Source organism: Serratia sp. Ser99, from assembly GCF_024519545.1.
Classification (GTDB): domain Bacteria; phylum Pseudomonadota; class Gammaproteobacteria; order Enterobacterales; family Enterobacteriaceae; genus Serratia; species Serratia liquefaciens.
The window spans coordinates 397,117-512,459 of the sequence record NZ_JALJRT010000001.1; the positions used below are offsets into that span (position 1 = coordinate 397,117).

Sequence of the window (115,343 nt, forward strand, 5' to 3'; positions counted from 1 at the left end):
ACGGGAACACCAGGATGCTCATGGTCTTCACGATAGCTTGCTCACCGAAACGAACGATGGTCATCAGGCCCACGATCAGGATCAGCGACAGAATGGCGCGCGGTGGCGACGTCATGCCCAACTGGTGAGTAATGAAGCTGTCGACGGTGTTGGTGATCGCCACGCTGTAAACCAGCAGGATTGGGTAGATGGCGAAGAAGTAGAGCAGGGTGATCAGCTTACCGGCGCCGATACCAAAGTGTTCTTCAACTACTTCGGTGATGTCTTCACCGGCATTTTTACCGGAGAGCACGAAACGGCACAGGCCACGGTGGGCGAAGAAGGTCATCGGGAAAGCGATGATGGCCATGATGATCAGGGGAATCAAACCACCGATACCGGCGTTGATTGGCAGGAACAAAACGCCTGCGCCGATCGCGGTGCCGTACAGGCCCAACATCCACATGGTGTCGGTTTTACGCCAGGTACTGGTAGAGCCAGAAGCCGCAGAGGCAATGGTGCCGGTCTGTGTAGTGTCCATAAATATCTCCGAAGTGAACACGTTAATTTAAAATTAAAGGCAAAACTTAAGGTTAAAACCGAATGTCGCAAGAGCAGATGGCGGCATCGGTAAGAATCAGGTGTTGCTTGCGGGGATAATTGGCGTCCCCCTGGTTGTTTATTATGCTAATTACCGTTGGCCAGTGTGGCGGATAATTAATCAAATGATATTCCGCTCCCGAAGGGCCTCACATCGATACTGCTGCCGGAAGGTCATGGCCTGCCGATTTTCGTTGGCGGCAAGATAACGATTTACAGTAGAAACAACCGTGATCATGCTCTCAAATGCGTAATATGTGCGGTTAATTGCTTTTTTATTGGTTTTTCATGCATATGTTGCGCACTTGTGTAAGATTTCATGCTGAAAACGCTCTCATGGATGTTTCAGGATTTATCCGGTGTGGACGATCTGTAACCAGATAAAACGCTGCCGTTGTCAGCAAGCCGAGCAATATATTTTAAGCGTGGGTTTGGATCTAGCTAAAAACCCGGAATAAGCGGTTTTAGTGACGTAGATCACATTGTGATTTTAAGTGAATTAACTTTTAATTAATTGTTTTATCTGGTTTTATTTAAAATATCCCGCTAATAACGAAGGTAAACTACTTAACTGGATAGCGGATAAAAATGCTTAACCATTCATCATATAAATAAACCAAATTGGTTATATTTAAACCGGATTGGTTGCGTAATTGTTGATATTTATCTTGTAGATGTTATTGCGATTTATCATATAAAACCGCGTAGATACCGGGCATGAAAGTAATATTGTGTGGGATTTATCCGTGCTAAAGGAATAAGCAGGAAGAACTGTTGCAATTTATTAACCTGAGATTGGCTGTGGATAAAGAGATTTGCGCATCAATCGAAGATTATTTGTTCAATTTTTGCAGAGAGAAGGGAGCCAATGAAGGGCACCGTCGGCTGGAACCGACGGTAAAATTCAGCTTAAAAACGAATGGCGATCGCGTTTTCACTGAAAAAGTCCGCAAACTGCGGCTCGGGCTGACGATCGGTAATCACCCGGTCGAACTGCGTCAGCGGACCAATGCAGGCGGGCTTGGTTTTACCGAACTTGCTGTGATCGGCCACCAGGATTTTTTGCTGTGCCATGGCCATTGCCCGGTGCTTCATTTCCAGCTCGTCAAAATTAAAGCAGGTGGCGCCATGCTGCAGGCTCAGACCGGCGGCGGAGATAAAGGCGATATTCGGGCAGATATGATCCAGCTCGTTGTGCTGGCCGACGGCGGTGAAAATGTAGTTGTTCGGCTTGAATTCACCGCCGCACAGGATCACTTTGCAGTTCGGTTTGTCCTGGAGCGCCAGAAAGGTATTTAGTGAGTGGCATACTGCGGTGAACACCAGATCGTCGGCAATGGCATCGATGATCGCCGGGGTGGTGGTGCCGCAGTCGAAAAATACGGTGTCGTTTTCGTTGATCAACGCTGCGGCCAGCAGGCCGATACGACGCTTTTCCGTGACCTGTTTGGCCTTTTGATCGGAGACAAAATAGTTGGTGACGCCATTGCTGCGGGGATCGGCGACCACATAGCCACCCAACAGCACCACGGCGGCCGGCTCCGCGCTGAGATCGCGGCGGATGGTCATTTCTGAAACGCCCAACAGCACGGCGGCTTCTTTTAAATGGATCTTGTCAGAGCGCTTTAACGCCTGGACTAACCGGTTGATTCGTTCTTCGCGCCGAGTTTCCATCTGTCTTCCCACAGGGTTAAGAGCCATTCTCCAGGGCCGAACACACAAATGCGGGGTAATAGTTGACCAGCCTAAGGCTGGACACATTACCCCGCATCAGATTATCACGGCGCGCGCCCGGTACTGAGACGCCTCAGTTTATCAGTAGCTGCCGGCGGCAGCCTGATCACCGGAAACGATTGCTACGCCAGAGCTGGTGCCGATACGAGTAGCGCCTGCTTTGATCATCTTCTCGGCGGTTGCGCGATCGCGCACGGCGCCGGATGCTTTAACCCCCATCTCACTGCCTACCGTCGCACGCATCAGCTTGACGTGCTCTTCACGAGCACCGCCGGTGCTGAAGCCGGTAGAGGTTTTAACGAAGGCCACATCAAGTTCGCGACACATTTCACAAACCTGAACGATCTGCGCATCGCTGAGCAGGCAGGTTTCCAATATTACCTTCAACGGGATCGCCGCGCAAACCTCGCGCACGGCGGCGATGTCGGCTTTGACTTCATCCAGCAGGCCGCTTTTAAGCCAGCCTACGTTGATCACCATGTCAATTTCCTGCGCGCCGGCTGCAATCGCCGCTTTGGCTTCGAAGGCTTTGGCTACGGTCAGGCCGGCACCCAGAGGGAAGCCGATCACCGAACAGATTTTCACTTCGCTTTCCTGCAGCAGATGCGCAGCCAGCGGCACATAGCCGGAGTTAACGCAAACGGCGTAGAAGTTGTGCTGCTGCGCTTCTTCACAGAGTTTGGCGATTTGCTCTTCGGTGGCATCCATCGCCAGCAGGGTGTGGTCGACATAGCGGGCGTAATCAATGTTTTCAGTCGTCATTTCGATTCCTTGTTGAGGTTTGATCAAAGCACAATGTGAATAATGTTAGAATAATAACATTCATCTGACGGTTAGGATAGCGTGATTTTAAAAATGAAGCACAGATCATCGTTTTTAGGCTGTGTGGTGTATAACATTGGCAGTGATGATATGTTATTTAAATAACATTTTGGTGCTGAATGCAGGTTTGACCTGCGAGAACACCCAGGGGAAAAACTATGGATATGCTAATAAATCTGGTGCCACAGCGGTTTGGGGCACAACCAGATGAAGTTTTCCGCAATGCGGATTTTGTGGTTACCGCTGTTGATTGTGCTCAGGCAGGGCCGATGCTGACGTTGGAAAATAGCCGCGGCTCGCTGCGGGTATTGCCCTACAGTGGGATGAAGATTTGGGATGCCGATTTTGATGGCTACTCGCTGAAGTCGGGCCGTCGTAGCGTCAAGGCGGCCCGTTGCCATCCTCATAGCGGCGTTGCTTTCCATTCACCCTGGCCGTATGAGGATGGTTCATCATCAGAATTAAACATGCAGCGTGTAGCGTTGCAGCTAGAGGGGAATACCCTGACGCTGTACGGCAGTGGCGAACTTGCCGATCGGCAGTGCAGGTTGCGCCCGGCGGTGAGCTTGACGGCGGACAGCGCACAATTTTCCATTGATATGCAAATCACTAATCTCGCCGAAGCGCCTTTACCGCTGAATTATGTCTGCCAATTAAATTATGGCTGCATCCCAGCAGCCATTTTCCGGCAGAATTTACCGGCACCGGCCTTGATGCCAACGGGGAGCATCGCCGATCGGGGCGTGCTGTGTTCGGACGATTTGTCGTTGTATGTCGATCAGGCCGAGTTTTTTATGTTGGCCTCAAAGGGCAGACGATACGTCACGCGTTTTTCCACCGCACAATTTAACTATGGTCTGCGCCCCGTCACACAACAGGGCAGCCAGCGTTTGTTCAGGTTTATCCAACCGGCCACCGGTAAGGGCGACAAACTGCCTACGATGGTGATAGAGGCGGGGAAAATGAGAGCCTTCAGTGTCACCACCGGGGTGGTGTGAAACAGGGGCGGAGCCGCCCCTGTCTGAAGAGAGATTACTCTTTAACCCACCCTTTACGGATCGGGAAGGCGAACAGGAAACGGTACAGGCGCGTCAGTTTGGCGGCAATGATGTCGCCGAACAGGTTCCACACCAGTTGGGCAAACAGGCAGCCTACCAGACCGAGCAGGAAGCCACCCACCATGTCCAACGGCCAGTGCACACCCAGATAGACACGGGACCAGGCGATGCCAGCCGCCACGATTAACAATAAAATCCCTGACCAGACACGGTGCCAGAACAGGAAAGCCAGTGCGAAAGTAAAGATGGCGGTACCGTGATCGCTGGGGAATGAACTGTCCGGCGCATGCGCCAGGAAGGTATACCCCACACCGGCGACGAATGGCCGTTCATGTGGCAGCAACATGCCGATAGTGGCGGCAGAAAGCATGGCAAACAGCAGAGCAATTGTCGTCTTGGCCACCACTTCACGTTGCGACACCAATTGGTTCTGCGGCCCCCACAGCCATAGTCCGATAATCAGCATCGGCACGATAGCGATCAGATCGCGCGCCAGAAAGGTGGCGACATCGATCGATCCTTCGGGGGACGCCGGGGTCGCGTTGATCCAGGCGAAAAGAAGATAATTCAACTGCTCTATCATAGTTACCTCGTCTTGCGGCGGACAAACCCGCTCGCCATGCAATAAACAGCCAGTTGGCTGAGCCAGACCCACCAACCCGCCCACAGGTTATGGGTAAGAAAATGTGCGCCGCGCATGACCTGACCAAAACCCATCAGCATGCCGAGCACAATGCCGCCGAACCAACACCAGTAAGCCAGGCGTGGGCGTTGCGGATAAAACAGGAAAAACAGCGCCATCACGGCAAAGCCGCTGGAGGCATGACCGCCGGGGAAACAGCGGCCCGGTCCAGGTACCGCCGGTATTGCGCCGAACAGAGGGTAGGACATCGCCTTACCGCCGTATTCGATTAAATCCCAAGGGCAGGAATGTGCGCTGGTGGCTTTCAGAATCCCGACCACCAAGGGACCAATGCCGACCAGCAGCATGGTGACAATCATGCGCGGGTTACGGCGATAAATGCCCCAGAACAGCGCCAGCACCGCACCGGTAATCACGCCGATTTTCAGCAGGCGGTGGTTAATCAAGTCCAGCCAGTGATTGTTCTGCCACGGAAAATGCCCGCTGGCGGCGTCGAACCAGTAATTGCTGATGGCCCAGTCCAGCTGTTCATTGCGCGACAGCCAAAGGAACAGCAACCCACTGGCTATCAACCCAAAAACCTGCCAACGGTAAAAGGATGCCGGCAGCGAGTAAAGGGCGTTAGTCTGAATTTGGGGTGTTGTTGAGGATTGATTTAGTGAAGGTTTTGGATTCACGCAGGGCTCAGATTCAATCAGAGTGATAGAGAGCCCCACTGTAATAATTCTGTCTTAAGAAAACCTTAATACCCGGGCAAGCCTGCTGCGAGAAAGGGATAGGCGAGCTATCGGCTTTCCGTTAAGGTAATCGTTTGCTTTTTATTGGGAAGATGTGGCGATGACAAAAAAATTGAATCTTGTGCTGTTGGCGGCCTGTGGCGCGCTGATTTCTCCTCTGACGGTGGCGCAGCAGGGCGTTGCCCCCGGGCCGATTGTGGTTCAGGGCGCAATGCCGGTGGAGGCGGAACGTTTCGCCCAACGTCTGGACAACCCGCGTGAAGAACAAATTGGCGGCTGGCGCTTCTGGCGCGGCACCGTGGACGGTTATCCGGTAGTGGTGTCGGAAACGCTGAAAGGCATGTCTAACGCGGCGGCGGCTACGGCGATCGCCGCGACCCAGTTCCGCCCTGTGGCGATCATCAATCAGGGGACTGCCGGCGGCCACGATCCTGCGCTGAAAGTGTATGACATCGTGCTGGGAAAATATTCGGTTAGCCTGGGCGCGTTTAAAACGCCGAAAAAAGCACAGGGCGAAGGCAGTGATTCACGGCAGTGGCAACCTATGGATTTGCTGGCTTCGAAAGGCAGCGCCGGTGAGGATAAAAATCCCCATACGATCCGTCAATTCCCGGCAGACGCTAAACTGTTGGCGATAGCGGAGAGCGTTAAGGGCAGCTACGCGCAGGGCAAGGTCGTTGAAGGAGTGATTGGCTCCGCCGACGTCTGGAACAGCGAACTGGATCGCATTCGTGACTTCCGCGAAAAATATCATACCTCGGTAGAAGAGATGGAAACGGCTTCCGCCGCTCAGATAGCCGCGGCTTTCAATATTCCTTTTGTCGGCATTCGCGTCCTGTCCAACAATATTACCAACCAGGGTAAATACGATCCGCAGACCGGGCTGGCGTGTCAGGATTATGTCTACCAGGTGGTGAAGGCTTATATCGCTGAAAACGCATCTCGCTGATTGCTTATCCTGATTTGTGGTCGGCATTCTGGTTGTTGTTGCTAACCATTGTCCATTGTAAAGAAGATTAAACTGCTGGCGAGCTTGTCAGTAGTGTATTAGCTTATGGGCGAAGCATTTAATCATTGTAGGGATAAAACATGAACAAGGCATCCGTCGTATTTTCCGGCCTGCTGATGGCCGTTTCCGCCAGCGCCATTGCTGCCACCTCTGCCGAAGACACCGATATCAGCAAACAGCCGCTGGAAAAGGTCGCACCATACCCTAAAGCGGAAAAAGGTATGAGCCGTCAGGTGATTTACCTGCCTAAACAGGAACACGAAGAGAACTTCAAGGTGGAACTGCTGATCGGCAAAACGCTGGAAGTGGACTGCAACCACCACATGATCGGCGGCACGCTGGAAAGCAAAACCCTTTCCGGCTGGGGCTATGACTATCTGGTGTTGGAAAAACTGTCCGATCCGGCCTCCACCTTGATGGGGTGCCCAGACAATAGCAAACAGCAGAAATTTATCGCTGCCAATTTGGGTGACGCGTCCATGCAGCGTTACAACAGCCGCTTGCCGATTGTGGTCTACGTGCCGAAAGACGTGGAAGTGAAATACCGCGTGTGGAAAGCCGAAGAGACGGTGAGCAAGGCCGAGCAGAAATAATATCGATGCGTGCTAACCATTAGCACGGCTAAGTCATTACCGAATAAAAGCCCGTTTGGGGGAGTGCATTGCGCCGTTGGCCATAGCCCCCCAAACGGGCTTTTTTTGTGTGTCGCACAGTGGGGTATAGCAATAGAAAACGGCAGTAAAAGTATGTAGTTTGGTGTCGATACACAGCAACGCAATCTACCTAACTGGGCCAACATGACAAAATTAATTGAATTTAACGCCATCATTGAAGCAGCGGAGCGTTTATCTGAGAAAGTGATTCGCACTCCGGCCATTCCCGGTTCGAAACTGGCTGAAAAGATCCAGCGGCCCGTCTTCCTGAAGCTGGAAAACACCCAGCTTGGCGGCTCTTTTAAAGCCCGAGGGGTGCTTAACAAATTTTTGAAACTGGCGGATGAGCTTAAAGATAACCGGTTTGTTGCGGTGAGCGGCGGTAATTTTGGTATTGCGATCGCCGAGGCTGCGAAAATCTTTGGCGCTGACGTCACCATTATTATGCCACCCAGCGCACCCTCAACCGCTATCGCCCGGGTCCGTCAGTTGGGCAGTAGCGTCATGATAGAAACGGATGTTCATGCGGCGTTTGAGCGAGCGAAGGCCTTGGCAGCCGAAGGTTATGTGGTTATCGATGACTGTAACGATTCGCTGATAGCCGAAGGGCATGGCACCCTGGCACTTGAGTTTATCGCCGATTGTCCTGATTTAACCGATGTTTTTGTTGCTGTAGGTGGCGGTGGCATGCTGGCCGGTGTGGCGACGGCGCTGAAAACCATCAAGCCGGAGATCAGGATTTGGGGTGTTGAAACTGCGGGCGCCAATTCAATGCATCAGGCGCTTGGCGCGGGGAAACCTGTCGAGATTGAGGTCACGTCCATTATTTCCACGCTGGGGGTGCCCGTCATTGATGAAATGATGCTTGCGCATGCTCAAGCTTATGTCGAAGACATAGTGGTTGTTTCAGATAAGGCTGCCATCGAAGGGATGATCGCTTTTGGCGAAGAGGCTAAGCAGTGGGTCGAATTGGCTTCCGGAACGCTCATTCCCGCTGTGCTGGCTATTGCGCCCAAGCTGCCCGCCAATGCGGTGATCGGGATGGTGGTGTGCGGTGGGAATATATCCCATCGGGACATGGCGAAATGGGTGAGTTATTCGCGCAATCTTTGAGTTCATCGCAATTTTCGGATGAGTGACGCTGCCTATAAGTCACGTCTGAGCATCAATGAATTTAATGGTTTTGTTGGGCCGAACCACCGGCTCACTTTATTTCAGGCAACAAAAAACCCGATTTCCTCACAGCAACAATAAAATCAATAACTTATTGTTTTTTCAATAGGTTGTTATGACGGTGTGGGGTGAGGAAATACGGGGATTGCCAACCTATGCCGCCACTTTGTCGCCACTTGGCATAGTCGCTAGCGGGTTGAATTGCAGGGCCGTTTCGAGGTGTTCCGGTGCAAGATGAGCATAGCGCATTGTCATCTTGATATCATGGTGGCCGAGGATGCGTTGCAGTACCAAAATGTTACCACCAGACATCATAAAGTGCGCTGCAAAGGTATGGCGTAACACATGAGTAAGCTGGCCTTTGGGTAGCTGAATACTGGTACTCTCAAGCGCAGCCATAAAGCGGAAATAGCACTCGCTGAACAATCGGTCATCACCCCGCGTTTCCAGCTTTTTATACAATGCTTTGCTGATCGGAACGCTGCGGTTCTTTTTGCCTTTGGTACGGATGAAGGTGATTTTATAAGGCGTTATCTGTGAGCGAGCTAGGTTTTCTGCTTCTCGCCAACGCGCACCTGTGCTGAGACACACCTCGACCACAAGAGGTAAGTTAGAATCTCCTTTGCTGCAGGCTGCTAACAGCTCTAAGATTTGCGCATGGGTCAGCCACGCCATTTCTTTCTCTGCTACTGTGAACTTGCGCATGTTCTCTAACGGATTGGGTTGGTTCCATTCGCCAAGCCGGGCCAGCTCGCTGAACATGCCACTTAGGTAGCTTTGTTCAAGATTGACGGTGACAGGTTCTGCGCCGTTCTTCCACTTCTCGGAAAAGTAGATTTCGCCGGACAAACGCTTGTCGCGGTAATGTGCAAAGTCTTTTGCGGTGAAGGTAGCAGCAAGGGGATCGCCCAGGGCCTCAATGACGAGGCATAGTTTTTTGTAAGTGCGTTCGCCAGCCGTGAGGGATTGGCCGTGTAAGTTGTACCAAAGCTTGGCTACCTCACTCAGCTTACGGCGATCAATAGTCTCGCCTAACCACGGTTTGTTATCTACCTGCTCCATAGTGAAGCGCTCAAATGCCAAGGCTTCACCTTTGGTTGCGAACTGCTTACGTACCCTGCGGCCTTCACGGCCAGCAGGGTAGCACTCACATAACCACTTACCGGATGATTGTTTCCGAACTGCCATTGTAACCCCTCCTGAAATTGGGGTATATTTAACTGTGTGTAATTACAGTGGTCAATGTTTGATTTATTAACAGAAAACATTCTTATTTTGTTGTGGATTTAAACAGGCTTGGACGTGGGGCATTCTTTTTAGCTAGAGAGTGCTTATAATCATTGTAAGCCTCCTCAAGGGAGTTAGATGCTTTAGATGCAAAACTACGTTGTTTTTTTTGTTCTGTTAGTACCATATTGTCAAATGTATCTCTTAAGAAATAATAACGTGACTCTTTGATTTGTGAGTAGAAAACAATGACATCATCAATGTCAAAATGTTTGTTTATTATTTGAAATATCTTTTTTATGATAAAGAGTAAGTTTTCAATTCTTTCTTTTAATTGATCTTCATTATTATGCTCAGTTACAATCATGACTGTAAAATGATCATTTTTTGCTACGGCAAGGTTATTTATCCTTTTAGGTGGGATGATTATAGATAGTTCACTTTCTATATTGTATATCGAATGTAGGATTTGAGTTAAAGCTAGTATGTTATTAGCTTCGTCAAATGAGAGTGTTCTTAACTCTATTAGCCGTTTGTTTATTTCATTTAATCCATCAACCAGTTTGTCAGTTATGGTATTTAACCTTTCCACACTAATTCCATTTTCATATGATGAACCTCTAAATAGATTGTCATATAATAGATAGGAATCATTGATACCATATTCAATATCTTCATGGCCAACTCGCAGGGTCTTTTTGGGTATGTTTCCAAAAGCCTCTATCATAAATTTATGGTGAGCAAAAAAACTATCTGTTGTGTTTTTTCTTCGAGAGGATTGTATTTGCTCTGCTGTTTGAATTGTTCGGTGTATGTGAGCCACAATCGCTACAAGAGGAATGGATAAAGATAGGACACCCATAGGTAATTTATAGAGATTAAGGAATATATCATATCCCTTTGATGAAAAATCAATGTTGGTTTCCAACCATAAAGGAATGCATAGTATTATTGATGTAATAAAAGGTATTAGGATTGATAAGCGGAATAGCCATTGTTCTGATAGTTTTCTGTCATCTAATTGTAGAAAACCTTGTTTCTTTTTTTTTGCCATGGAAATTTTCCCTAAGATTACTTTTTATTGTTTTTTCTTGAAAGCTAACAATCATATCGGTGTGCATATTTTTAACATCTTTGCGATTGCATTGATCTCGGATATATTGCAAGCGAACGTATGGTTTTTATCAGATACATTCACTTTTTTTCCAGGTATACGTACTAGCTCTCTAATGCTGATGTTGTCATCAATATCAATAAGCCAAGTACCATCGTATACCTCATCATAAGCTAGGGAAGCAATGTACTGAATATTTCCATCAATAACTAAAAGAGGGTTTTTGATACTGTCAGGTAGAAATGACTTATCCAATAAAAGCGTTTCTCCATCGTAAAGTTTTCTATCAACCAATTTCTTACTTGGCACGGCTAATGCTGAAGGTGCAGAAACAACATTCTGCTCAAAAATTTCACCCTGGCCGTAAGTGAGCCACCGCAATGATGCCCCTGTGTCTAAAGCACATTTCAGTACATACTCGGCAGGGAAAGAGTCTCGCACCTGACGGTTAGATAATGCGCTAGCTGTCACACCCAACGCATCGCATAAGGCAAGTTTTGTCTTAACTCCGTAAGCCTCAACCATCCTTTCGATAGCTGCTTTAGCACCCTGATTAAATCCCATACACCACCAAAACAAAGTAAATTTCATTGACTAATCCGATTCGGGGTATTAAATTTACCTCGAAACGGAGTTTTTGGCATTAAACGCCATTAACCACCACTTAACGCGACCCGCCACAGGTCATCGGAGGATCTTGCACTATGCGTAAAAACATTTCAATCACGGTTCCTACACCGCACGTAACCATAGAAAAATACTGTGAACTCACAGGGTTATCTAAGAATACTGTAGATGACATGCTCGCGGATGGGCGTTTGTCATCATACCGCCATCGCTTAGGTACTGGTGCAAAACGAGAGAAAGTACTCATCAACATGGTGAAGCTGACGCTCAATGCACTCTCGGAATGTGAATTTACAGTAACTGTTTGAGATGTTGCCAGACGCAAAAGGGGAGAGGAATGTTTGATTTTGAAGTTTCAAAACATCCACATTTTGAGATGGCGTGTCGCCAGTTTGCTGTTCGGCAAAACCTTGTGCGCGTTGCTGAACAGATTGAAATGAAGCCACAGATGCTGCGCAACAAGCTGAACCCAGATCAACCGCATCAACTGAGTTGCACCGAACTATTGGTAATCACTGATGCAACAGAAGATTCCAGTTTGGTAGATGCCTTGCTGGCACAGTTGAACTGTTTACCTTCAGTGCCAATCAATGAGGCATGTGCTGGAAACATATCCACCTATGCATTGAAAGCAACGGCAGCAGTAGGTTCTGTTGCGGCGGCGGCGGTAGATGGCGATCACAAAACAGCATCTCGTAAATCCGCTTTACTTGATAGCGTCAATACGGCGATCCGCCATTTGTCGCTAATCGGCCTGACCGTTCAAAACCGTATCCAATCCACCCCGGCGCTTGCCTCCACTGTTGATGTGATTAGCGGGTTGAGTGCAGTTGCTGGTTTAAGTTGAGGTGATCACTGTGCCTATCTCAATCGCTCCACTACTGAAACAGCAAAGCCCATCGCGCCATTTTGAAAACGGCTTTATTGAACTGCCGGGCGGTAAACGCTGGCGGCCACGTCACGATCAGGCTGCATTGCTGCGCGGTCTGTCTACTGCAAAACCGGTGCAACTGCTGCGCCGTTTGCTCTGCCATTAATTGGGGTTGATATGTTACTGGCAACGGATGACCAAAAAGCTATCGGCATTAAGCGAATTTCCCAGATTAAGCGTGATCTGTTCGCGCATAGAAAGAACGTGGCGCAAGAGGCTTTTGATAAATCACCGGGGCATATCCGCAGAACGGTTTGTTTTCATGCTGGACTGAAAGAAAAACATGTAAGCATGAAATTTGAAGAAATGAGTTATACCGAACGCCAGAAATTAATATGGGCGTTTAATGACCTTATAGATTTATCAAAAACCTTGCCGCGATTTATCAGTAATGATGATTGTGAATTAAACACTAATTAACTGCATTGCGTAATTCTGGCGTTAACCCGCCGGGCATCGCTTTGCCTGAAATAAGGATTAACAATGAAATTTGAAACCGCTAAAGACGTTTACGAATTGCCATTAGACGTAATGTTACACGATGTCCGCATGGATGAACGCCGCAACAGAGCTGAAGTAATGTCTTCTCGCCTTAATGTACTTGCTTGGAGGATAACAAGCGGTGAACTCAATCATGTTGAAGCGGCGGAGCTTTTGCGGCAGGAAGCGAAAAGATATCAGCACCAAGCGCAGGAGCTGCACTAATGGCCGATTCAATGGACTACTCGCAAGAGACTCAGGCGCTATTGCTTGAAACGCAGATCTCCAATGCCCGTCAGCCCTCTGCGCTGCCGTCTGCGTTCGTGTGTGAAGAATGTGACGCTCCGATCCCTGCTGCACGTCGTGAGGCTGTTCCCGGTGTTTATACCTGCGTGGGCTGCCAGCATCTTCGTGAGGTAAAAGGTCACCTTTTTATTTTCTCGGGGATTGCATGATCGAGTTCTCTATTTTATTCGGCCTGCTGCTTTTGGTATCAGGCCATTTTATTGCTGCGGATTTGAGTGATTCAGAATTCATGCGCCGCCCAGAAAACCAAAATTACGATTAGGAAATAAAATGAAAAAGGCAATATTCCTTTATGACTTTACCGGCCTTATGGCTCAGCCATGGATTGAAGCCGGGTATGAATGCTGGTGTTTTGACGGCCAGCATGAATCAGGCGTTATCAGGGAGGGTAATCATATCAAGGTGGGTATGTGGTTTAGTGCGGCTGACAAACTGGCGCAAGCAAGGAAAATCACTGACCTGGTGGGGGATGGCGTAGAAATAGTGATTGGTTTTCCCGAGTGTACGGACTTGACCGTTGCCGGAGCCAGGCACTTCGAGAATAAAAGACAGGCGAATCCATTATTCCAACTTGAAGCGGCTGAGTTGGCTGATTTGGTTCGTATAGTAGGTTTGCTCAGTGATGCACCTTGGGCATTTGAGAACCCCGTGGGTGTTCTGTCGACCATGTACCGCAAGCCGGACTTTGCTTTCAATCCCTGTGACTTTGCAGGTTATTTGCCCGAATGGGATTTACACCCCGTTTACCCTGATGTTTATCCTGGGCGTGACAGATACAACAAAACAACAAATATTTGGTGCGGTGGCGGTTTTGTCCAACCACAGACGAAGCGCATCGAACCGGAATTTAAATATAATCCCGGTTGGAAATTATGCGGTGGTAAATCAAAGCGGACAAAGAACATCCGAAGCACAACGCCAAGGGGATTTGCCAGGGCGGTTTTCCTGGCGAATGGCTATAAGCACTGTTCTTCGTGCAATGAACGCTACTGTGGTAACTGCATCCACGGTAATGGTGCAGAAGTTCAATGAGCCAGGCAGTTTCTGCTTACGCTTACCCATGGAATGCACCGCGCCCGGCAATCGCCGGGCCGGTAAGATCGCTTACCCGTGAGGAACATGCTCAGGGGCAAGCGGTTTTACGCAAGATCCACTCCCTACCGCGCTTTCTCAGCGCTATTTTCCTTTCACGCCATGATTATTTGCTGAAATCAAAAGGGCTGCATGATGCCAATAAATGGCTGGTGTTCCAGTTTGAGCGCCGCATCTGGCCCCGCATTGAGGCTGTGAACGCCAGGAACGGAATGAACCTTGCAGCTTCAGCACGCTGGATGGCGGAGGTTGATAATTATGCGGGCTTGCCGGGTATGGATGACAAAGAGCTAAAGCGCCTTGCGGATCGCGTGGCCGGCCAACTGCTGTCAATCTATGAGGGCTGCTGTGAAGAGTTCATCGAGCGCAACGGCGGAGACAATACAGGGCTGTTGGAAGACTGTACTCAGGCCGATTTTTATGGTCTTACCGCACCGATGGCCCGCGCCTTCAACATCACCCCGATGTACTGGAGCAAATATCGCAAAGGCAAACTGGATGCCCGGTCAGCGATTGCCAGCCTCTCACGCTTGGTTAACGCGGAATGGTGGGAGCGCCAACTAAAAGCCCAGCGTACCCGCTGGCGCGAGGCGTTGCTGATTGCCGTCGGCAATGTGAACCGTGGAACGTCGTCCTATGCCAGCAAGCAGGCGATCCGTGAAGTGAAAGCACGTCGCCAGTCTAACCTTGATTACCTCAACAGCCGCGAGTTGGAGAACATTGAAACCGGCGAGCGATTCAGCCTGATCGATAAGGTCATGGCGAGTATCTCTAACCCGGAGATCCGCCGTATGGAGCTAATGACGATTGTTGCCGGGGTTCAACAGGCGGCCGAGATTAAGGGTGACAAGGGGATGTTTATCACTATCACCACGCCATCCAAATATCATCCGACACGTACCGTAGGTAAAAACAGCCCGAAGGTGCAGTTTAACCATAATTGGGATGAAGAAACGTACACGCCAAAAGACGGCCAGCGCTATCTTGTGGACTTGTTTAGCAATATTCGGACGGCGTTTAAAGACTACGGGCTGCAGGTTTACGGCGTGCGCGTTGTCGAGCCGCATCACGATGCAACGCCGCATTGGCATATGATGCTGTTTACCTCCAAAGAGCAGCGTCAGCCTGTGATCGATATCATGCGGCGCTATGCCATGGCCGAGGATGGAGACGAGCGCGGCGCAGTGAAGAATCGTTTCGACTGCAAGCACCTGAACAAAGGTGGCGCGGCGGGCTATATCGCCAAATACATCGCCAAAAATATCGACGGTTACGCACTGGATGGCGAGCGTGACCATGAAACCGGCGAGCTGTTGACCGAGACGGCCGCCGCTGTCACCGCGTGGGCCTCCACGTGGCGCATTCCTCAATTTCAATTCATTGGCCTGCCGTCGCGTGGCGCGTGGCGTGAATGCCGCAAAATTCGCTCTGTCAGTCTGGCCGATGAGTTTGACGACAGTGTGGAGGCGGTACGTGCTGCCGCTGATGCCGGTGATTTTGCCGCCTACATTCTGGCCCAGGGCGGCACCAATGTTTCCCGCGACGATCAGACAGTGCGTGTTGCCCGCAGGGTTGCTGACGAACCCAACGCCTATGACGAAGAAGTCCAGAAAATCGCGGGGATTTATGCCCCACATATTGGCGCAGAACGCATCTATGAAACTCGTACGACTCAATGGCGTATCGTCGCTAAAGCTGTTGCCGTTGAGCCTTTGACTTTGAAAAGCGCCTCTGGCGCGCCTCGGAGTCCTGTCAATAACTGTGGGTTGGTCGATAGCAAAGGCGCTACAAATTCGCAGGATAGTGAGCCTGTAGAGGCCGTGGCGGTGCTGGAACACTCACCGGAAACACCGATTGACTGGAATGATATGACCGTTACACGGTCTGTTATGAGCCGTATACGGGCTATTCCGTCGCAGATAAAGAAATCACAACGTAGTTTTGATCCTTATCAGGTGCCAGAACTGGCCCCATCAGCAAGATTGACTCCGGCAGAACGTGATCGGCTGAGCGGAATTCGGGCAGATTTGGCCCAGCACGACATTGCCGCCCAGCGCTGGGAGCTGGAAGCGTTAGCGCGTGGTGCTAAAGTTAAATTCGGTGATATTTCAACGCAGTATGAACAGGTTAATGATTGGGCAGGTTTTTAATAATTGGTTGCGGAAGCAAAACTTATGGTTGATACTGTATATGCATACAGTTATTGGGCATCGGAGGAACAGGGTGCATTTACCAGCAGTGGAAGAAATGGTTGTTTTGGAACGTATTGAACTCATCGCCCGTCTGGGGGGGTGTTATGAGAGCCAGGCAAAAGATAAAGACATAGCATTGATATGGATTTCAGAACTGGCCGGGGAGATGAAGACCAACATCAGCTCAGAAAAAGCAGCGGCGATCCAACAGCTTGCGACTATTTCTTGATCCATAGGTGACGTATGAAAGGAGAATTGCATATGGCCGGAGCGTTCATGGATGCGTTGAAAACAACCGATAAAGGCCGCAGGATTAAGACAGTAGACTTTTTACACGCAGCGACAAAGCAAGGAACGCACGTTACCCCGCAGGAGGAAAACTACTACATAAAAAATAGGCCTGGCCATGTTTTCAAATTGATTGAAGAGGGCCGTTATCAGCACAATACATACCTTTATCTGTGCTAAAAATTGTATTAGTTCAGACTTGATCTCACATTGTCACAGCACAGGGCTTAACCTAATAAGGCAGCTTTGTGCTGGAGCGGACATTTCTTATTCCTCATTGTAAAAATCATAATGCTAACTAGTGGGGACTATAAGTTGTCAATCGACAGTATTGTATTTATTTTATGACTCATAAGTTAAATTGTAGGCGTTGTTATATGGATATTAATGAATTTCCATCGGGAGTAATCGAACATCTTGGCTGGTATGTATACCGCCTAATTGACCCGAGGGATGGGAGTACGTTCTACGTAGGAAAAGGGAAAGGTAATCGTGTCTTTGCTCATATGCGTGGTGAGGTTGCAGCAGTGGATGATGATGAGCTACTGAGTAACAAACTCAAGCAACTTCGAGAGATCAGATTAGCAGGTCTTGAGGTTATCCATGTTATCCATCGGCACGGTATGGCTGAAGAAAAGATCGCTTACGAGGTTGAAGCAGCACTCATAGACGCCTATCCCGGTTTAACTAACATCATGAGCGGTGCTGGCAGTAATGAGTTCGGTGCTGCACACATCAAAGAGTTAATCGCTACGTACCAACCTGAAACAATTACGTTCCAACATAAGACGCTGATGATATCGGTTAACAGGAGTTCAAAGGATATTGACCTCTATGATGCTGTACGTTTTAGCTGGCGTGTCAGCGTTGAACGCGCTCGTAAGGCTGAGGTCATACTGGCGACAGTAAGAGGAATCGTGAGGGGGGTATATATTGCTGATGAGTGGCTCAAGTCTACCCGTGAGAATTTCCCTGAGTTACCTTCATGGGATGCAGACGATGAGTTCGAAGCGACTCAAAGTTCCCGCTTTGGATTCCGGGGTAGGGTGGCATCTCCTGAGATCACACAGCTTTATATAGGTAAGAAGATCCCTGATGACCTCAGAAAGAAAGGTGCTATGTCTCCTGTGAGATATTCTCCAGGGTTTTGATTTCTGAATGGGGCTGAATTTCGGATTGTAGTCACTTCTCGCGTATGACGACCGTGGGAGCCCTTTGTAATAGTCCCCTCCGTGCCAGAAGTGGTGACCTGCCCCTAGGATTAGATACAACGCTCAGTTAGTAATGTCGAAGGCATCGGCACGGGAATTACAGATAACCCCCTGACTGATCGCGAGCGTACGGGGAGGAGCTGGCCGCAAGCGGCCACGTTTATGTGATTGTAAATGCTTGGATTAAATATTAGTTTATGAGCTATATCTTGATCTTGACGGCCCGGTCGCGAAAGCAGGGTATCCATTTCTGACGAACATGTTGAACGGAGATAACAGTGAAGCGATTCCCTAATGGCTCGGACTGGCGTAAATGGGATCTGCATGTGCATACCCCTCAGTCATCACTTCAGAATTTATATGGCGGCGACTGGGAAGCTTACCTTTCTGCGATTGAAGCGTTTGGTGATGAGGTTGCCGTAATGGGCGTTACCGATTACTGCACGATTACGGGTTATGAGAGGCTGCTCACATATCGCGCGCAGGGCCGGATATCCAATATAGAGGCCGTTTTTCCTAATATAGAGTTTCGCATTACGCCAGAAACGCAGAAAGATAAAGGCGTGAATATCCATCTGATCGTCAATCCTGCAGATGCCGATCACGTCGACAAAATAAAGTATGCTCTGGGCCGGCTTCATTTTCGCTACGGCATGCAGAATTACTCCTGTAGCGATAAGCAACTGACTGAACTGGGCATTGCCGTAGCGGGTAGTTCCTCTCCGGAAAAAAGTCTGCGTGACGGCATAAATCAGTTCAAGCCCTCTTTTGACGCTTTCGAGTCGTGGCTGAGGAATGAAACTTGGCTGCGGGATAATGCTGTTATCGTTGCTTCTAACAGTTCAGGAGACGGTATCTCCGGCCTCCGCGACAGCGGCCTTCTTGCTGTTCGGCAGAATATCTATCGCCTGGTGGATGCGATATTTTCCGGTAATCCGCAGGATTGTGACTATTTTCAGGGACGGGGCAGCGACAGCAAGACTGACGTAATAAACAAATACGGCAAGCTGCTTCCCTGCGTTCACGGCTCGGATGCACACGAAGTGTCCAAAATTTTTCGTCCCGACCATGATCGTTTTTGCTGGATTAAGGCTGATCCGACCTTTGAGGGTTTAAAACAAGTACTCTACGATCACACCCGCGTCAGGATTCAGAAGACGTCCCCCAATACAAAAACGCCTTATCAGTATATTAAGCACGTCTGCTTCACCGATCGCAGTGGCCATGCGCTTTTTTCAGACCAGCCTGTTCATTTTAGCCCCGACCTGAATGCAATTATAGGCGGAAAGTCTTCAGGGAAATCCCTGTTGCTTTATCACATGGCGCGGGCCATCAACTCTGGTGAGGTCAGTGAAAAGATCCTACTCTCCGGACAGGCGGTCTATGATGACTTCAGCAATCTCAATGTTGAGGTGACATGGGGAAACGGAGAAGTAAGTTCATTACAGGGGGAGGACAGCCGGCCTGTTACCTACATTCCACAGCTGTATATCAATCACCTCGCCGAAAGTAGTGGGCAGCTCCAGCTAAATCTGTTGGTCGAAGATATTCTTCATCAGAATGACACCTTCAAGGCTTTTGCAACGGAAAATGCGGCACAGCGCGAGACGGCTTTGCGGGCTATAAAAACCAGAATTGATTACCTTACCGAGCTGCGTAAAAAATACACTGAATGCAGCAAAGAAATGGAGAAGTACGGCACGGAAAAGGCGGTGTCCGATGAAATCCATCGGCAGGAGCAGAAAATTGCCCAGTTGAGAAAACAGGCGTCATTTACGCCGGATGAAGAAAAACAGTATATGGCGCTCAGATTGCGCACGGACAGCCTTCACTCCCGCCGGCGCGCGATAACTGACCTCACTGAAGCCAACAGCAACCTGAAAGAAAGTCTTCACCGGCATACCGGGAGCACAATACAGAGCCTTACCGATAAACTCAGGCTGGATTGCCCGCTGTCTGAAAACTCATCTTTTCTGGAAAAAAGCCTCTGCCAACTTGAGGCCAGACTTTCAGCAGCAGTCAGTGATTTTATGGATTTCAATGAGGCCCGTTTCAGCAGCACACCTGCGCGGCTAAAGCAGATTGATGCCGAAAACACCGTTAGGCAGGAAACTCTGCTTCCCCTGTCGGTAAAAATTACCGATCAGGAAACGCTTAAAGTGGCCATGGCTGCGATGGAAAAGGAAAAAGAAAAACTCAGACAGCTGCTGCAGCTGTCTGAACGACGTCAGTCAATTTCACAAGAAGGTAATGATACAAAAAGCCAGCTTCAGGCGGAATATGCTCGCTTGACAGACCTGTACCGGGCTTACGTGACCGAGCTTAGCAAGCCTGAATACCATCCCGAAGGTGAAATCAGCGTTACTGCACGCATATCCTTCAATGCGGAGAAGTTTGAACGTTTCACCGGTTGTTTTGACCGACGTGGAAATATAAACCCTTTACTAGGCGAACTAGCCAATCCGAAAGGCGGCTACGCGTTTTCCGCCGATCGCCACGCAGCTACGATAGCAGGTATCTACGACAGGTACAGAAACGGCAGCGTTGTTCCCTCTCTCCGTAAAGGCATTGAGGATTCTGATATCCTGGATTACCTGTTCGATGACTGTTACCTAATCGATTTTTCTGTCCGTTACCGGAACGATGACATTGTGCAGATGTCTCCAGGCAAGAGGGGTCTGGTACTGCTTAACCTTATCCTCCATCTGAGCAATTCGCAGCACCCTATCCTTATTGACCAGCCTGAGGACAATCTTGACAACCGGACGATTTATTCCCAGCTTAATGATTTCGTCAGGCTGAGAAAGGCCGACCGTCAGATCATCATGGTGACGCACAATGCCAACCTCGTAGTAGGAACTGATGCCGAATGCGTGATTGTTTCTAACCAGAGCGGGCAGCGATCGGGCATTGAGAACAGTGAAAACCGGTTTGAATATTATACCGGCTCACTGGAATGTTCATTTACCTCGCCGGACGATTCGGGTCGCCTCCATACCCGAGGCATCAGAGAGCACGTTTGTGAAATTCTGGAAGGCGGGATCCAAGCCTTCAAGGAAAGGGAACGCAAGTATGGTCTGTAAACCGGAACGGTGCCCGTCTGATACAACGGCAAACAAGCATCTGGCCTCACTCTCTGCCTTTCAGGCGCATGTCATCGTCTCTTACGAGGAGCTACTGGTTTGGTTCGTCGCTGGGAGATTGTGTTCAATGTAATGGAAATACTTTGTCGCCATGAATGAAACGTCTGCTCCTCGTTCAGAGCGGACTGTCAGATTTGATTGTGTGCTGCTAGATAATGCTGCGAGCTCAAGTCTGAGCTAAATACAGCAAAATACCCTATGCATGCATTAGATGCATGAATTCGCATGATGATCCGGCGTGATTTTTCCTCCCGCAATGCCAGCGCTGGCGCGGATCGCGTTGGATCATGCAACTGCATCAAAAGCGACACATGAAGCGGGCAGGCGAGGCGGGGATAGCATTGCGCGTATGTGCAGTTACAGATACTTTACAGATGCCATCCTTGCGTTGTGGTGATATTATATTGCGTGTTCTTTTATTGAAAGGTTTGAAAGTAATGGCGAGAAGCGATAATGTTATTTCTTTGTTTTCCGGGGCCGGTGGTTTTTCATTTGGTTTTTCAAATGCAGGATTAAAACCAGTATTTGGTGCTGAAATAGACACTGACGCATGCGAAAGCTACGAAAATAATGTGGGAAGTACTTGTCATAAAGTAGATCTTTCGTCAGTTGATCCTGGTTATTTTAAAAAAATACTAAAAGATAAATCACCATTTGCCATAATTGGTGGGCCACCTTGTCAAGGGTTTAGCTCCGCTGGTGTAAAAAAAGAAGGAGATCCTCGAAATTCGTTGATCTTTAATTATTTGAAAATTGTTGCTGAAGTGAGTCCTCAGTGGTTTATTTTTGAGAATGTTGAGGGGATTCTTACCTCCGGAAAAAGCCAGGATTTGCCAAGGTTAGTAAGTGAATTCATAAAGCTTGGATATTATATAAAGGTTGAGAAGGTCAATCTCGCGGGTTATGGTGTTCCTCAGACAAGGAAACGTGTTTTTATTATTGGGAATAAAATGGGAATAGATTTTGATTTCCCTAAAATGTGTTTTTCTTTTGACTCAGGTAAATCAAAGGGGAGTAATGGTTCTGTTTCTGCACCATCAATCTTGGATGCCATTAGTGGCTTAGGTGTTGCTAGTAATAAAAAAGATTCAACTGTTCACTATGAAAATCAGCATTTTTTAAATGAATACGATAAGCTGATGAGAGTGAATAACACCGAAAATACAATAAGTTTACATTATAACAACACAACACCCGAAGATGCTACACGATTCTCTCTTTTGGGCCAAGGTCAATCGATGAAAGATCTGCCACAAGAGTTTTGGCACGATAGTTTTAAACGAAGGGCTAATAGGAGAGTAAGTGATGGAATTCCAACTGAGCGGAGAGGTGGAGCTCCATCAGGAATAAAAAGATTATGTGGCTCATTACAGAGTTTAACCATTACAGGTGCAGCGAATAGAGAGTTTATTCATCCAATTTATAATAGAGTTTTAACTATACGCGAGTGTGCAAGATTACAAAGCTTCCCTGACCATTACGATTTTTCTGGTAATAGCGGCAGTGCTATGCAACAAATAGCTAATGCGGTACCACCTTTAGCAGCTGAGGTTTTTGCTAATCATTTGAAAATGTTGGATGGGAAATTTGGTTCTGATCTTGGTTGTCATAAATTTAAAACAAACCCATGCCTACTAGGTTACAAACTGACAGAATCATTAGGTATGAGTCCTGCATTGAAAGAAACTGATAAACACTTAAGTTTATTGATGAATATTAAGGATTGATAATGAAAAAACTAAGTGCAGAACTATCAAAATTCCTAACAAAAGTCATGACAATGGGTGCTGGAACTGCATTGCCAATAGTTATGTCACCAACGGAGTTAGCAAAACTTATAGGTGTTGTTTATAGTGATAATAACTTAGGACACTTAATCGCTCAAAGGTCTAGTTCATTATGGGATGCTATAGCTCCCCCTGAAAATTATTATTATGATATTGACACCACATGGTTCGACCAAGGAGTTGAACTGAGTGGTAATATGCATGTTGAGCTTATGCTGTTTGGTATTGACGATATTCCTGATTTTAAAACTTATTTGCATTGTTTAAGTGAACTTCATAAAAGAAGGAAGAAATACTCAAAAATATTATCAGCACAGCCTTTGCCAGAAATGATACAAATATCTCCGCGGGCGTTAATTGAATTTGGAACGGTTGAGCATCAGGCTTTGGCCTCATGGTTAACTTGGCGAAAATTTTTTTACGATCTTGATAACCGAGCAGCACAAGAAACTGGTTACCTTTTTGAACCAATACTTTCCTATGCACTCGGTGGAGAACAGGTTAGCGCGAGGGGGAAAGCTGTTGTCAGGCAGAACGATCCGACGAAAGGAAGGCAAGTTGACTGTTGGAAAGTACTACCAGACGGTAGGAAGTTAGCCTATGAATTTAAATTAAGAGTTACCATTGCGGCAAGTGGGCAAGGTCGTTTTGGCGAAGAAATTCAATTTGCGATTGATGCAAGATTGTCAGGTGCCACCCCAATATTATTAGTATTAGATCCTACTATGAATCATAGGCTTGATGATTTACAGAAAGCATATCAAGAAAATGGCGGAGTTGTGTATTTAGGTGACGCGGCATGGGAACATCTTGAGGAAGAGTCTGGTGTTATCATGTCTAACTTCATTGATAGATATGTGCATAGCCCGATACAATGTATAAGTAGATACGAGAAAAATAGCTTGGGGACACTTGATTTGTCCAGAAATAATCTGTTGGATTTTAATGCGTCCAATAAAAATGGTAGCTTGATCTTTAAATTCGGAGAGATAGAAAAAATTATACATAGGCATGAAGATGGCAATATCGTTAATAACGATGATGAATAATTTTTAATATGATGATGCATCCTAAAGGTACTTACTTAAGGATGCTTTCAATTACATTGAGTATGTTTTAAACGAAATCACTTTATCATCTAGCCAGTGGTTTGCTTCCTTTATTCTCTCTTGTAGTGGCATTAGTTCATTCCGCACAAAAACTTGACTAGCCTTCTCAACATCCCCAACCCCGCCAGTATTGTTCGGTATAATCCCCATCATCTGAGGTGGCACGCGATGCGCACTTAGCAAATCGTCCCGAGTGGCATTCTTAATATTGAAAAAATCATCTTTGGTAGCGACTTCGCTCAGTGGCAAAATTTTTATGCCATCTGGTTTACCGTTCGGTGCGTACATAAATAAATTGCGGAAGTTGCCTAGTCCTTTAGTGTCTCGCATGGCCTGGCGCATCCTGTCGACGTCGCTGGTGCTCTGCGCCGCGTCGGTCATATACAAAATGTAACCCGCATGTGCGCCGTTTTGATAATACTTGCGGCGGAACAGCGTCGCCGCTTCATTCAGCCAGGCAGAATTCAACGCGCTGAGGTACTCAGGCAGGCCATAAAGCTCTTGGTTTATATCCGGCTCAATCAGATGAAATACGCTCCCTGGCGCAAACTGGTGCGGTTCTTTCCAGTCCTGGACAAACCAATATGTATCCGGTTCAACACCCCGGCGGGTGTATTTTGCCGGGGAACACTGCAGGCGCAATGGTTCGCCGAGTTGGTTTTTTCTGACTTCAAGAAAGGCATTACCAAACACCAGATAATCCAGCGCATAGCGGCTAAATTCCTGCTGACTCAGCATGGGGTGTGGGATGAAGGTAGACGCCAAAATATTACGCTTAACGAACATAGGTGAACTGTGGTGAACGGCGGCCCGCACGCTGCGTGCCAGGCCGTCAAAGCTGATCGGCGGCTCGTACCATTTACCGTTACCGGTGCATTCGATGTAATCCAGAATTTCCCGTTTATCCAGCACGGGTGAAGGCTCTCCAAACGAGAATGCCTCAAAGTCCTGCTCCTGAGTCGCGGGGGTAGGAGAGGAGAGTGCCTTGCGGCCTTTACGCTTACTCATCAGTAAAACTCCAAAATGTTCGGGCTGCTGTGGCCGCTGCCTGCGGTTAGCGGTTCGTTTAACAGGGCGTGCATGATTGCCCACGCGACATCGGCGTGGCTGGCTTCTTCACTGCGGCTGGCGGTGTAGGTGGAGCGTGCGCCGCTGGCGGTCATGGTTTTGCGGATCGCCATAAAGGCGGCGGTGATATCGGTGTGGCTGGTGTCGTATTCCAGGCAACCGCGTCCGATGGTGTCTTTGGCTTTCAGCACCATGGCGGTTTTGATTTCCGGGGTGTATTTGATTTCCCGCGCTGCCGGGAAGAATTCGCGCACCAGTTGGAAAACCCCTTGCCCGACGGTGGTCGCATCAATACCGATGTACTCCACGCAATATTTTTCAGTGAGGTCTGCGATTTTCTGAGCCTGATCGGCAAAGTTCATGCCCTGCCACTGGTGGCGCTCAAGCACACGGAATTTGCCACCGGCCACCATAGGTGGCGCGATGACTGCACATCCGGCGCTGTCGCCGCCGTTAGCCTCTGACGGATCGTAACCAATCCATACCGGGCGATAGCCAAATGGCCGTACGGCGTAAGGGTTGACGTCTTCCCATTCTTCCAGCGTGTCGACCATGCAGCTTTGCAGCTCCGCGAACGGGAACACCGACGCGGTATCATCCACAAATTCGCACATCAACAGGTTTTGATACTCTGATGGGGCGTATTCGAGGGACAACTGATTAAGGTCAAACAGGTTGCAGCCGCCGGTCAGCGCATCTTCCACTGTGACAATCTGTCGCCATTGTCCATCTCCGCACAGTACGCCTTTTGCGAGGTGGCTGTGACTGAGGTCGAGTTGAATGTGGTCGTTCTTGCTGCGACGGCCCTTGTTGAAAAGTTCCCCCGACCAGAACGGGTACGCGGAGTGCGCCAGACTGGATGGCGTGGAAAAGTAGGTTGTGCGCCATTTCTTGTGCAGTGACATCCCGCTGGCGACTTTGCGCAGCTCCTGGAATTTTGGTATCCAAAAATATTCATCCAGATAGAGGTTGCCGGTGTAGCTCTGCGCAGTACGCACGTTGGTGCCGAGAAAAATCAGGCGTGCCCCGTTCGGTAACACCATGGGATCGCCTTTCAGGTCAACCTCGACCAACCGGGCAAAATCAATGATGTAGTTGCGGAAGACATGCGCCTGCGCCTTGCTGGCTGACAGGAAAATCTGATTGCGGCCAGTGGTCAGTGCATCCATTAACGCTTCACGGGCAAAATAAAACGTTGCGCCGATCTGGCGCGATTTCAGGATATTGCGGATGCGGTGTTGCATCCCGGCACGGTGCCAGCCGCGCTGATATTCGAAGCAATCCCCCAGAAAAATATCGTTGAGTTTGGCAATGGCCGCTTCACTGAACAGGTTACGCTCGACGGGCTTGCGTTCGCCTTTGTTGCGGTTGGCGACATTCGGGTTTAAATCCGCCTCATTACCGGTCATTGAATAGCGATTGACCCGCGCCAGCCGTTCAATCTGGCGGCCGAGCAGGTCAATTTCCTTGAAGTCGATCCCCTCCTTTTGCGTTTTCATGATGAGCTGAATTAACCGCGCTTCCATGCTCTGTTCCACGCGGGAAATGGGCGCGATATCGTCCCATTTATCGCGCAGCTTCCAGCTCTGCACGGTCGGTGCCTTGGCATTCAGCGTTTCCGCAATTTGGCGTACAGAGAAGCCCTGCCAGTAGAGCAAGGCAGCCTGGCGGCGCGGATCGCTGATGATGGTTGTCTTCGGTGTCATGTTCATGCTGACAAGGCTACGGAAGCGCAGAGCGACTCGCATTAAGCCCTTGTTGTGCCTCCTGTCTTCCAACTGCAACGCGTTGAGATGTGACGCCATTCCCCTGAAACTGGCCCCGAACCCAACCACCACAACAGGAGCCGTTTACATGGCAAAGAAAGTTTCCAGGTTTTTCCGCATCGGCGTTGAAGGCGACACCGTTGATGGCCGCGAGATCGGCGCGACGGATATTCAGCAGATGGCCGCGACCTACAGCGCGAAGGTGTTCGGCGCACGCATCAATATGGAGCATATCAAGGGGATTCTGCCTGATGGCTATTTCCGCCGTTATGGCGGTGTCGTTGAGCTTAAAGCCGAGAAAATCGACGAGCCAGGCGAACCGCTGTTGCACGGCAAGTGGGCGCTGTATGCCAGTCTGGCCCCCACCACCGATCTGGTGTCGATGGTCGGCGCAGGCCAAAAGGTTTTCACCTCAATGGAGATCCGCCGCGATTTTGCCAAGACCGGCAAAGCCTATCTGGTCGGGCTGGCTGTCACTGATGACCCGGCCAGTCTCGGCACTGACATGCTGGAATTCAGCCGTCGTCACGATGACGTCGAGTTTTCTGCGCCACTGGAAGTGCATTTTGATTTTGAGCCGGCCGCTGACGCGGAATCCTCATTTTCTGCCCGCATCAAGGCGATGTTTAGCCGCAAGCAAGTCTCGGACGATGTGCGTTTTGGTGAGATGGAAGGGGCGGTGATGACCGTGGCCGAGCAGTTGCAGGAAGCGGATACCCGCTTTACCCAGACCATCGATGCGCTCAATGAGCAGGTCGCCGATCTCAAACAGCAGGTGGAAAGAGGCCACAGTGCTTTCAGTGAGCTGAAAACGCAGCTTTCCACCACTGAAAGCTTTAGCCAGCCGCCACGCCCGGAAGCCACTGGCGGCAACGGGGCGCAGGACGTGCTGACCGACTGCTAAGGCAGAAACACCCGACAAAACCGAATAAAAACAGGAATAACCATGCGCAAGCAAACTCGATTGAAATTTAATGCCTTTCTGACCCGCGTAGCCGAGCTTAACGGCGTCGACACTGGCGATCTGGATAAGAAATTCAGCGTAGAGCCGTCTGTCACGCAAACTATCATGACCCGTGTACAGGATTCCTCCGCGTTCCTGACCCGCATCAATATTGTGCCGGTGGCAGAAATGAAGGCGGAAAAGGTTGGCCTCGGCGTCAACGGCTCCATTGCCAGTACCACTGATACCACCGGCGGTGATGAACGTGAAACTGCCGATTTTGCCACGCTGGATACCGAGGGCTATTTCTGCCAGCAGGTGAACTACGATTTCCACATTCGCTATAACACGATTGACCTGTGGGCGCGTTATCAGGACTTTCAGGCTCGTTTGCGTGATGCCATCGTAAAACGCCAATCCCTTGACCGAATGATGATCGGCTTCAACGGCACCCACCGTGCGAAAACCTCCAACCGCATCAAGTTTCCTCTGCTGCAGGACATTGCGCCGGGCTGGCTGCAGAAGTACCGCGACAACGCCCCAGCCCGCGTGATGCACAATGTCACCGACGAGGATGGCACCGTGCTGTCAGAGAAAATCCGCGTGGGAACCGGGGGCGATTACGTCACCCTCGACGCACTGGTGATGGATGCCACCAATACCCTGATTGCACCCTGGTATCAGGAAGATCCGGAACTGGTGGTGATCTGTGGCCGCCAGTTACTGGCCGACAAGTATTTCCCTCTGGTGAATCAGGAACAACCGAACAGTGAAGTGTTGGCCGCTGACCTGATTATCAGCCAAAAACGCATTGGCAACCTGCCCGCCGTGCGCGTGCCGTTCTTCCCGGCCAATGCGCTGATGATCACCCGGCTGGATAACTTGTCTATTTACTGGCAGGAAGATACCCACCGTCGCCATATGGTTGAAAACTCAAAGCGTGACCGCATCGAAAATTACGAATCCATTAACGAGGACTATGTGGTTGAGGATTACGCCTGCGGCACTCTGGTGGAAAACATCGTGTTGCTGCCACCGCCAGACCCAAAGAAAGTGAAGGAGGATGAGGAAGCTAAAGCAAAACTATCTGCTGATGAAGGGCTTAAAAAGCTGGCAGGTGCCATTGTTGAGGCGGTGAAAGGAGTCGCTGCTCCAACCGAATCGATGACGGAGGCCGCTGATGCTGAGGTGAAAGGCCCCGATGCTGCGCCGGTAGACGACAAAGCGGCAAAAGGCGGTAAATAACCATGACCAGCCCTGCCCGCCGTCACCTTATGCGCCAGTCTGCGGTCGAGGCTGCGCAGCGGAAAAATGATCCGCTGCGCCATGCCAACGGCTATGAACTGATGATGCTTAAACTCTATGAAGACAAGCGAAAGCTCAAGCAGGTGCGCTCGCAAGAGCGTAAAGCCGAACTCAAGCGGCAACTGCTGCCGGACTATGGCCCCTGGGTTGCCGGAGTGCTGGCCGAGGGGAACGGTGCGCAGGACGCCATTCTGATGACAGTCATGATCTGGCGACTGGATGCGGGGGATATTCCCGGCGCGCTGGACATTGCCCGTTACGCGTTGCGCTACAAGTTGGCACCGCCGGGCAACTTCACCCGCTCCACGCCGTACCTCATCGCAGAAGTCGTCGCCGAGTCTGCTACCCGCGCCCATGAGGCCGGGGAGGCGGTCAATATCGACCATCTCACGCAGACCATGGAACTCACCGACGCAGAAGACATGCCCGACCAGGTGCGCGCCAAGCTGCACAAAATCACCGGGTACATCTTGCGCGAAACGGGCAGGGCTGAACTGGCGTTAAACCACCTGAAACGTGCGTTGCAGTTGCATAACGGCTGTGGCGTGAAAAAGGACATCGAACGGCTGGAGAGGGCGATCCGTACCGCTGCCAGCCGCTAACAGAACGCGCCCCGCGCCGGGCGGCACGATGGCCGAGACAGGTTTCACATCGTCAACGCCGTCGTCCACCGCCCCCTATTTTTTTGAGGTCACATGAGCACCGTCATTATAAAACCCCGCCCGGACGCGCCCGCCCCGCGACCGGAGGATGAGCCGATCATTAAAAACGTCTTTTTCTTCCCGGATGTCATCCCGGCAGAGGTGCGCGACGTGATGCGCATTGAAGGCACTATCACCGCCCCCCGGCTACGGCTGGCGATTAAAAGCGCGATGGCGGAAGTCAACGCCGAACTGTTCACTTACCGCCGTGACCGTATGGCCGACGGTTATCAGCGGCTGGAGGATGTTCCCGCCGATGAGCTCGACGGCGAAAGCATCCGGGTAAGTGAATACCGCAACGCGGTCAGTACCATGACCACGGCCATTCTGTCGGAGCAATATCGCAGCATGGACACCACCTCCACCGGCGGGCGAAAAGCGGATGTGATCGAAGCATCGATTGATGAGCTGTGGCGTTCGGCGCGTAACGCGATCAGCAATGTGGCCGACCGCGCCCACTGCATCATCGGGTTGTTGTAATGAAAATCTATGCCCTGCAGGGCGACACCGTTGACGAGATTTGCTGGCGTTATTACGGGCGCACTCAAGGCGTGGTTGAACAGGTTTACTCACGGAATGTTGGGCTGGCCGATGCGGGGGCGATATTGCCCCACGGCCAGTCGGTCGAGCTGCCGGACGTGACCGCCGCGCCGCAGCGTGAAACCGTCAACTTATGGGACTGACAACATGGAGAAAATCACATCATGGGTGGCTTACGCCGTGGCGGCCTTCCTCGCCTGGGTGGGTCGATACAGTCCGCAGGATATTGCCTTTATGGTCGGGGCCGCTGTCGGTGTCGGTACCTTTTTTGTTAACTGGTACTACCGTCGCAAAAGCTATCAGTTGCTGAATAAATTAGGCGTTAGCCGGAGAGTATACGATGAGTTCAATCGCTAAACGTTGCACCGTGGCTGCCGTACTGGTGCTGGCTACTTTGCTGCCGCAATACAGCACCCTGCACACATCAGAGCCGGGATTGCGGTTGCTGGCCGATTATGAGGGCTGTCGGCTTTCCCCTTACCAGTGCAGCGCGAACGTGTGGACGAGCGGCATCGGCCACACCGCCGGGGTAGTGCCGGGAAAGGTTATCAGCGAACGCCAGGCCGCCGTCAATCTGGTTGCCGATGTGTACCAGGTTGAACGTGCGATAGGGCGTTGTATGCCTGTCACGATGCCGCAGCCGGTTTATGACGCGGTAGTGTCCTTTGCCTTCAACGTCGGCGTAACGGCGGCGTGTGGCTCCACACTGGCCGGTTTGATCAAGCTGCAGGAATGGCGCAGCGCCTGCCTGCAGTTGCCGCGCTGGGTGTATGTCAACGGGGTTAAAAACAGAGGACTCGAGCGCCGCAGGGCGTCAGAAATGGCCTACTGTCTGACGGGGGCCACACGATGAACCGCATCGCCGTGCTGTTCCTGTTGCTGTCGATGGTTGTCGTCGGTTTGCTCAACCGGAAGGTTGTCGCCCTGGGGGATCGGCTGGATGAAGCGCAGCGGGAAAACGTCAGGATATCGGCGGCGCTGACCGACACCCGCACGGCGATCACCATGTTGCAGGCAGCGGCCAGCCAACTGGCGCAGGAAGAGAAAAGCCTGAGAAATGACCTCAACAATGCACACCGGTTGGCACTGACCCGCGAACAAAAAATACAGAGATTACTGAATGAAAACCAAGTTCTACGCGATTGGCTCAACACTCCTTTGCCTGCTGATGTTGCAAGGCTGCACCAGCGCCCCGGCTTCACCCGTGCCGCAGATTATCTACGTTGGCTGTCCGACGGTGAACCCGTGCCAGATACCGGCCAGCCGTCCGAAGAATAACGGTGACCTGAGCGCTGACATTCGCCAGCTTGAAAATGCCCTGGCGGCCTGTGCCGTGCAGGTCGACACCCTTAAAACCTGTCAGGAACAATACCATGTTAAAACCTCAACAGCTCCGCGCTGAGCTGACAAGCTGCCTTCAATGGCTGCAACGTAATCCCGAAAATTTACAGGTTCGGGTTCAAAGTGGAAATATTGCTTCCACGCTCGCGACCTCGTTGTCGCATGAGTATTGCTATACGCTAAATCTGTTGTTTCTGGATTACACCGGCGATCTGGATTTAATCGTGGTGCCAATACAGGCGTGGCTACGGGAAAACCAACCGGACATTATGGCCACGGCAGAAAAACGCCGCACCGGGTTTACCTTTGCCACCGATTTTAATAACGACGGGTCGTATGATTTCAGCGTGTCGTTGCAGTTAACCGAGCGTGTGGTGGTCAGCGAGCAGGACGGCGGCGCATTGCATGTTAAACACCTGCCGGAACCGCCGTTACCGGAGAACGTCACGCGCCCGCTGCAGCTTTTTGTTCACGGTGAATTGGTGAGTGAATGGTATGAGCGAGCTTAGCCCCTTTGATACCCGGCTGGCTGGACTGATTACCGCGCTGTCGCCGCAGTCCCGCAAGTCGTTGGCCGTCGCCGTGTCCAGGCGGTTACGTGCAAGTCAACAGCAGAACATCAAGCGCCAACAGGCACCAGACGGCACCCCGTATGCCCCGCGTAAAACGCCATTGCGCAATACAAAGCGCCTGCGCGATCGGGCGATGTTTAGCAAGCTGCGCACCGCCCGCTACATGAAAGCCAGGGGCAGCGGCGATGATGCCGTGGTGGAGTTCGTCGGGCGCGTTAAGCGCATGGCCAACGTGCATCATTACGGCCTGCGTGACCGGCCATCACCGCACAGTGCTAATGTGAAATATGAAGCACGCCCGCTGCTGGGATTCAGCCCGGCAGACGTCAAAATGATTGAAACGGCTGTAATAGAACACCTCGCCCGCTAACCCTCTGTTGTGCCTCGGATCGTCCAACTGCCTCATGTTGCCGCCGCTCACTTCGGGCGGCATCCTTTCAGCATGAACAATCAATCCGACATTCTGCGCCTGCTGCGCAACCTGATCCGCATTGGCACCGTGAATGCCGTCGACCTTGAGCGCGGTCTTTGCCGTGTCGATACCGGCGGCAATCTTACAGACTGGCTCAACTGGATGACCTGCCGGGCGGGCCGCGCCCGCATGTGGTGGGCACCGTCCGAAGGTGAACAGGTGTTGGTGTTTGCGCTGGGTGGCGAACTGGACACCGCCTTTGTGCTGCCGGGTGTCTTTTCCGATGACTTCCCGGCCCCGTCGGCGTCGGCGGATGCGCTGCATATTACTTTCCCTGATGGCGCGGTGCTGGAGTATGAATCGGCCACCGGTGCGCTGAGTGTGACCGGCATTAAAACCGCTAACGTGCAGGCGTCAGAGTCGATCACCGCCAGCACCAGGGTGGTGATGGTCAAAGCCGCAAAAAGTATCACCCTCGATACCCCTGAGGTGATCTGCACTAACAAGCTGACCACCGGCACGCTGGAGGTTAAACAAGGCGGCACGATGACCGGCAACATGACACACACCGGCGGCAGCATCACGTCTAACGGTGTAGTGGTGCATACCCATACCCACGGCGGCGTCCAGACCGGCGGCGGCAGCACGGATAAACCGTCATGAACAACGCGAAATACCTCGGCATGAACCGTGGCACGGGACGTGCGTTGACGGACATCGACCATATTCGGCAGTCCGTGGCTGACATTCTGATAACGCCGCAAGGTTCACGTCCTATGCGCCGGGCCTATGGTTCTTTGCTGTCTGCGCTGCTCGACCAGCCGCAGAATGACACGCTGCGCGTGCAAATCATGGCCGCCTGTTACAGCGCGATCCTGGCATGGGAACCCCGCGTAAAGCTGACCGGGATCACCTTTAACACCACCTACGACGGCAAGATGGTGATCGACATCACTGGCATCCGCACCGATACCCCCGGCGCGCTGTCGCTGTCTATTCCTGTGAGCTGAACCATGGCAACGATTAACTTAAGCCTGCTTCCCGCCCCGACAGTGGTCGAGGTGTTGGACTATGAAACGCTGTTGGCTGAACGCAAGGCCACGCTGATTTCACTTTATCCCGAGGCAGAACGGGCGGCCATTAGCCGCACTCTGGCGCTGGAGTCAGAGCCGATCGTGAAGCTGCTGCAGGAGAACGCCTATCGCGAGGTGATTTTACGCCAGCGAATTAACGATGCCGCCAAGGCGGTGATGCTGGCTTACTCCACAGGGGCCGACCTTGACCAGTTCGGCGAGAACTTCAACACCCCGCGTCTGGTGATCATCCCGGAGGATAAAACCACTATCCCGCCGACACCGGCGCTAATGGAATCAGACGACGATTATCGGTTACGCCTGCAGGATGCCTTTGAAGGCATGAGCACTGCCGGTCCGGCCGGTTCTTACCGTTTCCATGCACGCTCTGCCGATGGTCGGGTGGCCGATGTGACCGCCATCAGCCCATCCCCGGCCTGTGTGACCGTGACCGTGTTGTCACGCGACGGTGACGGTACCGCCAGCCCTGAGCTGTTGCAAGTCGTCAGCGTGGCGCTGAACGATGAGGATGTGCGTCCGGTCGCTGATCGGGTGACGGTGCAATCCGCCAAAATTACCCGCTATGCCATCGAGGCCACGTTATACCTCCATCCCGGCCCGGAGGTTGCGCCGATCCTCACGGCGGCCAATGAAAGGCTGCGTGATTACGTGCAGGGTGTGCGCCGGTTAGGGCGCAGTATTCGCCGATCCAGTATGAACGCCGCGTTGACCGTTGAGGGTGTCGAGCATGTAGACATCATCAAACCGGCGGCCGATATCGTGCTGGATAAGACGCAGGCAGGCTATTGCACCGGCTTTAACATTAACCCAGGGCGCGCCGATGAATAACCGATTATTGCCGGTCGGGTCGTCCCCACTTGAAGTGGCCGCCGCCACGGCCTGTGCCGAGCTGGAGCGTTTACCGGTACCGCTGCGCGAACTGTGGAACCCGGCACGCTGCCCGGTGCATTTGCTGCCCTATCTGGCGTGGGCTTTTTCCGTTGACCGATGGGATGAGGCATGGCCGGAGGATGTAAAACGCGGTGTCGTCGCGGCGGCGTTCTTCATCCATCGCCACAAAGGCACCATTGGGGCCGTGCGCCGTGTGGTCGAGCCGCTCGGCTACCTGATTAACGTTGTTGAATGGTTTCACACTGAAGGCGCAGATCCGCCCGGCACCTTTCGGCTGGATATTGGCGTGCTGGAAACCGGCATCACGGAAGAAATGTATTTAGAAATGGAACGGCTGATCGCCGATGCAAAACCCCTGAGCCGCCACCTGATAGGCCTCAATATTCTGCAGGACATCCCCGGCCTGATTTACGTCGGTGCGGCCGTCGTGGACGGCGATGTCATCACCGTTTACCCCGGATAAGAGGAAGTCATGAGCAAGTATAAAGCGATTATTACCACCGCCGGGGCGGCCAAAATTGCCGCCGCGTCGGCAGGCGGTACCCAGTTAAAAATCACCCGTATGGCCGTCGGTGACGGTAACGGCACCTTACCCACACCGAACCCGGCACAGACCAGGCTCATCAATGAGAAATATCGCGCTACCCTCAACGGGTTGACCATTGATAAGTCGATAAAAAATCATATTGTTGCGGAGTTTATTATCCCGGCGAACGTCGGCGGGTTCTGGCTGCGTGAAATGGGGCTGTATGACGATTTCGGCACGCTGATTGCGGTCAGTAATGTGGCCGAAAGCTACAAGCCGAAACTGGAAGAGGGCAGCGGTCGCACGCAGACGTTGCGCATGATCCTGATTGTCAGCAGCGCTGCCGCTATTAGCGTGATTGCCGGGGGCGATACTGTACTGGCTACTAAAGATTTTGTTAATGACGCCATAAAGGAGCATGAGAAAACCCGTAACCATCCGGATGCCAGCACCATCGCTAAAGGGTTGGTGCAACTGAGTAGCGCAACAACCAGTGCAGACGAAACAAAAGCCGCCACGCCGAAGGCCGTTAAGGCCGTTAACGATGCCAGCGCTAAAAAGAGTGCCAATCTGTCAGACCTGACCGACAAATCCGCTGCCCGTGGCAATCTGGCGTTAGGCAGTGCTGCGACGAAAAATGTCGGTGTTGAGGCCGGGCAAGTGATGGCCGTCGGTGCATTTGGGCTGGGAATGGGGTCGCGCCATCGTGAGGATGCTTATTGCAATCAAGGTGAAATTTTCCGCGTAAACAATACGTCAGCGAATGTGCCGGGTAACGGCGTATATGGGGTGATCTCTTTGCCTTGCGATGGCGGCCCGTCTACCGGTTATGTGGGTGTCTCTAACAGCGGTGCGGGTTTCCTGGGGGGCTCAAATTCCACTAACGGCATCAAATGGGCCCGGATTTACACCACGGACTACAAACCAACGGCGGCGGATGTGGGGGCGCTAACTGATGCGCAGGCGGTGCAAAAGTTTGTCCAGCGCTCTATCAAGGTTAACGGCAAACCGTTGTCCGGCGATGTCAATCTGCTTGCGGCTGATGTTAACGCGTGGAATAAAACCGAGGCTGACGGGCGTTTTGTGAAACGAACAGGTGACACGATGGCCGGGACGCTTGTCATTCATAGCGCAACGGTGTTACCTACTCAACCACTGCGAGCAGCGACCGACGTCCCCGCACTCTGGAAGCAGGGGATCAGTTTATCAACGTTGGAGTTTGACGATAAAAATACCAGTAGTTATCCCGCGCAGCCTTATGCAACGTTAGTCAATTTGAGTGTGACTGAACATCGAGGCATCCAATTATTATCAGAAAAGGCGACGAATAATTTTTGGCTGCGTTCGGCAGATGCCAAAAAATACTCAGACTTTGTAAAACTCTACCATACGCAGAATAAACCGACGGCAGCCGATGTAGGGGCGTTAACGGATACGCAAGCCGCGCAGAAATACGTCTTGCGATCGTACAAGGTCAACGGTAAACCACTATCCGGCGACGTCAATCTGTTGGCGGGTGATGTTAATGCCTGGAATAAGTCAGAGGCAGACGGACGTTATTTAATGAAGTCCGGCGGGCAACTGACCGGCACAGTAAAAACCACGGCTGAGATTCAGTCGCTTACCGCTGATAATTATCGCATTGTCTGCGGGGATTACGGGACGTTCTGGCGTAATGATGGCAACAGCATGTATTTAATGCTGACGAATGCAAAAAACCAGTACGGGACGTTTAACGGCCTGCGCCCATTTGCTGTAGATGTGAAAAACGGGAATGTTAACTTTGGCCATATTGTCAGCACAAATAACGATCTGAATGTTGGGAACAACCTCGGCGTCAGCGGACAGGGGTTTATTTTTAAAGGTGGTGTTACATCCTATGAAGGCGGCGGCGAACGTCATCACCAAACCAACGGTCTGTTATTGCGTGGTGCGGGCGATCTGAGAGCTGAAATTTATCATCATGAAACCATTGGGAAGCACCATGCACTTTCGTTTCATGTGGGTAACGGCACCGCTGGTGATGGCTGGTTTGATTTTCGCGCTGGCGGTGATGTGTATATTAATGGCCCCAGTCCAACATTGAATGTTGGGCCTGCTGTTCATGCTGCTGACGGCAATATTATGGGGAGTCGCTGGGGTAATAAATGGCTATGGGATGCGGTGATTGAGCAGGTTAATGGCCGTGTTGACTGGAATTCCTTTAATAATCGCAGTCACATTTCCGGCAATAGAAATGCCTGGTGGTATAAGGACGAATTAACCGGGTATATCCATCAGGGTGGCGTTATCAATCGCGGCGATAACTATCTAAACCGCGTTAATTTTCCACGCGGGTTTACACAGGACTGTTTCGGGGTTCAATTAACACTGGCGGGTCATTGGGGGGACTCATCCGCAAACATGGAAGCGCTAAACGTGGGGCCGGGAGGATTTGACTCTGGTATGAATGGAAATGAACGCATCGCATTTTGGTGGGCGGTCGGGGTTTAATGATGAATTACGGATACAGTGCGAAAACCAATATTTTCTATGTGTTGGAAGATCAGGAAGCCTACGAAACAAATAACAACTGGCCTGATGATGTTAAACCGGTGTCTGTAGAACATTGGGAAAAATACCGCGGGCAATCCCCTGCGGGAAAAATCCGGGCGGCGGATTGCGATGGCTTGCCGTGCTGGATTGACGCTCCACCGTTGAGCCAACAGGAACAGGTGAGCGAAGCGTCACGTAAAAAGAGTTTGCTGATAGTACAAGCCAGCAATGCAATTGCTCCTTTGCAAGATGCGGTTGAATTAGGGATGGCGACCGAGAAGGAGAAGGCGCAGTTGGTCGCATGGAAAACCTGCCGGGTGCTTGCCAACCGTATTCGGCCTGAGGATACGCAGGACATTGACTGGCCGACAGCCCCCGACGCCTAATAAAAAAGCCCGCATCATTATGATATGCGGGCTTTGTGCTTTGCGGCTTTCCCTGATGTTGCCGCGTCTTGTTCATTGACCATACCCCGTCCGGCTAAATTCCGTCCAATTGATTGCGTAGATCAATGCGCCATTATTGATCGACGAAAACGATCGTCATTTCCTCAAAATCGCTCCGGCAGGTATCGCCTGTTGTCTGGCCTGTCTTCCATCACCCACCGCGTGCGGCCTGACGTGCCGGGCGGCATCATGCCTGCACCAACCCACCACGGAGCAAGCTATACATGGCTGACTATCATCACGGCGTGCGTGTTGTCGAAATCAACGACGGCACCCGCGTTATTTCTACTGTTTCGACGGCTATCGTCGGCATGGTGTGCACGGCGGAGGATGCCGACGCGGCCACTTTCCCGCTCAACACGCCGGTGCTGATCACCGACGTGCTGGCCGCCTCCGGCAAGGCCGGTAAAAAAGGCACATTGGCAGCGGCGTTGCTGGCTATCGCTGACCAGTCAAAACCGGCCACGGTGGTTGTGCGCGTAGCCGAAGGAAAAGACGTTAAGGAAACCACCTCAAACATTATCGGCGGCGCTAACGCGGAGGGCCGTTACACCGGCATGAAAGCGCTGTTGTCTGCGCAGGCGGAGTTGGGTGTGAAACCGCGCATCCTCGGCGTGCCGGGTCATGACAATTTGGAAGTGGCGACGGCACTGGCGGGTATCTGCCAGAAACTGCGTGCATTTGGTTATGTCAGCGCCTACGGCTGCAAAACGGTACAGGATGCGATTAAGTACCGCGCCAATTTCAGCCAGCGCGAACTGATGCTGGTCTGGCCGGATTTTGTGAGCTGGAACACCACCACCAACAAAAGCGATATTGCCTATGCCACCGCCCGTGCGCTGGGACTGCGTGCCAAAATCGACACGGAAACCGGTTGGCACAAAACTCTGTCTAACGTCGGTGTGAATGGTGTTACCGGCATCACCGCCAGCGTGTTCTGGGACTTACAAGCGCCGGGTACGGATGCCGACCTGTTAAACCAAGCGTGCGTCACGACGCTGATCCGCAAAGACGGTTTTAAATTCTGGGGTTCGCGCACCTGTTCTGACGATCCGCTGTTCCAGTTCGAAAACTACACCCGCACCGCGCAGGTGTTGGCTGACACCATGGCCGAAGCGCACATGTGGGCGATTGACCGGCCAGTCACGCCGACGCTTATCCGCGACATGATTGATGGCATCAAAGCCAAATTCCGCGAACTGAAATCCGCCGGGCTGATTATCGACGGTGATTGTTGGTATGACGCCAGCGCCAACGATAAAGAAACCCTGAAAGCGGGCAAGCTGTTTATTGATTACGACTACACGCCAGTCCCGCCGCTGGAAGATTTAACCCTGCGTCAGCGTATCACTGACCGCTATCTGGCGACATTCGCCGCGTCCGTGAACCGCTAAGGAAAGGATGAGTTATGGCTCTGCCAAAAAAACTGAAATACCTGAACCTGTTTAACGACGGCTTCAACTACATGGGGATCGTTTCCTCGCTGACGCTGCCGAAGCTCACCCGCAAGCTGGAGAAATACCGGGGCGGCGGTATGAATGGCGCGGCCCCGGTCGATTTTGGGCTGGACGATGACGCGCTGGCGCTGGAATGGAGCATGGGCGGTATTGATGAGCTGGTGCTTAAGCAGTGGGGGGCTGTCGATGCCGTGCCGCTGCGCTTTGCCGGTTCCTTCCAACGTGATGACACCGGCGAGGTGTCCGCTGTGGAAGTGGTCTTGCGTGGCAAGCACAAAGAAATCGACTTTGGCGAATACAAGCAAGGCGAGGACACCGAAACCAAGGTGGCCACTGAATGCACCTATTTCAAGCTGACCGTTGACGGCAAAGAGCTGATCGAAGTCGACACCGTGAACATGGTCGAAAAGGTCAACGGCGTTGACCGCCTGGCAGAACATCGTAAGGCCATCGGCCTGTAATTTTTGTGCCAGCCCGTCGGGCTGGCCGTTCCACGGATCCAAGAGAGAATAACCACCATGAACGAAGCAAAAGAAAACGTTGTCACCCTCGACACCCCGATTCAACGCGGTGAAACCACTATCGCCGATGTGCAGGTAATCAAACCCACCGCGGGCGCATTACGCGGCGTCGGTCTGGCAGCGGTAGCTAATGCGGATGTTGATGCGCTGCTGGTGATCTTGCCGCGTGTCACGTACCCGAGCCTGACCAAAGAAGAATGCGCCCGGCTTGAATTGCCGGACCTGGTGGCACTGGCCGGGAAGGTTGTCGGTTTTTTGTCGCCGAAGTTGGCGGAGTAGCGATTGACGCCCGGCTGGGCGTTGATGACCTGATGGCGGATATCGCAGTGATATTCCACTGGCCGCCATCAGAAATGACCGGTATGACGCTCACGGAGCTGTTGAACTGGCGTCATAAAGCATTGCAACGCAGCGGAGTGAATCACGATGAGTAAAAGCCTGCAGCTTCAGGTCTTGCTGAAAGCCGTAGACCAGGCCACCCGCCCGCTAAAGAGTATCCAACAGGCAAGCAAAACGCTTGCCGGTGATATCAAAACCACGCAGCAAACCCTTAAAGCACTGGACGCACAGGCCGCCCGGATTGATGGCTTTCGTAAGCAACAGGGGCAGCTCGCTGTCACCGGGCAGGCGCTGAAAAAGGCCAAAGCGGAAGCGGCCGCGCTGGCCGTTCAATTCAAGGCGACGGCAAAGCCCACAGCGCAGCAAGCGCGATTACTGGCAGCCTCCAGGCGTGCCGCGACTGAGTTACAAATGAAATACAATGGGCTGCGCCAGTCCGTGCAGCGCCAGCGTGACGCGCTCAATGCTGACGGTATCGCTACCAAGAACCTGAGCACCGAGCAACGCCGGTTAAAAGCCAGTGCCAGCGCAGTCACTGGCGAACTCAACCGCCAGCGGGCCGGACTGGAGCGCCTGAGCAAAAAACAAGAGCAGGTCAACCGCGTCAGTGCACGTTACCGCGCCGGGCAGTCGGCAACTGCAACGGTTCGCAATACCAGTGCTGCAGGGTTGGGCGTGGCTACCGCCGGACTGGTTGCCGAGGGGGCATTTATTGCGCCGGGTGTGCAGTTCGATAAGCAAATGTCAGATACACAGGCCACATTAGGGCTGGCGAAAAACGATAAGCAACTGGCGGCCATTCGCCAGCAGGCGCGTGATATCGGGGCAACTACGGCATTTTCCCCGACGGACGTCGCCCGCACGCAATCGGTGTTAGCGAAATCCGGCTTTAACGGTGATGCCATTCTGAAATCGACCGAATCAACGGTAAATCTGGCGCTGGCTTCCGATCTGGACATCGCCGACGCGGCCGACATCATCACCAACATGCAATCGGCGTTTAACATGCCGATAGACGAGATCCAGCGCGTCGCGGACGTGATGACCAAAGGTTTCACCAGCTCTAACAGCAACCTGATGGATTTTGGCGAAGCGATGAAGTACGTCGCGCCGATCGCCGAGGCGGCCGGGGCCAGTATCGAGGACACCACCGCCTTGCTGGGCGTGTTGGCCGATAACGGCATCAAGGGGTCTATGGCCGGTACGGCGGCCAGTGCGATGTTTACGCGGTTACAGGCGCCAGTAGGGCAGGCGGCTGATGCGTTGTCAGAATTGGGCGTAAAAACCAAAGACGGCAAAGGGAACATGCTGCCGATCGCGAACATCCTCAAGAAAATTAACGGCTCGTTTAAAACCAACAAGCTCGGCACCGCACAGCAGGCCGAATACCTGAAAGTCATTTTCGGCGAAGAAGCGATGAAAGGCGCTATCAAGCTGATTGACGCCGCCGGTAACGGCAAGCTGAGCGAAAAACACAACACAGTCACCCAGTCAAAAGGGGCTACGGCCCAGATTGCCCGAGTGAAGGTGGACAACCTCGACGGCGACCTGAAAAACCTGTTTTCCGCATGGGAAGATGTGCGCATTGAGGTGTTCGACGGCCAAAACTCGGCGCTGCGTAAGCTGGCCGTCTCCGCCACTGAATGGCTGACAAAGGTCGGTGCATGGGCTAAAGCCAACCCGGCGTTGGTCGGCACGTTATCAAAGGTCACCGCAGGCGTAACTGCACTGATTGGCGGACTTGCTGCGCTGGGCCTTATCGCATGGCCGGTGATGGCCGGGGTCAATATGTTGATTGCCGGGGCTGGGTTGCTGGGGACGGTATTCACCACGGTAGGCGCAGGTATTGCTGCCGCATTTACCGCCATTTCATGGCCTGTATTAGCCCTGATTGCTGTCGTTGCTGCCGGTGCTTTGCTGATCCGCAAATATTGGGAGCCTATCAGCGCCTTTATCGGTGGCGTAGCCGAAGGGTTTAAAGCGGCTCTGGCTCCGATTACCGCCGCCTTTGAACCGATGAAACCCGTGTTTGACTGGTTTAGCGAGAAGATTAAAGCGGTTTATAACTGGTTTATGGATTTGTTGGCACCGGTGAAATCGACGCAGGTCGAACTACAGAATGCGGCCGAAGTCGGTAAGAAATTTGGAGAAGCTATCGGAAACGCGCTGAACTGGCCTATGCAGGTGCTCGACAAGCTGGGCGGGAAAGTCGGTTGGTTAGCGAAAAAACTCGGGTTTATGAAGGATGAAACCGCAGAGTTAGACAAAGAAGCGGCAAAGAACAACCCTTACGCAACGGGTGCCGGTGGCCGGGGGTATTCACCCAGCGGCGGGCTAGTAAATACCGGCGCATCGCCGGTGATTAAGGCAGTTCCGCCCGTGGGTCGGCCGGACATACTGCCTGCTCCTGTGGTGAATGTCTCACCTGCCGTCATCGCCCTGGCACCGCCGGTGATGCTACCTGCTACCGAGGTCAACACAGGCAGTGTGCCCCCTGTTGCCCCACTGGCACCCCAGCGCTATGCGCCGGTAATGCGAGGGGCATCATCGGCCTATACCGATAACAGTGTGACGCATAACAAATTTGACGTGGTGATCCCCGCAGGGATGAGCCGGGAAGAAACGTTGCAACTACTGAATGAAGCGCAGGCACGCCAAGAACGTGAGCGACGCGCACGTGCCCGCAGTTCTATGACCAATTAGGCGCAAATTATTATGATGCTGACGTTAGGATTCTTTGTTTTCATGCTGCAAACGCTGCCGTATCAGTCGCTGAACCGCACAGCGGATTATCGCTGGCCGAGCAATGCCCGCGTGGGCCAGCGCCCGGCGTCGCAGTTCTTGGGGCTGGATGATGAAAAAATTACCTTGTCCGGCGTGCTACTGCCGGAAATTACCGGCGGCAGGTGGTCGCTGTTGACGCTGCAACTGATGGCGGAACAGGGGCGGGCATGGCCGCTGATTGAGGGCAGCGGGACGATTTACGGCATGTTTGTGATTGAGTCGATATCGGAAAGCCATTCGGATTTTTTTGCCGATGGCAGCCCGCGCCGCACGGAATTTACCCTCAATTTAAAGCGAGTTGATGAATCTTTGTCTGTTATGTTTGGCGATTTGCGCCAGCAGGCCGGAGAGCTTTACGGCAAAGCAGGGGCAGCTATGGGCGGGCTATTATCATGATCACCAACGTTGCCATGCCTGCCGGGGCATTGATTGCCCCGGACTTCTCTTTGTCGCTGCAGGAAAAAGACATCACGAAAAACATTCGTAAGCGGCTTATTTCTCTATCACTGACGGATAACCGGGGTTTTGAGGCTGACCAGCTTGATATTGAGCTGGACGACAGCGACGGCCTGATGGTGATGCCGCAGCGTAATGCGGTGCTTGCGTTGTCGCTAGGCTGGAAGGGGGCAGCGCTGACGCCGAAAGGGCTGTTTACCGTGGATGAGGTCGAGCACCACGGGTCACCGGACACATTGACCATTCGTGCCCGGAGTGCGGATTTTCGCGGGTCGCTCAATACCCGTCGGGATGAGTCCTACCATGACACCACGCTGAGCCATATCGTGCAGAAGGTGGCTGCGCGAAATGCGCTTAAAGCCACGCTGGCCGCCGGATTGAGCACTATTAAAGTGAGTCACATCGACCAGACGCAGGAAACTGACGTGGCCTTTCTTACCCGCTTAGCCTCGCTCAATGGTGCGGTGGCCGTGGTTAAGAATGGCAGTCTGCTGTTTATGCGGCCGGGCAACGGCACAACAGTGAACGGCAAGCCACTGCCGGTGTTTACCCTCACGCGACAGGATGGCGATCAGCACAGTTTCAGTATTGCCGATCGGGACGCTTACACCGGGGTAACGGCGAGTTGGCTCAATACCAGGCAGCCAAAGCCTCAGAAAGTTAAATTGCAGCGTAAGCCGAAAGAACAACATTTACGGGCCCTGGAGCATCCCAAAGCCAAGCCGGCCACCCATAAAAAACCGGGTAAACCGGAAGAGGAAAAAAAAGGGGAATATCTGGTAGGGGCCGAAGATAACGTGTTTGTGATCCCCAGGGTCTACGCAAACAAGGCCGCCGCCATGCGGGCCGCACAAGCCAAATGGGAAAAGTTACAACGCGGTGTGGCGGAGTTCTCGCTGTCGCTCGCCATGGGTCGGGCTAACATCACGCCGGAAACGCCGGTTAGGGTTAGCGGGTTTAAAGCGGTGATTGACGCACAGGACTGGATAGTGAGCAAAGCCACGCACAGCCTGAGCAATAGCGGTTTTACCACTGCGTTAGAGTTTGAGGTTTTGCTTTCAGATGTGACTTATGAAGTCTCGTAATGTGAATTATTTTTTGTAAATTCACTTAAAGGTTGTTTTGTTCTCGATCGTGGAGGGTATTATCGCGGCAATTGAGAGATTAAGAATGGGATATCAATATGATGCATTGCCCGCTTTGCCGAACTGCCGCCCATGCCCGCACAAGCCGCTATCTGAGTGAGAACACCAAAGAGCGTTACCATCAGTGCCAAAACATAAACTGTAGTTGCACTTTCGTGACGCTAGAATCTATCCAGCGGCAGATCGTGTCGCCGGGTAAAATTGATATTGCGCCACCGCATCCCACCAGGAGCAATCAAGGTTCACTCTGGATTTAACAAGAAGCCTGCGAAAGCAGGTTTTTTTGTGCCTGTAAATCGGCTGCCGCCATTTTGTCGCCATTGGGTAAAGTGCGTGATTTCAATGCGCTGTTTTAAAAGAGTATTTTTTAAAGGCAACAAAAAACCCGATAGTCTTGAACCTAAAAAGGCGGGACTAACGGGCTCCACAAAATGGGGACATCAAAGAAAAGCAGTGGCACTAATTCAGACTACCCCCGGCAAGGAAAGTTCTCACCGGGGATAAAAATTTCAAAATATTTTTGCCACTGATTCATCTTCATTGCTTATCGTTTAGCCGAGGATCCCCGGCCACAACACCACAATCAGCGAACCGGCCAGGGTTAACAATACGTTAGCGATAGCATAGGTACCGGCATAGCCCAGGGCAGGGATATTGCTGCGTGCGGTGTCGCTGATAATCTCCATCGCCGGCGCACAGGTGCGGGCCCCCATAATGGCGCCAAACAGCAGGGCACGGTTCATGCGCAGCACATAAGCGCCAAACAAGAAGCAGATCACCACCGGCACCAGGCTGACGATCAGTCCGGCGATCAGCATCTGGCCGCCAACGGCACCCAGGCTGTGGCCAATACCCGCACCGGCGCTCAGGCCAACACCGGCCATAAACACCATCAGACCGAACTCTTTCACCATATTCAACGCGCCCTGCGGAATGTAGCCAAAGGTCGGGTGGTTGGCACGCAGGAAGCCGAGCATGATGCCGGACATCAGCAAGCCGGCGGCGTTACCGATGCCGAACGAGAAGTTGCTGAACTGGATGGTGATCTGGCCAATCAACAGCCCGATGATAAAGAAGGCGCAGAATGCCAACAGGTCGGTGACCTGACTGTGGATCGAGATAAAGCCAATCTTCTCCGCCACGCTTTTCACCCGGCGAGCGTCGCCGCTGACCTGCAGTACATCGCCTTTGTTGAGCACGATACTGTCGTCGATAGGCATTTCAATCTGGCTACGGATCACCCGGTTGAGGAAGCAGCCATGATCGGTCAGCTTCAGCTGGCTCAGGCGCTTGTTCACCGCATTGCTGTTCTTGACCACAATCTCTTCGGTGACGATGCGCATGTCCAGCAGATCGCGGTCGAAGACCTCTTTGCCGTTGCGGAAGCTGGGATCCAGCCGTGCATGGGCATCGGGGTAGCCAACCAGCGAGATTTCATCGCCTACCTGTAGCACCGCGTCACCGTCCGGGTTCGCCAAAATACCGTTACGACGAATGCGTTCGATATAGCAGCCGGTCTGGCGATAGATGCCCAGTTCGCGCAGGTTTTTGCCATCGGCCCAGGCCACCAGCTCCGGTCCCACGCGGTAAGCGCGGATAACCGGCAAATAAACCTTGCGTTGGCTGTCCGTGTCCAGGCCACGTTCGCGGGCAATTTGCTGAGCGGAGGTGGAAAGGTCCTGGTGTTGCAGCTTAGGCAGGTAACGTGCGCCGAAAATCAGACTCACCAGGCCAATCAGGTAGGTCAGGGCATAGCCGAGGCTCAGATGATCCTGTGCCGCCAGCAGCGCCGGGCCGTTGGTGATGGTATTGCGCAGCGTATCGCCGGCGCCTACCAGGACTGGGGTAGAGGTCATGGATCCGGCGAGCATGCCGGCGGTCAGGCCAATATCCCAGTGGAAAAGTTTGCCGAGACCGATGGCGATCACCATCGCGGAACCGACCATTACCAGCGCCAGCATCAGGTAATTTTTACCGTCGCGGAAAAATATCGAGAAAAAGTTGGGCCCGGCTTCCACGCCAACGCAGAAAATAAACAGCATAAAGCCGAGATTTAGCGCTTCGGTGTTAATGGCGAAATGTTGTTGGCCAAGCAGCAGCGAAACCACCAAAACGCCAATGGAATTACCGAGTTGAACGGAGCCCAGACGGACTTTACCGAGGCACAGCCCCAGTGCGAGTACCACGAACAGTAACAGGATGTAGTTACCGTTTAACAAACTAGCGACGTTTATGTTCACGGAGGATAACTTATTGTTTACCAGTAAGTGCTTGATATAGATAACTATAAGATATAAATTCAGTCAAAAATCGACGTCATAAATAACTAACCAGCGGAAGGCGATTCGAACCATCGATCGGCGGCGTTTATTCTAGTCGCTATGGCGCATGACAGCCAGCATAAAGCTGAGTTCCTGCGCCGCCGAACGCATTTTTACCCGTTGTATTTCAAGCCGCAACGCCGTCGTCTGCAGCCAGAGACGTGCTCTGCCCAACGGCATAGCCGCCGGGGCCGAGGATACGCAGCCTGAAATTTAGCGGGATAGCTCTCTTTTAGTAGCCAAGGAAAAAGTTCAGTTCAGCGTTGCCGTTCTACGGCAAGGCGTCACCGGCTTTGTGACACGGCTGATTTCTACGGTGTGGTAACAGATTAAGGGGGAGTAGGGTATGGCGAGCGAACGGTATTGGTGGGGTATTTTGAGCTGTTTCCTGCTGTTCAGCCTGGTGTATCTCGGCCAGCAGAGCGGAGTCTTTGGCAGTACCGATCATGAGCATCGGGGGGAGACCGGCCTGTTGCTGTTCGTGATACCCGGCGTGGTTGCCAGTTATCTGTCGAGTAAAAAACGCATTCTCTGCCCGTTACTGGGTGCGCTCTATGCACTGCCGCTGTGCCTGATCATCCGCCACTTTTGGTTAACACCCTCTTATTCGTTCTGGCAGGAATTGGCTTACGCCACCAGCGCGGTATTCTGGTGCATGTTTGGCGCGCTGCTGGCGCTGTTTATCGGCGGCTTGTTGCAGGCTTATCTGCAATGTCACCGCCGCGAACGGCAATAAAAAAAGGCGCTTTGAGCGCCTTTTTGTCGTTCTTGCCTGAAACTTACTGGAACAGGTTCAGGTTTTCTTTGGCATAAGCTTCGAAATCGGTGCAGCCGCCGATGTGTTTCTCATCGAGGAAGATCTGCGGAACGGTTTCTACTGGTTTGCCAACGGTTTTTTCCAGATCGGCTTTGGTGATGCCTTCAGCGTGGATATCAACATAACGGAAGTTGAAATCGTCACGTTCTTCAGTCAGTTTTTCCGCCAACTCTTTTGCTCGGACACAATAAGGACAGCCTGGGCGCCCGAAGATAACTGCAAACATGCAACACTCCTTAGATTGATATTCAATAATTTAGTCGCAACTGCAATGACATTCTGTCAGTCAAAAAAGACTTAAGGTTGAGCATTACCCGCATTGATGGCGCCTACTATGCCCGTTGGGTCAGCGAAAAAAAAGCAGGAATTACCTGTTAATCTGATTCATCTAACCGATTAAGCCGCCGGGGCTGTCGCCATCGGGGGGAATTCACTACACTGGAGGCAGAGCTTCTGGAGAAGAAAAATATGCGTTCATTCGGTGACTTACCCCGTACGGTGTTGGTTTTGGAAGGACTGGGCATGCTGTCATTAGTGCTGGCTTATCTGAGCATTCACGGTCACGTTCAATTGCCGGGCTGGTTGGCTTCCCAGCAGGCAGCGGTGGGCATGATTTTCCTCGGCGTGGCGCTGATGGTCCCGGCGGCGGCTTTTTTGGTTTGGCGCGTGGTGCAAGGATTCGGCCCGCTAATGCGCGGCGGTCAGCCGCCGCAGAACGATCGGCATAAGCCTCATTCGCCGGTCGATAAAAACGACAGTGAGCCGCGCGCCTGAGTGACGGCCGTCGGTGCAGGCCTGCCTGGCAGGTGATTGCCTTTTTGGGGTGACGAGTGAAAATTGCCATTCTTTCGCGCGATGGAACGCTGTACTCATGCAAGCGTTTGGTGGAGGCGGCAGAGCAGCGCGGCCACAGCGTGGATATTATCGATCCGCTTTCTTGCTATATGAACATTAACCCGGCCGCGCCGACCATTCATTATCGCGGCCGTCAGTTGGAACGCTACGATGCGGTGATCCCGCGTATCGGCTCCGCCATCACCTTTTATGGTACCGCCGTACTGCGCCAGTTCGAGCTGCTGGGCAGTTACCCGCTGAATGAGTCGGTGGCGATCACCCGTGCACGTGACAAACTGCGTTCGCTGCAGTTGCTGGCACGCCAGGGGATCGATCTTCCAATCACCGGTTTCGCCCATTCGCCGGACGATACCGGTGATTTGATTGAGCTGGTCGGCGGTGCGCCACTGGTGGTCAAACTGGTGGAGGGGACGCAGGGTATCGGCGTGGTGCTGGCGGAAACCCGCCAGGCGGCGGAAAGCGTGATTGACGCCTTTCGCGGCCTTAACGCCCATATCCTGGTGCAGGAATATATTCGCGAGGCACAGGGCAGTGACGTGCGTTGTCTGGTGGTCGGCGGCAAGGTAGTGGCCGCGATTGAGCGTCAGGCCAAGCCCGGGGAGTTCCGGTCCAATTTGCACCGTGGCGGTACTGCCCGCAAAGTGAGCATCACCGCCAAAGAGCGAGCTGTTGCGGTTAAGGCGGCCACCACGCTGGGACTGGACGTCGCCGGGGTAGATATTTTGCGAGCGACTCGCGGCCCGCTGGTTATGGAAGTGAACGCCTCACCGGGGCTTGAAGGGGTGGAAACCACCACGGGATTGGATATTGCCGGCATGATGATCGAGTATATCGAGCCGCGCGCCAGAGCGGGATTTCGTCTCAAGTCGGGCGGCTGATGTCGCCGACCAAAATCGGCTTTACAATCGCCAGCTTTGTGGTTTTTTCCCGGCGATATTTGCCCAAATAGCGAATTAAGCCGCATTGATCGTGGCATCGCGGGGGAATATTCCGTAAGCTATGCGCCTTTTCGCGTTTTGAATATTGTGAGGCTGGTATTATGGATTCACTCATTGTCCCTGATTTGGCGTTGTTGCGACGCTGGCTGGATCAATCGGGCATTTCATTCTTTGAGTGCGATTCCTGTCAGGCGCTGCACCTGCCGCACATGCAAAACTTCGACGGCGTATTTGACGCCAAACTCGATCTGGTGGACAACGTTATTCTGTTTTCCGCCCTGGCCGAGGTGAAGCCGACCGCGCTGATCCCTCTGGTGGCCGATCTCAGCCAGATCAACGCCAGTTCGCTGACCATCAAAGCCTTTGTCGATATCCAGGATGATAACCTGCCGAAGCTGATCGTCTGTCAGTCACTAAGTATCGCCGTGGGCGTCACGCTGGAACAGTTCACGCACTTTATGCAGCAGGGCGAAGAGCAGATCTCCATGGTGATCCTCGAGGCGCGGGCGAACGATCTGCTGTTTATGGGTGACGAAGAAGAGAACCCGGCTAGCGCCGAACGCCTGCCAATGTTGCACTGATCCCCGCTGTAGATTATGCATGTCGCCCTTCTGGCGGCATGCTACCGTTATTCCCTTCCACGATAATATATTCTGCGTTTTACCCTCTTTTGCCCGATATTTCTCGCCGTTTATGCCATTAATGGCGTATCACATAGAGAGAAACTGCATAAAAAATCGATAAAAGCCGTTTTTGCCCCCGGAGGCTGGTGCGTTTTGGCAACAGCGGTTATGCTGCTGATTCTGCTAAGGGCTTGCGATTCCCCAAGTGACCATGCGGGCTGGGCAGTTGAAAAAGGTGTCTGCAATCAACTGCATAGCTATTCAATTCACGGTTGCAACGATTGCGCTCGATCAGGAAAGGTTTTGTATCAGTTTGCGATACAAGTTCAATTCTATGATTCACCCCTGTTTTGGAGGAAGTTACGGATGGTCACCCAACGTAAAAAGTGGTTATCGGGTGTTGTTGCCGGCCTGCTGATGGCCGCGTCCGTCACGGCGTCAGCCGAGGAAAAAACGCTGCACGTCTATAACTGGTCCGACTATATTGCGCCGGACACCTTAGCCAAATTCCAGAAAGAAACCGGCATTAAAGTGGTGTACGACGTCTTTGACTCCAATGAAGTGTTGGAAGGCAAACTGATGGCGGGCAGCACCGGTTATGATCTGGTAGTGCCTTCATCCAACTTCCTTGAGCGCCAGTCGAAGGCCGGTATTTTCGAGCCCCTCGACAAGAGCAAGATGCCGAACTACAAAAACCTTGATCCCGAAATGCTGCAGTTGGTGGCACACAATGACAAGGACAACAAGTACGGTATCCCTTACCTGATGGTGACCACCGGCATCGGCTATAACGTCGACAAGGTGAAGGCGGTACTGGGCAAAGATGCGCCGGTCGACAGCTGGGATCTGATCCTCAAGCCAGAGAACCTCGAGAAGCTTAAAAGCTGTGGTGTTTCCTTCCTGGATGCGCCGAGCGAGGTTTACGCTACCGTATTGCACTACCTGGGCAAGGATCCCAACAGCACCAACGCAGCGGATTACACCGGTGCGGCCAACGATCTGCTGCTTAAGCTGCGGCCGAACATCCGTTACTTCCACTCTTCCCAATACATCAATGACCTGGCGAACGGCGATATCTGCGTAGCGATAGGCTGGTCCGGTGATGTGATGCAGGCGGCCAACCGCGCCAAAGAGGCGAAGAACGGCGTGAACGTGGCCTATGCCATTCCTAAAGAAGGGGCGCTGACCTATTTTGACATGTTTGCCATGCCGGCAGATGCCAAAAACAAGGACGCCGCCTACCAGTTCCTGAACTTCCTGATGAAGCCCGATGTGATGGCCGGCATCAGCAACTACGTCTATTACGCCAACGCGGTGAAGGACTCCACTCCGCTGGTGAAAGCGGAAGTGCGTGATAATCCGAACGTCTACCCACCGGCCGATCTGCGTGCCAAGCTGTTCACGCTGAACGTGCAATCGCCGAAGTTGGATCGTGTGATTACCCGCGCCTGGACTAAAGTTAAAAGCGGACGCTAGTACTCAGGGCCCAAAATGCCGGGCCCGGCTTTCAGTGTTGTCTTGACCAGCAGGCGGGGCTACCCGCCTGCATTGCCATTTTGGGCCATGGCAATCGCCGTGGTTTTTTGTACTGTTTGCACCGGAGAGCACCCCGATTGAACGACGCTATCCCTCGTCCTCAAGCCAAGTCGCAGAAGGTCTTCACCCCTCTGCTGGAAATCCGTAACCTCACCAAAACCTTTGACGGCCAAAATGCGGTCGAAGACGTTAGCCTGACCATCTACAAAGGCGAAATATTTGCCCTGCTGGGCCCCTCCGGCTGCGGCAAGTCGACGCTGTTGCGCATGCTGGCCGGTTTTGAACAGCCGACGGAAGGGCAAATCGTGCTCGATGGGCAAGACATGTCGCACGTGCCGCCATACCAGCGGCCGATTAACATGATGTTCCAGTCCTACGCCCTGTTCCCGCACATGACGGTGGAGCAAAACATCGCTTTCGGCCTGAAACAGGACAAGATGCCGCGTGGGGAAATCACCGAGCGGGTAGCGGAAATGCTGTCGCTGGTCCATATGCAGGAGTTTGCCGAACGCAAGCCACACCAGCTTTCCGGCGGCCAACGCCAGCGTGTGGCGCTGGCGCGCAGCCTTGCCAAGCGGCCAAAGCTGCTGCTGCTGGATGAACCGATGGGCGCGCTGGATAAAAAACTGCGTGACCGCATGCAACTGGAAGTGACGGACATTCTTGAGCGCGTCGGCGTGACCTGCGTGATGGTCACCCACGATCAGGAAGAGGCGATGACCATGGCAGGCCGTATCGCCATCATGAATCGCGGCAAGTTTGTGCAGATCGGCGAGCCGGAAGAGATCTACGAACACCCGAACAGCCGTTTCAGCGCCGAGTTTATCGGTTCGGTCAACGTATTTGACTGCGTGCTGCAAGAGCGTCAGGACGATGCTCTGATCCTGCAAAGCCCCGGTTTGCGTCATGCGATCAAGGTAGACTCCGACGCCTCGGTGGTGGACGGGGTGCCGATCCAGGTTGCGCTGCGACCGGAAAAAATCATGCTGTGCGAAGAGATCCCGGAAGATGGCTGCAACTTTGCCGTGGGGGAGGTGGTGCACATTGCCTATCTCGGCGATTTGTCGATCTACCATGTGAAGCTGCTCAGCGGCCAGATGCTCAGCGCCCAATTGCAAAACGGTCACCGTTTCCGCAAAGGGATGCCGACCTGGGGCGACGAAGTGCGGCTGTGTTGGGAAGCCGACAGCTGTGTCGTGTTAACGGTGTGAATGGCGAAGGTGAGGAATAATCATTATGACAATGCTTGCTGAACGCACGCCGCCGGAGCCGCCGGCCAACGGGCCCGGCCCGCTGAAAGCCTTTTTCCAGCGCCTGCAAATGGCCCACGGCCGCAAACTGGTGATTGCGGTGCCGCTGCTGTGGCTGACGTTGCTGTTCCTGCTACCGTTCCTGATTGTGTTCAAGATCAGCCTGGCGGAGCTGGCGCTGGCGGTCCCGCCCTACACTGACCTGATGAGTTGGGCTGACGGCAAGTTGGACATCGCGCTCAACTTTGCCAATTACCTGCAACTGACCGACGATCCGCTGTATCTGGACGCCTATCTGCAGTCGCTGCAGGTGGCGGCGGTGTCAACGGTGTGTTGCCTGATCATTGGCTATCCGTTGGCCTGGGCAGTGGCGCACAGCAAAGCATCAACCCGCAATATTTTGCTGCTGTTGGTGATCCTGCCGTCGTGGACCTCATTTTTGATCCGCGTTTATGCCTGGATGGGCATATTGAAAAACAACGGCATCCTTAACAATTTCCTGCTGTGGCTTGGGGTTATCGATCAGCCGCTGGTGATCCTGCATACCAATCTGGCGGTCTATATCGGCGTGGTTTACTCCTACCTGCCGTTTATGGTGCTGCCGATTTATACCGCCTTGACGCGGCTGGATTATTCGCTGGTGGAGGCCTCGCTGGATCTGGGCGCCAAACCGCTGAAAACCTTCTTCAGCGTGATTGTGCCGCTGACCCGTGGCGGTATCATTGCCGGCTCGATGCTGGTGTTTATCCCGGCGGTCGGCGAGTTCGTGATCCCGGAACTGCTGGGCGGGCCTGACAGTATTATGATTGGCCGGGTACTGTGGCAGGAATTCTTTAATAACCGCGATTGGCCGGTAGCTTCGGCGGTTGCCACCGTGATGCTGCTGCTGTTGATTTTGCCGATTATCTGGTTCCACAAGCACCAGAACAAGGAAATGGGGGGGCAGGGATGAACAACTTGCCGGTAGTGCGCTCACCGTGGCGTATCGCTATTTTGGTGCTTGGTTTCACCTTCCTGTATGCGCCGATGCTGATGCTGGTGATTTACTCGTTCAACAGTTCAAAACTGGTGACGGTGTGGGCGGGTTGGTCGACGCGTTGGTATACCGCGTTATTCCATGATTCGGCGATGATCAGCGCCGTCGGGCTCAGCCTGACCATTGCTGCCGCTTCAGCGACCGCCGCCGTAGTGCTTGGTGCGATTGCTGCGGTGGTGATGGTGCGTTTTGGCCGTTTTCGTGGTTCAACCGGCTTTGCCTTTATGCTGACCGCACCGCTGGTTATGCCGGATGTGATTACCGGTCTGTCGCTGTTGCTGCTGTTTGTGGCGATGGGGCATACGTTGGGTTGGCCGTCGGAACGCGGCATGTTCACCATCTGGCTGGCGCACGTCACCTTCTGTACTGCCTACGTTTCAGTGGTGATCAGTTCGCGCCTGCGTGAATTGGATCGCTCGATCGAAGAGGCCGCGATGGATTTGGGCGCGACGCCGTTGAAGGTGTTTTTCGTGATCACGCTGCCAATGATTGCACCGGCGCTGGTTGCCGGCTGGATGCTGGCATTCACACTGTCGCTGGATGACCTGGTGATTGCCAGCTTTGTCGCCGGGCCGGGCGCGACCACCTTGCCGATGCTGGTGTTCTCCAGCGTGCGTATGGGGGTTAATCCGGAAATCAACGCCCTGGCCAGTTTGATCCTGCTGGTGGTGGGGATTATCGGTCTGATCGCCTGGTGGTTTATGGCTCGCTCGGAAAAACAGCGATCGCGCGAATTACAAAAGGCCGCCCGTAGCTGAGTCTGATTAAACCTGCTATTTTTGCAATTATTGGTATTGCAATTGATTACCTGACTTTATATATCTCGTTTGAATATACCCTACAGCTTTAGAGTTACAGCCGGGCGGCCAGCTCGCTCTTCCCCAGGCGCTTACTTAAGTAACTGGTGTGTGAGCGCAGGTAACCACGCTGCAACTTGAAAGATGAGGGTATAGACGGCGTTTTCGTTGCGGAACACGGACATGGCAGACATGCTGAACAGCAGGCAGGGAATGAGAACGACTTCAGATGCGCCAGTACCGGTGATGGTGGCCGGTACGGCGATGGTGGCTATCAAATGCATCAGCGTGCTGTTGCTGTTGGGTGAACTGGGCGTTGATGGCGTTCAGGAGTTTGTCAGCACCAGCGCCCAGGCCTGGGATTCCACCCTGATATTTTTGGCTGGTCTGGTGCTGCTGTGCCTGCAAATCAGCTGCGGTTTTGCGGTAATGCGCGGTCGCAATTGGGGGCGTTGGGTCTATGTTGCCTGTCAGTGTGCGGTGGTCGGTTATTTGCTGTTGGCGACCATCGGCAGCTTTTTGCCCGAAATCTTTACCGTGGAGGGCGAAACCAGCGGCCAAATTCTGCACGTGTTGATCCTGCAGAAAATCCCCGATGTCGTCATCCTGGCCTTATTGTTCGTTCCTGCCGCCAGCCGCCGCTATTTCGCCGCGCGCAATTGAGATTTTAAGGGCGTAGGGTGATAAACTCTGCGCCCTTAATTATTCACCCCGAACTCAGAGTCAACTTAATGCATTGCGCCTTGTATACGGCGGGCACCTGCCGTTCTTGTCAGTGGCTGGAAAAGCCTTACCCGCAGCAGCTGACAGACAAACAGCATCACCTGCAATCCCTGCTGGCCGAACGCGACGTCGCGCATTGGCTGGCGCCGATTGCCGGCGAGCAGAGCGCATTTCGCAATAAGGCCAAAATGGTGGTCAGCGGCAGCGTAGAGCGCCCGTTGCTCGGCATGCTGCACCGCGATGGCACGCCGGTTGATCTGAGTGGCTGTCCACTGTATCCCGCCAGTTTTGCGCCCATGTTCGCGGTGTTGAAAAGTTTTATCGCCCGCGCCGGTTTGACGCCCTATAACGTGGCGCGTAAGCGCGGGGAACTGAAGTACCTGCTGTTGACCGAAAGCACCCATAGCGGCGGCGTGATGCTGCGCTTTGTACTGCGTTCAGAGGGTAAATTGGCACAGCTGCGGGCGGCGTTGCCGTGGTTACAGCAGCAATTGCTACAACTCAGGGTGATCTCCGCCAATATTCAGCCGGTGCATATGGCGATTATGGAAGGAGAGCTGGAGATCCCACTGACCGAACAGCAGGCGCTGGAAGAGCAATTTAATCAGGTGCCGTTGTATATCCGCCCACAAAGTTTTTTCCAGACCAACCCAAAGGTGGCGGCGGAACTGTACGCTACCGCTCGTGACTGGGTTCGTGCATTGGGTATTGAAAGCATGTGGGATCTGTTCTGCGGTGTGGGGGGATTTGGCCTGCACTGTGCGCAGACGGATACCCGCCTGACCGGTATTGAGATCAGCGCCGAGGCGATTGCCTGTGCGCGTCAGTCAGCGAAAACGCTCGGTCTGCAACAGGTTAACTTCCAGGCGCTGGATTCCACGAAATTTGCCACCGCTGAGGGTAGCGTCCCCCAATTAGTGCTGGTTAATCCGCCACGGCGCGGCATCGGCAAGGATTTGTGCGACTATCTGAATCAGATGGCGCCCGACTATATTCTCTATTCGAGTTGTAACGCCGAGACGATGGCGAAAGACATTGAGATGTTGCCGGATTACCGCATTGAACGCGTGCAACTGTTCGATATGTTCCCTCATACCGCCCACTACGAAGTGCTGACTCTGCTGGTACGTCACTAAAGGCGTTTCGGCAATCAATAAGGATACAGTTTGAAATAGGGCGTGCATACCACGCCCTGGAGAGACTTACTGCGGGAACCACTTGTCGTTGATGGCTTTGTAGGTGCCGTCAGCCTTGATGGCGTCCAGAGCGGCATTCAGCTTGGCCAGCAGCGCCTGGTTGTCCGGACGCACAGCAATGCCCAGGCCGGTGCCGAAGTATTGAGCATCGGTAACGTGCTCGCCGACCGGCGCCAATTGCGGGTTATTCTTCAGCCACTCGTTGACCACCGCGGTATCACCGAACACGCCGTCAATACGGCCATTTTTCAGTTCGAGAATGGCGTTCTGGTAGCTGTCGTAAGAGACGGTATTAATCTCCGGGTGCTTATCCTGCATGTATTTTTGATGGGTGGTGCCGTTCTCCATGCCGATCTTTTTGCCTTTCAGATCCGCCAGCGAGCTGAATTTGCCTTTCTGCGCGATGACGATTGCCGAGTTGGCGTAGTAAGGCTGGGTAAAGGAAACCTGCTTGCTGCGCTCTGGCGTGATGTCCATACCGGAAATCACCGCGTCGTATTTTTTGAATTTCAGGGCGGCGATCAGGCTGTCGAACGCCTGGTTGGTAAAGGTGCATTCGGCTTTCATTTGCTTGCACAGCGCGGTAGCCAGATCGATATCAAACCCGACAATCTTGTTGCTGGCATCCAGCGATTCGAAGGGTGGATAGGTGGCGGAAGAGGCGAAGCGAATGGTCTCAGCTGCACTGGCGTTGAAGGCGATGCCCGCCAATACCGTAGCGGCAAGTAATAGTTTTTTCATGCGTAAAGCTCCTGTCTGCAAGTCTGCGTGTTTTTATCTCTTCACCGCTTGATTTTACTGACAATAACCCAAAGGTTTAGGCGGCTGTTTATCGACGTTTACCCTGACATTTAATGCATTAATATGCAATATAAATGATTAAAAAATTAAGACGAAAATAAAAAAGCCCTGCACGATGGCAGGGCTCCGAGACCTGAGGGGGCGGGCTCAGTTGCGGCGCTCGAATGCCAGCGCCCGACGCTCGACCACGCGCATCAACAACGTCAGCAGGCCGTTGACGCACAGATAGACCAACCCGGCAGCACCAAACACCATCACGTCATAGGTACGGCCATACATCAGCTGGCTGTATCCCATCACTTCCATCAGGGTAATGGTGTAGGCCAGCGAGGTGCTCTTGAACACCAACACCACTTCATTGGAGTAAGACGACAGTGCACGCTTGAAGGCAAAGGGCAGCAGGATACGCAACGACTGGGCACGCGACATACCAAGCGCTTCGCAAGATTGCCACTGACCGGCGGGGATCGCCCGCACCGCACCGTAAAACAGCTGGGTAGTGTAGGCCGCGCTGTTCAGCGCCAATGCGATCATCGCACACAGCCACGGCTGCGACAGCAGATCCCACAACCACGGATATTCGCGGATCGCCGGGAACTGGCCGGGGCCGTAGTAGATCAGGAAGATCTGCACCAGCAGCGGCGTACCGGTGAACAGGGTGATATAGATTTTCACCAGCGGCGTCAGGATCGGCGTTTTCAGCGTCAGGATCACCGTCAGCACCAATGACAGCAGCAGTGCCACGATCAGCGCGGTAACGGTCAGCGTCAGACTGGTGTGCAGCCCTTTGATAATTTCCGGCAAGAACTCAAACATCAGGCTGGCCCCCGCTCAAAACGCGTGGTGCGCAGTTCAATGCGTTTGATGATGTACTGGCTGAACAGGGTCACCACCAAATAGATGGCCGCCGCGATCACATACCAGGTAAAAGGCTCCTGGGTGCGAGTGGCGATACTCTTGGTCTGCAGCATCAGATCGTTAACGCTGATCAGCGACACCAGCGCGGTATCCTTCAGTAAAACCAGCCACTGGTTGCCCAGCCCTGGCAGGGCGTGGCGCCACATCTGCGGCATGATCAGGCGAAAGAAAATCGCTGCGGTACTCATCCCCAGTGCCTGGCCGGATTCCCATTGCCCCTGTGGCACCGCTTTGAGTGCCCCGCGCAATGTTTGTGACGCATAGGCGGAATAGAGCAGGGCGAGGGCAATTACGCCACACAGGAACGGGCTGACTTCAAAATTATCAATCGCCAGCTGGACGGGCAGCTGGAACAGGCCAAAGTTCAGGGTGAAGCCGTCGGACAGCATCAACAGCAGCTGCGATGAGCCGAAATAGATGAACAGCACCACCAGAATTTCCGGCAGGCCGCGCAACAGCGTAACCCAGGCGGTGCCGAGCCAGCTGACCACTTTCCAGCGCGATGACTCCCAGACGGCAAACAGCATCGCCAGGATCAACCCGAGGATAAGGGCACAAACGGCAAGGCCGACGGTCATCCCGGCGGCGCTTGCTAGAGGTTGAATTTCATTCATGGGGATAGATTACTGCTGGAACCATTTTTTGTAGATGGTTTCGTAAGTCCCATCCTGTTTGATCTTGTCGAGGGCGGCATTGAACTTGCCCTGCAGATCGGTATTTTTCTGGCGAACGGCAATGCCGAGCCCGGTACCGAAGTAGTCTTTGTCGGTCACCTTATCGCCTACCGCGGCCAGAGCGGCATTCTGTTTCAGCCATTCGTTGACCACTGCGGTGTCACCAAATACCGCGTCAACGCGACCATTCTTCAGATCCAAAATGGCGTTCTGATAGCTGTCGTAAGGCACGGTGGTGATTTCAGGGTGCTTATCGGTCAGGTATTTCTGGTGTGTCGTACCGTTCTGCACGCCCACTTTTTTGCCTTTCAGCGCCGCTACGTCGGCAACTTTGCCCTTCTGGGCGACAAACAGCGCGGAGTTGTCGTAATACGGTTTGGTAAACAGCACCTGTTTTTCACGTTCAGGCGTGATGTCCATACCGGCCATGACCGCGTCAAAGCGCTTGAACTTCAGGCTTGGGATCAGGCTGTCAAAAGCCTGATTGGTGAAGCTGCACTCGGCCTGCATTTCTTTGCACAGGGCATTGGCCAGATCGACGTCAAACCCCTGGATCTTGTTGCCGGCGTCAATAAATTCAAACGGAGGATAAGAAGCTTCGGTAGCGAAACGGATCGTTTCGGCTGCAGAGGCGGAAACGCTGATGCCAGCCAGAACGGCGGCGATTATTAGTTTTTTCATCGCAAACTCCCCAAATTACAGCAAGTAAAATTGTTAGTGTGATAAGTAATTGGCAAACTCGGTGGTCTGCGGCTGCGCAAAGTGGCTGGCATCGCCTTGTTCCACTACGTGGCCGTTTTCCATGTAGACCACGCGGCTGGCGGTTTTGCGCGCCACTTCCACTTCGTGGGTGACGATCACCTGGGTGATCCCGGTGCCGGCCAGCTCGCGAATGATGCTGACGATTTGGGCGGTGATTTCAGGATCCAGCGCGGCGGTCGGTTCGTCGAACAGCAGCACCTGCGGCTCCATCATCAGCGCACGGGCAATGGCCACGCGTTGCTGCTGGCCGCCGGAAAGGTGCAGCGGGAAACGGTCGGCAAAATCGGTCAGGCGCAAACGCTTCAGCAACTTGTCGGCACGCTCCATCGCCTGAGCCTTGGTCAGGCCAAGCACGCGACACGGCGCTTCGATCAGGTTTTGCACCACGGTAAGGTGAGGCCAGAGATTATATTGTTGGAATACCATGCCGACGTTCTGACGCAGCTCACGAATGGCTTTCTCGCCTGGGGCCTGCTTGAAGTCGAATTGATTGCCGGCGATCTGCAACTGACCCGAGCGCGGCATTTCCAGCAGGTTCAGCACCCGCAGCAATGAACTTTTCCCCGCGCCGCTTGGACCCAGCAGCACTAAAGTTTCCCCTGCTGGGCAATCCAGCGTGATGTCAAACAGCGCCTGATGTGCGCCGTAATAGCAGTTGATACCGTTAAGTTGAATGCTCATGCGCCAGAATTGAATAGATATTGATGCCGCGAATGTTAACTTCCACAGAATACTTATGCAATCTTTGTGCGTTAAAATTTATTACTGCGCGGCAGGATAGTAAAAGAATAGCACAAGATACCGCGAGTCAGGTTCGAAGGGGGGATTTGTCGTGCACGCTGTGAGGTATGTAGCGAAAATTCTCAAAGTGAACGAATGTTGAGCGGAATCAAGGCATTTTTTTACCCACCGGCATCAAGCAGATGACGGTGGGGCGTGTGAGCTTACTGGTTTTCCAATACCTGACGCAGCGTCCCGCTGGCGGCATGCGGCGGCACGTTCAGATAGCGGATATCATCCACCACCCAACAGGTGCCTTCACGCACCATCAGCACCTCATCCTGCCAGTTGACCGCGCTGCTGCCGTCCTTCTGGTAGCTGAGCTGTACGCGCAATGGAATATTTTTGGCGTCGGTATTCGGGATGGTAGAAGCGCTGGCGACGGTGGCGCTGGTCGGTCCCTGCGCGTTGCCGGTAAACAGATCGCCAGTGACCTGATGTTTGCCCGGGTTCTGGTTGGCGGTCACCAGATCCTGATACAGCACTTTACTCAGGTAAGGCTGCAACTGCGCCAGACGGTTGCTGTCGGGCAGGGTGGTAGCGGCGCCCTGTTGCAGGCGCAGATCGTAAAATTTCTGTGCGACCGTATCCGGGCCGCCTTCCACACAACCGCCGGTACGGGAGCCGATATCCTTGAATGCCGGTTCGACGGTGGTGCAGGCACTCAGTAACAGCGCTAAGGGCAAAACAGCCGCAATCGTTTTTGTTTTCATCTCATTACCTTATGTGAAAGTCTCTACCATGAAGACCATTAGCCTACAGTATAAATGCGATTTCTGGCCTTGCATTCGTACTGCGTGCCATTTCAATACAGAACATAATGCCAAATCAATGGTCAGATAAGTGCGATGAATCAATCAAGCAAGGAGTTTTCATGCAGCTTTCCACTACCCCGACCCTGGAAGGGTTTACTATTACCGAGTACTGCGGCGTTGTCACCGGCGAGGCCATTTTGGGTGCGAATATTTTCCGCGATTTTTTTGCCGGCGTGCGCGACATCGTGGGCGGCCGTTCGGGCGCTTATGAGAAAGAGCTGCGTAAAGCGCGCCTGATTGCCTTCCGGGAGTTGGAGGAGCAAGCGAAAGAATTGGGCGCCAATGCGGTGGTCGGCATTGATATCGATTACGAAACCGTGGGTAAAGACAGCAGCATGTTAATGGTGACCGTCAGCGGTACCGCGGTGAAAGTCAGCCGCTAATCCTTTCTTTGCCCCCGGCCATGACCGGGGGCATTCGTTTATCCTACCTTGTGTTCTTCCACTTTTAGCGGGCGATGTTCCTGCGGTTTGGCCGCTGGGGCAGGGTGATGCTGTACCTGTTGAATCTGTGGCTGATGGAACGGCGTTGGTGCGCTATGCGACATCATGGCATTTGGCCGTGGTTGAACCGGCTGTGGGCGAACAACGTTAGCCTTGGGCGCGAGGTGTTCGACAGGTTTAACGGCCGGCAACTGCGCCCTTTGCTGTACGCTGACAGGTGTCGGTAGATGTTGTTCAGGCGTACGAGCCGGTTGGATCTCGGCCTGATGAACGGGGGCCGTGACTGTCGCTGGGTGCGGGCGCACGGCTGCCGGTGTTGAATGAGCGAAACTCGGCAGGGTCATTGGCTGCTGAACATGGGCGACCGGTGTCATCGCATGGGGCGCTGGCGTAGCTGCATGGGCAAAGTTCGGCGCCGTCATCGGCTGGCGTTCATTGGCTGCGACGGGTGGCGTAAAATGTGGCTGTTGCAGGGTGGCAACCTTAGGGGCTGCATAAGGCGTTGGTGCGGCAAAATGCGGCACCTGATTGACTGGCGCATTGTGGTAGTTATTCACCGTGGTGCTGTGATTCACATTATTGTATTGGTTGATATTGGTGACACGGTTAATCACCGTGGTGGAGTGCGAGATATAAGGCGCATTGTTATAGACCACCGGTTGACGCCGATCATTCCAGCGCACGTCCCAGCTATGCCAGTTGTCATGATGTTGATTGATCAATGCCCCGACCGCGACGCCCACGCCAAAACTGATCACGCCTGCCGCCAGCATATCGCCACTGCTATAGCCTGAGGCACTCTGATAGTGATAGCTCGGGTAGGCCGGGACAGGTTCGCCATAGGCCACCCAGGGATCGTAACGCGGCACGTAAACCACATCCGGTTGGCTGGGCTCGATGACAATGGTTTGCGCCGGCGCAACCACAACGCTTTGCGGATAGGGTTGCGGTTCAACGTAACGGGTTGTAGGCGTGATGACCACCCTTTGCTGCGGCGACGTTTTCAGCGTGCCTTTGGCGGCGGCACGTTGGCGCATGACCTGAATGGCGTTCATCACGTCGGTAGGGTCGTTGAGATAAGCGCTGCCCAGCGCGGTGGTCCAGGGAATATTTTTAGCCATCTGATCCAGCACGTCAGGAAATTGTACCAAACCGCGTACGCTGGGGTCCCAGGGTTGAGCGCCAGCGGCTGCGGTGAGTGCGGCCGGTTGCAACCCCCGGTTTTGCGCCAGCCAGTTATCCGCCGCGCTGATTTGATCGGGATAACCCGCACCGGCCAGCACCTGCGCCAACAGTTTGTCAGGAAAAAGCGCCACCGGGCTGACCAGTTGATACAATTGATCGGCACTCAGTGGCGTATAGGTTGATGCTGCCGCGGGCGTGGCCACAGCAGGCGCGGTTCCCCCCATGGTATTGGCCACCGTTTTTTGGTCACAGCCGCTGAGCGGCAGCATGGCGATGCAGATCAGCCAGGCGACAGGGTTGAGCTTAAACATGAGCGACTCACTTTTATCAGCGCAAGTAATACTATGAAGCTATCATCTGCCATGGAGTCCGCCAGCGCGGCGCAACACTCACTTGCACATCTGGCCTCTCTGTCATCATTTATTGATTAACTTGATTATTGGATACAGATTAATCAATTTGAGTTACAAATTTGAGCCGCTCGACGGCAGGAGGGATTCGTGAAAATTTGGCCAGGGATATTTGCTGCCGCATTGCTTGCCGGCTGCCAAAGCGCACCGCAAAGCACCACCATAGACCGGGGCGACTATCAGTTGGAAACCCTTCATCAGGCGCAGGGAGCAGACCAGCGCATTCGTTTTCTGGTGATGCATTACACCGCAGAAGATTTCCATTCCTCGCTTAAAACCCTGACGGATGAACACGTCAGCGCGCACTATCTGCTGCCCGCGCACCCGCCATTGGTACAGGGCAAACCGGTGGCGTTTCAACTGGTGCCTGAAGCCCTGCGCGCATGGCATGCCGGGGCCAGCACCTGGCGCGGCAGAACCAACCTGAACGATACCTCGATAGGGATTGAAATAGTCAATCGCGGATTCAACCGCACCCTGCTGTTTACCCATTGGCAGCCCTACACGCCACAGCAAATAGCCCTGTTGATCCCGCTGAGCCGCGATATCATTCAACGCTATGGCATTCAGCCGACGGACGTAGTGGGGCACAGCGACATCGCGCCCCAACGCAAACAGGACCCGGGTCCGTTATTCCCCTGGCGGCAATTGGCGCAGGCCGGTATTGGCGCCTGGCCGGACGAGCAGCAGGTGCAGAAGCTACTGGCCGGCCGCGACAAGCAGGCGGCCGTGCCCCTGGCCCCCCTGATCGAAAAGCTGGCGCGTTACGGTTATGGTATTGACGCTCGGTGGGATGTCAGGCAGCAGAAGAACGTGCTGGCGGCGTTTCAGATGCATTTCCGGCCCAGCGATTATCGCGGTGAGCCGGATGCGGAGACGGAGGCGATCGTTGATGCCTTGCTGTTGAAGTACGGGGCAGCTCGCTAATTAAAGGCCGTGCAGTTTACCGTGTTCTTTTAGCCAGCGAGCGGTGCGGGAAATGCCTTCATCGAGCGAAACTATGGGCCGGTAATCCAACTCCTGCTGGGCACGAGTGGTGTCCAGCGTCAGATCAAAATTGAGCTTGGCGACCCCATAGTGGGTCAGTACCGGCTCTTTCTCGCTTTTGCTGCCGAGTTTCTCCATACCGCGCGCCATCATATCGAGCATGGGATAGGGCACAGAGCGGATCCGGCACTTCATCCCCAACTCGTCAATTAACTGCTGCACCACGCTGTGCAACTGACGTGGCTGCTGATTGGTGATGTTATAAGCGCGGCCGGACGGGGTATTTTCTTTCTGAGTGGCCAGCCACATGGCGTGCACCGCGTTTTCCAGATAGGTCATGTCCACCAGTGCCGCGCCGCCGCGTGGCAGCAGCAGGTTGCCGTAGCGTTTGATCATCTGCAACAGGCGCGGCAACATCACTTTGTCATGTGGCCCGAACAACCCCTGAGGACGCAGGATGGTGAAGTGGGTTTGCGGGTTGGACATCGCCAACTGCTGGATCACCTGTTCACCGGCGGCTTTGCTGCGCGCAAACTCGTTGGCATAGCGCGCGGGGCGGAAGTCTTCGGTAATGTTGCGATGGTGATGGTAATCGAAGTAGATCGCCGGCGAAGAGATATGGATAAACTGCGAAACGCCGTAGGCCGCTGCCCATTCGCCCAAGCGACGGGTAGCGCGCACGTTGGCCAGTTCGAAGGCTTCTTCGGTGCCCCATGGCGAGGTGAAGCTGGAACAGTGCCACAGCACGTCCACGTCGGCCAGCATGGCTTTGGCCTGCGATGAGATCAGGTTGGTGAGATCGGCATGAATGAATTCCGCGCCCATTTTTTCCAGCAGACTGCCCATGGCCTGGTTGCGGCCGGTGGCACGCACTTTAATGCCCTGGCGGCGGAGATATTCAACGGCGTTACGGCCTAACCCACTGGTTGCACCGGTGACCAATACCTTCATAACGAACTCTATTCTCACCAAAAATCAGAATGCTGACGGCCTTCAGCGGCGTTCCAGCAAATAAGATGCCATTCTTCCGTTATTTCGTGCGCTATGCAATCGGAAAGGCCCTAACCGCAGCAGTAAACTGTGCGGTTGATCGACAAATAAGCGATGGTCAGGACATATTGCGCGGGTTCTCTTCGGCCAGCCTGGCGATACGGCGCGCCATACCGCGAAAAATGAACAGGTGAGCGGGCATCATGGCGAACCAATACAGCAGTCCGCTGAAACCGGCAGGGTGCCACCAGGCACGCACATCCAGGGTGCGGTGGTCGCCATGATCTTTGATGGTGAACACCAGCCGGCCCAACCCCGGTGCTTTCATGCCGAACAGCAACGCCAACTGCCGCAGTGGTTTAATGGTGATGACCTTCCAGCCATCGACCAGGTCGCCAATGGCCAACGTCTCACGCTGGGGGCGGCCATAAACTACGCGATTGCCAATCATATCGTCCATGCGGGCACGGATTTTCCACAGGATATTGGCGTAAAAATAGCCCTCTTTCCCGCCCAGTTGCTGCACCGTATGCCACAGCGCCTGGCTGGATGCCTGGGTTTCCAGCGAACAGCCCGCCTGTTTCGGGTAGAAGCCATAGCCTGGTCGCCAGCGGGCTCGCGCTTCCGGATCGTAGCCCCAGTCGGCGGAGTCGACCACTTCTTCCTCGCGCCGCAGGGTAGCCGTCACCGCCTGATCGAAGGTTTGCAGCGTCTGCGGAATCAGAGCCTGTAGCGGTTTACCGTCGGCGGGAAGATCGTGGTTCAACCCCTGGATCAACGCATTGGCGATCGAGGTGGGCACCGAGGTGATCATGCTGATGAACCATACCGAGATAAACCGGGTGGGCAAGGGGATGGGGATCAGCCAACGTTTTTTTCCGCTGATGGCAATGAAGCGTTCAAACATTGTTTGATAACTGATGTACTCCGGGCCGGCGACGTCAAAAATGCGGTTTTCTTCCGCCGGGTGCGCCAGCAGATCGGCCAGATACACCAGCAGATTTTCCAACGCGACCGGCGAAGATTTGGAACGCACCCAGCGCGGCGGGGTTAGCACCGGCAGGTTGTAGACCATATCGCGCATAATTTCGAAGGCCGCCGAACCGGGGCCGACAATGATGCTGGCGCGCAGTTCGGTGACCGGTACGCCGCTCTGGCGCAAGATCTCCCCGGTCAGCTTGCGTGCCACCAGGTGCGGTGAACTCTCGCCTTCCGGTTGCAGCGCACCGAGAAAAATGACCTGTTTTACGCTGGCGTTGCGTAGCGCATCGCGCAGATTCTCCGCCGCCTGGCGTTCTTTTTCGATAAAGTCATCACCGTCGCCCATACCGTGGATCAGATAATAAACGGCGTCGATCTCCCACAGCGCGGCGGTCAGGGTTTCTGGTTGGTAGACATCCACGTACTGGCAGTTGACCTGCGGCCAATGCTGCTCCTGAAGCCATTCAAGGCGGCGCGCGGCGGCGGTAATGCTGTGTCCCTGTTCGATCAGGTGGGGGATCAGGTTCTGGCCAATATAGCCGCTGGCTCCAAGAACCAATACGCGTTGAGGTGTCATTAGCGCTGCCTTATGCAGTGGAAGTCGATGACAGCATGCCAAACTCAGGGTTTAAATGCACTTTTTGTGTGGTTATGCGGGCATTGCATCCACCTTAAGGCAGCGTCACACTACGCACCGTTTGTTTGTGCTAAGCCGAAAAAATATGAAACTCAATGCCGTTTGTTATGCCCTGTTAGGTCTGGCGCTGATCGCCAGTTTATTTTTCCTGCATCCGATTTGGATGTGGTGGCTGTTGGCTAACCTGCTGACGTTATTGGTGTACGGTGTCGATAAACTGGCCGCGCGCAAGGGTTGGCGTCGGGTGCCTGAAATCACGCTATGGGTGTTCGGGCTGGTGGGTGGCTGGATTGGGGCGATCGTTGCGCAGCAATTGTTCCGTCACAAAACCCAGAAACAGCCGTTCAAAAGTTGGTTTATCTTCAGCGTGGTGTTGAACGTCGTGGCGACGTTGGCGATCTGGTACTGGGTTTACGGCCGTTGGATCCTCTAAAACACGGGGCGTGTTAGCGCCCCGTTGAGGCATGCATCAGGCATGCTGCTTGAGGAACTGTTGCCACAAATCGACCACGTGCTGTAAATCCTGACGGCTGACGTCGAGGTGGGTCAAAATGCGCGTCAGCGGCCCGCTGCTGATCAGTACGCCGCGCTCGCGCATCCAGGCGCCCAGTTTTGCCGCCAATTCAGGGGACTGACGCAGGTACAGCACGTTGGTTTGCGCGCCCGGCTCGGCGATCTCCACGCCAATGTTTTGCAACTGCTGTTCCAGCCACTTGGCGTTATCGTGATCTTCCCGCAACCGTTCGACATTATGCTCCAGCGCATAGAGTCCCGCGGCGGCCAGAATACCGGCCTGACGCAGGCCGCCGCCGGTCATTTTGCGCCAGCGTATCGCCTGCTGAATAAAGGCCTCGCTGCCGCACAGCAACGAGCCTACCGGCGCGCCCAGCCCTTTCGACAGGCAAATGGTGAAGGTGTCGCAATACTGCACGATCTCTTTCAGCGGCACATTCAGCGCGACTGCGGCGTTGAAGATGCGTGCCCCGTCGATATGCAGTGCCAGCTTGTGTTCACGGCTGAATTGCCAGGCCTGTTGCAGGTACGCCTGCGGTAACACGCGGCCGCTGATGGTGTTTTCCAGGCTCAGCAGACGGGTTCGGGCAAAGTGAATATCATCGGGTTTAATTGCCGCCGCAACCTTGTCCAGCGGCAGGGTACCGTCCGGGTTGGCTTCAATCGGCTGCGGTTGGATGCTACCCAGTACCGCGGCACCGCCGGCTTCGTATTTATAGTTATGCGCCTGCTGGCCGACGATGTATTCGTCACCGCGCTGGCAATGGCTCAGCAGCGCTACCAGGTTTGCCTGGGTGCCGCTCGGCAAGAACAGCGCCGCCTCTTTACCGGACAGGCGAACCGCTTCCGCCTCCAATGCGTTGACCGTAGGGTCATCGCCATAAACGTCATCACCGACTTCGGCCTGGGCCATGGCTTCACGCATAGCGGCGCTGGGGCGGGTTACTGTGTCGCTGCGTAGATCAATAAGCATAAAAATTCCTTATCCCCTTGATCTTTCAAGCCGCAGCGTTGTTGGCTGCAACTTAAAATCTATTGGGGATAGCTAATGTGAAAGAGAATGCGGTTTTCATCATAGCCAGATTTTCTGATGACTAAAGAGAAAAAATTCCGGGAACAGCGATCGTTGTTCCCGGGATGGGGCATTAACGCAACCAGTTGGTTTTCGCCAGTTCGACCACTTCGTCGCCGCGGCCGTTGATGATCGCCCGCAGCATATACAGGCTAAAGCCCTTGGCCTGCTCGAATTTGATCTGCGGCGGCATCGCCAGCTCCTGCTTGGCGGTGACGACATCGAGCAATGCCGGGCCGGGGTGCGCCAGCATTTCCTGCAGTGCGCCGTCCAGATCCGACGCTTTCTCCACGCGAATGCCCTTGATGCCGGCGGCATTGGCTATCGCCGCAAAGTCAGGGTTATGCAGGTCAGTGCCGTCAGTCAGGTAGCCCCCGGCCTTCATTTCCATGGCCACGAAGCCCAAAACGCTGTTGTTGAAAATCACAATCTTGACCGGCAGTTTTAGCTGGGCCAACGACAGGAAGTCGCCCATCAGCATAGTGAAACCGCCGTCGCCGCACATGGCTATCACCTGCTTGTTCGGTTCGGTTGCCTGTGCGCCAATCGCCTGCGGCATGGCGTTGGCCATCGAACCGTGGTTGAACGAACCGAGCAGGCGGCGCTTGCCGTTCATTTTCAGATAGCGGGCCGCCCATACCGTCGGCGTGCCGACGTCGCAGGTGAAGATGGCGTCGTCGCTGGCGTACTGGCTGAGCTGTTGCGCCAGATACTGCGGGTGAATAGGCTGATCGTCATTGTCGGTGGCTAGGCCGTCCAGATCTTTGCGCGCGTTGCGGTAGTGCTCCAGGGCCTTGTCGAGAAAGGCACTGTCGCTCTTGGGTTCCAACTGCGGCAGCAGGGCGGTCAGGGTGGTGTTGATGTCGCCCACTAGCGCAATATTGACCGGGCAGTGCGCCCCGATACTGCCTGGGTTGATGTCGATCTGAATGATATTGGCGTTGGTAGGATAGAAGGCGCGGTACGGGAACTGGGTGCCGAGCAGCACCAGGGTATCGGCGTTCATCATGGCGTGATAGCCGGAAGAGAAACCGATCAGACCGGTCATGCCGACGCTATAGGGGTTGTCCCACTCGATATGCTCTTTACCGCGCAAAGCATGCACCACCGGTGCCTGCAACAGTTCGGCCAGCTTGACCACTTCATCATGAGAACCGGCACAGCCGCTGCCGCACATCAGCGTAATATTTTTTGCCTTGTTAAGGGTTGCGGCCAGCTTGTTCAACTCGCTCATGGGCGGCTGCACCAGCGGCAATGCCGGAGTGTGCCACACCATGCTGGCGTCTTCCGGTGCCATGCGCAGCGCCACGTCCCCCGGCAGCACAATCACCGAGACCCCGCGATTGAGGATCGCTTTGCGCATGGCAATCTCCAGCACCCGCGGCAGCTGTTCCGGGTTGGAAACCAGCTCGCAGTAGTGGCTGCATTCGCGGAACAGTTCTTGTGGGTGAGTTTCCTGGAAATAACCGCTGCCAATCTCGCTGGAGGGAATATGGGCGGCAATGGCCAGTACCGGTACGTGGTTGCGGTGACAGTCGAACAGACCGTTGATCAGATGCAGGTTACCTGGCCCACAAGATCCGGCGCAGACCGCCAGTTGGCCGGTAAGCTGGGCTTCCGCACCGGCGGCAAAGGCAGCGACTTCTTCGTGGCGCGTGCCCAGCCATTCGATGGTGCCCATACGGTGCAGGCTGTCGCTGAGGCCGTTAAGTGAATCGCCGGTGACGCCCCAAATGCGTTTCACACCGGCCTGTTCCAGAGTTTTGGCGATCAGCGTGGCTACGGTTTGCTTCATACTTCCCCCAAACATGATAGAAATACCCTTGATTTTCAATCGTCTGAATTCCTCGGGTATGGCTTATTGATTATTGAGCAGATGAACGTAATAAAAGCGCGCAACCGGGAAAGTGTAGAAGGGGAGTGCCAAGCCTGCTTGCCGATAAATGCCCCATCATTGGCGATGGGGCGGTAAGCGTCAGGCGAGGGTAACGTCGCCCTGCAGTTGGCAACTGCAGGCCAGCACATAGCCCTGGGCGATTTCAGCCGGTGTGAGCGTCATGCTGCTGGTGGTGGTGTAGTCGCCTTCGAGAATGCGCGTTTTGCACGAGCCGCATACCCCGGCGCGACAGGCCGCATTGACCGGCAATGCGTTGGCTTCCATCGCTGCCAGCAGCGTGCTGCCTACCGGGACGTGGTATTCGCCCAACGGCCGGGCGGAGCGCAGCATTAATGTTGCACCTTGCCCGCTATCGGTTTCCGCCGGGGTATGAAACTGTTCTTTATGGAAGCGGGAAGCCGGCACGCCAAGCTGCAGGCACAGTTGCTCCGCCTGGGCCATATAAGGCGCAGGACCGCAGGTCATCACCCTGCGTTCGGTGATATCCGGCGCGACCTGGCGCAGCACTTCGGCACTGATCCGCCCGCTGAGATACCCTGGCCGGATATCTTGTTCGGCCATCAGCGTCAGCCGCAGTTGCAGATGAGCGGCACAAAGCTCGCGCCACTGCTCGGCGAAAATGGTATCGGCAGGGGTGCGTACGTTAAAGATTACGGTGACATCACAGGCCGGACGATTGGCCACCAGCCAGCGACACATGGAGATGATTGGCGTGACGCCACAGCCGGCAGCCAACATCAGGTAGCTGTCGGCCGGGTGTTGTTCACAGCTGAACTCGCCTTGGGCGTCAGACAGCCACAGGGTGTTGCCGGGTTTAACCTCACGCGTCAGCCAACGGGAGCCGATGCCGTCCGGCAGGCAACGTACGCTGATGCTGAGAAAACGGCTTTGGCCGGGGGAAGAAGACAAGGTATAGGCGCGCAGCGTCTCTTCGCTATTGCGAATGCTGACCAGCGCAAACTGGCCGGCTTGATAAGGGTAAAAAACGTCGCAGATCAGGTTTAACGTCCAGACGTCGGCGGTTTCCTGTCGGATCGAATGGACCTGCATACGGTTAGGACAAAGTGGGCTGGGTTGGGTCATAGGGCACCTCAAAAGCAAAGGGGCCGGCATCTGCGGCCCCAAAAAACGGGATCAACCAAGCAGGGCGTGCAGGTCCTGCTCAACAGTAGTAATCGGACGCATGCCGAACTTGTCGTTGAGGATCGCCATCAGGTTATCGGTCAGGAAACCCGGTGCCGTCGGGCCGGTGACAATATTTTTCACCCCTAACGACAGCAGCGTCAGCAGGATGACGATCGCTTTCTGCTCAAACCAAGACAGGACCAGGCTGAGTGGCAGTTCGTTGACGGTACAACCGAGCGTATCGGCGAGTTTGACCGCCAGCATGATGGCAGAATAGGCGTCGTTGCACTGGCCGACATCCAGCAGGCGCGGCAAGCCTTCCAGGGTGCCGAAATCCAGCTTGTTGAAGCGGTATTTGCCGCAGGCCAACGTCATGATCAGGCAGTCTTGCGGGACGCTGCGGGCAAAATCGGTGAAATAGCTGCGTTCATCGCGGCTGCCGTCACAGCCTCCCACCAGGAAGACGTGACGCAGTTTCTTTTGCGCCACCAAATCGATCACCGTATCGGCAGCGTTGAGCAGCGTCTGACGGCCAAAGCCGACGGTGATCATATGTTCGATTTCGGTATACGGGAACCCCTTCATGCCTTGTGCCTGGGCGATCACCTGGGTGAAGTCATCCCCTTCCAGATGGTTGACGCCCGGCCAGCCGACGATGCTGCGCGTCCAGATGCGATCGCCGTAGTTGCCGACGTTAGGATCGATAATGCAGTTGGAGGTCATCACGATAGGACCGGGGAATTTGGCAAATTCGGTCTGCTGGTTCTGCCAGCCGCTGCCGTAGTTCCCCACCAGATGTTTGAATTTTTTCAGCTCCGGGTAGCCGTGTGCCGGCAACATTTCGCCGTGGGTATAGATGTTCACGTCCTGCCCCTCGGTTTGCTCGAGCAACATGCGCAGATCTTTCAGATCGTGACCGGAGATCAAAATGGCTTTACCCGCCACCGGACGGACGTTAACCGCGCTTGGTAGTGGATCGCCATAGGCCTGTGTCTCGCCGTGATCGAGAATGGCCATCACGTTGAAGTTCATCTTGCCGATGCCCATCGCGTTGTTGAGCAGGGTATCCACATCACGCGGCTGGGTGCCGAGCCAGGCCATAAAGGCGTGATAGTCGGCGTAAATCTGGTCGTCATATTGACCCAATACGTGGGCGTGCTCCATATAGGCCGCCGCGCCTTTCAGGCCGTACAGGCAGAGCATTCGCAGGCCGTGCACGTCGTCGCCGACCTCGGCTTTATCGGTATTCAGAGCGAACTGAGCCGCCTGTTGCAGCAGAGTAGGCATATCGTCACCGGCCAACTGCAACGTGGCTAGTGGATGATCGACGCTTACGCCGGCATCCAGCAGGCGGCAACGTGCCGCCAGTGATTCTCGCAGGGTGATAGTTTCGCGTGCATAACCGATGATGCGGTCAGAATCGAAGTTGACGTTGGTCAGGGTGGAGAAGAAGGCGCGCGGGGCAAAACTGTCGATATCATGATCGACGATCCCGAGAGCCCGTGCCTGCAGCGCCCAGGCTGACAGCCCTTGTAATGCCGCTACCAGCAGATCCTGCAGGTCCGAAGTTTCCTCCGTTTTACCACACATGCCCTGGGCATAAGAGCAGCCGTTGCCGGCCGGGGTACGAATGGTTTGTTCACATTGCACACAGAACATAATCGCTTCCTTTTTTAAAGTTGCATTTTAAATGCTTGTTTAAGAGCATAGATCGGCAACCGAGGCTTAAAAAGGTTTTTATGGTGTAACCAAAGGGAAGTTTGATTTAGCGCAATTTCGCTGTGCGGATGGGAATTATTACGCTTTCCGGGGGCGGTGCCCCCGGAAAAGAGGTCAGGAGAACAGGGCGATCAGTACCGGTGCCAGCAGGCTTAGCAGGAAGCCATGCACGATCGCCGGTGGCACCATTTCCAACCCGCCGCTGCGTTGCAATACCGGCAGGGTAAAGTCCATGGAGGTGGCACCGCACAGGCCCAGCGCAGAGGAACGGCTGCGTCGTACCAGGCTTGGGATCAGCATAATCGCCACCAGCTCGCGTGCCAGATCGTTAAAGAAGGCTGCGCTGCCCAATACCGGACCGTAGGCATCGGTGATCAGAATGCCGGAAAGCGAATACCAGCCAAAACCGGAGGCCATGGCCAGCCCGGCTTTGATCGGCAACCCCAGCAGCTGCGCTGCCAGCGCACCGCCGGCTAGCGCACTGACCGTCACCACCACGGCCACCATCATGCCGCGTCGGTTAAGCACGATTTGGCGCAGGGTCATGCCGCTGTTGCGCAATTGGATGCCGACCAGCAACAGCAGGAAAATTAACGCGTATTCGCTGCCTTTATTGGCAAACTGCAACCATTGCCACTGGGTCAGGCCGAGCAGGAAGCCGCCGAGTACCACACCGCAGAGTTTGAGCGATTCCAGCGCCATATGCAGGCGCGAGGGCAGCTTTTCCTGTTTATGGCTGTTCCGCCACGGCATTTTATGTTCCAGCAGCGCCAGCATCAGCAGGCTGGCAGCGAGAATGCACAGGAAGAACACCGAGGCATACTGGAAAATCAGCACCAGATTACTGCTCAGATCTTCCAAAAACGCCAGGCTGATACCCATGAAAAACAGGATCACGTAAACCATCCAGCTCAGCAGACGGTTAATGGTTTGCAGTAACGTTCTGCTGCGTAATGGAACCAGGTAACCGGCAATCAGCGGTAAGAGAATAATCAGCAGTCCTGAATACATGGTGAAGCTTGCGTCCTTTGTTTGGCAGGTGACGCCAGGATGACCGGCGAGGCCCCACACGCTAACCAAAACGGCGACCGGAGTAAAGCGGCAGATTTGACGTCGTCTTCTTGACCTGCAAGGGGTTTTTTGACCATGCTCAGAGAAGGTCACCCCATTAAGGACGGTGGCAGCGCGCACGGGAGGCGACAGATGTTCTTAGAGCGTATCGAGATTGCAGGTTTTCGCGGCATTAACCGGCTGTCGCTGATGTTGGACGACAACACGCTGCTGCTGGGTGAAAACGCCTGGGGTAAATCCAGCTTGTTGGACGCCTTGACCCTGCTGCTGGCGCCGGAGCAAAAGCTGTACCGTTTTGAAGGGCATGACTTTCATTTCCCCCCTGGCGAGGAAGAGGCCAAAGAACGGCATTTACAGGTGGTCTTTACCTTCTGTGAGAAAGACATCGGCCATGCTCATCTCCCCCGTTACCGCCACCTTTCGCCGCTGTGGGTCAAAGGCGAAGATAACCTCAACCGAATTTATTACCGCTGCGAAGGTGAACTGGCCGATGACGGCACGGTTTGTACCTGGCGCGGCTTCCTGGATGCCGACGGTAACGCGATGCAGTTGCATCATATTGAGCAACTGGCACATGCCATTATTCGCATCCATCCGGTATTGCGCCTGCGCGATGCGCGTTTCATCCGCCGTCTGCGGCCCAGCACGCTGAACGATGAAAACCCGGCTGACAATAAGGCCCTGTCCCAGCAGTTGGATCAATTGACGCGAGAATTGGTGCGCAACCCGCAAAAGCTGACTAACGCCGAGCTGCGGCAGGGGTTGGCAGCAATGCAGCAACTGCTGGAGCATTACTTTGCCGAGCAGGGTTCGCAGGTCTCCCGGCCGCGCCGGCAACGGTTGGATCAAGATCAGGATCAGCAGGCATGGCGCTCCCTGGACAGCATCAACCGTATGGTGGCAGAACCTAACAGCCGTAGCATGCGGCTTATCTTGCTGGGAATGTTTTCTACCCTGCTGCAGGCCAAGGGCAGCATCAAGCTGGATCCGCACGCCCGGCCGCTGCTGCTGGTGGAGGACCCGGAAACCCGTCTGCATCCGATTATGCTGTCGGTGGCCTGGGGGCTGCTTAACCAGTTGCCGTTGCAACGGATCACCACCACCAACTCCAGTGAACTGGTGTCGCTGGTGCCGGTAGAGCATGTTTGTCGGTTGGTGCGCGAGTCGGGACGCGTCGCCACTTACCGCCTGGGACCGCGTGGGCTGAGCCCGGAGGATGGGCGCCGCATTGCTTTTCATATTCGTTTTAATCGGCCATCTTCGCTGTTTGCCCGCTGCTGGTTGCTGGTGGAAGGCGAGACCGAGGTCTGGCTGTTGAGCGAGCTGGCGCGCCAGTGCGGATATCACTTTGAGGCAGAGGGCGTACGCGTGATCGAGTTCGCCCAATGCGGATTAAAACCTTTGCTGAAGTTCGCCCGTCGCATGGGCATTGAATGGCATGCTTTGGTGGACGGTGATGAAGCGGGGAAAAAGTACGCCAATACCGTACGCAGCATGTTGGATAACCACGACGATAACGAGCGTGACCGACTGACCGCGTTACCGGCACCGGATATGGAGCATTTTATGTTCCGCGAAGGCTTCAGCCCGGTCTACTACCGTGTGGCCTCGGTGCCGAAGAATACGCAGATGCCGGTGCGTAAGGTGATCCTCAAGGCAGTGCATCACTCCTCGAAACCCGATTTGGCGATCGAAGTAGCGATGCAAGCCGGCCAGTGGGGCACGGACTCGGTGCCGCCACTGCTGAAGAAAATGTTTTCGCGTGTGACCTGGCTGGCGCGTGGCCGCGCCGATTAGACCGAAGTAAAACGGGGCTGGGCACGAAAGTGCTCTGCCATTCCCAGTTCCAACTCGTCCAGCAGTTGATAGCGACGGCGGTATTCAGCGCGTTTCTTGCTGGCCACTTCTTCGATCGGTTTGCGGGTGATGCTCTTCGGCAATAAAAAATAGCCGCTTTCAAGCATCTGGCCGCCCATGGATACCCAAAACTGATCGTAATCGGCATGCAGCTTGTCTTTCTTTTTACTGTGATAACGCCAGTTCTGGTAGATATGGGTGGCGTTGCCGACCGCCACGATTTGCTGAATGCCCAAATGGTGGGCCAGAGCGCAAATCCCTTCCAGTGCCAGGCGTTTCGGGAACAATCCGTGACACTCCTTGGTGGCCTGCTGGATTTCAGCATGCGGTACCTGATGATTAGCTCCCTGTAACCCGCCGATAAACAGCGTCGGTTTCTGCTGATAGTGCATCAGCGAAAAGGTGATTTCCGCTAACATAATACCGTTGGCGTTGCGCAGCAGCAGGGTGGCTTCGCCTTCCTTGTTCAGGTTGTCGATGGCCGCCAGTTCGAGTGACACCGCGGCGCCACTCTTGCCTTCGGCGCTGGCGAGCACAAAAGGCTTTTTCAGATGACCGAGCAGCATTTTCATTGGCATGCGTTGGGTGCTGAGATCGTAGTGGTCGCGCAGGGCAAATAAGCACTCGATTTTACTCATGTTGGCCGCCAGATACGGACGATGCAGTTTGCACGGCAGATTGGGTTGCGCGTTCAGGATCTCATCCAGCAGGGGATTGGACGCCAGCGTGCTGAGCAGGCCGCTGGTGGTGCGCCAGCAAAATAACGAACGGCCGATAAACTTCAAGCGGAATGACGTTTTTTTCCAGGCTTTACTCGGCGTCTTTTCGCCATTGATCAGCGCCGTCATCAGTTGCCAGCTGTTAAGCGGACGTGCAGATACGAGTGGGTAGCTGAGCTGTGACATGATGAAATCCTTGACTGTATTGAATGGTGCTATTTCATCAAGGCTTCACTAAACGAGAGGTCAATGCCCAACTGTAACCAAGCGTGTCTCCACATTGTGTTGAGCTAAGGTTTAGTTATTCCGCACCGTGCGTGATAATTTAGCCCCGCTGCCGCTATTGGCAGTATGAATTGCAACAGGCAGGAACCTATTTTGACGTGGTTTAAAGGACACAAACGACGCTGGATAATCGCGCTGATCGTAGCGGCGGTAATCGCTGTGCCGGCGGTCTGGCACTTTGGGCACCCGACGCCAACCCAGTTTAAAACGGTGAAGGTCACCCTGGGCAGTCTGCAGCAAAACGTACTGGCGACCGGTCAGCTCGACGCGGTTCGCAAGGTGGACGTGGGTGCGCAGGTCAGCGGGCAGTTGGAAAGCCTGTACGTCGAAATTGGCGACCGGGTGAAGAAAGGCCAGTTGCTCGGCGTGATTGATCCGCAACAGGCGAAAAACAGCATCCGCGAGGGCGAAGCGACGCTGCGTGAGCTCCATGCCCAGTTACAGCAGGCGCAAGCGGAACAACAGCTGGCGGCGGTTACGCTGCAGCGCAATCAGGCTTTGGCCAAACTGCAAGCCGTCTCGCGTCAGGATCTGGATCAGGCCGCCACACAGCTGGCAGTGAAGAAGGCGCAGGTAGGCACCATTCATGCGCAAATCGCCAAAAACCAGGCCAGCCTGGACACGGCAAAAATCAATCTGGCTTTTACCCGCATTGAAGCGCCGATGGATGGCGACGTGGTGCAAATCACCACGCTTCAAGGCCAGACGGTGATCGCGGCGCAACAGGCGCCGAACATTTTGACGCTGGCAGATCTCAGCACCATGTTGGTAAAAGCCCAGGTGTCGGAAGCGGACGTCATCAGCCTGAAGCCGGGGCAAAAAGCCTGGTTTACCGTGCTGGGCGATCCTAATCGACGCTTTGATGGCGTGTTGAAAGATATCCAACCAACGCCGGAAAAGGTCAATAACGCTATCTTCTACTACGCGCGCTTTGAAGTGCCGAACCCCGAGGGGTTACTGCGTTTGCAAATGACGGCGCAGGTGCATATTCAACTGGCGGGGGTCAATCAGGCGCAAATTATCCCTTTGGCGGCCCTGGGCGATCAAATCGCGGATAACCGCTATCAGGTTTCGATCCTCAAGCAGGGCAAGGAGGAAAAGCGCGAAGTGGCGATTGGCCTGCGTAATAATATTGACGTGCAAATCCTCAGCGGACTGAATATCGGCGACGAAGTGATCGTCAGCCGCGGCGGCGCGGAGCCTCTCTGATGGCCGCATTGTTGGAACTGAGCGGCATCAGCCGTAGCTATCAGTCGGGCGATCAGACGGTGGCGGTGCTGAAGAACGTGAGCCTGAGCATCGAGGCCGGCGAAATGGTGGCCATTATGGGCGCCTCCGGCTCCGGTAAATCGACGCTGATGAATATTCTCGGCTGCCTGGATAAGCCCAGCGCCGGCGTGTATCGGGTGGCCGGTCAGGACGTGGCGACGCTCGATAGCGACGCGTTGGCACGGCTGCGGCGTGAACATTTCGGCTTTATTTTCCAGCGGTATCATTTGTTGCCGCATTTGAGCGCGGCGCATAACGTCGAAGTGCCTGCGGTATATGCCGGGCTGGGCAAGGCTGCACGACGTGAGCGTGCGGTGGCGCTGTTACAGCGCCTGGGGCTAAGCGAGCGCGTCAGTTACCGACCTAGCCAGCTTTCCGGCGGTCAGCAGCAGCGGGTCAGTATCGCTCGTGCGCTGATGAATGGCGGTCAGGTGATCCTGGCGGATGAACCGACAGGTGCCCTCGACAGCCATTCCGGTGAAGAGGTGATGACCATCCTCAAGCAGCTGCGCGAGCAGGGGCATACGGTGATTATCGTGACCCACGATCCGGCCGTGGCCAAGCAGGCTGAGCGGATCATTGAAATCCGCGACGGCGAAATCATTGCCGATTCACGCCCTGATGGGCAGAGCAACCCGAACGCCAAACCGTTGGAGATGGTTACGCCGGCGCCGTCCTGGCAGCAAACTATCGGACGTTTCCGCGAAGCCTTGGTGATGGCCTGGCGGGCAATGGCGGCAAGTAAGATGCGCACTGCGCTGACCATGCTCGGTATTATTATCGGCATCGCCTCGGTGGTTTCGATCCTGGTGATCGGCGATGCAGCCAAACAGATGGTGCTGGCAGATATCAAATCCATCGGCACCAATACGGTAGATATCTATCCCGGCAAGGACTTTGGTGACGACGATCCGACTTTCCGCCAGGCATTGAAGTACGACGATCTTGCCGCGTTGCGCGAGCAGCCTTACGTCAGCGCATTGTCGCCCAGCATCGCCAGCAGTATGCGGCTGCGGCTGGGTAACGTTGATGTTGCAGCCAACGTTAACGGCGTCAGCGAACAGTTTTTCCGCGTGTACGGCATGACCTTTACTGAGGGCGTCGGCATTGATCAACTGCAGGTGCAATCACAGTCGCAGACGGTGGTGATCGACGCCAACACCCAGCGCCGCCTGTTCCCGAATCAGAAAGAGGTGGTAGGCCGGGTGATCCTGGTGGGCAATATGCCGGCAACGGTGGTTGGGGTGGCAAAGGAAAAGCAATCTATGTTCGGCAGCAGCAAGACGCTGAACGTCTGGGTGCCCTACAGCACCATGGCCAATCGGCTGATGGGGAACGCCTATTTTGATTCGATTACCGTGCGCATTCGTGATGGTTACAACAGCCAGGAGGCGGAGCAACAGCTGACGCGCTTGCTGACGCTGCTCCACGGCAAGAAAGACGTCTTCACCTATAACATGGACAGCCTGGTGCAGACCGCAGAGAAAACCACGCGTACGCTGCAGCTGTTTTTGACGCTGGTGGCGGTGATTTCACTGGTGGTCGGCGGTATCGGCGTGATGAACATCATGCTGGTGTCGGTGACGGAGCGCACGCGTGAGATCGGCATCCGCATGGCGGTGGGGGCACGTTCCGGCGACGTACTACAGCAGTTTTTGATTGAAGCGGTGCTGGTGTGTCTGGTCGGCGGTGCTTTGGGGATTACGTTGTCCTTTGCCATCGGCCTGTTGGTGCAGTTGGTGTTGCCGGGTTGGCAAATCAGCTTCCCTCCGGCGGCCCTGTTGAGTGCGTTTGTCTGTTCCACCGCTATCGGCGTGGTGTTCGGTTATCTTCCGGCTCGCAGCGCGGCGCGGCTTAACCCGATTGACGCGCTGGCACGCGAATAATCAGCGAATAAAAAATGCCAGTCACACGGCGGCTGGCATTTTTTAGCGGGGTGTTTCAAACTGACTCTGTGGAAGCGCGTTAGGCCAGGGCCTCGCTTTCCAGTGGCACAATAAGACTCGCATGGTTCCCTTTTGGCCCTTGGTGCACATCAAAACTGACCTGCTGGCCGGCTTTGAGTGTCCGGTACCCATCCATCTTAATCGTAGAATAATGGGCGAATATGTCTTCGCCGCCGCCTTCAGGACAGATAAACCCAAACCCTTTGGCGTTGTTGAACCATTTAACAGTACCCGTCTCCATGCTTTTACATCCCTCGCAACGCTATTTTTAGGTGAGATGAATAACTGAATTCGCACCCGCCAGAAGCAGGTAGCAGATGAGCCTGAAAGTGGTTAAAACACCACCAGCTCACGAATTTACACTCTAGAGCAAATGATCATCACGTCAAGGGATCGGCTTTTGTCGGCAGGGAGCAGTTCATCAAAGTTTGAAGCAGGTAACGATCTTGACATTGTTTGGTAACAATTCGTCAGAGATTTTTGCGCACGTTCCAGTGCGGCGGGATGATGGCGAAGATGATAAAATAGTAATGATACCCCACTTTGAATAACCGGAACCTGTCCCCATATTAAAGGACAGAGCAGAGAAGATGAGCAGCGATGGGCAATAACAACGGTTGGCTAAATTTCGAACATTTGGCCGAGGAAAAACAAATCGATGCGGTAAAACCGCCGTCTATGTATAAAGTTATACTTAACAACGACGATTACACACCGATGGAATTTGTGATTGACGTTCTGCAAAAGTTCTTTTCTTATGATATTGAACGCGCAACGCAACTGATGCTCACGGTCCACTATCAAGGCAAGGCGATCTGCGGTGTCTTTACCGCCGAGGTGGCGGAAACCAAGGTCGTCCATGTGAACCGTTATGCGAGGGAGAACGAGCATCCGTTGCTTTGTACGCTAGAAAAAGCCTAGATTTAGGCAACTATTGGGGAGGTGCTTATGCTCAATCAAGAACTGGAACTCAGTCTCAACATGGCTTTCGCCAGAGCGCGTGAGCACAGACACGAGTTTATGACCGTGGAGCACCTGTTGCTGGCGTTACTCAGCAACCCTGCCGCGCGAGAAGCGCTAGAGGCATGTACGGTGGATCTGGCCGCGTTACGCCAGGAGCTGGAAGCCTTTATTGAACAAACCACGCCGACGCTGCCCGCCAGCGAAGAAGAGCGCGACACTCAGCCGACGCTCAGCTTCCAGCGCGTACTGCAGCGTGCGGTATTCCATGTGCAATCTTCCGGCCGCAGCGAAGTCAGCGGCGCCAACGTGCTGGTGGCGATTTTCAGCGAGCAGGAGTCGCAGGCGGCTTACCTGCTGCGCAAACACGACGTCAGCCGTCTCGACGTAGTGAACTTCATTTCACATGGCACACGTAAAGACGAACCGGGCCAAGCGCCGAATGCGGAAAACCCGGTGAATGAAGAGCAGTCCGGAGGGGAAGACCGTATGGAAAACTTCACCACCAACCTCAACCAGTTGGCACGGGTAGGCGGCATCGATCCTTTGATTGGCCGTGACCCTGAACTGGAGCGTGCTATTCAGGTACTGTGCCGTCGTCGCAAAAACAACCCGCTGCTGGTGGGGGAATCCGGCGTCGGTAAAACGGCGATTGCCGAAGGCCTGGCCTGGCGCATTGTGCAGGGCGACGTTCCGGAAGTGATGGCGGACTGCACGCTGTATTCATTGGATATCGGTTCATTGCTGGCCGGTACCAAATACCGTGGCGACTTCGAAAAACGTTTTAAAGCGCTGCTGAAACAGTTGGAACAGGATAAGAACAGCATTCTGTTTATCGATGAGATCCACACCATCATCGGCGCCGGTGCGGCTTCCGGTGGGCAGGTGGATGCCGCCAACCTGATTAAACCGCTGCTCTCCAGCGGCAAGATCCGGGTTATCGGTTCCACTACTTACCAGGAATTCAGCAACATTTTTGAAAAAGACCGTGCGCTGGCTCGTCGCTTCCAGAAAATCGACATTACCGAGCCGACGCCGGAAGAGACCATTCAGATCATCAACGGCCTGAAGACCAAGTACGAAGCGCACCACGACGTGCGTTATACCGCCAAAGCGGTGCGTGCGGCGGTCGAGCTGTCGGTGAAATACATCAACGACCGTCATTTGCCGGACAAGGCTATCGACGTGATTGACGAGGCGGGCGCCCGCAGCCGGTTAATGCCGGTAAGCAAACGCAAGAAAACCGTCAACGTGGCCGACATCGAATCTGTGGTGGCGCGTATTGCGCGTATCCCGGAGAAAACCGTGTCGGCGAGCGATCGCGACGTACTGAGAAGTCTGGGCGATCGTCTGAAAATGCTGGTATTCGGGCAGGATCAGGCGATTGAAGCGCTGACTGAAGCGATCAAGATGAGCCGTGCTGGTTTGGGGCACGATCGCAAGCCGGTCGGTTCCTTCCTGTTTGCCGGGCCTACCGGCGTCGGGAAAACCGAGGTGACGGTGCAGCTGGCGAAGGCGATGGATATTCAGCTGCTGCGTTTTGATATGTCCGAGTATATGGAACGTCATACCGTCAGCCGTCTGATTGGCGCGCCTCCGGGCTACGTCGGTTACGATCAGGGCGGTCTGTTGACCGACGCGGTGCTCAAGCATCCGCACTCGGTGGTGCTGCTGGATGAAATCGAGAAGGCGCATCCGGACGTGTTCAACCTGTTGTTGCAGGTTATGGACAACGGTACCCTGACCGATAACAACGGCCGCAAAGCGGACTTCCGCAACGTGATCCTGGTGATGACTACTAACGCCGGGGTACGTGAAACAGAACGTAAATCGATTGGTCTGGTGCAGCAGGACAACAGCACCGATGCGATGGAAGAGATCAAGAAAGTGTTCACGCCGGAATTCCGTAACCGTCTGGACAACATTCTTTGGTTCAACCATCTGTCGACCGAGGTGATCCAGCAGGTTGTCGATAAGTTTATCGTCGAACTGCAGGCCCAGCTGGATGCGAAGGGCGTGTCGTTGGAAGTGAGCGATGAAGCGCGTGACTGGCTGTCGGTGAAAGGCTATGACCGTGCAATGGGCGCTCGTCCGATGGCGCGTGTGATGCAGGAAAACCTGAAGAAACCGCTGGCCAACGAATTGCTGTTTGGTTCACTGGTGGACGGCGGTTCGGTGAAAGTCGAGCTGGACAAGGACAATCAGAAACTGACTTACCACTTCCTCAGCGCCTCGATGCGTAAAGCGGATGAAGGTGCGGTGCACTAAGGCCGGGTCAGATAAAGAAAAAGCGATGCTTCGGCATCGCTTTTTTTATGGGTGAATTTCACCACAACAGAAATGATTGAGCCCTCTCAGTTTACCTGCGCTCTCGCAACTCGATGTTGAACGTTGCTACGGGGGTAAACGGAAAGGGCTCCGGAGGCATTACATCCTCGGTGCCGCCATCGGCTGGCGACGAGTGAGCCGATTAACGGCTACGGAAGACAATGCGGCCTTTGCTCAGGTCGTACGGGGTCAGCTCTACAGTGACTTTGTCGCCCGTCAGGATGCGGATGTAGTTCTTACGCATTTTACCGGAGATATGTGCGGTTACCACGTGCCCGTTTTCCAATTCAACGCGGAACATGGTGTTCGGCAGCGTATCAAGAACGGTGCCCTGCATTTCAATATTGTCTTCTTTGGCCATCGAATCCTCTAGGTCTAACTACCTTAGTTTTTAACCGGCAAGATAATGCCGAAAAACCCACATTATGTAAAGAAGTGTCGGCGAACATTGCACCGTTTCCGCAAAATTAGTTTGTTGGGGAGGGTGGTTCAACCTGCTGTGGGGGTAACACTTGCGGTGCCCAACACTCTGGCGCTAATGGCTTGCGCTGAAGTTGGCTGAGCTGCTGCAAAAATTGTCTTCGGGGGATCTCTTTCGCTCCCAGCGTGGCAGTGTGAGCGTTAAGCACCTGACAGTCAATCAATTCTCCGCCATAAGCGGCAAAATGACGGCAAAAAGCCATCAAAGCGCATTTGGACGCGTTGGGGGTACGGCTAAACATGGATTCGCCGCAGAACAGGGCGCCCTGAGCCACGCCGTACATGCCCCCCACCAGCTTGTCATCCTGCCACACCTCTATCGAATGGGCGAAACCGAGGCGGTGCAGGTGCAGATAAGCGCGCTGCACCTCCGGGCCAATCCAGGTGCCTTCGTCTGGCCGATCGGCACAGGCGGCGATCACCGCCGCAAAGTCGTGATTCAGCGTGATGCGAAAGGGGTTGCTGCGCAAAAAGCGTTTCAGACTGCGGCTGATATGGCGTTCGGCAGGAAACAGCACTGCCCGTGGGTCGGGCGACCACCACAAAATGGCCTCCCCGGGGGAAAACCAGGGAAAAATGCCCCGTTCATAGGCGGCAAGCAGGCGAGGTGCCGTCAGGTCACCGCCGATAGCCAGCAAACCGTTAGGATCGCGCAGTGCGCCCTCAGGAGAGGGGAACACCAGCGACTGCGATGACAGCTTAACAATGCGCATATAAGGTCTCAGCGTCCTCTACAGGCCCTTTTACAGCGGTATACCGCTGATACGTTGACGGAACTGGGCATAACGCCCCTGCTGACGCATCAGGCCGAGGTGATCGCCTTGCTCAACGATGCGTCCACCGTCCATCACGCAAATCCGGTCAAGGTGTTCCAACCCATACAGACGGTGGGTCACCAGGATCAGCGTTTTTCCCTGGCAATGTCGGCGCAGCAGCGCCAGGATCTGCTGTTCAGTTTCGGCGTCCAGACCTTCGGTCGGCTCATCGAGCAACAACAGCGGCGCCTGATGCAACAATGCGCGAGCAATGCCCAGACGGCGCTGCTCGCCGCCGGAAAGCTGTCGGCCACCGTCTCCCAGCCAGGCGTTGAGCCCTTCGTTTTCCAGCAGCTTGTCCAACCCGACCTGCTGCAACACTTCGCGCAATTGTTCGTCGGTTGCCGTTGGGGCGGCGATGCGCAAGTTTTCGCGCAGCGTATCGCTAAAGATGTGCACTCGCTGACTGACGACGGTGGTCATCTGACGCAGCGTGGTTTCATCGTAAGCGGCCAAGGGATGGCCGTTGAGCAGCATCTGTCCGCTGTCGGCGTTCCAGGCGCGGGTGAGCAACTGCAGCAGGGTCGATTTACCGCACCCGGTGCGGCCGAGCAATGCAATATGTTCACCGGCGGTAATCTCCAGCGTGACGTCCTGCAACACCGGCTGCGGCTGGCCGGGATAGGTAAAGGTGACCTGTTGCAGACTTAGCATGGCACCGTTTTCGGCAGTTGGGCCATCGGCAGGGAAGGTCACTTCCGGTTGTCGATCGATGACCTGCTTCACCCGCGTGGCGGAAGCTATCACCTGTCCCAGATGCTGGAAGGCGCCGGCTACCGGCATCAAGGCTTCAAACGAAGCCAGGGCGGCAAACACGAACAACGCAATCAGCGCGCCGGGTTGGCTGTCGCCACCGATACCGGCAGCGGTGAGCCACAACATCAACGTCACGGTCAGGCCGCTGGCCAGGATCATCAAAGCCTGTGCCATGCCGCCCAACGAGGCTTGCTGCCACTGACGGCGCTGCCACTGTTTTTCAGTGGCATCCAGAGCCGCGCGGAAGTGATCCACGGCACCGAATACCACCAGCTCAGCCTGGCCTTGAAGCCAGGCGGTCAGATCGGTACGGTACTGGCCGCGCAGGGCGGTCAACTGGCCGCCAATCGGCTTGCCGGCACCATAAAATACCGGCGGCACCAGCAGCAACAGCAACAGCAGGATACCGCCCAGCGTCAGGGCCAGTGAAACGTCCAGCCAGCTCAGGCCGTAAGTCACCACGACAATCACCACGGCGGCGCTGACCAGCGGTGAAATTACCCGCAGATACAGATGATCCAGCGTATCGACATCCGCCACCAGTCGATTCAGCAGATCGGCCTGGCGGAAGCGGGCAATGCCTCCCGGCGACAGCGGCAGGATCTTTTTAAAGGTGAAAACACGCAGATGAGACAGCACGCGGAAGGTGGCGTCGTGGCTGACGACCCGTTCGGCATAGCGCCCGGCGGTGCGGAAAATGGCGGCACCACGCACGCCGGCCGCCGGCAGCATGTAGTTGAAGGTAAACAGGCCGGCCAGCCCGGCCAGGGCGGAGGCGGCGAGGAACCAACCGGACAGCGCCAACAGGCCGATACTGGCCAGTAGCGTAATGATGGCCAGAATTATGCCCAGACAAATCAGCAGGCTGTGACGACGGTACAGCGCCAGGAACGGCAGCAAAACGCGCATGATTATAGATCCCCGCGGCGGTGAGCGATCAGATTGGCAAACAGGCCCGGTTGGGCGCTCAGCGTGGCGTAATCGCCTTGCTGGACGATGTGTCCGCCTTCCATTACCCAAATCTGATCGTAATCTTCGGTATCTTCCAACTGGTGAGTCACCAGCAGCGTGGTTTGTTGATGCGAAGCTGCATTCAGCGCCTGCATGACTTGCCGCTCGCTGTGGGCGTCGAGACTTGCGGCCGGTTCATCCAACAGCAGCAAACGGCGCGGGCTGATCAACGCCCGGGCGACAGCCACACGTTGCGCTTGCCCGACGGACAGGCGCGCGGCGTTATCGCCGACTTCGGTATCCAGACCCAGCGGCAGATACGGCAGGATCTCGCCGACATAGGCGTCCTCCACGGCCTGTTGCAGTTGGGCTTCGCTGGCCTGCGGATTGCCCAACAGTATGTTGGCACGCAGCGTTTGCGCCGGTAGATGCGGATTTTGTCCTACCCAGCCGAGTTGCTGGCGCCAGCCTTCGGCGGCCAGTTCGCGCAGTTCGATACCATTAATCCGCAGCGAACCGCGATAGGGTAAAAACCCGAGCAGCAGGTTCAGCAACGAACTTTTCCCGGCACCACTTAACCCGACCAAGGCAATGCGCTGGTTGGCGGGCAGAGTGAAGCTCAGAGGCCCGGCCAGCAGCACGCCATTGGGCGACAGGATCTCCAGATCCTGCGCTTGCAGCTCCAGCGGCGCATCGGCATCCAGGATTTGTGTGCCATTACCCATTTGTTCGCCCTCGGCGCTGAGAAAGGTTTCCAGCGCTTCGGCGGCACCCACGGCTTGCGCCTTGGCGTGGTAGAAAGTCCCCAGGTCGCGCAACGGCTGGAAGAACTCCGGTGACAGGATCAGCACCAGGAAGCCGGCAAACAGCGTGACGCCGGTGCCATAACTGCCGAAATTAAGTTCGCCAAGGAACGAGAAGCCAAAATAGACCGCCACCACGGCGATAGAAATGGAGGCAAAGAACTCCAGCACCGCCGATGACAGGAAAGCCAGACGGAGCACCTCCATGGTGCGGCTACGGAAGTCTTCAGAAGATTTGGCAATCTGCTCGGTTTCCGCCTGCGCCCGATTGAATAAGCGCAGCGTGTCTAACCCACGCAGGCGGTCGAGGAAGTTACCACTCAGGCGTGCCAGCGCCACGAAGTTGCGTCGGTTGGCATCGGCGGCACCCATGCCGACCAGCGCCATAAACATGGGGATCAGCGGCGCGGTGGTCAACAGAATCAGACCGGCGGCCCAGTTGATCGGGAATACGGTGATCAGGATCAGCAGCGGGATAAACACCGCCAGATACATCTGCGGTAAATAACGGGAATAGTAGTCCTGCATATCCTCGATCTGTTCGACGATGATGCTGGCCCAACTGCCGGCCGGTTTTCCCTGGATCCAGGCGGGGCCGAGTTGTTGCAGTTTATCCAGCACCTGCTGGCGCATGCGCTGGCGGATCACTTGTCCGCAGATAAAGCCGACGCGTTCACGCAGCCAACTCAGCACGGCCCGCAGTGCGAAGGTGGCAGCCAACCAGATAAACGACGCAATCAACTGTTCACGTGGCGCCTGTTCGATAATCAGGGCGTGGAGCAGGGCGGCCAACAGCCATGCCTGAGCGACAATAAGCATGCCGCTGATTAGCCCCAACAACATGGAAAGGCGCAACCAACGCTGCGCCAGGGTGCTCTGAGTTTTGAGCCAACGGGTTAATTGCTGCTGTCTGGTTTTTTTCATCAGATATGAGTCTGCGTCGCCGGTGCCTATTGTTACAGGCAAGGTTAACGTACTGTTAAAAAAAGTGTTTGCCCCAACCTGAAGCGAACAAGTGAAGGCCAATGTTACCTCTTCACCCGGCAGACTGAAAATAATAAAGCGGTCAAATATCGCTATAACAGACCGCGACAGCAGGATTAGGGCACCGCTTGACTGGCTGCTTCCGCCGCCAGAGCGGTTTGCACGGATCTGCGCTGGCTAATCAGCGACATATAACGGGTTATCGATGGCCAGTATTTTAGGTCGATGGAAAACTGATCCATCCAGCGCAGTACGGTAAACAGATAGGCATCCGCGACGCTGAAAGTTTCTCCCAATAGAAACGCCGGTTCGTCCAGCGTCTGAGCAACAAAATCGAGGCGGCGTCGCAGCTTGTCGCGAAACAGCATTTTGACCTCTTCCGGCAGGGTTGAGTTGAACAGCGGGCTGGATCCCGCGTGGATCTCGCAGGTAATGAAGTTCAGCCACTCCTGCAAGCGCACCCGTTCGAAGGTCGAGTTTGGTGGGGCCAGACCGGCCTCAGGGCGCATATCCGCCAGATACTGCACGATGGCAGTGCCTTCGGTGATCACCTGTCCGTCGTCCAGCATCAGCGCGGCGACGTAACCTTTGGGATTAACCCGATAAAAGTCTCCGCCGTCGGCGCTGCGCTTGGTGCGGTTATTGACGCGGATCAGTTCGAACGGCAAATCCAATTCCCGCAGCACGATATGTGGCGAGAGGGAGCAGGTATCGGGCGCAAAATAGAGTTTCATCGACATATTCCTGAGGCAAAAAGCGACATCGCTTGGCCGTCAGAATGCCGTCGGCGCCGCCGGCAGAAAAATTAGAATCTCAGAAACCCGGTATCAGCTCAGCTACTGACGGGCAACGGCAAATGATCCTGTAGAAAGTGCAACAGAGTTTGCACTGGTGCGGAGCTTGCACCGGCGAATGAACAAACCAGGCCAAAATGGCGATAAAGTGGCGCGCTCAGCGGCAGGGCGCAAATGCCTGGCGTATCGGCCGGTATCACCGATGCGGGCACCAGCGATACGCCGATCCCTTCACGTACCAGCGTCAGCGCGGTGTTCCAGTCACTGACGGTAACGCGGACATCCGTCAGCGCCAAACCTGCCTGCTGCGCCAGCAACTGAGCATTGAGCTGGCAACCTCCGGTAGCCAAGACAAACGGCTGTTTGACCAGTTCATTGAAATCTATCGGCTGGCGGTTTCTGGCAAGCTTATGAGCAGTGGCCGTCACGGCAAGCCATAGGTCTTTTCCCAGCGGGTGGCTTTGCCGTTCCGGTTTCGGATTCAACACTATGCCCACGTCGGCAGCTTCCAATGCCAGCCAGTTTTCGACCTCCAGATCGGTACCTTCCAACTGCACCAGTTCAATGGCGGGAAAGCGGCGGTGAAATTTGCGTAGCAACGGGGGTAACAACAGCGCAAATGCTGAAGGGAAACTGGCAAGGCGTATTTTGCCGGCGTGCGAGCTTTGCGCCTGCTGCGCGCAGTGTTGGATTGCATTGAGTTCGGCCAGCATGGTGCGGGCATGGCTGACAATCTGTTCACCACTTTGTGTTAGCGCAACGCTGTGCGGCAGCCGAACCAACAACGGAGTGTTCAACGCCTCTTCCAACTGAGCGATAGCCTGACTGGCGCCAGACTGTGTCATGCCGCATTGACTTGCCGCCAGGGTGATCTTGCCGCTGTCGGCTACGGCAACCAACAGACGCCAGTGGAGAAGATTCTGCATCGAAGACCCGCCTGATGGTGTTTGAGATACAAAAAAAAGCGGCTAATAAATAGCCGCTTTTCAGGATGACAGTCTGTGCCGTTACAGAACTTCTGCGTCGGCAATACCGTCCAGATAACGCTCTGCGTCCAGCGCAGCCATACAACCGGTTCCGGCGGAAGTGATCGCCTGGCGGTAGATGTGGTCCATCACGTCGCCAGCGGCGAATACGCCCGGAATGGTGGTTTGGGTGGCATTGCCGTGAATGCCGGACTGCACCTTGATATAGCCGTTTTCCAGCTCCAACTGGCCACCGAAAATGCTGGTGTTCGGGCTGTGGCCGATGGCGATAAACACGCCGGCCAGCGCCAGTTCACGCGTTTCATTTTCCGCTTTAGTGCTGCGAATGCGTACGCCGGTAACGCCCATTTCGTCACCCAGAACTTCGTCCAGAGTGTGGTCGGTGTGCAGCACGATATTGCCGTTTTTCACTTTCTCCATCAGCCGGTTGATCAGGATCTTCTCTGAACGGAAGCTGTCGCGACGGTGGATCAGGTGAACTTCGGCCGCGATATTGGACAGATACAGCGCTTCTTCTACCGCGGTATTGCCACCGCCTACAACGGCGACTTTCTGATTACGGTAGAAGAAACCGTCGCAGGTAGCGCAGGCGGAAACGCCTTTGCCTTTGAAGGCTTCTTCTGTCGGCAGGCCAAGATAGCGGGCTGATGCGCCGGTGGCGATAATCAGCGCATCACAGGTGTATTCGCCACTGTCGCCAAACAGACGGAATGGACGGTTCTGCAGATCAACGCTGGTGATATGGTCAAACACGATCTCGGTCTGGAATTTTTCTGCATGCTCACGCATACGATCCATCAGCGCCGGACCAGTCAGGTCTTCGGCATCACCCGGCCAGTTTTCCACTTCGGTGGTGGTGGTCAGCTGACCCCCTTGTTCCATACCGGTAATCAGCACCGGGCTCAGGTTGGCGCGCGCTGCGTAAACCGCGGCGGTGTAGCCAGCCGGGCCGGAGCCCAGAATCAATAATTTGCTGTGTTTAGCCGTGCCCATGAATAACCTCTTTTCCCACAATGGCGGACAATGGATACGATTGTAGGGAAAATGCGGCATTAAAAAAAGCGTCAGGGGATGTTGTTAACGATTTGTTTGATAGTCATTGCCTATTAATTATTGTTTTGCTGCTTAAGCGAGCGCAAAACGCAGCAATTTAACTTATGGAAGCCGCTTGCGGGCGTTTGGCACTCAAACGGCCGGAAACAGCACATTAAGCGGGTTTAAGTGCCTTGCCCACGGCGTTTTTAAGCCAGCGATTCATAACTAAAAACGGGGTGCTAACTTTTCATGACGGTACGTTCTTCTGATTTTGCTTCTTTTACTTTGACAATCCGCTGCGCATTTGCGAAAACATCATAGGAAGAAGAAATTATCCTCCCACCTGCAGTAAATCGTACGTATTTGCGGCGTTGGCGCAGGATTTTGCGCCGTTGCCGGATCTGCGTGCGGCAGGGGAGGAACATCGCGCAAGCGGATGGCACCTTTCTTCTTGCTTAAAACACCTTGTGCAGGGTTTGACAGACAGGCTGCACAGCGGTGAATGATGGTAGTGAAGCATATGACAGGCATCGGGTCTTCGCTTGGAACGAGCCCTTACACATTGACGTTGGCTAGGGTGTGGCAAGTGCAGGGAAGAAAATAAGAGAGACAATAATAATGGCAGACAATAAGAAACGCCCGGGTAAAGATCTCGATCGTATCGACCGCAACATCCTCAACGAACTGCAAAAGGATGGGCGTATTTCGAACGTTGAACTTTCGAAGCGCGTGGGGTTATCCCCAACCCCATGTTTAGAACGCGTGCGCCGCCTCGAGCGCCAGGGTTTTATTCATGGTTATACCGCGTTGCTCAACCCGCATTATCTGGATGCGTCCCTGTTGGTCTTCGTGGAAATCACGCTGAACCGCGGTGCGCCGGATGTGTTTGAGCAATTCAACTCAGCAGTTCAGAAGCTTGAAGAAATTCAGGAGTGTCATCTGGTGTCCGGTGATTTCGACTATCTGTTGAAAACCCGCGTGCCGGATATGTCCGCTTACCGTAAGTTGCTTGGCGAAACCTTGCTGCGTCTGCCGGGGGTTAACGACACCCGTACGTACGTGGTAATGGAAGAAGTGAAACAGAGCAACCGTCTGGTTATCAAAACACGGTAGGGTGCAGGTGCAAAACCTGATTAAATTGGTTACACTCCTGTTTATCCATACAGTTTCAGCGCCGGGGAAGCTTCTCGGCGCTGTTGCTATGTCAGCTAACAGGAACCTGGAGAGCCTTTCTTGAGCCAGGAATATACAGAAGATAAAGAAGTTACCTTGAGAAAACTCAGCAGCGGTCGCCGTTTGCTCGAAGCTGTGTTGATTGTGGTAGCCATATTTGCCATTTACCTCATGGCTGCCTTGGTCAGTTTCAATCCCTCTGACCCAAGCTGGTCGCAGACCGCGTGGCATGAGCCTATTCATAATCTGGGCGGTGGCGTCGGGGCCTGGTTGGCCGACACGCTGTTCTTCACCTTCGGGGTACTCGCCTATGCGATACCGCCGATCATGCTGGTGTTGTGCTGGGCGGCTTATCGTCAGCGCGGCAGCGGCGAATACATCGATTACTTTGCGCTTTCACTGCGCCTGATCGGCACATTGGCGCTGGTGCTCACTTCGTGTGGCCTGGCGGCACTGAACGTCGACGATCTCTATTACTTTGCCTCCGGCGGCGTTATCGGCAGTTTGCTGAGCAACGCCATGCTCCCCTGGTTCAACGGCATCGGCGCAACCTTGGCGCTGCTTTGCGTTTGGGCGGCGGGCCTTACGCTGTTCACCGGCTGGTCATGGCTGGTGATTGCCGAGAGGATCGGCGGCGTGGTGCTGGGGACGGCCACCTTTATGACCAACCGTTCGCGCCGTGACGATCGTTATCACGACGATGACGACCGTTACGTCGAAGATCAGCCAGAATCGGCAGAGAAAGGAGCAGCGCTTGCTGCGGCCTCGACGGCGGCTGTGGCCAACGCGGCGGAAGACGACGTCTTGTTCTCAGCGCCTTCGGTGACGGAAACCGCCAAAATTGCGGCGGAAGAGGCTGAGGATCCGTTGCTCAGCGGCCTGCGGGCGAATGACGACGAAGATGCCGATGTCGCGCCTGTCGCGCCAGCGGTGGCTCGTGAAGCTGTTACCGCAGCCCCGGTTGTGGCACAGGCGCCGTCGGTTACGGTAGCTCCAACGGCTCCGGCCTCGGTGAACCAGAGTCCGATGAGTACGCCAGCGGAAAACAGTGCTCCACCGCTGTATTCATTTGAAATTCCTGAAGAGACGCCGACGCCGAAGGTAACGCGTCCGGCCGATCCTTACCAGGATGATGACGAACCGCGTATGGGGAACTGGGACGCGCCTGCAGCATCACCGTCGCACGATCGTTCTCCGTTTGATTTCTCCGCCGCTCAACGCGATAGCGCTGACGTCAGTGCTCCGGCCGGTTTCAGTGCCGGTGAGCCTGCAGTGCCATCGTTCGGCAGCGTGAAACCTCAGGCGCAGGCTGCAGCAACGGCAGCTGCCGGCGCTGTTGCCGCCAATACCTTTATGCCGGCCTTTACGGCCACCAGCGACGCTAACTCGCAGGTCAAACAAGGCCTGGGGCCTGAGTTGCCGCGTCCGAATCCGGTGCGCATCCCAACCCGACGTGAACTGGCTTCTTACGGCATCAAACTGCCTTCGCAGCGAATGGCCGAACAGGAACAGCGTAACCGTGGGGACGACGAGCCATTGCCGAATGCCAATGCTCTTCCATCAGATCAAGACGATGAAGCTTTGCAGGAAGCGGCGCTGCGTCAGGCGTTTGCCGAGCAGCAAAACCAACGTTATGGCGAGGAGTACGCGCAGGATAACCAGGATGATGAGGCTGCTCTGCAAGAGGCCGAACTGCGTCAGGCGTTTGCCGAACAGCAGAATCAGCGCTATGGGCAGCAAGAGGCTGCACCTTCGGTACAGCCAACTACGCCAGTAGATACTCGTAATGCGTTCGGCTTCTCGCCGATGGATGATTTGGTTGACGATGGCCCGGTTGAGCCACTGTTCACCCTGTCGCCACAGCTTGAAGATCGCATTGAGCAACAAAGCGAACGCGAGGATGATGTGCCTTTCGGCCAGTTTGAGCCAGCCGCGCCGGCTTATGCGCCGCCAACGCAACCTCAGACTCCGCCGGCGCAAGCTTATCAGCCCGCTCAACCTGCTTATCAGCAACCGGCAGCGCAACAGCAACCACCGGCCTATCAGCAGCCTGTAGCGCAACCGGCGCCGACGGCCCCGCAGCAGCCGGCAATGGACAGCCTGATCCACCCGTTCCTGATGCGCAACGATATGCCGTTGCAAAAACCGACCACGCCTCTACCGACGCTTGATCTGCTGACCGAAGCGCCGAAAGAGGTTGAGCCGGTGGATTCCTTCGCGTTGGAACAGAAGGCGCGTTTGGTGGAGGCCAGCCTGGCCGATTATCGGGTGAAAGCCGACGTGGTAGACATTTTGCCAGGCCCGGTCATTACCCGTTTCGAACTGGATCTGGCGCCGGGCGTTAAAGCAGCGCGTATTTCCAACCTGTCGCGTGACCTGGCGCGTTCACTGTCAACTTCCGCGGTGCGTGTGGTTGAAGTGATCCCCGGCAAGCCCTACGTCGGCCTGGAGTTGCCTAACGTTAAACGTCAGACGGTCTATCTTCGAGAAGTGTTGGATTGCCCGGCATTCCGCGATAATCCATCGCCGTTGGCGATCGTTCTGGGTAAAGACATCTCCGGCGAGCCGGTGGTGGCCGACTTGGCGAAAATGCCACACCTGCTGGTGGCGGGGACCACCGGTTCCGGTAAATCGGTTGGGGTCAATGCCATGATCCTGAGCATTCTGTATAAGGCCACGCCGAAAGAAGTGCGCTTTATCATGATTGACCCGAAAATGCTGGAGCTGTCGGTCTATGAAGGTATTCCACACCTGCTGACGGACGTGGTTACCGACATGAAAGACGCCGCCAATGCCTTGCGTTGGTGCGTCGCCGAGATGGAGCGTCGCTACAAGCTGATGTCTGCGCTCGGCGTGCGTAACCTGGCAGGTTACAACGAACGTGTCGATCAGGCCGAGGCGATGGGACGTCCAATCCCGGATCCGTTCTGGAAACCGACCGACAGCATGGACATCACGCCGCCGGTTCTGGAGAAAGAGCCTTACATCGTGGTGATGGTCGACGAGTTCGCTGACCTGATCATGACGGTTGGTAAAAAGGTTGAGGAGCTGATTGCTCGTCTGGCGCAGAAAGCGCGTGCGGCGGGTATCCATCTGGTGCTGGCAACACAGCGTCCTTCGGTGGATGTGATCACCGGCCTGATCAAGGCCAATATCCCGACCCGTATCGCCTTTACCGTGTCGAGCAAGATTGACTCGCGCACTATCCTCGATCAGGGCGGTGCTGAATCGCTGCTGGGGATGGGCGACATGTTGTATCTGGCCCCTAACTCCTCCATTCCGGTCCGTGTACATGGTGCATTTGTGCGCGATCAGGAAGTGCATGCGGTAGTTAAGGATTGGAAAGCGCGTGAGCGACCTCAATATAAAGAGGGTATCCTCAACGGCGGTGACGACGGTGAGGGTGGTGCTGGTGGCGGTCTGGAAGGTGATGAAGAGCTGGATCCGCTGTTTGACCAGGCGGTGGAGTTTGTGGTGGATAAACGCCGCGCCTCCATTTCCGGCGTACAGCGTCAGTTCCGTATCGGCTATAACCGTGCCGCGCGCATCATCGAACAGATGGAAGCGCAGGGCATCGTCAGCGAGCAGGGGCACAACGGCAACCGCGAGGTGCTGGCACCGCCACGGCATGACTAAGAAGCTTTAGTCGTTGTTATTTAATAATAAAGGGCCGCTTAGCGGCCCTTTAGACTGATGACAAACACCCGAAAAACGTGGTTTTCGGATGTTTGGGATAAACCTGAAGACATAATCCTTTGTTTTATTGGTGCATAAAACCTAACTTTTGAGTACAGAGGACTTTGTCAGCACTCTGAAGGGCCGCTTGGCGGCCCTTGTGCAAAGAAGCGTAAACCCTCGGCTTCTCAGAACATTGGCCTATCTGCCTGCGGATAGCTTCGGGTAGAGTAAGGGTGTTAAGGGTTAATTTGACCCGCACGGCACCGCCTTGCGGTAAACGCATTTCATAAGGTATCTGGAATAATGAAAAAACTGTTAGTTGCCTGTTGTCTGCTTTCGGGATTCGCTTCCACCTCTGTGCTGGCCGACGCTGCGCAGGATTTGCAAAGTCGCCTGGCGAAAGTGAACAGTTTCCACGCCAGCTTCGCCCAGACCGTTACCAGCAGCGATGGTGCTGCGGTACAGCAGGGGGAAGGTGAACTCTGGGTGAAACGTCCGAACCTGTTTAATTGGCATATGACCTCGCCGGACGAGAGCGTGCTGGTGTCGGATGGCCAAACCTTATGGTTCTACAATCCTTTTGTTGAGCAAGTCACCGCGACCTGGTTGAAAAATGCGACTGGTAATACGCCATTTATGCTGATTACCCGCAATAACGCCAACGACTGGAAACAGTACAACGTTAAACAGAAAGGCGATGATTTTGAGCTGACGCCAAAATCCAGCAGCGGTAACCTGAAGCAGTTCGCCATTACCGTGACCAACAGCGGCACCATCCGCAGTTTTGCTGCGGTTGAGCAGGATGGTCAGCGCAGTTCTTACGCGCTGAAAAGTCAGCAGAACGTTGCTGCTGATGCCAGCAAATTCAAATTTACCCCGCCGAAGGGGGTGACGCTGGACGACCAGCGCCAGTGAGGTCCGCGTGAGTAACATGTCGCTCGATTTTTCCCAGAATGAGTTCCAGCCATTGGCCGCGCGGATGCGGCCAACCACGCTGGCGCAATACATCGGCCAGCAACACCTGCTGGCTGCCGGTAAGCCTTTGCCGCGCGCCATCGAGGCGGGGCAACTGCATTCGATGATTCTGTGGGGGCCGCCGGGCACCGGGAAAACGACGCTGGCGGAGCTGATCGGCCGCTACGGCCAGGCGGACGTCGAGCGAATTTCTGCCGTGACATCGGGCATCAAAGAAATCCGTGAGGCGATTGAGAGGGCACGACAGAATCGTGACGCCGGTCGTCGCACCATTTTGTTTGTCGATGAGGTACACCGTTTCAACAAAAGCCAGCAGGATGCCTTTCTACCGCACATTGAAGACGGCACCATTACCTTTATTGGCGCGACAACCGAAAACCCGTCCTTTGAGCTTAACTCGGCGCTGTTGTCCCGCGCCCGCGTGTATTTGCTGAAAGCGTTGACGGCAGAAGATATCAGCCAGGTGCTTGATCAGGCGATGCAGGACAACAGCCGGGGGTTTGGCGGCCAGAATATCGAGCTGCCGGAAGAGACCCGCCGCATGCTGTCGGAACTGGTGGGCGGCGATGCGCGCCGGGCGTTGAACAGCCTGGAGATGATGGCGGACATGGCGGAGATCGACGCCAAAGGCATTCGCGTGCTGACGCCGGAATTACTGAAAGAAGTCTCCGGCGAACGCAGCGCGCGCTTCGACAATAAAGGCGACCGTTTTTACGATCTTATTTCGGCGCTGCATAAATCGGTGCGAGGTTCCGCCCCGGATGCTGCGCTGTACTGGTATGCGCGTATTATTACCGCCGGAGGCGATCCGCTGTATGTGGCGCGCCGGCTGCTGGCCATTGCTTCGGAAGATGTCGGCAATGCCGATCCGCGCGGTATGCAGGTGGCGATCGCCGCCTGGGACTGCTTTACCCGCGTTGGTCCGGCCGAAGGTGAACGTGCGATTGCTCAAGCGATCGTTTACCTGGCCTGCGCGCCAAAAAGTAATGCCGTTTATACCGCCTTCAAAGCGGCGATGCGCGATGCTAAAGAGCGGGCGGATTATGATGTGCCCGAACATCTGCGCAATGCGCCAACCAAGCTGATGAAGGAAATGGGGCTGGGTGCAGAGTATCGTTACGCTCACGACGAACCCAATGCCTATGCCGCCGGCGAGGACTATTTCCCAGCTGAAATGGCCAAGACTCGTTACTATCATCCAACCTCACGCGGGCTAGAAGGTAAAATCGGCGAAAAGCTGGCATGGCTGGCTGAGCAGGATCAAAATAGCCAGACAAAACGCTACCGCTAGCGTTGCCGTTGCGGTAAGGTTAGCGGGTACCACTCTTCCTTTATGCGGCTTTTAAACAGCCACATAAAACAACAAATTTTCTTTCAATAACAATAAGCACAGGATTAGCATGCTCGATCCCAATCTGCTGCGTAATGAGCTAGACGCAGTCGCCGTCAAACTGGCTCGCCGAGGCTTTAAACTCGATCTGGATCTGCTGCGTTCTCAAGAAGAGCGTCGCAAAGTTCTGCAGGTAGAAACTGAAATGCTGCAGGCAGAACGTAACTCCCGATCGAAATCCATCGGCGCGGCTAAAGCGCGCGGGGAAGACATTGAGCCGCTGCGTCGCGAAGTCAACGAGCTGGGTGACAAGCTGGATATTGCCAAGGCCGCTCTGGATCAGTTGCAGACTGAAATCCGCGATTATGCATTGGCGATCCCGAACCTGCCGGATGATGCAGTGCCGGATGGCAAAGACGACAGCGATAACCAGGAAGTCAGCCGCTGGGGCGAGCCGCGCCAGTATGATTTCCAGGTACGCGACCATGTGGATCTGGGCGAAATGGCCGGTGGTCTGGACTTCGCCGCCGCCGTAAAACTGACCGGTTCACGCTTTGTGGTGATGAAAGGGCAAATCGCCCGCATGCACCGTGCGTTATCCCAGTTCATGCTGGATCTGCATACCGAACAGCACGGCTACCAGGAAACCTACGTGCCTTACCTGGTTAACCACGCCACGTTGTACGGTACCGGCCAGTTGCCGAAGTTTGGTGAAGATCTGTTCCACACCAAACCGCTGGAAGAGGAATCCGACAGCAGCAACTACGCGCTGATCCCAACTGCAGAAGTGCCGTTGACCAACCTGGTACGCGACGAGATCCTGGAAGAAGAATCACTGCCGCTGAAGATGACCGCGCATACGCCATGTTTCCGTGCCGAAGCCGGTTCTTATGGTCGCGATACCCGCGGTTTGATCCGCATGCACCAGTTCGACAAGGTCGAGATGGTGCAAATCGTCCGTCCGGAAGACTCTATGGCTACGCTGGAAGAGCTGACCGGTCATGCGGAGAAAGTGCTGCAGCTGCTGAACCTGCCGTACCGTAAAATGTTGCTGTGTACCGGCGACATGGGGGCAGGCTCATGCAAGACCTACGATCTGGAAGTGTGGCTGCCGGCGCAGAACACTTACCGTGAAATCTCATCTTGTTCCAACATGTGGGATTACCAGGCACGCCGCATGCAGGCTCGCTGCCGTAGCAAAACCGAGAAGAAGCCGCGCCTGGTGCATACGCTGAACGGTTCTGGTCTGGCAGTCGGTCGTACGCTGGTTGCCGTGCTGGAAAACTACCAGTTGGCCGATGGCCGTGTTCAGGTACCGGAAGTATTACGTCCGTATATGGGCGGCCTGGAATATATCGGCTAACGTATTGCCTGTTCTATGAAAAGCGCCTGCGGGCGCTTTTTTTATAAGAAAATTATTATCCTTTTGTTCGAAAGGACTTTTTCTTTCATCTCCTTCCCCCGCTTTATTGATAGCAGACAAAGTTCACTACCCACTTCTGAGTAATATCCCTTTATAGAGGAGGGTTTTTACTCAAGCTCATCAGCAGACATCAGTTCTGTCTCCTCTGCTCGCCGCCTTGAGTCAAAGGCATGACGTTTATCAATACCAGGGTAAAACGTGGAGTGAGTTATGTCGGAAAACAAAGAAAACAGCCAAGTGTCTGCAGGCGTCAGCCGTCGCGCCTTGGTAAAGTCCGGTGGTATCGTCGGGCTGGCTATGGCCGTGGGGGGTATAGCCTTACCGTTTAGTCGCCGCGCATTGGCGGATTCAATCAGCGAAGGTGTGCAAAAAACCGCGCAGGATAAAGTGGTTTGGGGGGCTTGTTCGGTCAACTGCGGCAGCCGCTGCGCCTTGCGTTTGCACGTGCGTGATAACGAAGTCTATTGGGTCGAAACCGATAACACCGGGCTGGACGCATATGGCGACCACCAGGTTCGGGCCTGTTTGCGTGGCCGTTCTATTCGCCGCCGCATGAATCATCCCGATCGTCTGAATTACCCGATGAAACGTGTTGGCAAGCGGGGTGAAGGCAAGTTCAAGCGCATCAGTTGGGAAGAAGCTTTTGATAGCATTGCCGACAACCTAAAACGCATCGTCGAACAGTACGGTAACGAAGCGGTATATATCAATTACACCTCGGGCATCGTCGGCGGCAATATTACCCGTTCGTCACCGAATGCGTCGCTGGTCGCTCGGCTGATGAACTGCTATGGCGGTTACCTCAGCCAGTATGGCACCTACAGCACAGCGCAAATCGCCTGCGCCATGCCCTATACCTATGGCAGCAACGAAGGCAACAGCACGTCTGACATCGAAAACAGCAAGCTGGTGGTGATGTTCGGTAACAACCCGGCGGAAACGCGGATGAGCGGCGGCGGCATTACCTATTATCTGGAGCAGGCGCGTGAACGTTCTCATGCGCGCATGATCGTTATCGATCCGCGTTATACCGATACGGCCGCCGGACGTGAGGACGAATGGATCCCTATTCGTCCCGGCACGGATGCGGCATTGGTTGCCGGGCTGGCGCATGTATTGATCAGCGAACAGTTGGTCGACCAACCGTTTCTGGATCGGTATTGCATCGGCTATGACGAAAAAACCTTGCCAGCCGATGCGCCGGTAAATGGGCATTATAAGGCTTACATTCTTGGGCAAGGTGAAGACGGCGTTGAAAAAACGCCGCAGTGGGCGGCGAAAATTACCGGCATTCCGGCCGAACGTATTATCAAACTGGCGCGGGAAATAGGCACGGCGAAACCAGCCTACATCTGCCAGGGCTGGGGGCCACAGCGACAGGCCAATGGCGAACTGACCTCGCGTGCAATCGCCATGCTGCCTATCCTGACCGGCAATGTTGGCATCAATGGCGGCAACAGCGGGGCGCGTGAATCAACCTACACCATTACTATTGAGCGGATGCCGGTATTGGCAAACCCGGTCAAAGCGCAAATCTCCTGTTTTAGCTGGACCGATGCCATAGTGCGCGGTCCGGAGATGACCGCCAAACGCGACGGGGTACGTGGGCAGGACAAACTGAATGTGCCGATCAAGTTCATCTGGAACTATGCCGGCAACACCATCACCAACCAGCATTCCGACATCAACAAAACCCACGATATTTTGCAGGATGAATCCCAGTGCGAAATGATCGTGGTGCTCGAAAACTTTATGACCTCGTCGGCCAAATATGCCGACATTTTACTGCCGGATCTGATGACCGTCGAACAGGAAGACATTATTCCCAACGACTATGCCGGCAACATGGGGTACCTGATCTTTATCCAGCCTGCAACCCCCGCCAAATTTGAACGCAAGGGCATCTATGAGGTGCTGAGTGAAGTGGCGCGTCGGCTGGGGCCTGAGGTGCATCAGAAGTTCACCGAAGGGCGCACTCAGGCACAGTGGTTGCAACATTTGTACGCCAAAATGCAAGACAGGGATCCGCTGCTGCCGGGTTATGAAGAGTTGCGCAGTATGGGGATTTATAAGCGTAAAGATCCCAATGGGCATTTTGTCGCCTACAAAAAATTCCGCCAGGATCCCGAAGCGAATCCATTAAAAACGCCGTCCGGCAAGATAGAAATCTATTCCTCCAGGCTGGCTGAGATCGCCGACAGCTGGCAGTTGGAAAAAGATGAAACCATCAGCCCGTTGCCAATTTACGCCTCTACTTTTGAAGGTTGGGACGATCCTCTGCGCAACACTTATCCATTGCAAATGTTTGGCTTCCATTACAAGGCCCGTACCCACTCTACCTACGGCAACATCGATGTGTTGCAGGCGGCCTGTCGTCAGGAGGTGTGGATCAACCCACTGGACGCCCAGTCGCGCGGCATTATCGGCGGCGACAAGGTGCGGGTATTTAATGGGCGTGGCGAAGTGCGTGTCGAAGCCAAAGTGACGCCGCGGATCATGCCTGGCGTTGTCGCGATGGGGCAGGGAGCCTGGCATCAGGCCGATATGCGCGGTGACCGTGTTGACCATGGTGCCTGTATGAATACCCTGACCACCCACCGGCCTTCGCCGTTGGCCAAGGGTAATCCGCAGCATACCAACCTGATTCAAATCGAAAAGGTATAACCCTGCGTACTTGAAGCCGCATCTTTGTTGGCCGCCTGCGCTTACCCCAGTCACGTACTACCTGTACGCATCCTGGGGATGCGCTTAGTTGCCGCCGCGATGCAACTCCAACTACCTCGGGTGTAAGGGAGGACCAAATGACTCAGCAATATGGATTCTTTATCGATTCAAGTCGTTGCACTGGCTGCAAAACCTGCGAACTGGCCTGCAAAGACTATAAAAATTTGACGCCGGACGTCAGTTTCCGCCGCATCTATGAATATGCCGGAGGAGATTGGTTCCAGGATGGCGACGGCTGGCAACAAAACGTATTCGCCTATTATTTGTCGATTGCCTGCAACCACTGTGAAGATCCCGCCTGCACCAAAGTGTGTCCGACCGGCGCGATGCACAAGCGGGAAGACGGCTTTGTGGTGGTGAATGAAGAGGTGTGTATCGGCTGTCGCTACTGCCATATGGCCTGCCCATACGGCGCACCGCAGTACAATTCGACCAAGGGCCACATGACCAAGTGCGATGGCTGTTATAAGCGGGTAGCCGAAGGCCATAAACCTATCTGCGTGGAATCTTGTCCACTGCGGGCCCTGGATTTTGGCCCGATTGAGCAACTGCGGCAGCAGCATGGTTCTCTGGCGCAGGTGGCCCCCTTGCCGTCGGCGCATTTTACCCGACCGTGCCTGGTGGTAAAACCCAATGCCAACAGCCGCCCAAGTGGCGACACCACTGGCTATTTGGCCAATCCAAAGGAGGTTTGATATGGGCATGGGATGGCAAGAATGGCCGCTGATGTTGTTTACCGTATTGGGACAATGTGTGGTAGGGGGGGTTATCGTCATGGGGCTCGCCATAATTGGCGGTAACCTGAACGAACAGCAGCGCAGGGCAGTTCATCGCGCGATGTTCTTCCTGTGGTTGTTGATGGGTATTGCTTTCATTGCTTCCACGCTGCACCTCGGTTCGCCGTGGCGGGCGTTTAACTCGTTGAACCGCATTGGCGCTTCGGCATTGAGTAACGAAATAGCCGCTGGCGCCTTGTTCTTCGCCGTCGGCGGTTGTTATTGGCTGTTGGCGGTATTGGGCAAAATACCGCCGTTATTGGGTCGCGTGTGGTTGTGGGTGACCATGGCACTGGGCTTGGTCTTTGTTTACATGATGACGCGGGTATATCAAATCGATACGGTGCCAACCTGGCATAACGGTTACACTACGCTGAGCTTTTTCCTGACGGTACCGATCGGGGGGCCAATGCTGGGCGTTTTGTTGCTGCGTTTTGCGGGGCTGGACGTTACGACCCGGCATTCACTGGCTACCCTGAGCGTGGTGGCGCTGCTGGTCAGTCTGGGGAGCGTTATGATGCAAGGCTACGAACTGGCCAGCATCAGCAGTTCGGTACAGCAGGCATCAGCGCTGATCCCACAGTACGGCCAATTAATGGTTGGGCGTTTGGTGCTGGTGGTGCTGGGGTTGGGCTGTTGGATCTGCCCGCTGCTGCGCCGTGGTAACGCTAGCGTGATGGGAATGGCTTTAGGTTTGATTCTGGTTATCGCCGGTGAGCTGGTTGGGCGGGGCGTGTTCTACGGCCTGCATATGACCGTCGGCATGGCGGTGGCCGGTTAATATTGTAGTGAGGCGCAGTGATAAACTGCGCCCTTAAAAGGATCCTTGATTTATGACGCTTGAAAATATCGCTTTAACGGGGCGGGTACTGGGTGTGTTGCTGTACGCGCCGCCAGAAAGTGAAGACGGCCAACAGCTCTTGGCAACCCTGTCTGAATCTGAGTGGGTCAAAGAGTGGCCGTACGGCGATGCTGATCGGTTACAGACGGCGGCTGCGCTGATTGCGACCGGTATTGAAGATCAACAGGATGAATCCCTGGCGGAAGCTTACCAGCGTCTGTTTGTGGGGCCTGATACCTTACCGGCGCCATTATGGGGTTCGGTGTATCTGGACAAAGAGAACGTGCTGTTTGGTCATTCGACCCTGCGGTTGCGCAAGTGGTTACGGGCCAACGGCATTGAAGCTCAGCACGATCGCAATGAGCCGGAAGATCATATTGGCACTTTGCTGATGATGGTGGCGTGGCTGGCCGAAGAACGTCAGGTCGGGTTGGTCGAGCAACTGCTGACGAAACATTTGTTGCCATGGGCACCACGCTATCTGGAACTGCTGGAAGCCAATGCGCAGCATCCTTTCTATCAGGGACTGGCCCAATTAGCGCAAATCACCCTGGGTGCCTGGGGTGCGGAATGCACGGCTGAAGTTGAATCTTTAGAACTGTATTTCTGATAAAAAATGAATGGCCGTCAGGTGCCTAACATCGCAGGCGCCGGCGGCCACTCCGCCGTTAAATAGGCCGCGTAATACAAATTGTGCGGTATACATATAAGAGCTGATTGACTTTTTTATCGCCAGTGGCATGATGCGCGCACTCTCATTGCGCGTTCGGTTTCAATCTCACTATGTCCGCATACTCCCGCCCAGTGCTCCTGCTGCTCTGTGGCTTGTTGCTGCTCACGGTCTCTATCGCCGTATTGAATACGCTAGTCCCTCTTTGGTTGACTCATGCTCAGTTGTCAACCTGGCAGGTAGGAATGGTAAGTTCCTCTTACTTTACCGGCAATCTGGTCGGCACGCTGATTGCGGGCAAACTCATCCAGCGCATTGGTTTTACCCGCAGCTATCATCTTGCCTGTGTGGTATTCGCCGTGGCGACTGCCGGTATGGCATTGTCGCTCGATTTTTGGAGTTGGATGGGCTGGCGTTTCTTTGCCGGCATCGGCTGCGCCTGGATCTGGGTGATCGTCGAAAGCGCCTTGCTGCGGAGCGGTAATCTGTCTAACCGTGGGCAATTGCTGGCGGCTTATATGATGGTTTATTACCTGGGTACGGTTGTCGGCCAACTGTTGTTGAGCATGGTATCGACCGAACTGTTGAATGTGGTGCCATGGGTCACGGCCATCGTGCTCAGTGCCACGCTGCCGATGCTGTTTGCCCGGGTTAACAGTCGGCACGACGAACCCCAACAGGCTGCGGTTTGGCCAATGTTGAAGCGTCGTAGCGCGCGGTTGGGGATTAATGGCTGTATCATTTCCGGCATTGTACTCGGCTCGCTATACGGCCTGATGCCGCTGTACCTGTCCCATCAGGGCATGAGTGACGCCAACGTGGGTTACTGGATGGCATTGCTGGTCAGCTCCGGCATTGTCGGGCAATGGCCGGTCGGGCGTCTGGCAGACCGCTATGGTCGTTTGCTGGTGCTGCGCATTCAGGTGTTTGTGGTGATCCTTGCCAGCATCGCCATGCTTGGTAACTATGCGATGGCACCGGCGTTGTTTATTCTCGGTTGTGCCGGGTTCACCTTATATCCGGTGGCGATGTCCTGGGCTTGTGAAAAGGCGTTGCCGCATGAGCTGGTGGCGATGAACCAGGCATTGTTGATGAGCTATACCATTGGCAGTCTGCTTGGCCCGTCGATGACGGCGCTGCTGATGCAAAATTATTCCGATCGCCTGCTGTTTGTGATGATTGCCGCCGTTGCCTTGGTTTATCTGATGATGCTGCTGAGAAAGCCGGATCGTCACCACACTCCGTTGGCTGCCGCCTGAGCATAAAAAACCCGGCCATCGTGTGCCGGGTTTTTTGTTGTAGCTAACGGGCTCAGTAAATTACTTTGTGGCCGTAGCTTTCCAGAATGCTTTTCACGCGATCCATGGTTTCCGCTTTCGGCGGATGGACGCCGTCCAGCTTGTACTCTTCACCCATCGCCACCCATTTGTGCTTACCCAGTTCGTGATAGGGCAGCAGTTCGATTTTCTCGATGTTGGTCATGTCTTTGGTGAACTCACCCAGCATATGCGTTGACTTGTCATCATCGGACCAGCCCGGCACTACCACATAACGGATCCAGGTGCGTTGATTACGTTTCGCCAGATAGCGGGCGAAATCCAGCGTGCGGTGGTTGGAAACGCCGACCAGATTCTGGTGAATGTCGTCGTTCATCTGTTTGAGATCCAGCATCACCAAATCGGTGGCATCCAGCAGCTCATCGATCACCGGATCGTAGCGGCGTACAAAGCCGTTGGTGTCCAGACAGGTATTGATCCCTTCTTCATGGCAGGCGCGGAACCAATCGCGGACGAATTCTGCCTGCAGTATGGCTTCACCACCGGAGGCCGTTACGCCACCGCCGGAGGCATTCATAAAGTGACGATAAGAGACGGCATCTTTCATCAACTCTTCAACGGTCACTTCTTTCCCGCCGTGGGTATCCCAGGTGTCACGGTTATGGCAATACAGGCAGCGCATCAGGCAGCCCTGGAAGAAGACGATAAAGCGGATCCCCGGACCGTCTACGGTGCCACAGGATTCGAAGGAGTGGATGCGACCTTTCACTGACATTGCGGGGTTTTCTCCAATATTGACTGTCAAACGCAGTCTAAAAGTAGGCTCATAACCGCCAGCCAGGGATCAGCGATGCAGCAACCGGGCTAGGCCCGACGACTGGGGTGAAACGATGCCTGTTGGCCGGTTATTACGCCGGATAACTGTTTTGCCGGATATCCACCAATTCCATTCAGTATAGCTATCTGGCAAAACAGACTCTGAGTGAGTCAGGGTAGTGCATTTGCTAAAAAGGCCGGAAAGATCCGGCCCCGAATTTCAGCTTGACTACCGGGCGGGAAACCCCACCCGGATGGGGCAATTACATTGACTGAGTGAAAGTACGAGTAATGACGTCTTGCTGTTGTTCTTTGGTCAGCGAGTTGAAGCGAACGGCATAACCAGATACGCGGATGGTCAGCTGAGGGTATTTCTCAGGGTTTTCCATCGCGTCCAGCAGCATTTCACGGTTCATCACGTTAACGTTCAGGTGTTGACCACCTTCGATAGACGCTTCGTGGTGGAAGTAACCGTCCATCAGACCCGCCAGGTTGGCTTTACGCACGTCGTCGTCTTTACCCAGCGCGTTTGGCACGATGGAGAAGGTGTAGGAGATCCCGTCTTTCGCGTAAGCAAACGGCAGTTTGGCTACGGAGGTCAGGGAGGCTACAGCACCTTTCTGGTCGCGACCGTGCATTGGGTTAGCACCTGGACCGAATGGCGCGCCAGCGCGGCGACCGTCTGGAGTGTTACCGGTTTTCTTGCCGTAGACCACGTTAGAAGTGATGGTCAGTACGGACTGAGTCGGTACCGCATTACGGTAGGTACGCAGTTTCTGAATTTTCTTCATGAAACGTTCTACCAGGTCACAGGCGATGTCATCAACACGAGCATCGTTGTTACCGAACTGCGGATATTCACCTTCGATTTTGAAGTCGATAGCCAGACCGTCTTCGTCACGGATGGTGGACACTTTAGCGTACTTGATGGCGGACAGGGAGTCAGCCGCAACCGACAGACCGGCGATGCCGCAGGCCATGGTGCGATAAACGTCACGGTCATGCAGTGCCATCAGCGCAGCTTCATAGCTGTACTTGTCGTGCATGTAGTGAATGATGTTCAGCGCGGTCACGTACTGTTTGGCCAGCCAATCCATAAAGTGGTCCATGCGTTCCATGACTTTGTCATAGTCCAGCACGGTGTCCATCATTGGCGCTTCTTTCGGGCCTACCTGCATTTTCAGTTTTTCATCAACGCCGCCGTTGATAGCGTACAACATGGTTTTCGCCAGGTTGGCACGGGCACCGAAGAACTGCATTTGTTTACCGACAATCATCGGGCTGACGCAACAGGCGATGGCATAGTCATCGTTGTTGAAGTCTGGGCGCATCAGGTCGTCATTTTCATACTGTACGGAAGAGGTGTCGATAGACACTTTCGCCGCGTATTTTTTGAAGTTCAGAGGCAGTTTTTCAGACCACAGGATGGTCATGTTCGGTTCCGGAGACGGCCCCATGGTGTACAGGGTGTTCAGGAAGCGGAAGCTGTTTTTGGTTACCAGAGTACGGCCGTCAACGCCCATACCTGCCAGGGACTCGGTCGCCCAGATTGGGTCACCGGAGAACAGCTCATCATACTCAGGGGTACGCAGGAAGCGCACCATACGCAGTTTCATTACCAGGTGGTCAATCAGTTCCTGCGCTTGTTCTTCAGTCAGTTTGCCTGCATCGATGTCGCGTTGAATGAACACGTCAAGGAAGGTAGACACGCGGCCGAAGGACATTGCTGCGCCGTTCTGAGATTTCACCGCGGCCAGGTAGCCGAAGTAAGTCCACTGTACAGCTTCTTGTGCGGTGGTAGCAGGACCGGAGATATCGCAGCCGTATTTGGCAGCCATTTCTTTGATCTGACCCAGAGCGCGATGCTGTTCAGCAATTTCTTCACGCAGCTGGATGGTCATTTCCAGATCTTCGCCGTTTTCCAGCTTGGTCTGCAGTGACTTGAACTGGTTCAGTTTGTCGGCCATCAGGAAATCGATGCCGTACAGCGCTACGCGGCGGTAGTCACCGATGATACGACCACGGCCGTATGCATCTGGCAGACCGGTCAGCACGCCGGATTTACGGCAGTTCAGGATGTCTTTGGTGTAAACATCGAATACGCCCTGGTTGTGGGTTTTGCGGTATTCGGTGAACACTTTTTTCAGCTGTGGATCCAGTTCGCGGCCATAGACCTTACAAGAACCTTCTACCATTTTGATGCCGCCGAATGGGATCAGCGCGCGTTTCAGAGGGGCGTCAGTCTGCAGACCTACGATGGTTTCCAGCTCTTTAGCGATGTAGCCAGCGTCATGGGAAGTGATGGTCGCGGCAACGTTGGTGTCGAAATCAACTGGCGCATGGGTGCGGTTTTCCAGTTTGATCCCTTCCATAACCTTTTCCCACAGGGTGGAGGTGGCCTGAGTTGCGCCAGCCAGGAAGGATTCATCACCCTCGTAAGGAGTGTAGTTTTTCTGGATGAAGTCACGAACGTTGACTTCGTTCTGCCAGTCACCTTTGCTGAAACCTTCCCAAGCTTTGGCTAACTTCTCGTTAAGTTCGGTCATTATACACCTACCTTTAATTGTGGAGTTCTAACTCGGCGCGCGATAACTAACAGCTTAGTGCTGTTGTTCACCACCGCGCAGATAAATTACCCAGTAAGTCAACCCAACCAGTAAACCGCCGCCAATGATGTTGCCAATGGTGACTGGGATCAGATTGTCGATGATAAAGTTGCTTACGGTCAGATGAGCAAACTGCTCGGGTGCTGCCCCTATGGCTTGCCAGAATTCCGGCGTGGCGAAGTTTTTAACCACGATACCCATAGGGATCATAAACATGTTGGCGATGCTGTGTTCGAAACCGCTGGCGACGAACATGCCGACCGGCAGGATCATGGCGAACATTTTGTCCATCAGGCTGCGGCCTGAGTAACTCATCCACACGGCCAGGCAAACCATCAGGTTAGCCAGGATGCCGAGGCAGACGGCCTCAACAAAGGTGTGATGCAGCTTGTGGTCAGCGGTTTGCAGGACGTTCAGTCCCCATTGGCCGTTGGCCACCATGTGTTCGCCGGAGAACCAGATGAGCGCGACGAAGAACAGGGCGCCGATCAGGTTGCCGATATAGACATTTAGCCAGTTGGCAGCCAACTGGTACCAGCTGATGCGGCCGCTGGCTTTGGCGATGACAATCAGCACGGTGGAAGTGAACAGGTCGGCGCCTGAAACCACGACCAGCATTAACCCCAGAGAGAAGCAGATGCCGCCGACCAGTTTTGCCAGGCCGAAAGGCACACCGGCAGTGCCGGTAGTCGCAGTGATATAAAATACGAATGCGATTGAAATAAAGACGCCGGCAGTGATCGCCAAATAAAACGTTTTCAGCGGGTGCTTGGTGGCTTTATACACACCTGCATCTTCAGCGATTTTCGCCGTTGCTGCAGGTAATATCAGATCGAAGGGGTTGTCAGCTTTCACACTAACTCTCGCTTTTAAGGGTTAAAACAACGCAATGAGATACTAGCAAAGCAGTATAGGGTAAAAATTGATTTGGATCATAAGGCGGGAAACTAAAACGGCAAAAAACCAGATAAATCGCAAGGTTTATTTGGTTAATTTATTGATTTTTAAATAAAAACATTTTTTTAATGTTTGCAAATAATTTTGAATTTGCGACCGCGCCAACCTTGAATAGGTTAAATTTTAGCGCATTTTGTCACTTTCAGAGCGGCAAGGTTTAATTATCGGTTAATTATTATTTTACCGGTCCGTAACAACTGCTGTTTTATTTATCTTGTTTACCGTTAAGTGCGTAATTAGGCAAAAAAATAAAACAAAAAAACGGCTATTTAACCGTCAAATAATTCTTTGTTATTTTTCTATCTTGGTGTTGCGCCGGCAGAAGGCCGCCGGCGCACAGATACTGAGATTATGCCTGCGCCCAATGGCGACGCTTGGCGGTCTGCAGTTTTTCATAGGCCGCTAGCAGCGCCTGATGTGCCGGTAAGGCTTTCAGATCGCTATCGACAGCGAACAGGCCGTTAAAGCGTTCTTCACCGCTGATGGCCGCAGAGGCGGCATCCACCGTTTCCTGGCCGTACATTTTCACGAAGGCGGAATAGTATTGCGCCGGATCGCGTTCAGGCTCCTGCGTCAGCAGCAACAGGGTTTGCAAACAACGGTAGTAGTTGCTGCGCGCCGGGCTCAACACGGAAGAGTTGAAGTCCTGCGTCCATTCGGCCCAGATCAGCGCCTGATCCAGATCGCCGCCGGCCAGGGCCAGCATTGACTTCAACTCGCCGATACGCAGGGTAGACCAGGCGTTGTCTTTGCCGGAAGCAATTCCCAGCAGCTCGCGCACGCGGGTGAAGTCGTCCAGGCCTTCGTCGTCCAGGCGTTCTAACAGCGCCAGATACTCTTGCGGCTCCCACTCGCTGCCCGGCAGTGCCAGCAGCGTATCGCGCAGGTGCGCCCCCATGCTGTTGTTGGCCAGCAGCAGGTCTTCCGCCGGGTAGATGTCGGACATGCCCGGTACGATGATGCGGCAGGCGTAGACATCCAAATGTTCATAGTCGGCGATATACACTTCAGCGCCTTCTTTGTCGAAGATGCTCATCAGCGTCGCGAATTCTTCCTGCGTGCTGCCGCTGAAGCTCCAGTCGACAAACGGATAATCCGCGTCCTGCTTGAACATATCCCAGGAGATCAAACCGCTGGAGTCGATAAAGTGGGTTTCCAGGTTAGTGTGCTCCGCCACTTCTTCGTCGTCGAAGGTCGGTGCGGTGAACACGTCCAGATCTTTCAGGCTACGGCCCTGCAGCAGCTCAGTGACGGTACGCTCAAGCGCCACGCCAAAATCAGGATGGGCACCGAACGAGGCAAAACAGGTGCCGTTAGCCGGGTTAAACAGCACCACGCAGATCACCGGATAATTACCGCCCAGCGACGCGTCGTAAGACAGGATCGGGAAGCCTTCTTCTTCAAGCTTGGCGATGGCTTCTACCACGCCAGGATAGCGGTTCAGTACCTCGGCCGGGATCTCTGGCAGGCTGATGGATTCGGCGATGATGCGATTTTTCACATAACGCTCAAACACTTCGGACAGGCCTTGTACGCGCGCTTCGTTGGCGGTATTACCAGCGGACATGCCGTTGGACACGTACAGGTTACCGATGATGTTCATCGGAATGTAAACGGTCTGCTGGTCAGACTGGCGAGAGAACGGCAGGGCGCAAATGCCGCGATCGCCATTACCGGACTGCAGATCGATCAGATCGCTTGCGTTGACTTCCTGATCCGGATTGTAGAAAGCATGCAGACGCTCATCGAGAATACCGGCCGGCAACGAGTCATCGGCTGGGATCGGGAACCACTTCTCGTTCGGGTAATGCACGAAGTCACCTTCGGCAATCTGTTTCCCCAGATAGAAGTCGGCAAAGAAGTAGTTGGTGGAAAGGCGTTCGAAGTATTCGCCCAAAGCGGAGGCCAGAGCAGCTTTTTTGCTGGCGCCTTTGCCGTTGGTGAAGCACAGCGGGCAATCGCGATCGCGGATATGAACCGACCATACATGAGGTACCGGATTCAGCCAGGAGGCCTCTTCGATATTAAAACCCAGGTCGCTTAATTTCTGTTGGAAACGGGCGATAGAGTCTTCCAGCGCGGCGTCTTTGCCAGGGATAAAAGTTTGCGTCATTGTCTTCACTTTTTGAGCGTACTAAAAACGCGCAATGATACGGGGTTTTACGCTCAAGCTCCATGTATTCCTAAAGCGGTGGCAAAGTCACAGTTTTTTTAGGGATAAGGGCCATAATTCAGCGGGTTATCTATCATGGAGAAACTCAATGAAATCAGTGAAACTCAGCGCCGTGGCGCTACTGTTGGCGGGTGCAAGCGGTTCGGCGTTGGCTTTGCCTACCATTACCTTGTTGGCGAGCGGCGGCACCATTGCTGGCGGTGGCGAATCGGCGACGAAATCCAACTATACGGCGGGGAAACTGGGCGTTGACGCTTTAGTGAGTGCCGTGCCTGAGCTAAAAAACCTCGCCAACGTGCAGGGCGAGCAGGTGGTGAACATCGGGTCGCAGGACATGAACGATGAGGTGTGGCTGAAGCTGGCGAAGAAAATCAACGCCGACTGCGCCAAAACGGATGGCTTTGTCGTTACCCACGGCACAGATACGCTGGAAGAGACCGCCTATTTTCTGGATCTCACGGTCAAATGTGACAAACCGGTGGTGATCGTCGGGGCAATGCGCCCGGCAACGGCGATGAGCGCTGATGGTCCGTTCAATCTGTACAACGCAGTGGTGACGGCGGCAGATCCGCAATCGGCGAAACGCGGGGTGTTGGTGGCGATGAACGACAGCGTGTTGGATGCACGCGATGTGACAAAAACCAATACTACGTCGGTGCAGACTTTCCAGTCGCCTAACTTCGGCCCGCTTGGTTACATCCACAACGGCAAGGTTGATTACCAGCGTGCGCCGCAGCGCAAGCACACCACCGAGACCCCGTTTGACGTGTCCAGCCTGACAGCGTTGCCGAAGGTGGGCATTATCTACAATTACGCCAATGCATCCGATGCTCCTGCGAAGGCTTTGATCGCCGAAGGGTATCAAGGCATCGTCAGTGCCGGGGTCGGTAACGGCAACCTGTATAGAACGGTGTTCGATACGCTGGCGACGGCCGCACATAACGGTGTCGCCGTGGTGCGTTCTTCCAGAGTGCCCACCGGCTCCACCACCGAAGACGCTGAAGTGGACGACGCGAAGTTCGGCTTTGTCGCTGCCGGTACGCTGAACCCGCAGAAGGCGCGGATCCTGCTTCAACTGGCGTTGACGCAGACCAAGGACGCCAAACAGATCCAGCAGATGTTCAATCAATACTGAGTGCATTTTCCTCATTCGGGGGCCCTGGAGCCCCCTAGCCATGTTGGCTGAATACAGCATAAAAAACCGCGTTAACCCACTGAATTGGCCACCTTCACAGCGTTTTATTGCAGAAAATACCGGTGATTTGGCAGAGCCTGTTATCGTCACGTTCAAGGCTTTCCCGGCATCGGGCGAATAACCATTGCAGGCGGGGGGCGTGAGTGATAAAACCGATGGGTTACTTCGGGCGTATTTCGGTAGGCCAGTATCATTGGCGAATAGTGAATGTGGTGAGGGGAAATGACTCAGGTTTATAATTTTAGCTCTGGCCCGGCAATGCTGCCGGTTGAAGTGTTGCGTCGTGCAGAACAGGAGCTGTGCAACTGGCACGGCCTCGGTACCTCGGTGATGGAAATTAGCCATCGCAGTAAAGAGTTTATCGAAGTTGCCCAGCAGTCCGAGCAGGATCTGCGCGATCTGCTGAAGATCCCCTCCAATTATAAAGTGCTGTTCTGCCACGGTGGCGCTCGCGCACAGTTTGCTGCGTTGCCGTTGAACCTGCTGGGTGACAAAACCACCGCGGACTATATCGACGGCGGTTACTGGGCGCACAGCGCCATCACCGAAGCGCAAAAATACTGCTCGCCAAACACCATTGACGTGAAAACCAACGTCGACGGCCTGATCGGCATCAAACCGATGAAAGAGTGGCAGTTAAGCGATGACGCGGCCTATGTGCACTATTGCCCGAATGAAACCATCGACGGCGTAGCTATCGATGAGTTACCTGACTTTGGCGATAAAGTGGTGATTGGCGATTACTCCTCCACCATTCTGTCGGGTCCGCTGGACGTCAGCCGTTTCGGCGTGATTTACGCCGGTGCGCAGAAAAACATTGGGCCGGCCGGGCTGACCCTGGTGATCGTGCGTGAAGATCTGCTGGGCAAAGCGCGTCGCGAAGTCCCGTCCATCCTCGATTACACCGTACTGGCCGAAAACGATTCCATGTTCAACACGCCGCCGACCTTTGCCTGGTACCTGTCCGGCCTGGTGTTCAAATGGCTGAAAGAGCAGGGCGGCCTGGTAGAGATGCACAAACGCAATCAGGCCAAGGCCGAATTGCTGTACGCGACCATCGACAGCTCTGACTTCTACCGTAGCCGGGTGGCGCATGCCAACCGCTCCTGGATGAACGTGCCGTTCCAACTGG

112 protein-coding genes (2 of these 112 only partly in view) are annotated in these 115,343 nt (G+C 54.3%); 73 read left to right on the forward strand and 39 right to left on the reverse strand.

What is annotated here, in order from left to right; translation table 11 throughout:
- The 3 genes from NR114_RS01890 to deoC all read right to left on the reverse strand — a co-directional run.
- A protein-coding gene (locus NR114_RS01890; protein WP_020826064.1) for an HAAAP family serine/threonine permease crosses the window boundary here: on the reverse strand, positions 1-520 show its start. It extends 776 nt beyond the left edge of the window; only the first 520 of its 1,296 coding nucleotides appear in the window; it begins with the start codon at positions 518-520; its stop codon lies off the left edge, out of view.
- A 968-nt stretch (positions 521-1,488) separates the two neighbouring features.
- Positions 1,489-2,253 carry a DNA-binding transcriptional repressor DeoR gene (gene deoR, locus NR114_RS01895; RefSeq protein WP_046374028.1) on the reverse strand — a complete coding sequence of 255 codons (765 nt, stop codon included), beginning with the start codon at positions 2,251-2,253 and terminating at the stop codon, positions 1,489-1,491.
- 141 nt (positions 2,254-2,394) lie between these two features.
- Entirely contained in the window at positions 2,395-3,075 is a 681-nt protein-coding gene (gene deoC, locus NR114_RS01900; protein ID WP_020826066.1) for a deoxyribose-phosphate aldolase, read from the reverse strand.
- Positions 3,076-3,293: 218 nt separating this feature from the next.
- Here deoC and NR114_RS01905 point away from each other — a divergent pair, with 218 nt between their 5' ends.
- Complete coding sequence (locus NR114_RS01905) at positions 3,294-4,133, forward strand: hypothetical protein (RefSeq protein WP_256813932.1); 840 nt, start codon at positions 3,294-3,296, stop codon at positions 4,131-4,133.
- A 34-nt stretch (positions 4,134-4,167) separates the two neighbouring features.
- Here NR114_RS01905 and ybjG read toward each other — a convergent pair whose 3' ends face one another.
- Positions 4,168-4,773 (reverse strand): undecaprenyl-diphosphate phosphatase, encoded by a 606-nt coding sequence (ybjG, locus tag NR114_RS01910; RefSeq protein WP_041415284.1) that lies wholly within the window; start codon positions 4,771-4,773, stop codon positions 4,168-4,170.
- 5 nt (positions 4,774-4,778) lie between these two features.
- Positions 4,779-5,513, reverse strand: a complete 735-nt coding sequence (locus tag NR114_RS01915; protein WP_115061067.1) for a phosphatase PAP2 family protein — start codon at positions 5,511-5,513, stop codon at positions 4,779-4,781.
- A gap of 160 nt (positions 5,514-5,673) precedes the next feature.
- Between NR114_RS01915 and NR114_RS01920 the strand changes: the two genes are divergently transcribed.
- The 3 genes from NR114_RS01920 (at position 5,674) to NR114_RS01930 (ending at position 8,348) form a co-directional block, all read left to right on the forward strand.
- Entirely contained in the window at positions 5,674-6,522 is an 849-nt protein-coding gene (locus NR114_RS01920) for a 5'-methylthioadenosine/S-adenosylhomocysteine nucleosidase (protein WP_129940208.1), read from the forward strand.
- A 140-nt stretch (positions 6,523-6,662) separates the two neighbouring features.
- Positions 6,663-7,175: a serine protease inhibitor ecotin gene (gene eco, locus NR114_RS01925; protein WP_020826071.1), complete on the forward strand. Its 513-nt coding sequence runs from the start codon at positions 6,663-6,665 to the stop codon at positions 7,173-7,175.
- Positions 7,176-7,379: 204 nt separating this feature from the next.
- Positions 7,380-8,348 (forward strand): threonine/serine dehydratase, encoded by a 969-nt coding sequence (locus tag NR114_RS01930; protein WP_129983586.1) that lies wholly within the window; start codon positions 7,380-7,382, stop codon positions 8,346-8,348.
- 213 nt (positions 8,349-8,561) lie between these two features.
- On the opposite strand, the gene NR114_RS01935 is transcribed toward NR114_RS01930, so the two are convergent.
- The 3 genes from NR114_RS01935 to NR114_RS01945 form a co-directional block, all read right to left on the reverse strand.
- Positions 8,562-9,596, reverse strand: coding sequence for a tyrosine-type recombinase/integrase (locus NR114_RS01935; RefSeq protein ID WP_256813933.1), 1,035 nt, complete (start codon positions 9,594-9,596; stop codon positions 8,562-8,564).
- A gap of 82 nt (positions 9,597-9,678) precedes the next feature.
- Positions 9,679-10,689 carry a hypothetical protein gene (locus tag NR114_RS01940; protein ID WP_256813934.1) on the reverse strand — a complete coding sequence of 337 codons (1,011 nt, stop codon included), beginning with the start codon at positions 10,687-10,689 and terminating at the stop codon, positions 9,679-9,681.
- Positions 10,690-10,740: 51 nt separating this feature from the next.
- Entirely contained in the window at positions 10,741-11,340 is a 600-nt protein-coding gene (locus NR114_RS01945) for a phage repressor protein CI (RefSeq protein ID WP_256813935.1), read from the reverse strand.
- Between the two features lie 113 nt (positions 11,341-11,453).
- Between NR114_RS01945 and NR114_RS01950 the strand changes: the two genes are divergently transcribed.
- From NR114_RS01950 to NR114_RS02015, 14 genes are all read left to right on the forward strand, one after another.
- A complete protein-coding gene (locus NR114_RS01950; protein ID WP_169539483.1) occupies positions 11,454-11,684 on the forward strand; it encodes a regulator in 231 nt (76 codons plus the stop codon).
- A 29-nt stretch (positions 11,685-11,713) separates the two neighbouring features.
- On the forward strand, positions 11,714-12,223 hold the full coding sequence (locus tag NR114_RS01955) for a phage regulatory CII family protein (protein ID WP_256813936.1): 510 nt from the start codon (positions 11,714-11,716) through the stop codon (positions 12,221-12,223).
- Positions 12,224-12,233: 10 nt separating this feature from the next.
- The gene (locus NR114_RS01960) at positions 12,234-12,413 is read left to right on the forward strand and encodes a phage filamentation protein Fil family protein (protein ID WP_256813937.1); all 180 of its coding nucleotides are present in this window, start codon (positions 12,234-12,236) and stop codon (positions 12,411-12,413) included.
- Between the two features lie 11 nt (positions 12,414-12,424).
- Positions 12,425-12,727, forward strand: coding sequence for a hypothetical protein (locus tag NR114_RS01965; protein ID WP_256813938.1), 303 nt, complete (start codon positions 12,425-12,427; stop codon positions 12,725-12,727).
- 63 nt (positions 12,728-12,790) lie between these two features.
- Complete coding sequence (locus NR114_RS01970) at positions 12,791-13,012, forward strand: DUF2732 family protein (protein ID WP_256813939.1); 222 nt, start codon at positions 12,791-12,793, stop codon at positions 13,010-13,012.
- Positions 13,012-13,242, forward strand: coding sequence for a TraR/DksA family transcriptional regulator (locus tag NR114_RS01975; RefSeq protein WP_256813940.1), 231 nt, complete (start codon positions 13,012-13,014; stop codon positions 13,240-13,242). Before NR114_RS01970 ends, NR114_RS01975 begins: the two co-directional genes overlap by 1 nt.
- Positions 13,243-13,363: 121 nt before the next feature.
- Positions 13,364-14,125, forward strand: coding sequence for a Dcm methylase (locus NR114_RS01980; RefSeq protein WP_256813941.1), 762 nt, complete (start codon positions 13,364-13,366; stop codon positions 14,123-14,125).
- On the forward strand, positions 14,122-16,335 hold the full coding sequence (locus NR114_RS01985) for a replication endonuclease (RefSeq protein WP_256813942.1): 2,214 nt from the start codon (positions 14,122-14,124) through the stop codon (positions 16,333-16,335). Before NR114_RS01980 ends, NR114_RS01985 begins: the two co-directional genes overlap by 4 nt.
- A gap of 73 nt (positions 16,336-16,408) precedes the next feature.
- Positions 16,409-16,606, forward strand: coding sequence for a hypothetical protein (locus NR114_RS01990; RefSeq protein WP_256813943.1), 198 nt, complete (start codon positions 16,409-16,411; stop codon positions 16,604-16,606).
- A gap of 14 nt (positions 16,607-16,620) precedes the next feature.
- Entirely contained in the window at positions 16,621-16,845 is a 225-nt protein-coding gene (locus NR114_RS01995; protein ID WP_256813944.1) for a hypothetical protein, read from the forward strand.
- 197 nt (positions 16,846-17,042) lie between these two features.
- Positions 17,043-17,816 (forward strand): hypothetical protein, encoded by a 774-nt coding sequence (locus NR114_RS02000; RefSeq protein ID WP_256813945.1) that lies wholly within the window; start codon positions 17,043-17,045, stop codon positions 17,814-17,816.
- A gap of 338 nt (positions 17,817-18,154) precedes the next feature.
- Positions 18,155-20,959 carry a TrlF family AAA-like ATPase gene (locus NR114_RS02005; RefSeq protein ID WP_256813946.1) on the forward strand — a complete coding sequence of 935 codons (2,805 nt, stop codon included), beginning with the start codon at positions 18,155-18,157 and terminating at the stop codon, positions 20,957-20,959.
- A gap of 347 nt (positions 20,960-21,306) precedes the next feature.
- On the forward strand, positions 21,307-22,746 hold the full coding sequence (locus tag NR114_RS02010) for a DNA cytosine methyltransferase (protein WP_256813947.1): 1,440 nt from the start codon (positions 21,307-21,309) through the stop codon (positions 22,744-22,746).
- Positions 22,747-22,748: 2 nt separating this feature from the next.
- Positions 22,749-23,855 carry a hypothetical protein gene (locus NR114_RS02015; RefSeq protein WP_256813948.1) on the forward strand — a complete coding sequence of 369 codons (1,107 nt, stop codon included), beginning with the start codon at positions 22,749-22,751 and terminating at the stop codon, positions 23,853-23,855.
- 51 nt (positions 23,856-23,906) lie between these two features.
- Here the strand turns inward: NR114_RS02015 and NR114_RS02020 are convergent, their stop codons facing one another.
- Both NR114_RS02020 and NR114_RS02025 read right to left on the reverse strand, forming a co-directional pair.
- Positions 23,907-24,923 (reverse strand): phage portal protein, encoded by a 1,017-nt coding sequence (locus NR114_RS02020; protein ID WP_256824815.1) that lies wholly within the window; start codon positions 24,921-24,923, stop codon positions 23,907-23,909.
- The gene (locus NR114_RS02025) at positions 24,923-26,695 is read right to left on the reverse strand and encodes a terminase ATPase subunit family protein (RefSeq protein ID WP_256814038.1); all 1,773 of its coding nucleotides are present in this window, start codon (positions 26,693-26,695) and stop codon (positions 24,923-24,925) included. Before NR114_RS02025 ends, NR114_RS02020 begins: the two co-directional genes overlap by 1 nt.
- Positions 26,696-26,837: 142 nt before the next feature.
- Here NR114_RS02025 and NR114_RS02030 point away from each other — a divergent pair, with 142 nt between their 5' ends.
- The 25 genes from NR114_RS02030 (at position 26,838) to NR114_RS02150 (ending at position 45,014) form a co-directional block, all read left to right on the forward strand.
- A complete protein-coding gene (locus NR114_RS02030; RefSeq protein WP_256813950.1) occupies positions 26,838-27,653 on the forward strand; it encodes a GPO family capsid scaffolding protein in 816 nt (271 codons plus the stop codon).
- A 42-nt stretch (positions 27,654-27,695) separates the two neighbouring features.
- Entirely contained in the window at positions 27,696-28,937 is a 1,242-nt protein-coding gene (locus NR114_RS02035; RefSeq protein WP_256813951.1) for a phage major capsid protein, P2 family, read from the forward strand.
- A 2-nt stretch (positions 28,938-28,939) separates the two neighbouring features.
- On the forward strand, positions 28,940-29,599 hold the full coding sequence (locus tag NR114_RS02040) for a terminase endonuclease subunit (RefSeq protein ID WP_256813952.1): 660 nt from the start codon (positions 28,940-28,942) through the stop codon (positions 29,597-29,599).
- A 93-nt stretch (positions 29,600-29,692) separates the two neighbouring features.
- Positions 29,693-30,178, forward strand: coding sequence for a head completion/stabilization protein (locus NR114_RS02045; protein WP_256813954.1), 486 nt, complete (start codon positions 29,693-29,695; stop codon positions 30,176-30,178).
- Complete coding sequence (locus NR114_RS02050; RefSeq protein WP_256813956.1) at positions 30,178-30,381, forward strand: tail protein X; 204 nt, start codon at positions 30,178-30,180, stop codon at positions 30,379-30,381. The genes NR114_RS02045 and NR114_RS02050 overlap by 1 nt, the downstream gene beginning before the upstream one ends.
- Before the next feature lie 4 nt (positions 30,382-30,385).
- Positions 30,386-30,595: an HP1 family phage holin gene (locus tag NR114_RS02055; protein ID WP_256813957.1), complete on the forward strand. Its 210-nt coding sequence runs from the start codon at positions 30,386-30,388 to the stop codon at positions 30,593-30,595.
- Complete coding sequence (locus NR114_RS02060) at positions 30,579-31,091, forward strand: lysozyme (RefSeq protein ID WP_256813958.1); 513 nt, start codon at positions 30,579-30,581, stop codon at positions 31,089-31,091. The genes NR114_RS02055 and NR114_RS02060 overlap by 17 nt, the downstream gene beginning before the upstream one ends.
- The gene (lysB, locus tag NR114_RS02065) at positions 31,088-31,516 is read left to right on the forward strand and encodes an Rz-like lysis system protein LysB (protein ID WP_256813959.1); all 429 of its coding nucleotides are present in this window, start codon (positions 31,088-31,090) and stop codon (positions 31,514-31,516) included. Before NR114_RS02060 ends, lysB begins: the two co-directional genes overlap by 4 nt.
- Complete coding sequence (lysC, locus tag NR114_RS02070) at positions 31,407-31,640, forward strand: Rz1-like lysis system protein LysC (RefSeq protein ID WP_256813960.1); 234 nt, start codon at positions 31,407-31,409, stop codon at positions 31,638-31,640. The genes lysB and lysC overlap by 110 nt, the downstream gene beginning before the upstream one ends.
- The gene (locus NR114_RS02075; RefSeq protein WP_256813961.1) at positions 31,612-32,088 is read left to right on the forward strand and encodes a phage tail protein; all 477 of its coding nucleotides are present in this window, start codon (positions 31,612-31,614) and stop codon (positions 32,086-32,088) included. Before lysC ends, NR114_RS02075 begins: the two co-directional genes overlap by 29 nt.
- Positions 32,075-32,521 (forward strand): phage virion morphogenesis protein, encoded by a 447-nt coding sequence (locus NR114_RS02080; protein WP_256813962.1) that lies wholly within the window; start codon positions 32,075-32,077, stop codon positions 32,519-32,521. The genes NR114_RS02075 and NR114_RS02080 overlap by 14 nt, the downstream gene beginning before the upstream one ends.
- Positions 32,522-32,593: 72 nt before the next feature.
- On the forward strand, positions 32,594-33,226 hold the full coding sequence (locus NR114_RS02085; protein ID WP_256813964.1) for a phage baseplate assembly protein V: 633 nt from the start codon (positions 32,594-32,596) through the stop codon (positions 33,224-33,226).
- The gene (locus NR114_RS02090; RefSeq protein ID WP_256813965.1) at positions 33,223-33,573 is read left to right on the forward strand and encodes a GPW/gp25 family protein; all 351 of its coding nucleotides are present in this window, start codon (positions 33,223-33,225) and stop codon (positions 33,571-33,573) included. The genes NR114_RS02085 and NR114_RS02090 overlap by 4 nt, the downstream gene beginning before the upstream one ends.
- Positions 33,574-33,576: 3 nt before the next feature.
- A complete protein-coding gene (locus NR114_RS02095) occupies positions 33,577-34,485 on the forward strand; it encodes a baseplate assembly protein (RefSeq protein WP_256813966.1) in 909 nt (302 codons plus the stop codon).
- Positions 34,478-35,011 carry a phage tail protein I gene (locus NR114_RS02100; protein WP_176984441.1) on the forward strand — a complete coding sequence of 178 codons (534 nt, stop codon included), beginning with the start codon at positions 34,478-34,480 and terminating at the stop codon, positions 35,009-35,011. Before NR114_RS02095 ends, NR114_RS02100 begins: the two co-directional genes overlap by 8 nt.
- 9 nt (positions 35,012-35,020) lie before the next feature.
- Positions 35,021-37,567 carry a phage tail protein gene (locus tag NR114_RS02105; protein WP_256813967.1) on the forward strand — a complete coding sequence of 849 codons (2,547 nt, stop codon included), beginning with the start codon at positions 35,021-35,023 and terminating at the stop codon, positions 37,565-37,567.
- Entirely contained in the window at positions 37,567-37,995 is a 429-nt protein-coding gene (locus NR114_RS02110; protein WP_256824816.1) for a tail fiber assembly protein, read from the forward strand. Before NR114_RS02105 ends, NR114_RS02110 begins: the two co-directional genes overlap by 1 nt.
- A gap of 284 nt (positions 37,996-38,279) precedes the next feature.
- The gene (locus NR114_RS02115; protein WP_256813969.1) at positions 38,280-39,449 is read left to right on the forward strand and encodes a phage tail sheath protein; all 1,170 of its coding nucleotides are present in this window, start codon (positions 38,280-38,282) and stop codon (positions 39,447-39,449) included.
- Between the two features lie 14 nt (positions 39,450-39,463).
- Positions 39,464-39,973 (forward strand): phage major tail tube protein, encoded by a 510-nt coding sequence (locus tag NR114_RS02120; RefSeq protein WP_128864096.1) that lies wholly within the window; start codon positions 39,464-39,466, stop codon positions 39,971-39,973.
- 57 nt (positions 39,974-40,030) lie between these two features.
- Complete coding sequence (locus tag NR114_RS02125; protein WP_256813970.1) at positions 40,031-40,312, forward strand: phage tail assembly protein; 282 nt, start codon at positions 40,031-40,033, stop codon at positions 40,310-40,312.
- Positions 40,313-40,344: 32 nt separating this feature from the next.
- On the forward strand, positions 40,345-40,467 hold the full coding sequence (locus tag NR114_RS02130) for a GpE family phage tail protein (protein WP_037432597.1): 123 nt from the start codon (positions 40,345-40,347) through the stop codon (positions 40,465-40,467).
- Entirely contained in the window at positions 40,460-43,075 is a 2,616-nt protein-coding gene (locus tag NR114_RS02135; RefSeq protein ID WP_256813973.1) for a phage tail tape measure protein, read from the forward strand. Before NR114_RS02130 ends, NR114_RS02135 begins: the two co-directional genes overlap by 8 nt.
- A gap of 12 nt (positions 43,076-43,087) precedes the next feature.
- Positions 43,088-43,552, forward strand: coding sequence for a phage tail protein (locus NR114_RS02140; protein ID WP_128864098.1), 465 nt, complete (start codon positions 43,088-43,090; stop codon positions 43,550-43,552).
- The gene (locus NR114_RS02145) at positions 43,549-44,697 is read left to right on the forward strand and encodes a phage late control D family protein (protein WP_256813974.1); all 1,149 of its coding nucleotides are present in this window, start codon (positions 43,549-43,551) and stop codon (positions 44,695-44,697) included. Before NR114_RS02140 ends, NR114_RS02145 begins: the two co-directional genes overlap by 4 nt.
- Before the next feature lie 98 nt (positions 44,698-44,795).
- Positions 44,796-45,014, forward strand: coding sequence for a DNA-binding transcriptional regulator (locus NR114_RS02150; protein ID WP_071531438.1), 219 nt, complete (start codon positions 44,796-44,798; stop codon positions 45,012-45,014).
- A 294-nt stretch (positions 45,015-45,308) separates the two neighbouring features.
- Here NR114_RS02150 and NR114_RS02155 read toward each other — a convergent pair whose 3' ends face one another.
- Positions 45,309-46,997, reverse strand: coding sequence for an aspartate:alanine antiporter (locus tag NR114_RS02155; protein ID WP_041414378.1), 1,689 nt, complete (start codon positions 46,995-46,997; stop codon positions 45,309-45,311).
- Between the two features lie 427 nt (positions 46,998-47,424).
- Here NR114_RS02155 and NR114_RS02160 point away from each other — a divergent pair, with 427 nt between their 5' ends.
- Positions 47,425-47,814, forward strand: coding sequence for an inner membrane protein YbjM (locus NR114_RS02160; RefSeq protein ID WP_048761796.1), 390 nt, complete (start codon positions 47,425-47,427; stop codon positions 47,812-47,814).
- Between the two features lie 43 nt (positions 47,815-47,857).
- Here NR114_RS02160 and NR114_RS02165 read toward each other — a convergent pair whose 3' ends face one another.
- Positions 47,858-48,121, reverse strand: a complete 264-nt coding sequence (locus NR114_RS02165; protein WP_012006074.1) for a GrxA family glutaredoxin — start codon at positions 48,119-48,121, stop codon at positions 47,858-47,860.
- Between the two features lie 242 nt (positions 48,122-48,363).
- On the opposite strand from NR114_RS02165, the gene NR114_RS02170 reads away from it, so the two are divergent.
- The 9 genes from NR114_RS02170 (at position 48,364) to rlmC (ending at position 56,789) form a co-directional block, all read left to right on the forward strand.
- Entirely contained in the window at positions 48,364-48,669 is a 306-nt protein-coding gene (locus NR114_RS02170) for a YbjC family protein (RefSeq protein ID WP_020826075.1), read from the forward strand.
- Between the two features lie 56 nt (positions 48,670-48,725).
- Positions 48,726-49,628, forward strand: coding sequence for a 30S ribosomal protein S6--L-glutamate ligase (rimK, locus tag NR114_RS02175; protein ID WP_046374023.1), 903 nt, complete (start codon positions 48,726-48,728; stop codon positions 49,626-49,628).
- Between the two features lie 161 nt (positions 49,629-49,789).
- Positions 49,790-50,269 carry a YbjN domain-containing protein gene (locus NR114_RS02180; protein WP_020826077.1) on the forward strand — a complete coding sequence of 160 codons (480 nt, stop codon included), beginning with the start codon at positions 49,790-49,792 and terminating at the stop codon, positions 50,267-50,269.
- 408 nt (positions 50,270-50,677) lie between these two features.
- Entirely contained in the window at positions 50,678-51,787 is a 1,110-nt protein-coding gene (gene potF, locus NR114_RS02185) for a spermidine/putrescine ABC transporter substrate-binding protein PotF (protein WP_020826078.1), read from the forward strand.
- Positions 51,788-51,924: 137 nt separating this feature from the next.
- Entirely contained in the window at positions 51,925-53,058 is a 1,134-nt protein-coding gene (gene potG, locus NR114_RS02190; RefSeq protein WP_234530466.1) for a putrescine ABC transporter ATP-binding subunit PotG, read from the forward strand.
- A 25-nt stretch (positions 53,059-53,083) separates the two neighbouring features.
- On the forward strand, positions 53,084-54,049 hold the full coding sequence (gene potH / locus NR114_RS02195) for a putrescine ABC transporter permease PotH (protein ID WP_020826080.1): 966 nt from the start codon (positions 53,084-53,086) through the stop codon (positions 54,047-54,049).
- Complete coding sequence (gene potI / locus NR114_RS02200; protein ID WP_020826081.1) at positions 54,046-54,891, forward strand: putrescine ABC transporter permease PotI; 846 nt, start codon at positions 54,046-54,048, stop codon at positions 54,889-54,891. The genes potH and potI overlap by 4 nt, the downstream gene beginning before the upstream one ends.
- A gap of 222 nt (positions 54,892-55,113) precedes the next feature.
- Positions 55,114-55,593 (forward strand): YbjO family protein, encoded by a 480-nt coding sequence (locus NR114_RS02205; protein ID WP_234530465.1) that lies wholly within the window; start codon positions 55,114-55,116, stop codon positions 55,591-55,593.
- Between the two features lie 68 nt (positions 55,594-55,661).
- A complete protein-coding gene (rlmC, locus tag NR114_RS02210; protein ID WP_234530464.1) occupies positions 55,662-56,789 on the forward strand; it encodes a 23S rRNA (uracil(747)-C(5))-methyltransferase RlmC in 1,128 nt (375 codons plus the stop codon).
- Between the two features lie 66 nt (positions 56,790-56,855).
- Here the strand turns inward: rlmC and artJ (NR114_RS02215) are convergent, their stop codons facing one another.
- The 6 genes from artJ (NR114_RS02215) to NR114_RS02240 all read right to left on the reverse strand — a co-directional run bounded on the left by artJ (NR114_RS02215) (position 56,856) and on the right by NR114_RS02240 (position 61,497).
- Entirely contained in the window at positions 56,856-57,590 is a 735-nt protein-coding gene (artJ, locus tag NR114_RS02215) for an arginine ABC transporter substrate-binding protein (protein WP_115059312.1), read from the reverse strand.
- A 207-nt stretch (positions 57,591-57,797) separates the two neighbouring features.
- On the reverse strand, positions 57,798-58,466 hold the full coding sequence (gene artM, locus NR114_RS02220) for an arginine ABC transporter permease ArtM (protein WP_020826085.1): 669 nt from the start codon (positions 58,464-58,466) through the stop codon (positions 57,798-57,800).
- Positions 58,466-59,182 carry an arginine ABC transporter permease ArtQ gene (artQ, locus tag NR114_RS02225; RefSeq protein ID WP_041414381.1) on the reverse strand — a complete coding sequence of 239 codons (717 nt, stop codon included), beginning with the start codon at positions 59,180-59,182 and terminating at the stop codon, positions 58,466-58,468. Before artQ ends, artM begins: the two co-directional genes overlap by 1 nt.
- A 9-nt stretch (positions 59,183-59,191) precedes the next feature.
- Complete coding sequence (gene artJ, locus NR114_RS02230) at positions 59,192-59,923, reverse strand: arginine ABC transporter substrate-binding protein (RefSeq protein WP_020826087.1); 732 nt, start codon at positions 59,921-59,923, stop codon at positions 59,192-59,194.
- A 33-nt stretch (positions 59,924-59,956) separates the two neighbouring features.
- On the reverse strand, positions 59,957-60,685 hold the full coding sequence (artP, locus tag NR114_RS02235; protein WP_020826088.1) for an arginine ABC transporter ATP-binding protein ArtP: 729 nt from the start codon (positions 60,683-60,685) through the stop codon (positions 59,957-59,959).
- A 263-nt stretch (positions 60,686-60,948) separates the two neighbouring features.
- The gene (locus NR114_RS02240; protein WP_234530463.1) at positions 60,949-61,497 is read right to left on the reverse strand and encodes a lipoprotein; all 549 of its coding nucleotides are present in this window, start codon (positions 61,495-61,497) and stop codon (positions 60,949-60,951) included.
- A 161-nt stretch (positions 61,498-61,658) separates the two neighbouring features.
- Here NR114_RS02240 and NR114_RS02245 point away from each other — a divergent pair, with 161 nt between their 5' ends.
- Positions 61,659-61,982: a heavy metal-binding domain-containing protein gene (locus NR114_RS02245; RefSeq protein ID WP_020826090.1), complete on the forward strand. Its 324-nt coding sequence runs from the start codon at positions 61,659-61,661 to the stop codon at positions 61,980-61,982.
- Positions 61,983-62,020: 38 nt separating this feature from the next.
- Here the strand turns inward: NR114_RS02245 and NR114_RS02250 are convergent, their stop codons facing one another.
- Positions 62,021-63,538 (reverse strand): DUF3300 domain-containing protein, encoded by a 1,518-nt coding sequence (locus tag NR114_RS02250; protein ID WP_256813976.1) that lies wholly within the window; start codon positions 63,536-63,538, stop codon positions 62,021-62,023.
- A 189-nt stretch (positions 63,539-63,727) separates the two neighbouring features.
- On the opposite strand from NR114_RS02250, the gene NR114_RS02255 reads away from it, so the two are divergent.
- Positions 63,728-64,564 (forward strand): N-acetylmuramoyl-L-alanine amidase, encoded by an 837-nt coding sequence (locus tag NR114_RS02255; RefSeq protein WP_046374018.1) that lies wholly within the window; start codon positions 63,728-63,730, stop codon positions 64,562-64,564.
- Here the strand turns inward: NR114_RS02255 and NR114_RS02260 are convergent, their stop codons facing one another.
- Together NR114_RS02260 and NR114_RS02265 are read right to left on the reverse strand one after the other, a co-directional pair.
- Positions 64,565-65,575 (reverse strand): NAD(P)-dependent oxidoreductase, encoded by a 1,011-nt coding sequence (locus tag NR114_RS02260; protein ID WP_020826093.1) that lies wholly within the window; start codon positions 65,573-65,575, stop codon positions 64,565-64,567.
- 157 nt (positions 65,576-65,732) lie between these two features.
- Positions 65,733-67,172 (reverse strand): DUF2867 domain-containing protein, encoded by a 1,440-nt coding sequence (locus NR114_RS02265; protein WP_020826094.1) that lies wholly within the window; start codon positions 67,170-67,172, stop codon positions 65,733-65,735.
- Between the two features lie 145 nt (positions 67,173-67,317).
- Here NR114_RS02265 and NR114_RS02270 point away from each other — a divergent pair, with 145 nt between their 5' ends.
- Positions 67,318-67,665 (forward strand): DUF1294 domain-containing protein, encoded by a 348-nt coding sequence (locus NR114_RS02270; RefSeq protein WP_048761815.1) that lies wholly within the window; start codon positions 67,318-67,320, stop codon positions 67,663-67,665.
- Between the two features lie 36 nt (positions 67,666-67,701).
- Here NR114_RS02270 and ltaE read toward each other — a convergent pair whose 3' ends face one another.
- The 5 genes from ltaE to NR114_RS02295 all read right to left on the reverse strand — a co-directional run bounded on the left by ltaE (position 67,702) and on the right by NR114_RS02295 (position 74,569).
- On the reverse strand, positions 67,702-68,718 hold the full coding sequence (gene ltaE, locus NR114_RS02275) for a low-specificity L-threonine aldolase (RefSeq protein WP_234529631.1): 1,017 nt from the start codon (positions 68,716-68,718) through the stop codon (positions 67,702-67,704).
- A gap of 172 nt (positions 68,719-68,890) precedes the next feature.
- Positions 68,891-70,612, reverse strand: a complete 1,722-nt coding sequence (gene poxB, locus NR114_RS02280; protein WP_256813977.1) for a ubiquinone-dependent pyruvate dehydrogenase — start codon at positions 70,610-70,612, stop codon at positions 68,891-68,893.
- 180 nt (positions 70,613-70,792) lie between these two features.
- On the reverse strand, positions 70,793-71,797 hold the full coding sequence (hcr, locus tag NR114_RS02285) for an NADH oxidoreductase (RefSeq protein WP_234529629.1): 1,005 nt from the start codon (positions 71,795-71,797) through the stop codon (positions 70,793-70,795).
- A gap of 51 nt (positions 71,798-71,848) precedes the next feature.
- A complete protein-coding gene (gene hcp, locus NR114_RS02290) occupies positions 71,849-73,498 on the reverse strand; it encodes a hydroxylamine reductase (protein WP_234529628.1) in 1,650 nt (549 codons plus the stop codon).
- Between the two features lie 174 nt (positions 73,499-73,672).
- Positions 73,673-74,569, reverse strand: coding sequence for a lysine exporter LysO family protein (locus NR114_RS02295; RefSeq protein WP_048761828.1), 897 nt, complete (start codon positions 74,567-74,569; stop codon positions 73,673-73,675).
- Between the two features lie 192 nt (positions 74,570-74,761).
- On the opposite strand from NR114_RS02295, the gene NR114_RS02300 reads away from it, so the two are divergent.
- A complete protein-coding gene (locus NR114_RS02300; RefSeq protein WP_020826101.1) occupies positions 74,762-76,426 on the forward strand; it encodes an ATP-dependent endonuclease in 1,665 nt (554 codons plus the stop codon).
- Here the strand turns inward: NR114_RS02300 and NR114_RS02305 are convergent.
- Positions 76,423-77,391, reverse strand: coding sequence for a VirK/YbjX family protein (locus NR114_RS02305; protein ID WP_176983796.1), 969 nt, complete (start codon positions 77,389-77,391; stop codon positions 76,423-76,425). The two genes, NR114_RS02300 and NR114_RS02305, sit on opposite strands and share 4 nt — an antisense overlap.
- A gap of 192 nt (positions 77,392-77,583) precedes the next feature.
- Between NR114_RS02305 and macA the strand changes: the two genes are divergently transcribed.
- Both macA and macB read left to right on the forward strand, forming a co-directional pair.
- Positions 77,584-78,699 (forward strand): macrolide transporter subunit MacA, encoded by a 1,116-nt coding sequence (macA, locus tag NR114_RS02310; RefSeq protein WP_232807774.1) that lies wholly within the window; start codon positions 77,584-77,586, stop codon positions 78,697-78,699.
- Complete coding sequence (macB, locus tag NR114_RS02315) at positions 78,699-80,645, forward strand: macrolide ABC transporter ATP-binding protein/permease MacB (protein WP_122078097.1); 1,947 nt, start codon at positions 78,699-78,701, stop codon at positions 80,643-80,645. Before macA ends, macB begins: the two co-directional genes overlap by 1 nt.
- 79 nt (positions 80,646-80,724) lie before the next feature.
- Here macB and cspD read toward each other — a convergent pair whose 3' ends face one another.
- A complete protein-coding gene (gene cspD, locus NR114_RS02320) occupies positions 80,725-80,946 on the reverse strand; it encodes a cold shock-like protein CspD (protein ID WP_004942590.1) in 222 nt (73 codons plus the stop codon).
- A 359-nt stretch (positions 80,947-81,305) separates the two neighbouring features.
- Between cspD and clpS the strand changes: the two genes are divergently transcribed.
- Both clpS and clpA read left to right on the forward strand, forming a co-directional pair.
- A complete protein-coding gene (clpS, locus tag NR114_RS02325) occupies positions 81,306-81,626 on the forward strand; it encodes an ATP-dependent Clp protease adapter ClpS (RefSeq protein ID WP_020826105.1) in 321 nt (106 codons plus the stop codon).
- 27 nt (positions 81,627-81,653) lie between these two features.
- Entirely contained in the window at positions 81,654-83,933 is a 2,280-nt protein-coding gene (clpA, locus tag NR114_RS02330; protein WP_020826106.1) for an ATP-dependent Clp protease ATP-binding subunit ClpA, read from the forward strand.
- Between the two features lie 202 nt (positions 83,934-84,135).
- On the opposite strand, the gene infA is transcribed toward clpA, so the two are convergent.
- The 7 genes from infA to trxB all read right to left on the reverse strand — a co-directional run bounded on the left by infA (position 84,136) and on the right by trxB (position 91,555).
- The gene (infA, locus tag NR114_RS02335) at positions 84,136-84,354 is read right to left on the reverse strand and encodes a translation initiation factor IF-1 (RefSeq protein ID WP_002211347.1); all 219 of its coding nucleotides are present in this window, start codon (positions 84,352-84,354) and stop codon (positions 84,136-84,138) included.
- Between the two features lie 106 nt (positions 84,355-84,460).
- Entirely contained in the window at positions 84,461-85,186 is a 726-nt protein-coding gene (gene aat, locus NR114_RS02340) for a leucyl/phenylalanyl-tRNA--protein transferase (protein WP_020826107.1), read from the reverse strand.
- 30 nt (positions 85,187-85,216) lie between these two features.
- Complete coding sequence (cydC, locus tag NR114_RS02345) at positions 85,217-86,953, reverse strand: cysteine/glutathione ABC transporter ATP-binding protein/permease CydC (RefSeq protein ID WP_256813978.1); 1,737 nt, start codon at positions 86,951-86,953, stop codon at positions 85,217-85,219.
- A gap of 2 nt (positions 86,954-86,955) precedes the next feature.
- Positions 86,956-88,722 (reverse strand): cysteine/glutathione ABC transporter permease/ATP-binding protein CydD, encoded by a 1,767-nt coding sequence (cydD, locus tag NR114_RS02350; RefSeq protein ID WP_187962599.1) that lies wholly within the window; start codon positions 88,720-88,722, stop codon positions 86,956-86,958.
- 176 nt (positions 88,723-88,898) lie between these two features.
- The gene (gene gstA, locus NR114_RS02355) at positions 88,899-89,516 is read right to left on the reverse strand and encodes a glutathione transferase GstA (RefSeq protein ID WP_256813979.1); all 618 of its coding nucleotides are present in this window, start codon (positions 89,514-89,516) and stop codon (positions 88,899-88,901) included.
- Positions 89,517-89,614: 98 nt separating this feature from the next.
- A complete protein-coding gene (locus NR114_RS02360) occupies positions 89,615-90,502 on the reverse strand; it encodes a LysR family transcriptional regulator (RefSeq protein WP_046374004.1) in 888 nt (295 codons plus the stop codon).
- Positions 90,503-90,583: 81 nt separating this feature from the next.
- The gene (gene trxB, locus NR114_RS02365; RefSeq protein ID WP_197820466.1) at positions 90,584-91,555 is read right to left on the reverse strand and encodes a thioredoxin-disulfide reductase; all 972 of its coding nucleotides are present in this window, start codon (positions 91,553-91,555) and stop codon (positions 90,584-90,586) included.
- Positions 91,556-92,215: 660 nt separating this feature from the next.
- On the opposite strand from trxB, the gene lrp reads away from it, so the two are divergent.
- From lrp to NR114_RS02415, 10 genes are all read left to right on the forward strand, one after another.
- A complete protein-coding gene (gene lrp / locus NR114_RS02370) occupies positions 92,216-92,710 on the forward strand; it encodes a leucine-responsive transcriptional regulator Lrp (protein ID WP_004928318.1) in 495 nt (164 codons plus the stop codon).
- Positions 92,711-92,830: 120 nt separating this feature from the next.
- Positions 92,831-96,406: a DNA translocase FtsK 4TM domain-containing protein gene (locus NR114_RS02375; protein WP_234529625.1), complete on the forward strand. Its 3,576-nt coding sequence runs from the start codon at positions 92,831-92,833 to the stop codon at positions 96,404-96,406.
- Positions 96,407-96,751: 345 nt separating this feature from the next.
- Positions 96,752-97,363, forward strand: a complete 612-nt coding sequence (gene lolA / locus NR114_RS02380; RefSeq protein ID WP_020826114.1) for an outer membrane lipoprotein chaperone LolA — start codon at positions 96,752-96,754, stop codon at positions 97,361-97,363.
- Positions 97,364-97,370: 7 nt separating this feature from the next.
- Positions 97,371-98,714 (forward strand): replication-associated recombination protein A, encoded by a 1,344-nt coding sequence (locus tag NR114_RS02385; RefSeq protein WP_046374002.1) that lies wholly within the window; start codon positions 97,371-97,373, stop codon positions 98,712-98,714.
- 109 nt (positions 98,715-98,823) lie between these two features.
- Complete coding sequence (gene serS / locus NR114_RS02390; RefSeq protein ID WP_020826116.1) at positions 98,824-100,116, forward strand: serine--tRNA ligase; 1,293 nt, start codon at positions 98,824-98,826, stop codon at positions 100,114-100,116.
- 270 nt (positions 100,117-100,386) lie between these two features.
- Positions 100,387-102,840: a selenate/tellurate reductase subunit YnfE gene (gene ynfE, locus NR114_RS02395; RefSeq protein WP_115059280.1), complete on the forward strand. Its 2,454-nt coding sequence runs from the start codon at positions 100,387-100,389 to the stop codon at positions 102,838-102,840.
- Positions 102,841-102,977: 137 nt separating this feature from the next.
- Positions 102,978-103,595, forward strand: coding sequence for a DMSO/selenate family reductase complex B subunit (locus NR114_RS02400; RefSeq protein ID WP_234529624.1), 618 nt, complete (start codon positions 102,978-102,980; stop codon positions 103,593-103,595).
- Position 103,596: 1 nt separating this feature from the next.
- A complete protein-coding gene (locus tag NR114_RS02405) occupies positions 103,597-104,457 on the forward strand; it encodes a dimethyl sulfoxide reductase anchor subunit family protein (RefSeq protein ID WP_020826118.1) in 861 nt (286 codons plus the stop codon).
- A gap of 52 nt (positions 104,458-104,509) precedes the next feature.
- A complete protein-coding gene (gene dmsD, locus NR114_RS02410; protein WP_234529623.1) occupies positions 104,510-105,127 on the forward strand; it encodes a Tat proofreading chaperone DmsD in 618 nt (205 codons plus the stop codon).
- A 173-nt stretch (positions 105,128-105,300) separates the two neighbouring features.
- Positions 105,301-106,446 (forward strand): MFS transporter, encoded by a 1,146-nt coding sequence (locus NR114_RS02415; protein WP_041414385.1) that lies wholly within the window; start codon positions 105,301-105,303, stop codon positions 106,444-106,446.
- A 52-nt stretch (positions 106,447-106,498) separates the two neighbouring features.
- On the opposite strand, the gene pflA is transcribed toward NR114_RS02415, so the two are convergent.
- From pflA to ycaO, 4 genes are all read right to left on the reverse strand, one after another.
- Positions 106,499-107,239: a pyruvate formate lyase 1-activating protein gene (gene pflA / locus NR114_RS02420; protein ID WP_020826121.1), complete on the reverse strand. Its 741-nt coding sequence runs from the start codon at positions 107,237-107,239 to the stop codon at positions 106,499-106,501.
- Positions 107,240-107,543: 304 nt separating this feature from the next.
- Complete coding sequence (gene pflB, locus NR114_RS02425) at positions 107,544-109,826, reverse strand: formate C-acetyltransferase (RefSeq protein ID WP_020826122.1); 2,283 nt, start codon at positions 109,824-109,826, stop codon at positions 107,544-107,546.
- Positions 109,827-109,880: 54 nt separating this feature from the next.
- Complete coding sequence (gene focA / locus NR114_RS02430; protein ID WP_020826123.1) at positions 109,881-110,741, reverse strand: formate transporter FocA; 861 nt, start codon at positions 110,739-110,741, stop codon at positions 109,881-109,883.
- Positions 110,742-111,192: 451 nt separating this feature from the next.
- A complete protein-coding gene (ycaO, locus tag NR114_RS02435) occupies positions 111,193-112,956 on the reverse strand; it encodes a 30S ribosomal protein S12 methylthiotransferase accessory factor YcaO (protein WP_128864115.1) in 1,764 nt (587 codons plus the stop codon).
- Positions 112,957-113,104: 148 nt separating this feature from the next.
- Between ycaO and ansB the strand changes: the two genes are divergently transcribed.
- Both ansB and serC read left to right on the forward strand, forming a co-directional pair.
- Positions 113,105-114,151, forward strand: coding sequence for an L-asparaginase 2 (ansB, locus tag NR114_RS02440; RefSeq protein WP_256813980.1), 1,047 nt, complete (start codon positions 113,105-113,107; stop codon positions 114,149-114,151).
- 282 nt (positions 114,152-114,433) lie between these two features.
- A protein-coding gene (gene serC / locus NR114_RS02445; protein WP_046373996.1) for a 3-phosphoserine/phosphohydroxythreonine transaminase crosses the window boundary here: on the forward strand, positions 114,434-115,343 show its 5' portion. The gene runs 176 nt beyond the window's last position; 910 of the gene's 1,086 nt are visible here — the first part of the coding sequence; the start codon lies at positions 114,434-114,436; its stop codon lies beyond the right edge, outside the window.

Excerpts from the sequence above, each read along its gene's own strand:
- deoR (WP_046374028.1), bottom strand. The coding sequence starts at position 2,253 with ATGGAAACTCGGCGCGAAGAACGAATCAACCGGTTAGTCCAGGCGTTA.
- deoC (WP_020826066.1), bottom strand. The coding sequence starts at position 3,075 with ATGACGACTGAAAACATTGATTACGCCCGCTATGTCGACCACACCCTG.
- NR114_RS01905 (WP_256813932.1), top strand. The coding sequence starts at position 3,294 with ATGGATATGCTAATAAATCTGGTGCCACAGCGGTTTGGGGCACAACCA.
- NR114_RS01920 (WP_129940208.1), top strand. The coding sequence starts at position 5,674 with ATGACAAAAAAATTGAATCTTGTGCTGTTGGCGGCCTGTGGCGCGCTG.
- eco (WP_020826071.1), top strand. The coding sequence starts at position 6,663 with ATGAACAAGGCATCCGTCGTATTTTCCGGCCTGCTGATGGCCGTTTCC.
- NR114_RS01930 (WP_129983586.1), top strand. The coding sequence starts at position 7,380 with ATGACAAAATTAATTGAATTTAACGCCATCATTGAAGCAGCGGAGCGT.
- NR114_RS01935 (WP_256813933.1), bottom strand. The coding sequence starts at position 9,596 with ATGGCAGTTCGGAAACAATCATCCGGTAAGTGGTTATGTGAGTGCTAC.
- NR114_RS01940 (WP_256813934.1), bottom strand. The coding sequence starts at position 10,689 with ATGGCAAAAAAAAAGAAACAAGGTTTTCTACAATTAGATGACAGAAAA.
- NR114_RS01945 (WP_256813935.1), bottom strand. The coding sequence starts at position 11,340 with ATGAAATTTACTTTGTTTTGGTGGTGTATGGGATTTAATCAGGGTGCT.
- NR114_RS01950 (WP_169539483.1), top strand. The coding sequence starts at position 11,454 with ATGCGTAAAAACATTTCAATCACGGTTCCTACACCGCACGTAACCATA.
- NR114_RS01955 (WP_256813936.1), top strand. The coding sequence starts at position 11,714 with ATGTTTGATTTTGAAGTTTCAAAACATCCACATTTTGAGATGGCGTGT.
- NR114_RS01965 (WP_256813938.1), top strand. The coding sequence starts at position 12,425 with ATGTTACTGGCAACGGATGACCAAAAAGCTATCGGCATTAAGCGAATT.
- NR114_RS01970 (WP_256813939.1), top strand. The coding sequence starts at position 12,791 with ATGAAATTTGAAACCGCTAAAGACGTTTACGAATTGCCATTAGACGTA.
- NR114_RS01975 (WP_256813940.1), top strand. The coding sequence starts at position 13,012 with ATGGCCGATTCAATGGACTACTCGCAAGAGACTCAGGCGCTATTGCTT.
- NR114_RS01980 (WP_256813941.1), top strand. The coding sequence starts at position 13,364 with ATGAAAAAGGCAATATTCCTTTATGACTTTACCGGCCTTATGGCTCAG.
- NR114_RS01985 (WP_256813942.1), top strand. The coding sequence starts at position 14,122 with ATGAGCCAGGCAGTTTCTGCTTACGCTTACCCATGGAATGCACCGCGC.
- NR114_RS01995 (WP_256813944.1), top strand. The coding sequence starts at position 16,621 with ATGAAAGGAGAATTGCATATGGCCGGAGCGTTCATGGATGCGTTGAAA.
- NR114_RS02000 (WP_256813945.1), top strand. The coding sequence starts at position 17,043 with ATGGATATTAATGAATTTCCATCGGGAGTAATCGAACATCTTGGCTGG.
- NR114_RS02010 (WP_256813947.1), top strand. The coding sequence starts at position 21,307 with ATGCAACTGCATCAAAAGCGACACATGAAGCGGGCAGGCGAGGCGGGG.
- NR114_RS02015 (WP_256813948.1), top strand. The coding sequence starts at position 22,749 with ATGAAAAAACTAAGTGCAGAACTATCAAAATTCCTAACAAAAGTCATG.
- NR114_RS02020 (WP_256824815.1), bottom strand. The coding sequence starts at position 24,923 with ATGAGTAAGCGTAAAGGCCGCAAGGCACTCTCCTCTCCTACCCCCGCG.
- NR114_RS02025 (WP_256814038.1), bottom strand. The coding sequence starts at position 26,695 with ATGAACATGACACCGAAGACAACCATCATCAGCGATCCGCGCCGCCAG.
- NR114_RS02030 (WP_256813950.1), top strand. The coding sequence starts at position 26,838 with ATGGCAAAGAAAGTTTCCAGGTTTTTCCGCATCGGCGTTGAAGGCGAC.
- NR114_RS02035 (WP_256813951.1), top strand. The coding sequence starts at position 27,696 with ATGCGCAAGCAAACTCGATTGAAATTTAATGCCTTTCTGACCCGCGTA.
- NR114_RS02040 (WP_256813952.1), top strand. The coding sequence starts at position 28,940 with ATGACCAGCCCTGCCCGCCGTCACCTTATGCGCCAGTCTGCGGTCGAG.
- NR114_RS02045 (WP_256813954.1), top strand. The coding sequence starts at position 29,693 with ATGAGCACCGTCATTATAAAACCCCGCCCGGACGCGCCCGCCCCGCGA.
- NR114_RS02050 (WP_256813956.1), top strand. The coding sequence starts at position 30,178 with ATGAAAATCTATGCCCTGCAGGGCGACACCGTTGACGAGATTTGCTGG.
- NR114_RS02055 (WP_256813957.1), top strand. The coding sequence starts at position 30,386 with ATGGAGAAAATCACATCATGGGTGGCTTACGCCGTGGCGGCCTTCCTC.
- NR114_RS02060 (WP_256813958.1), top strand. The coding sequence starts at position 30,579 with ATGAGTTCAATCGCTAAACGTTGCACCGTGGCTGCCGTACTGGTGCTG.
- lysB (WP_256813959.1), top strand. The coding sequence starts at position 31,088 with ATGAACCGCATCGCCGTGCTGTTCCTGTTGCTGTCGATGGTTGTCGTC.
- lysC (WP_256813960.1), top strand. The coding sequence starts at position 31,407 with ATGTTGCAAGGCTGCACCAGCGCCCCGGCTTCACCCGTGCCGCAGATT.
- NR114_RS02075 (WP_256813961.1), top strand. The coding sequence starts at position 31,612 with ATGTTAAAACCTCAACAGCTCCGCGCTGAGCTGACAAGCTGCCTTCAA.
- NR114_RS02080 (WP_256813962.1), top strand. The coding sequence starts at position 32,075 with ATGAGCGAGCTTAGCCCCTTTGATACCCGGCTGGCTGGACTGATTACC.
- NR114_RS02085 (WP_256813964.1), top strand. The coding sequence starts at position 32,594 with ATGAACAATCAATCCGACATTCTGCGCCTGCTGCGCAACCTGATCCGC.
- NR114_RS02090 (WP_256813965.1), top strand. The coding sequence starts at position 33,223 with ATGAACAACGCGAAATACCTCGGCATGAACCGTGGCACGGGACGTGCG.
- NR114_RS02095 (WP_256813966.1), top strand. The coding sequence starts at position 33,577 with ATGGCAACGATTAACTTAAGCCTGCTTCCCGCCCCGACAGTGGTCGAG.
- NR114_RS02100 (WP_176984441.1), top strand. The coding sequence starts at position 34,478 with ATGAATAACCGATTATTGCCGGTCGGGTCGTCCCCACTTGAAGTGGCC.
- NR114_RS02105 (WP_256813967.1), top strand. The coding sequence starts at position 35,021 with ATGAGCAAGTATAAAGCGATTATTACCACCGCCGGGGCGGCCAAAATT.
- NR114_RS02110 (WP_256824816.1), top strand. The coding sequence starts at position 37,567 with ATGATGAATTACGGATACAGTGCGAAAACCAATATTTTCTATGTGTTG.
- NR114_RS02115 (WP_256813969.1), top strand. The coding sequence starts at position 38,280 with ATGGCTGACTATCATCACGGCGTGCGTGTTGTCGAAATCAACGACGGC.
- NR114_RS02120 (WP_128864096.1), top strand. The coding sequence starts at position 39,464 with ATGGCTCTGCCAAAAAAACTGAAATACCTGAACCTGTTTAACGACGGC.
- NR114_RS02125 (WP_256813970.1), top strand. The coding sequence starts at position 40,031 with ATGAACGAAGCAAAAGAAAACGTTGTCACCCTCGACACCCCGATTCAA.
- NR114_RS02130 (WP_037432597.1), top strand. The coding sequence starts at position 40,345 with ATGGCGGATATCGCAGTGATATTCCACTGGCCGCCATCAGAAATGACC.
- NR114_RS02135 (WP_256813973.1), top strand. The coding sequence starts at position 40,460 with ATGAGTAAAAGCCTGCAGCTTCAGGTCTTGCTGAAAGCCGTAGACCAG.
- NR114_RS02140 (WP_128864098.1), top strand. The coding sequence starts at position 43,088 with ATGATGCTGACGTTAGGATTCTTTGTTTTCATGCTGCAAACGCTGCCG.
- NR114_RS02145 (WP_256813974.1), top strand. The coding sequence starts at position 43,549 with ATGATCACCAACGTTGCCATGCCTGCCGGGGCATTGATTGCCCCGGAC.
- NR114_RS02150 (WP_071531438.1), top strand. The coding sequence starts at position 44,796 with ATGATGCATTGCCCGCTTTGCCGAACTGCCGCCCATGCCCGCACAAGC.
- NR114_RS02160 (WP_048761796.1), top strand. The coding sequence starts at position 47,425 with ATGGCGAGCGAACGGTATTGGTGGGGTATTTTGAGCTGTTTCCTGCTG.
- NR114_RS02165 (WP_012006074.1), bottom strand. The coding sequence starts at position 48,121 with ATGTTTGCAGTTATCTTCGGGCGCCCAGGCTGTCCTTATTGTGTCCGA.
- NR114_RS02170 (WP_020826075.1), top strand. The coding sequence starts at position 48,364 with ATGCGTTCATTCGGTGACTTACCCCGTACGGTGTTGGTTTTGGAAGGA.
- NR114_RS02180 (WP_020826077.1), top strand. The coding sequence starts at position 49,790 with ATGGATTCACTCATTGTCCCTGATTTGGCGTTGTTGCGACGCTGGCTG.
- potF (WP_020826078.1), top strand. The coding sequence starts at position 50,678 with ATGGTCACCCAACGTAAAAAGTGGTTATCGGGTGTTGTTGCCGGCCTG.
- potH (WP_020826080.1), top strand. The coding sequence starts at position 53,084 with ATGACAATGCTTGCTGAACGCACGCCGCCGGAGCCGCCGGCCAACGGG.
- potI (WP_020826081.1), top strand. The coding sequence starts at position 54,046 with ATGAACAACTTGCCGGTAGTGCGCTCACCGTGGCGTATCGCTATTTTG.
- NR114_RS02205 (WP_234530465.1), top strand. The coding sequence starts at position 55,114 with ATGGCAGACATGCTGAACAGCAGGCAGGGAATGAGAACGACTTCAGAT.
- rlmC (WP_234530464.1), top strand. The coding sequence starts at position 55,662 with ATGCATTGCGCCTTGTATACGGCGGGCACCTGCCGTTCTTGTCAGTGG.
- artJ (WP_115059312.1), bottom strand. The coding sequence starts at position 57,590 with ATGAAAAAACTATTACTTGCCGCTACGGTATTGGCGGGCATCGCCTTC.
- artM (WP_020826085.1), bottom strand. The coding sequence starts at position 58,466 with ATGTTTGAGTTCTTGCCGGAAATTATCAAAGGGCTGCACACCAGTCTG.
- artQ (WP_041414381.1), bottom strand. The coding sequence starts at position 59,182 with ATGAATGAAATTCAACCTCTAGCAAGCGCCGCCGGGATGACCGTCGGC.
- artJ (WP_020826087.1), bottom strand. The coding sequence starts at position 59,923 with ATGAAAAAACTAATAATCGCCGCCGTTCTGGCTGGCATCAGCGTTTCC.
- artP (WP_020826088.1), bottom strand. The coding sequence starts at position 60,685 with ATGAGCATTCAACTTAACGGTATCAACTGCTATTACGGCGCACATCAG.
- NR114_RS02240 (WP_234530463.1), bottom strand. The coding sequence starts at position 61,497 with ATGAAAACAAAAACGATTGCGGCTGTTTTGCCCTTAGCGCTGTTACTG.
- NR114_RS02245 (WP_020826090.1), top strand. The coding sequence starts at position 61,659 with ATGCAGCTTTCCACTACCCCGACCCTGGAAGGGTTTACTATTACCGAG.
- NR114_RS02250 (WP_256813976.1), bottom strand. The coding sequence starts at position 63,538 with ATGTTTAAGCTCAACCCTGTCGCCTGGCTGATCTGCATCGCCATGCTG.
- NR114_RS02260 (WP_020826093.1), bottom strand. The coding sequence starts at position 65,575 with ATGAAGGTATTGGTCACCGGTGCAACCAGTGGGTTAGGCCGTAACGCC.
- NR114_RS02265 (WP_020826094.1), bottom strand. The coding sequence starts at position 67,172 with ATGACACCTCAACGCGTATTGGTTCTTGGAGCCAGCGGCTATATTGGC.
- NR114_RS02270 (WP_048761815.1), top strand. The coding sequence starts at position 67,318 with ATGAAACTCAATGCCGTTTGTTATGCCCTGTTAGGTCTGGCGCTGATC.
- ltaE (WP_234529631.1), bottom strand. The coding sequence starts at position 68,718 with ATGCTTATTGATCTACGCAGCGACACAGTAACCCGCCCCAGCGCCGCT.
- poxB (WP_256813977.1), bottom strand. The coding sequence starts at position 70,612 with ATGAAGCAAACCGTAGCCACGCTGATCGCCAAAACTCTGGAACAGGCC.
- hcr (WP_234529629.1), bottom strand. The coding sequence starts at position 71,797 with ATGACCCAACCCAGCCCACTTTGTCCTAACCGTATGCAGGTCCATTCG.
- hcp (WP_234529628.1), bottom strand. The coding sequence starts at position 73,498 with ATGTTCTGTGTGCAATGTGAACAAACCATTCGTACCCCGGCCGGCAAC.
- NR114_RS02295 (WP_048761828.1), bottom strand. The coding sequence starts at position 74,569 with ATGTATTCAGGACTGCTGATTATTCTCTTACCGCTGATTGCCGGTTAC.
- NR114_RS02300 (WP_020826101.1), top strand. The coding sequence starts at position 74,762 with ATGTTCTTAGAGCGTATCGAGATTGCAGGTTTTCGCGGCATTAACCGG.
- NR114_RS02305 (WP_176983796.1), bottom strand. The coding sequence starts at position 77,391 with ATGTCACAGCTCAGCTACCCACTCGTATCTGCACGTCCGCTTAACAGC.
- macB (WP_122078097.1), top strand. The coding sequence starts at position 78,699 with ATGGCCGCATTGTTGGAACTGAGCGGCATCAGCCGTAGCTATCAGTCG.
- cspD (WP_004942590.1), bottom strand. The coding sequence starts at position 80,946 with ATGGAGACGGGTACTGTTAAATGGTTCAACAACGCCAAAGGGTTTGGG.
- clpS (WP_020826105.1), top strand. The coding sequence starts at position 81,306 with ATGGGCAATAACAACGGTTGGCTAAATTTCGAACATTTGGCCGAGGAA.
- clpA (WP_020826106.1), top strand. The coding sequence starts at position 81,654 with ATGCTCAATCAAGAACTGGAACTCAGTCTCAACATGGCTTTCGCCAGA.
- infA (WP_002211347.1), bottom strand. The coding sequence starts at position 84,354 with ATGGCCAAAGAAGACAATATTGAAATGCAGGGCACCGTTCTTGATACG.
- aat (WP_020826107.1), bottom strand. The coding sequence starts at position 85,186 with ATGCGCATTGTTAAGCTGTCATCGCAGTCGCTGGTGTTCCCCTCTCCT.
- cydC (WP_256813978.1), bottom strand. The coding sequence starts at position 86,953 with ATGCGCGTTTTGCTGCCGTTCCTGGCGCTGTACCGTCGTCACAGCCTG.
- cydD (WP_187962599.1), bottom strand. The coding sequence starts at position 88,722 with ATGAAAAAAACCAGACAGCAGCAATTAACCCGTTGGCTCAAAACTCAG.
- gstA (WP_256813979.1), bottom strand. The coding sequence starts at position 89,516 with ATGAAACTCTATTTTGCGCCCGATACCTGCTCCCTCTCGCCACATATC.
- NR114_RS02360 (WP_046374004.1), bottom strand. The coding sequence starts at position 90,502 with ATGCAGAATCTTCTCCACTGGCGTCTGTTGGTTGCCGTAGCCGACAGC.
- trxB (WP_197820466.1), bottom strand. The coding sequence starts at position 91,555 with ATGGGCACGGCTAAACACAGCAAATTATTGATTCTGGGCTCCGGCCCG.
- lrp (WP_004928318.1), top strand. The coding sequence starts at position 92,216 with ATGGCAGACAATAAGAAACGCCCGGGTAAAGATCTCGATCGTATCGAC.
- lolA (WP_020826114.1), top strand. The coding sequence starts at position 96,752 with ATGAAAAAACTGTTAGTTGCCTGTTGTCTGCTTTCGGGATTCGCTTCC.
- serS (WP_020826116.1), top strand. The coding sequence starts at position 98,824 with ATGCTCGATCCCAATCTGCTGCGTAATGAGCTAGACGCAGTCGCCGTC.
- ynfE (WP_115059280.1), top strand. The coding sequence starts at position 100,387 with ATGTCGGAAAACAAAGAAAACAGCCAAGTGTCTGCAGGCGTCAGCCGT.
- NR114_RS02400 (WP_234529624.1), top strand. The coding sequence starts at position 102,978 with ATGACTCAGCAATATGGATTCTTTATCGATTCAAGTCGTTGCACTGGC.
- NR114_RS02405 (WP_020826118.1), top strand. The coding sequence starts at position 103,597 with ATGGGCATGGGATGGCAAGAATGGCCGCTGATGTTGTTTACCGTATTG.
- dmsD (WP_234529623.1), top strand. The coding sequence starts at position 104,510 with ATGACGCTTGAAAATATCGCTTTAACGGGGCGGGTACTGGGTGTGTTG.
- NR114_RS02415 (WP_041414385.1), top strand. The coding sequence starts at position 105,301 with ATGTCCGCATACTCCCGCCCAGTGCTCCTGCTGCTCTGTGGCTTGTTG.
- pflA (WP_020826121.1), bottom strand. The coding sequence starts at position 107,239 with ATGTCAGTGAAAGGTCGCATCCACTCCTTCGAATCCTGTGGCACCGTA.
- pflB (WP_020826122.1), bottom strand. The coding sequence starts at position 109,826 with ATGACCGAACTTAACGAGAAGTTAGCCAAAGCTTGGGAAGGTTTCAGC.
- ycaO (WP_128864115.1), bottom strand. The coding sequence starts at position 112,956 with ATGACGCAAACTTTTATCCCTGGCAAAGACGCCGCGCTGGAAGACTCT.
- ansB (WP_256813980.1), top strand. The coding sequence starts at position 113,105 with ATGAAATCAGTGAAACTCAGCGCCGTGGCGCTACTGTTGGCGGGTGCA.